General features: G+C 69.9%; 74 protein-coding genes and 3 pseudogenes. 49 read left to right on the top strand and 28 right to left on the bottom strand.

Translation table 11 applies throughout. The features are described from left to right. The 4 genes and pseudogenes from OP79_RS30690 to OP79_RS52315 form a co-directional block, all read left to right on the top strand. A partial coding sequence (locus OP79_RS30690) for a 2Fe-2S iron-sulfur cluster-binding protein (protein WP_033324845.1) occupies positions 1–229 on the top strand: 229 nt, incomplete at its 5' end. Continuing rightward, a complete protein-coding gene (locus OP79_RS30685; RefSeq protein WP_033324808.1) occupies positions 226–1,221 on the top strand; it encodes an FAD binding domain-containing protein in 996 nt (331 codons plus the stop codon). The genes OP79_RS30690 and OP79_RS30685, both read left to right, overlap by 4 nt. Then, a complete protein-coding gene (locus OP79_RS30680) occupies positions 1,218–3,353 on the top strand; it encodes a xanthine dehydrogenase family protein molybdopterin-binding subunit (protein ID WP_033324807.1) in 2,136 nt (711 codons plus the stop codon). The genes OP79_RS30685 and OP79_RS30680 overlap by 4 nt, the downstream gene beginning before the upstream one ends. Then, a pseudogene (locus OP79_RS52315) lies at positions 3,346–3,841 on the top strand (XdhC family protein); the annotation flags it as partial. The gene OP79_RS30680 and the pseudogene OP79_RS52315, both read left to right, overlap by 8 nt. A gap of 176 nt (positions 3,842–4,017) precedes the next feature. Here the strand turns inward: OP79_RS52315 and OP79_RS30670 are convergent. The 3 genes from OP79_RS30670 to fdxA all read right to left on the bottom strand — a co-directional run bounded on the left by OP79_RS30670 (position 4,018) and on the right by fdxA (position 6,329). After that, positions 4,018–4,815 (bottom strand): IclR family transcriptional regulator, encoded by a 798-nt coding sequence (locus OP79_RS30670; RefSeq protein ID WP_033324805.1) that lies wholly within the window; start codon positions 4,813–4,815, stop codon positions 4,018–4,020. A gap of 153 nt (positions 4,816–4,968) precedes the next feature. Next, the gene (locus OP79_RS30665) at positions 4,969–5,982 is read right to left on the bottom strand and encodes an NAD(P)/FAD-dependent oxidoreductase (RefSeq protein WP_245685506.1); all 1,014 of its coding nucleotides are present in this window, start codon (positions 5,980–5,982) and stop codon (positions 4,969–4,971) included. Further along, positions 5,979–6,329, bottom strand: a complete 351-nt coding sequence (gene fdxA / locus OP79_RS54260) for a ferredoxin (protein WP_425428628.1) — start codon at positions 6,327–6,329, stop codon at positions 5,979–5,981. The genes OP79_RS30665 and fdxA overlap by 4 nt, the downstream gene beginning before the upstream one ends. 221 nt (positions 6,330–6,550) lie before the next feature. Here fdxA and OP79_RS30655 point away from each other — a divergent pair, with 221 nt between their 5' ends. The 6 genes from OP79_RS30655 (at position 6,551) to OP79_RS30630 (ending at position 12,284) form a co-directional block, all read left to right on the top strand. Then, positions 6,551–7,870: an aromatic ring-hydroxylating oxygenase subunit alpha gene (locus OP79_RS30655; protein ID WP_051745047.1), complete on the top strand. Its 1,320-nt coding sequence runs from the start codon at positions 6,551–6,553 to the stop codon at positions 7,868–7,870. Then, a complete protein-coding gene (locus OP79_RS30650; RefSeq protein WP_051745046.1) occupies positions 7,867–8,391 on the top strand; it encodes an aromatic-ring-hydroxylating dioxygenase subunit beta in 525 nt (174 codons plus the stop codon). Before OP79_RS30655 ends, OP79_RS30650 begins: the two co-directional genes overlap by 4 nt. Before the next feature lie 21 nt (positions 8,392–8,412). Further along, the gene (locus OP79_RS30645) at positions 8,413–9,624 is read left to right on the top strand and encodes a Dabb family protein (protein ID WP_033324803.1); all 1,212 of its coding nucleotides are present in this window, start codon (positions 8,413–8,415) and stop codon (positions 9,622–9,624) included. Next, positions 9,621–10,784 (top strand): hypothetical protein, encoded by a 1,164-nt coding sequence (locus tag OP79_RS30640; RefSeq protein WP_033324802.1) that lies wholly within the window; start codon positions 9,621–9,623, stop codon positions 10,782–10,784. Before OP79_RS30645 ends, OP79_RS30640 begins: the two co-directional genes overlap by 4 nt. Positions 10,785–10,881: 97 nt before the next feature. Then, the gene (locus tag OP79_RS30635) at positions 10,882–11,652 is read left to right on the top strand and encodes a CoA transferase subunit A (protein WP_033324800.1); all 771 of its coding nucleotides are present in this window, start codon (positions 10,882–10,884) and stop codon (positions 11,650–11,652) included. After that, positions 11,652–12,284 (top strand): CoA transferase subunit B, encoded by a 633-nt coding sequence (locus tag OP79_RS30630; protein ID WP_033324798.1) that lies wholly within the window; start codon positions 11,652–11,654, stop codon positions 12,282–12,284. The genes OP79_RS30635 and OP79_RS30630 overlap by 1 nt, the downstream gene beginning before the upstream one ends. Positions 12,285–12,649: 365 nt before the next feature. On the opposite strand, the gene OP79_RS30625 is transcribed toward OP79_RS30630, so the two are convergent. Beyond that, complete coding sequence (locus OP79_RS30625) at positions 12,650–13,723, bottom strand: TauD/TfdA family dioxygenase (protein ID WP_033324796.1); 1,074 nt, start codon at positions 13,721–13,723, stop codon at positions 12,650–12,652. 100 nt (positions 13,724–13,823) lie between these two features. Continuing rightward, positions 13,824–13,964, bottom strand: a complete 141-nt coding sequence (locus OP79_RS55460; protein ID WP_157857388.1) for a hypothetical protein — start codon at positions 13,962–13,964, stop codon at positions 13,824–13,826. A gap of 1,100 nt (positions 13,965–15,064) precedes the next feature. Here OP79_RS55460 and OP79_RS30620 point away from each other — a divergent pair. After that, positions 15,065–16,366 (top strand): MFS transporter, encoded by a 1,302-nt coding sequence (locus OP79_RS30620; protein WP_051745045.1) that lies wholly within the window; start codon positions 15,065–15,067, stop codon positions 16,364–16,366. 60 nt (positions 16,367–16,426) lie between these two features. Here the strand turns inward: OP79_RS30620 and OP79_RS30615 are convergent, their stop codons facing one another. From OP79_RS30615 to OP79_RS30575, 9 genes are all read right to left on the bottom strand, one after another. Beyond that, a complete protein-coding gene (locus tag OP79_RS30615; protein WP_033324833.1) occupies positions 16,427–17,179 on the bottom strand; it encodes an SDR family NAD(P)-dependent oxidoreductase in 753 nt (250 codons plus the stop codon). Positions 17,180–17,213: 34 nt separating this feature from the next. Then, positions 17,214–18,272: a phosphotransferase family protein gene (locus OP79_RS30610; protein ID WP_033324795.1), complete on the bottom strand. Its 1,059-nt coding sequence runs from the start codon at positions 18,270–18,272 to the stop codon at positions 17,214–17,216. Then, entirely contained in the window at positions 18,269–19,471 is a 1,203-nt protein-coding gene (locus tag OP79_RS30605) for an acyl-CoA dehydrogenase family protein (protein WP_033324793.1), read from the bottom strand. Before OP79_RS30605 ends, OP79_RS30610 begins: the two co-directional genes overlap by 4 nt. A 10-nt stretch (positions 19,472–19,481) precedes the next feature. After that, positions 19,482–21,221: an ABC transporter permease gene (locus tag OP79_RS30600; protein WP_211270894.1), complete on the bottom strand. Its 1,740-nt coding sequence runs from the start codon at positions 21,219–21,221 to the stop codon at positions 19,482–19,484. A 4-nt stretch (positions 21,222–21,225) separates the two neighbouring features. Then, on the bottom strand, positions 21,226–22,401 hold the full coding sequence (locus OP79_RS30595) for an ABC transporter ATP-binding protein (protein ID WP_078492113.1): 1,176 nt from the start codon (positions 22,399–22,401) through the stop codon (positions 21,226–21,228). A gap of 94 nt (positions 22,402–22,495) precedes the next feature. Continuing rightward, complete coding sequence (locus OP79_RS30590; RefSeq protein ID WP_033324791.1) at positions 22,496–23,560, bottom strand: ABC transporter substrate-binding protein; 1,065 nt, start codon at positions 23,558–23,560, stop codon at positions 22,496–22,498. Positions 23,561–23,932: 372 nt separating this feature from the next. Continuing rightward, positions 23,933–25,054 carry an NADP-dependent oxidoreductase gene (locus tag OP79_RS30585; RefSeq protein WP_078492112.1) on the bottom strand — a complete coding sequence of 374 codons (1,122 nt, stop codon included), beginning with the start codon at positions 25,052–25,054 and terminating at the stop codon, positions 23,933–23,935. A gap of 115 nt (positions 25,055–25,169) precedes the next feature. After that, positions 25,170–25,922 (bottom strand): SDR family oxidoreductase, encoded by a 753-nt coding sequence (locus tag OP79_RS30580; protein ID WP_033324790.1) that lies wholly within the window; start codon positions 25,920–25,922, stop codon positions 25,170–25,172. An 80-nt stretch (positions 25,923–26,002) separates the two neighbouring features. After that, a complete protein-coding gene (locus tag OP79_RS30575) occupies positions 26,003–27,043 on the bottom strand; it encodes an NAD(P)-dependent alcohol dehydrogenase (RefSeq protein ID WP_033324788.1) in 1,041 nt (346 codons plus the stop codon). 122 nt (positions 27,044–27,165) lie between these two features. Here OP79_RS30575 and OP79_RS30570 point away from each other — a divergent pair, with 122 nt between their 5' ends. From OP79_RS30570 to OP79_RS30415, 32 genes and pseudogenes are all read left to right on the top strand, one after another. Continuing rightward, complete coding sequence (locus OP79_RS30570) at positions 27,166–27,975, top strand: SDR family NAD(P)-dependent oxidoreductase (RefSeq protein WP_033324786.1); 810 nt, start codon at positions 27,166–27,168, stop codon at positions 27,973–27,975. A 232-nt stretch (positions 27,976–28,207) separates the two neighbouring features. After that, the gene (locus OP79_RS30565; RefSeq protein ID WP_033324784.1) at positions 28,208–29,353 is read left to right on the top strand and encodes an acyl-CoA dehydrogenase family protein; all 1,146 of its coding nucleotides are present in this window, start codon (positions 28,208–28,210) and stop codon (positions 29,351–29,353) included. Between the two features lie 30 nt (positions 29,354–29,383). Then, positions 29,384–31,372, top strand: a complete 1,989-nt coding sequence (locus OP79_RS30560) for an oxidoreductase (protein ID WP_033324782.1) — start codon at positions 29,384–29,386, stop codon at positions 31,370–31,372. A gap of 182 nt (positions 31,373–31,554) precedes the next feature. Further along, positions 31,555–33,012, top strand: a complete 1,458-nt coding sequence (locus OP79_RS30555; protein WP_033324781.1) for an aldehyde dehydrogenase — start codon at positions 31,555–31,557, stop codon at positions 33,010–33,012. Between the two features lie 123 nt (positions 33,013–33,135). Beyond that, positions 33,136–34,665, top strand: a complete 1,530-nt coding sequence (locus OP79_RS30550) for a GMC family oxidoreductase (RefSeq protein ID WP_033324779.1) — start codon at positions 33,136–33,138, stop codon at positions 34,663–34,665. 279 nt (positions 34,666–34,944) lie between these two features. After that, positions 34,945–35,733, top strand: coding sequence for an enoyl-CoA hydratase/isomerase family protein (locus OP79_RS30545; RefSeq protein WP_033324777.1), 789 nt, complete (start codon positions 34,945–34,947; stop codon positions 35,731–35,733). Between the two features lie 5 nt (positions 35,734–35,738). Continuing rightward, positions 35,739–36,131, top strand: coding sequence for a Zn-ribbon domain-containing OB-fold protein (locus tag OP79_RS30540; protein WP_033324826.1), 393 nt, complete (start codon positions 35,739–35,741; stop codon positions 36,129–36,131). Beyond that, on the top strand, positions 36,128–37,282 hold the full coding sequence (locus OP79_RS30535; RefSeq protein ID WP_033324775.1) for a thiolase family protein: 1,155 nt from the start codon (positions 36,128–36,130) through the stop codon (positions 37,280–37,282). The genes OP79_RS30540 and OP79_RS30535 overlap by 4 nt, the downstream gene beginning before the upstream one ends. 42 nt (positions 37,283–37,324) lie before the next feature. Continuing rightward, the gene (locus tag OP79_RS30530; RefSeq protein ID WP_033324773.1) at positions 37,325–38,545 is read left to right on the top strand and encodes an acyl-CoA dehydrogenase family protein; all 1,221 of its coding nucleotides are present in this window, start codon (positions 37,325–37,327) and stop codon (positions 38,543–38,545) included. Next, positions 38,542–39,522, top strand: a complete 981-nt coding sequence (locus OP79_RS30525; RefSeq protein ID WP_033324771.1) for a phosphotransferase family protein — start codon at positions 38,542–38,544, stop codon at positions 39,520–39,522. The genes OP79_RS30530 and OP79_RS30525 overlap by 4 nt, the downstream gene beginning before the upstream one ends. Before the next feature lie 75 nt (positions 39,523–39,597). After that, the gene (locus tag OP79_RS30520) at positions 39,598–40,863 is read left to right on the top strand and encodes an acyl-CoA dehydrogenase family protein (protein WP_051745041.1); all 1,266 of its coding nucleotides are present in this window, start codon (positions 39,598–39,600) and stop codon (positions 40,861–40,863) included. Next, entirely contained in the window at positions 40,860–41,636 is a 777-nt protein-coding gene (locus tag OP79_RS30515) for an SDR family oxidoreductase (RefSeq protein WP_033324770.1), read from the top strand. Before OP79_RS30520 ends, OP79_RS30515 begins: the two co-directional genes overlap by 4 nt. Then, complete coding sequence (locus OP79_RS30510; RefSeq protein WP_033324768.1) at positions 41,633–42,406, top strand: SDR family NAD(P)-dependent oxidoreductase; 774 nt, start codon at positions 41,633–41,635, stop codon at positions 42,404–42,406. The genes OP79_RS30515 and OP79_RS30510 overlap by 4 nt, the downstream gene beginning before the upstream one ends. After that, a complete protein-coding gene (locus tag OP79_RS30505) occupies positions 42,403–43,212 on the top strand; it encodes an enoyl-CoA hydratase/isomerase family protein (RefSeq protein ID WP_245685504.1) in 810 nt (269 codons plus the stop codon). Before OP79_RS30510 ends, OP79_RS30505 begins: the two co-directional genes overlap by 4 nt. A 30-nt stretch (positions 43,213–43,242) precedes the next feature. Beyond that, positions 43,243–44,391 (top strand): acetyl-CoA C-acetyltransferase, encoded by a 1,149-nt coding sequence (locus OP79_RS30500; RefSeq protein WP_033324767.1) that lies wholly within the window; start codon positions 43,243–43,245, stop codon positions 44,389–44,391. An 84-nt stretch (positions 44,392–44,475) separates the two neighbouring features. Continuing rightward, positions 44,476–45,099, top strand: a complete 624-nt coding sequence (locus OP79_RS30495) for a TetR/AcrR family transcriptional regulator (RefSeq protein ID WP_033324766.1) — start codon at positions 44,476–44,478, stop codon at positions 45,097–45,099. A 200-nt stretch (positions 45,100–45,299) separates the two neighbouring features. Beyond that, positions 45,300–45,680 carry a nuclear transport factor 2 family protein gene (locus OP79_RS30490; protein WP_033324764.1) on the top strand — a complete coding sequence of 127 codons (381 nt, stop codon included), beginning with the start codon at positions 45,300–45,302 and terminating at the stop codon, positions 45,678–45,680. Further along, on the top strand, positions 45,677–46,054 hold the full coding sequence (locus OP79_RS30485) for a hypothetical protein (RefSeq protein WP_033324763.1): 378 nt from the start codon (positions 45,677–45,679) through the stop codon (positions 46,052–46,054). The genes OP79_RS30490 and OP79_RS30485 overlap by 4 nt, the downstream gene beginning before the upstream one ends. 80 nt (positions 46,055–46,134) lie before the next feature. Beyond that, on the top strand, positions 46,135–46,455 hold the full coding sequence (locus OP79_RS30480; protein ID WP_033324762.1) for an EthD family reductase: 321 nt from the start codon (positions 46,135–46,137) through the stop codon (positions 46,453–46,455). A gap of 105 nt (positions 46,456–46,560) precedes the next feature. Further along, entirely contained in the window at positions 46,561–48,090 is a 1,530-nt protein-coding gene (locus OP79_RS30475; protein WP_033324761.1) for a class I adenylate-forming enzyme family protein, read from the top strand. Positions 48,091–48,170: 80 nt separating this feature from the next. After that, the gene (locus OP79_RS30470; protein WP_033324759.1) at positions 48,171–49,211 is read left to right on the top strand and encodes an MBL fold metallo-hydrolase; all 1,041 of its coding nucleotides are present in this window, start codon (positions 48,171–48,173) and stop codon (positions 49,209–49,211) included. Positions 49,212–49,502: 291 nt separating this feature from the next. Beyond that, positions 49,503–50,168: a dienelactone hydrolase family protein gene (locus OP79_RS30465; protein ID WP_033324758.1), complete on the top strand. Its 666-nt coding sequence runs from the start codon at positions 49,503–49,505 to the stop codon at positions 50,166–50,168. A gap of 103 nt (positions 50,169–50,271) precedes the next feature. Next, positions 50,272–51,429 (top strand): amidinotransferase, encoded by a 1,158-nt coding sequence (locus OP79_RS30460; RefSeq protein ID WP_033324757.1) that lies wholly within the window; start codon positions 50,272–50,274, stop codon positions 51,427–51,429. 440 nt (positions 51,430–51,869) lie between these two features. Then, complete coding sequence (locus OP79_RS30455) at positions 51,870–52,928, top strand: vWA domain-containing protein (protein ID WP_033324756.1); 1,059 nt, start codon at positions 51,870–51,872, stop codon at positions 52,926–52,928. Positions 52,929–53,156: 228 nt separating this feature from the next. After that, the gene (gene abc-f, locus OP79_RS30450) at positions 53,157–54,845 is read left to right on the top strand and encodes a ribosomal protection-like ABC-F family protein (protein WP_051745040.1); all 1,689 of its coding nucleotides are present in this window, start codon (positions 53,157–53,159) and stop codon (positions 54,843–54,845) included. A 457-nt stretch (positions 54,846–55,302) separates the two neighbouring features. Further along, positions 55,303–56,445 (top strand): LacI family DNA-binding transcriptional regulator, encoded by a 1,143-nt coding sequence (locus OP79_RS30445; protein WP_033324754.1) that lies wholly within the window; start codon positions 55,303–55,305, stop codon positions 56,443–56,445. A 317-nt stretch (positions 56,446–56,762) separates the two neighbouring features. Further along, entirely contained in the window at positions 56,763–58,145 is a 1,383-nt protein-coding gene (locus OP79_RS30440) for an ABC transporter substrate-binding protein (RefSeq protein ID WP_033324753.1), read from the top strand. 1 nt (position 58,146) lies between these two features. After that, a complete protein-coding gene (locus OP79_RS30435) occupies positions 58,147–59,073 on the top strand; it encodes a carbohydrate ABC transporter permease (protein ID WP_033324752.1) in 927 nt (308 codons plus the stop codon). Continuing rightward, positions 59,070–60,002, top strand: coding sequence for a carbohydrate ABC transporter permease (locus OP79_RS30430; RefSeq protein ID WP_033324751.1), 933 nt, complete (start codon positions 59,070–59,072; stop codon positions 60,000–60,002). Before OP79_RS30435 ends, OP79_RS30430 begins: the two co-directional genes overlap by 4 nt. Before the next feature lie 28 nt (positions 60,003–60,030). Continuing rightward, complete coding sequence (locus OP79_RS30425) at positions 60,031–62,169, top strand: beta-galactosidase (protein ID WP_033324750.1); 2,139 nt, start codon at positions 60,031–60,033, stop codon at positions 62,167–62,169. Positions 62,170–62,298: 129 nt separating this feature from the next. Beyond that, positions 62,299–64,044: pseudogene (locus OP79_RS30420) on the top strand (RICIN domain-containing protein); the annotation flags it as partial. Positions 64,045–64,560: 516 nt separating this feature from the next. Beyond that, a complete protein-coding gene (locus tag OP79_RS30415) occupies positions 64,561–66,039 on the top strand; it encodes an MFS transporter (RefSeq protein WP_033324748.1) in 1,479 nt (492 codons plus the stop codon). A gap of 64 nt (positions 66,040–66,103) precedes the next feature. Here the strand turns inward: OP79_RS30415 and OP79_RS30410 are convergent, their stop codons facing one another. Genes OP79_RS30410 through OP79_RS30380 form a run of 7 tightly spaced genes read right to left on the bottom strand, consistent with a single transcriptional unit; the run spans position 66,104 to position 73,849 of the window. Beyond that, entirely contained in the window at positions 66,104–68,197 is a 2,094-nt protein-coding gene (locus tag OP79_RS30410) for a PQQ-dependent sugar dehydrogenase (RefSeq protein ID WP_051745039.1), read from the bottom strand. Between the two features lie 22 nt (positions 68,198–68,219). Further along, positions 68,220–69,182 (bottom strand): LamG domain-containing protein, encoded by a 963-nt coding sequence (locus OP79_RS30405; protein WP_051745038.1) that lies wholly within the window; start codon positions 69,180–69,182, stop codon positions 68,220–68,222. Positions 69,183–69,219: 37 nt separating this feature from the next. Then, complete coding sequence (locus OP79_RS30400) at positions 69,220–69,999, bottom strand: ABC transporter ATP-binding protein (RefSeq protein WP_211270893.1); 780 nt, start codon at positions 69,997–69,999, stop codon at positions 69,220–69,222. After that, positions 69,989–70,756, bottom strand: coding sequence for an ABC transporter ATP-binding protein (locus OP79_RS30395; RefSeq protein ID WP_033324747.1), 768 nt, complete (start codon positions 70,754–70,756; stop codon positions 69,989–69,991). The genes OP79_RS30400 and OP79_RS30395 overlap by 11 nt, the downstream gene beginning before the upstream one ends. Further along, a complete protein-coding gene (locus OP79_RS30390) occupies positions 70,731–71,822 on the bottom strand; it encodes a branched-chain amino acid ABC transporter permease (RefSeq protein WP_211270892.1) in 1,092 nt (363 codons plus the stop codon). The genes OP79_RS30395 and OP79_RS30390 overlap by 26 nt, the downstream gene beginning before the upstream one ends. Before the next feature lie 22 nt (positions 71,823–71,844). After that, a complete protein-coding gene (locus OP79_RS30385; RefSeq protein ID WP_033324745.1) occupies positions 71,845–72,732 on the bottom strand; it encodes a branched-chain amino acid ABC transporter permease in 888 nt (295 codons plus the stop codon). Between the two features lie 7 nt (positions 72,733–72,739). Beyond that, positions 72,740–73,849 carry an amino acid ABC transporter substrate-binding protein gene (locus OP79_RS30380; RefSeq protein ID WP_211270891.1) on the bottom strand — a complete coding sequence of 370 codons (1,110 nt, stop codon included), beginning with the start codon at positions 73,847–73,849 and terminating at the stop codon, positions 72,740–72,742. Positions 73,850–74,314: 465 nt separating this feature from the next. On the opposite strand from OP79_RS30380, the gene OP79_RS30375 reads away from it, so the two are divergent. The 4 genes and pseudogenes from OP79_RS30375 (at position 74,315) to OP79_RS30365 (ending at position 79,149) form a co-directional block, all read left to right on the top strand. Next, positions 74,315–75,460, top strand: coding sequence for a ligand-binding sensor domain-containing protein (locus OP79_RS30375; RefSeq protein WP_033324815.1), 1,146 nt, complete (start codon positions 74,315–74,317; stop codon positions 75,458–75,460). A gap of 78 nt (positions 75,461–75,538) precedes the next feature. Beyond that, positions 75,539–75,712, top strand: a pseudogene (locus OP79_RS57275) (MFS transporter); the annotation flags it as partial. Between the two features lie 87 nt (positions 75,713–75,799). Beyond that, positions 75,800–77,497: a helix-turn-helix transcriptional regulator gene (locus tag OP79_RS30370; RefSeq protein WP_245685503.1), complete on the top strand. Its 1,698-nt coding sequence runs from the start codon at positions 75,800–75,802 to the stop codon at positions 77,495–77,497. Between the two features lie 266 nt (positions 77,498–77,763). Then, on the top strand, positions 77,764–79,149 hold the full coding sequence (locus tag OP79_RS30365) for an FAD-binding oxidoreductase (protein ID WP_033324812.1): 1,386 nt from the start codon (positions 77,764–77,766) through the stop codon (positions 79,147–79,149). A gap of 34 nt (positions 79,150–79,183) precedes the next feature. Here the strand turns inward: OP79_RS30365 and OP79_RS49915 are convergent, their stop codons facing one another. From OP79_RS49915 to OP79_RS30350, 3 genes are all read right to left on the bottom strand, one after another. Continuing rightward, positions 79,184–80,194 carry a glycoside hydrolase family 5 protein gene (locus OP79_RS49915; RefSeq protein ID WP_078492109.1) on the bottom strand — a complete coding sequence of 337 codons (1,011 nt, stop codon included), beginning with the start codon at positions 80,192–80,194 and terminating at the stop codon, positions 79,184–79,186. Positions 80,195–80,314: 120 nt separating this feature from the next. Beyond that, positions 80,315–81,382 carry a Rieske 2Fe-2S domain-containing protein gene (locus OP79_RS30355; protein WP_211270890.1) on the bottom strand — a complete coding sequence of 356 codons (1,068 nt, stop codon included), beginning with the start codon at positions 81,380–81,382 and terminating at the stop codon, positions 80,315–80,317. 103 nt (positions 81,383–81,485) lie between these two features. Beyond that, the gene (locus OP79_RS30350; protein ID WP_033324744.1) at positions 81,486–82,391 is read right to left on the bottom strand and encodes a glycoside hydrolase family 16 protein; all 906 of its coding nucleotides are present in this window, start codon (positions 82,389–82,391) and stop codon (positions 81,486–81,488) included. 173 nt (positions 82,392–82,564) lie between these two features. On the opposite strand from OP79_RS30350, the gene OP79_RS30345 reads away from it, so the two are divergent. Both OP79_RS30345 and OP79_RS30340 read left to right on the top strand, forming a co-directional pair. Beyond that, entirely contained in the window at positions 82,565–83,509 is a 945-nt protein-coding gene (locus OP79_RS30345) for a LysR family transcriptional regulator substrate-binding protein (protein ID WP_078492108.1), read from the top strand. 122 nt (positions 83,510–83,631) lie between these two features. Next, complete coding sequence (locus OP79_RS30340; protein WP_033324743.1) at positions 83,632–84,513, top strand: fructosamine kinase family protein; 882 nt, start codon at positions 83,632–83,634, stop codon at positions 84,511–84,513. Here OP79_RS30340 and OP79_RS30335 read toward each other — a convergent pair. The 4 genes from OP79_RS30335 to OP79_RS30320 all read right to left on the bottom strand — a co-directional run. Further along, on the bottom strand, positions 84,465–85,757 hold the full coding sequence (locus OP79_RS30335; protein ID WP_078492107.1) for an XdhC family protein: 1,293 nt from the start codon (positions 85,755–85,757) through the stop codon (positions 84,465–84,467). The genes OP79_RS30340 and OP79_RS30335 overlap by 49 nt on opposite strands. After that, positions 85,750–87,891, bottom strand: coding sequence for a xanthine dehydrogenase family protein molybdopterin-binding subunit (locus OP79_RS30330; RefSeq protein ID WP_033324742.1), 2,142 nt, complete (start codon positions 87,889–87,891; stop codon positions 85,750–85,752). The genes OP79_RS30335 and OP79_RS30330 overlap by 8 nt, the downstream gene beginning before the upstream one ends. Then, positions 87,888–88,883 carry an FAD binding domain-containing protein gene (locus tag OP79_RS30325; protein ID WP_033324741.1) on the bottom strand — a complete coding sequence of 332 codons (996 nt, stop codon included), beginning with the start codon at positions 88,881–88,883 and terminating at the stop codon, positions 87,888–87,890. The genes OP79_RS30330 and OP79_RS30325 overlap by 4 nt, the downstream gene beginning before the upstream one ends. Continuing rightward, positions 88,880–89,123 (bottom strand): 2Fe-2S iron-sulfur cluster-binding protein (locus OP79_RS30320; protein WP_033324740.1); only part of this gene is annotated, 244 nt, incomplete at its 5' end. The genes OP79_RS30320 and OP79_RS30325, both read right to left, overlap by 4 nt.

Genomic DNA, 89,123 nt, shown 5'->3' with positions numbered 1-89,123 from the left:
CACTCCGGGCCAGATCTGTTCGGCCCTCGGCGTGATCGAGGAACACGCGGCGGGTTGGCCGAGCGCCGTCACGGGTGACGTACGACCCGAAGCGGGGCCCCCGCCGCTCAGCGCGGAGGAGATCCGGGAGCGGATGAGCGGCAATCTGTGCCGCTGCGGCGCGTACGTGGCGATCGTCCAGGCGGTCGCACACGCTGCCCAGGGTGAGCGCGCGGACGCGGCCGCATGAAGGAGTTCGGATACCAGCGCGCGCACGACGTCTTTGGCGCCCTCGCCCTGCTCGACGCCGACCCGGACGCCCGCTTCCTCGGGGGCGGCACCAACCTCGTCGACCTGATGAAGACCGGCGTGGAACGGCCCGGCCGGCTCGTCGACGTACGCGCGTTGCCTCTGGACCGAGTCGAGGTGACCGAAGAGGGGTGCCTGCGCATCGGCGCGACCGTGACCAACAGCGACCTCGCCGTGCACCCCGAAGTCCGCCGCCGCTACCCGGCGTTGACGCACGCGGTGCTGGCCGGTGCCTCCGGGCAGCTGCGCAACATGGCCACGGTCGGCGGGAACCTGCTCCAGCGCACCCGCTGCGGCTACTTCGCCGACGTGACCAGACCCTGCAACAAGCGTGTCCCCGGCAGCGGTTGCCCCGCTATCGAGGGCGAGCACCACAACCACGCGATCCTCGGCGCCTCCGGCCACTGCGTGGCCGCCCACCCCTCGGACATGGGCGTGGCGTTGACGGCCTTCGATGCCGTGGTGTCGTACGAAACGACCGACGGGCCGGGCGAGTTGCCGCTCGCCGAGTTCTATCTGCCGGTGGGTGACACCCCGCACCTGGAGACCGCCCTGCCGCCGGGTGCGCTGATCACCGGCGTCACGCTGCCGCCGACGCCCACAGCTGCCAACTCCCGCTACCGCAAGGTGCGCGAGCGTGCCTCGTACGCGTTCGCCATCGGCTCGGTCGCCGCCGCGCTCGACGTCCGAGGCGGCGTCGTACGCGAGGTGCGCCTGGCCTTCGGCGCGGTCGCGTCCCGGCCGTGGCGCGCCGGGACCGCCGAACGTGTGCTGACCGGTGCGCCTGCCGACGCCGAGACCTTCGCCGCCGCCGCGGACGCCGAACTGGCCGCCGCGAAGCCGCTGCCCCACAACGGATACAAGGTGGCGCTGATGCGCAACCTGGTCGTGGCCGTGCTGACCGAACTCGCCGAGGAGGCCGCCGCCCGATGACCGCAGCAGTGCCAAAGGGTACGAAGGTGCAGGGCGCCGTCGGCGCCGCGCACACCCGTGTGGACGGCCGGGACAAGGTCACCGGAGCCGCCCGCTACGCGGCGGAGATCCCCTTCGCCGAACTCGCCCACGGATGGCTGGTGTTGTCCACCATCGCCCGTGGTCGTGTCCGCTCGCTGGACACCGCCCCGGTCCTTCGGATGCCGGGCGTGCTCACCGTCCTGCACCACGGCAACGCCCCACGCGTCGACAACGACTACATGACCCTGCTGGGCGTCCCACCGGACCCGACCGTGGCCCTCTTCCAGCACGACCTGGTGCCGTACCTGGGCTGGCCGGTGGCCGTGGTCGTCGCCGAGACCTCCGAGCAGGCCAGGGAGGCCGCCGAGGCGCTGGTCGTGCACTACGAGCGTCAACCGCACGATGTCGAATTCTCCGGATCACGTCCGGACACCTACCCCTTGGACACCTACGAGCCGGCGGTGGTGGAGAAGGGCGACCTGGCAGCTCAACTCGCCGCGTCCGCCGTCGTCGTGGACGCCGAGTACACCACGCCGGAGGAGCACCACCACCCGATGGAGCCGCACGCGGCGACGGCCCGCTGGGACGGCGGCCGGCTCGAAGTCGTCGACTCCAACCAGGGCACCGCCAATGTCGCGAGCGAACTCGCCAAGCTGTTCTCACTCGACGAGTCCTCGGTGCGGGTGCGCTCCGAACATGTCGGCGGCGGCTTCGGATCCAAGGAACACGTCCGGGCGCACCAGGTAGCCGCTGCGATGGCCGCGACCGTCCTCCAGCGGCCGGTCCGCGTCATTTTGACGCGCCGTCAGATGTTCTCGCTCGTCGGCTACCGCAGCCCCACCGTGCAGCGGGTCAGGCTCGGCGCCGACGCCGACGGGCGGCTGCGCGCCCTCGAACACCGCTCCCTGAACCTCACCTCGAGCATGCACGACTGGGTCGAGCCGTGCACTCAGGGGGCACGGGTGATGTATGACGCCGACGCCCACCACACCTCGCACCGGGTCGTACGGCTGGACGTGCCGACCCCGACCTGGATGCGCGCCCCGGGCGAGGCACCGGGGTCGTTCGCGCTGGAGTCGGCGCTCGACGAACTCGCCGAGAAGTGCGGCCTGGACCCGATCGAACTGCGCGTACGCAACGAGCCCCAGGTGGGTCCGGTGTCCGGGCTGCCCTTCAGCCCTCGCAGGCTGCTCGCATGCCTCCGGGAGGGCGAGCGCAGGTTCGGCTGGGCGGACCGGGATCCGCGCCCCGGCCTGCGCCGGGACGGGCGCTGGCTGCTGGGCACCGGCATGGCGGCGGCCTCCTTCCCGGCCATGGCCGTGCCCGCGACGGCGGCCGTGACGGCCGAGGCGGACGGCGGCTTCACCGTGCGGGTCAACGCGGCCGACATCGGCACCGGGGCGCGGACCGCGCTCACCCTGATCGCCGCCGACGCGCTGAGGGTGTCTCCCGATCGAGTCCACGTGCGCCTGGGCGACAGTGACTTCGGCCAGGCGGGGCCCGCCGGAGCGTCCATGGGCACCCGTTCCTGGGGATGGGCGGTCACGGCCGCGGCGGGGGAACTGCGGGAGCGGCTGGCTGCGGGTGCTGTCCTCCCGCAGGAGGGGATCACCGTACGGTCGGACACCGCCGAGGCCGTCCGGGCCCTCGCACGCAAGGAACGGCACTCTTTCGGGGCGCAGTTCGCGGAGGTCGCGGTCGACGTCGGCACCGGCGAGGTTCGCGTGCGGCGCATGCTCGGTGTCTTCGCCGCGGGCCGGATCGTCAACCCGCTCACGGCGCGCAATCAGCTCGTCGGCGGGATGACGTGGGCCATCTCCATGGCCCTGCACGAGGAGGCGGTCCGGGACCGGGCCACGGGCGGTCTGGCCGGCGCCGACCTGGCGGGCTACCACTTCGCGGCCAACGCAGACGTCCCGCTCATCGAGGTGGACTGGGTGGACGACCCCGACCCGGACGACCCGATCGGAATCAAAGGCATCGGCGAGATCGGGATCGTGGGCGCGGTGGCGGCGATCGCCAACGCGACGTGGCACGCGACCGGCGTACGCCACCGTCATCTGCCCATCCGGCCCGACCGCGTGCTCCTCGCCGGAGCCCCGGATGCCTGACCTCGCCGAGAACCTGAGCCGCTGGCTGAAGGATGGACGGGACGTCGCCGTCGCAACTGTCGTGGCCGTCGGCGGCAGGGCCCCGTGCCCTCCCGGCGCCGCACTCGCCGTCGACGGGGAGAGCACGGTCATCGGTTCGGTCTCCGGGGGTTGCGTGGAGGGCATGGTGTACGAGCTGTGCCGGTAGGTGCTGGGAGGACGGCCAGGTCGTGCTCCAGCGGTTCGGCCACAGCGACGAGGACGCCTTCGCGGTCGGCCTGACCTGCGGCGGGGTCATCGACGTCCTGGTCACGCCGGTGACCGCGACCTCGCCGGCCCGGCCGGTGCTGTCGGCCGCCGCCCTCGTACGAACCGGCGGCCGTCGCTCGGGTGGTTCGGGCCCGGCCGCATTCGTGGGTCCGGCCGCCCTGGTCGTGCGCCCCGACGGTTCGTACGAGGGCGGGCTCGGCGGTGACGCGGAACTGGACCGGACGGCGGTAGCCGAGGCCCGGCCCTGAAGGGAACGTGTGGAGGGACTCGCACCTCTCGTGCGCGCATCGGCGTGAGCCGTCGAAGACCTCCGGTGGTGAATGCCGGACACATCCACTCCGCCCGGACGCCTCCCACGACAAAAAGCCGGCCCGCCGCCTCTGCGGTGGGCCGGCTTTTTGCGTCGGTAAGTGGGTCAGCCCGCGTTGGGTGTGCCGTCCGAAGTGCCCAGTCGCTGCGACAGCGCACGGGTGGTCTCCAGCAGTGCCTGGGCGATCGGCGACTTGACATCGTCCGGGACGGTCGCCGTCGTGCCGACGACCGCGAGCGTCCCGCTGATCTTGTCGCCCTCGAAGATCGGCGCCGCGATGGTGCGGACCCCGTTGATGGCGGGGGAGTTGACCGACAGTCCGTCCCGCCGGATGGCGTCGAGCTCCTCGGCGAGCTCCGGCGACTTGCGGACCGAGCGCGGCAGCATCGGTACCTGCTCCGGGGGCAGGTAGGTGAGGAAGATCCGTCCCTGCGCCGAGGATGTGAGGTCGAGACGCGAGCCCACCCGGACGCTGATGCGCACCATGTGGGCGGTGTTGTCCGCCGAGCGCACTACGGTCGGCGACTCGCCGTCCCAGACCGACAGCACGATCGTCTCGTCGATGCGCCGGACCAGATCCTCCATGTACGGCTCGGCGGCGGCGACGATCGGCAGGCCGGCCCGCGCGGCCGCGGCGAGCGTGAGCACCTGGGGGCCGAGGGAGTAGAGCGAGGTGCGCTCGTCGTACCGCAGCAGGTTCGCCGCCCGCAGCGCCTTCGTGTAGCGGTGCGCGGTCGCCTTGCTCGCCCCGAGACGCGCGGTGATCTCATTGAGACTCATGTGCGGCTTGCCGACCGTGAACGAGCCGAGGATCAGCGCCGCACGCTGCACCGTCTGGATGGTCGGCGCGGTCGTGTCGGGACCGCCTCGCTCGCCGGTGCCGGGCTGCGCCTTCGTGGCCATGAATTCTTGCTCCTGTCCCGTACTTAGTAAGCTGGCAAGACATTGAATGGAACGTCGTATTGGATAGCGTAACGGCGACGGCCGACTGAATGTGCGGGAAGTGCTGAGGTGCTCCTCCACAGCGAGCTGCGGCGGTGAACGGGAGTCGGGCACTCACGCATCGGAGGAGTGCCCCGGCGTGAGCGAGCGTGCCGGGTCGAGCAGGGCGGCGATGTGGTTGACGGCGAGGGCCGCCTCGCCGAAGCCGATCGAGATGAGGCTGACCTTGCCGTCGTGGTCGGCGATGTCGCCGGCCGCGAAGACTCGCTGTCGGCTCGTGCGCATCGTGCGGTCGACGAGGATGCGCCGACGACGCAGCTCCAGTCCCCACTGCTCGATCGGCCCGAGATCGGCGATGAAGCCGAGCGCGGCGACGACGGACTGGGCGGGCAGGCTGACCCGGTCGCCGTCCGAGTTCGCGGCCACCACCTCCGACACCGCCCCGTCGACCGACCCGTCGCCGGAGATCTTCTCGACCTCGTAGGGCGTCAGGACCCGCACGGAGGACGCGTGCACCTGCTCGACGGTGCGTTCGTGGGCCCGGAACCGCGTACGCCGATGCACGACCGTCACCGACGAGGCGATCGGCTCCAGCGACAGGGCCCAGTCCAGCGCGGAGTCCCCGCCGCCGACCACCACGACGTCCTGTCCGGCGAGCTCGCCCAGCCGCGGCACGAAGTACCGCAGTCCCCGGCCCAGGTAGTCGGAGCCCACCGGGAGCTCGCGGGGGACGAAGTTGCCGATCCCGCCGCAGACGAGCACCGCCCCGGCGGTGATCCGTGCGCCGGCGTCGGTGATGGCGACGATGCCCTCGCCCGCGTCGTCGAGGCGGGTGACCCCGTGCCCGAGCAGGTAGGTCGGGTTCCACCGCCCGGCCTGCTCGGCCAGCCGGTCCACCAGGTCCTGGCCGCGGACGGCGGGGAAGCCGGCCACGTCGTAGACGAGCTTCTCGGGGTACAGCGCGGTGATCTGCCCGCCCACCTCGGGCAGGGCGTCGACGACCGCGACGCTCAGGCCGCGGAAGCCGGCGTAGTACGCGCCGTACAGCCCCGTCGGGCCGGCGCCGATGACGAGCAGGTCGACGGAGACCTCGGGGCCGGCGCCCGTGGCGGTCGGCACGCCGCTCACGCTCCCACCTCGGGGTGGTCGCGGCCGACCCGGCCGACCTTGCGTGCGCCGCCTGGTGACCCGAGCGGTTCGGCGCCGGGGGTTCCGAGAGTTCCGAGGGTGAAGAATTCGGCGTTGATGCGCTGGGCCTGCTGGGCCTCCGCCGGCAGGTCCTCGTGATGGAAGATCGAGATCTGCGGGCAGACGGGTTCGCAGCGTCCGCACTCGACGCATTCGTCGGGCTGGATGTAGAGCATCCGGTCGCCCTCGTAGATGCAGTCGGCCGGGCACTCCTCCATGCATGACTTGTCCATGACGTCGAGACATGCCTCAGTGATGACGTACGGCACGGGCTTCTTGCCCTTCACACGGTCGCACAGAATGCGAGATGGCGTCTTCCAATGTGGAATGGATGATGACGGCGTCGGCCCGAGGTGTCAACCATCAGGCGATTGCTTGACACCGTCGCGCGTGCTAGGGGAAGCTGGTGCGACATACGAGATGGCGTCTCACAACACGCCACTCGGGTCGGGACTTGTGAGAGGCATACGCCGTAATGGGAAGCAACCCCCGGACCGTCCCAGCACCGATGATTGTTGAGGACTGGGACCAGCTCACCTTCCGGGTCAACCGCGAGGCCTACCGCAGCGCGGAGATCTTCACCCGGGAACGCGGCTGGGTATGGACGCACACCTGGCTCTACCTCGGCCACGAGACCGAGATCCCCAACCCCAACGACTTCAAGGTCCGCACCCTCGGCGGCCGGCCGCTGATCTTCTGCCGGGACACCGCCGGCGAGGTGCACGCCTTCCTGAACTCATGCCCGCACCGCGGCACCGTGCTGTGCCGCGAGAGCGAGGGCTCGACCAGGCTCTTCCAGTGCTTCTACCACGCCTGGACATTCCGCAACAACGGTGACCTCGCCGCGATCCCGGACGCCGACGCGTACGAGTCGAGCGACGAGTTCAAGGCGTCCATGGGGCTGCGCGGCGTCCCGCGCCTGGAGATCCACGAGGGATACGTCTTCGTCGCCTTCGACCCCGACGTCCCACCGCTGCTCGAACACCTCGGCGACGCGGCCGACTACATGACGATGATCGAACAGCAGCACGTCGGCGGCATGACCACGCTGCCCGGCACACAGCAGTACAGCGTGCGGGGCAACTGGAAACTCGCCGTCGAGAACGCGATGGACGGCTACCACTTCGCGCCGACCCACAACACGTTCGTGGGCTACCTGCGCGAGAGCGGCTTCGCCGTCACCGACGACAACCAGTACGCGTACAACCTCGGCAACGGCCACGGACTGCTGGTCCTGACCGGGCACGGCGGCCGGATCAGCATGCTCTGGGAACCGCGCTTCGGCGAGGACGAGCGCGAGCGCACCGAGCAGCACCGGGCCGAGATGACGCAGCGGCTGGGGGAGGAGCGGGCGCACTACGTGGCCGACGAGAGCCACATCCTGTTCGTGTTCCCCAACCTGCTGCTGTTCGACATCGAGGGCCTGTCGATCCGGCAACTGGAACCGGTGGCGCCCGACCAGACCGACGTACGCGCCTGGCAGCTGGTCCCGCGCGACGAGGACCCGGCCGCGCGCGCCCTGCGCATGAAGACGGTCGTCAGCTTCGTCGGCCCAGGCGGCCTCGCCACGCCGGACGACATCGAGGCGTACGAGGCGGTCCAGCGCGGCATCCAGGCCACGGCGGGCACCGCGGTGCCCGAGCTGGACTACAGCGACATGTCGCGCGGCATGGCCGACGAGGTCAAGGGCGTACAGGGCAGATCGACCGACGAAGGTGCGATGCGGGGCTTCTGGCGGCACTGGATCGACGCCGTCGGCCTCGATGACGGCCTCGCCGTCCACGGCGAGCGACCGACGTCCTTCCTCGAGGGCAGGGACGTGCGATGACCGCGATCACCAACACCCACTCCGTGCAGTGTCAGGGACGCACCATCACCCGCCCGGAGGTGGAGGACTTCCTCTACGCCGAGGCGGACATCCTCGATCACTGGGACTACGACGGCTGGCTGGCCCTCTTCGAGCCCGGCGCCCGCTACGAGATCCCGACCACCGACTACCGCCCCGGCTGGTCGCCGCACGAGACAGGATCCTTCGTCGACGACGACTGGGACCTGATCCGCGCCCGGGTCAAGCGCCTGAAGTCCCGCAAGGCCCACGCCGAGAACCCGCACTCGCGCACGCACCGGCTGGTGTCCAACGTGCGGCTGTCCCAGCACACGGAGGATTCCCTCCGGGTGGCGGCGTCCTTCGTGGTGCACCGCGCCCGCGACGGACACTTCGACGCCTACGTCGGCTGGTACGAGCATGTGCTGGTGCCGACCGAGGACGGACTGCGTTTCCGCTTGCGGCGCTCGATCCTGGGCCACGAGTCGCTGGCGGCAGGCGCCCGGCTCAGCTTCATCCTCTAGCCGGCGACGGATGGTGACCCGATGATCCGACACACCCTGTCCTTCCGCTTCGCCGACGAGATCGACCAGGCCACACGGGAGTCCGTGCTGGCCGAGCTGCGCACCTTCCCGGACCGGTACCCGGCCATGCGCGGCTTCGTCCTCGGCGAGAACGTCAGCACCCGCGACCGGACCTTCACGCACACCATGGCCGTCGACTTCGACACTCACGACGACCTGCTCGCCTACCTCGGCAGCGAGTCCCACGAGAGATTCGTGCGCACGCGCTGGCGACCGGTCATCGGCCGGCAGGCCATCACCTCGTTCGAGTACGCCGAGCGTCCGTCGCTCGCTGCAGGAAGGACATCCCCAGTGAGCACACGCCCGCACGGCCCGTACGGCATGGAGTACGCCCGGATCGAGGTTCCGGACATGCAGGCCACGATCGACTTCCTCGAATACCACGTCGGGCTGCAGCTGGAGCAGCGTACGGACGAGTACGCCTACCTGCGCGCCGACATCGAGCACCACGCGATCGAGCTGATCAACGCGCCCGAGCGCACCGACGGGTGGACGACCGCGGTCGGCTACAGCGTGGAGAGCGAGGAGGTCCTCGAGCAGCTGCACAAGAGCGTCCTCGACGCCGGCCTCGACGTCCTCGAGCTGCAGGAGCGCCAGCAGGCGCTGTGCGAGAACGGCTTCGCGGTCAAGGACCCCAACGGCCTCATCATCGAGCTGTTCACCGAGTTCCAGGAGTACGCCGAGCCGCCGCACATCGAGATCCGGCCGCTCGACCTGGTGCACCCCTTCATCGCCACCACGAAGTACCAGGAGACGCAGGACTTCTACCAGAACGTCCTGCGGTTCATGCCCTCGGACTACGTCGTCGGCTCGACCACGTTCTACCGCGGCGAGAACCGCTACCACCACAGCCTCGCGGTGCAGAACAACAAGGAGCACTACGTCGCGCACCTGTGCTTCGCGATGAAGAGCCTCGACCACGTCATGCGGATGCGCGCCCGCGCGCTGTACAAGGGCGCGCCGATCGCCTCCGACATCGTCAACCACTCGGCCTCGACGTCGATCGCGTTCTACCTGCACGACCCGCGCTTCGGCCCGCGGTTCGAACTGTGCGACCGGCACCGGGTGTTCACGCCGGAGGAGCACGAGACGCACCGGGCCCGCAGGATGCCGGCCGACCCGCGCAACATCGACGTGTGGCGTCCGGCGTCCGACGACTGGGGACGTTTTTGAGACAGCAGCTGCTGGACGTCCTACAGCTGCTCGACACGACGCCCGCCCCACGCGGGGAGGAGCGGACGGCGGCCCACCGGCTGCGCGCCTGGTGCGCGCACCGGTGGCCGCACGTCGAGTGGCAGGTACTGGAGCGCGGCCCCGCGGGCGGCAGCCTGATCGCCGCGCACGGGGCCGGGCCGCTGCTGTACTCCCACCTCGACACGTCACTGGACGACGGCGGGGCGCACAACCGGCTCGTCACCGGCACCGCAGCGCCGGTCGGTCCGCTGAGCGTGGACGGCGACGTGGTGGCCGGCTTCGGTCTCGGGGTCGCCCGCGGTCCGGTGGCCGCCGCGCTCGTCGCGTTCGCCGAGGCGGGCGCCGGGCGGCTGCTGCTCGCCGGCTCCGGGACGCACCGCCGCTCCGGCGGGATCACCGGCCTGGAGGCCTACGCCGACGCGTACCCGCTGCCGCACTCGGCGATCGTCGCCAAGTGCGGCCCGCCCACGCTGCTGTGGCACGAGCCGGGCGCGCTCTACCTGACCGTCCGGGTGACCGGCCGGTCCGGGGCCGCGATGGCGGCGGAGTCGGCCACGCCGCCCGGGGGAGTCGTCGCCTCGGCCGGCGTCGTCCTGGACGAGCTGGCCCGCTGGCGCACGGCCTACCTGGCCGCCGACCCGCGGGAGGGGCAGACCGGCCGGGCGTGCGGCATCGGCGCGATCAGCGGGGGCTGGCCGGACAAGCCGGACCTGCTGCCGGCCCAGCTGCGGATCGATCTGTACGTCGTCACCGGTGATCTGGTGGAGCCGAAGGTACTGGCGGACGAGCTGGCCGACCGGCTGCGGGAACGGTGTGCGCAGTCGGCGCTCCGGAATTGCGCGGTCGAGGTGGAGGCCGAGCCGGTCGCGGCAGCCGCGGCGACGCCGGCGGACGCCCCCGTGGTGACGGCCGCCCGCGCGGCCTGGCTCGGAGAGTTCGGTACGCAGCCGCCGCCCATCACCGGCTGGACGGGCTCGACCGACGGCGTCGTACTGCGCGCCCGGGGCGTCGACACCGTGCGCCTGGGCCCGCAGGCGAAGCCGGCCGCCGACGATCCACGGCGCGATGCCCTGTCGTTGGGACAGCTGACCGCCTATGCGCGCATCTACCGCCGGCTGTTGACCGAGCTGTCGGCGTAGCGCCGCAGATCCAGGCGCTGCCCGGACCTTTCATTTCACTCAGCGAACAAGCAATCAGCGCAGGGCGCATTCGCCCTGCAGAAAAGTGGGCGGGCGGATGGACAAGGTGGCCGTCTCCGCGGCCGAGGCGGTGGCGGACGTCCTTGACGGGGCGTCCCTCGCCGTCGGCGGCTTCGGGCTCAGCGGAATTCCAGGGGTCCTGATCCAGGCCCTGTACGACACCGGCGTCACGGGACTCGACGTCGTCTCCAACAACTGCGGGGCGGGGGAGTCCGGCCTCGCAGTGCTGCTCGCCGCGGGCCGGATATCCCGGGTCACCGGCAGCTACATCGGCGGCAACAAGGAGTTTGCCCGCCAGTACCTGGGCGGCGAGATCGAACTGGAGCTGATCCCGCAGGGCACCCTCGCCGAGCGGCTGCGCGCCGGGGGCTGCGGCATCCCGGCCTTCTACACCCCGGCCGGGGTCGGCACCCAGGTCGCCGACGGCGGACTCCCCTGGCGCTACGACGGCCAGGGCGGCGTCGCCGTCGCCTCACCGGCCAAGGAAGTCCGCGCGTTCGACGACGTCGAACACGTCCTGGAGCACGGCATCACCACCGACTTCGCCCTGGTGCGGGCGGCGAAGGGCGACCGGCACGGCAACCTCGTGTTCAACAAGTCCGCCCGCAACTTCAACCCCCTCGCCGCCATGGCGGGCCGCATCACGATCGCCGAAGTGGAGGAGCTGGTCGAACCGGGCGAGATCGACCCCGACCAGGTCCACCTGCCGGGCATCTTCGTCCAGCGAGTGGTGGCCCTCAGCGCCGAGCAGACCGCCGACAAGAAGATCGAGAACCTTACGGTGACACCCAGGGAGGTGCGGGTCTGATGGCCTGGACACGGGACGAGATGGCCGCCCGCGCGGCCCGCGAACTGCGCGACGGCGAGTACGTCAACCTCGGCATCGGACTGCCGACGCTGATCCCCAACCACCTGCCCGAGGGCGTCCACGTCGTACTGGAGTCGGAGAACGGCATCCTCGGCACCGGCCGCTTCCCGTACGAGGACGAGGTCGACCCGGACCTGATCAACGCGGGCAAGGAGACCGTCACTGTCCTGCCCGGCGCGGCGTTCTTCGACTCCGCGCTGTCGTTCGGCATGATCCGCGGCGGCCACATCGACGCAGCCGTGCTCGGCGCCATGCAGGTCTCCGAGCGGGGCGACCTCGCCAACTGGGCGATCCCGGGCAAGATGGTGACCGGTATCGGCGGAGCCATGGACCTCGTGCACGGTGCCCGCCGGGTGATCGTCACCATGACCCACACCGCCAAGGACGGCACCCCGAAGATCGTGGAGGAGTGCGACCTGCCGCTCACCGGGAGGGGCTGCGTGGAGCGGATCATCACCGACCTCGGCGTCCTCGACGTCACCGACGACGGCCTGGTCCTCGTCGAGACCGCCCCCGGCATCACCGTCGATGAGATCACCGCGAAAACAGCGGCGAAGGTGCTCGTCCTCTGACAACCTCGCTGCCCACGGAGTGGAGGCCCTTCGCCAACGGCACCGGCAACGGCACCGGCGAGGAGAACCGCGACGTGGCCCGCCCGTATGGCCATGCTTCCGGTCGGCCTGCCGATCGGCAGGCCGGCTTTGCGTTTCCGCCTGGCGGCCGCCGCTCCACGACGGCGGGCCCTCGGTGCCGGCGGGACGCTGCTGCCCGGGTGCGCTCGCGGACGTCTTCGGCATGACAGACGACCGCCGTAGCCAGGGGGTCACCCTGGCTACGGCGGTCGGGAGTTCTCCCCGGCGACACCACGATCGTCATGCGGGCGCGAGCCGCCCGATGCTCAGTGGGGATGGACCGCCGTCACCGCGAGGGAACGGCGTCACACTCCCCAGTCGTCGTTGACGGTGACGGCGTCGGTGATGCGGAACCGGCCGCCGGACACCAGGGGTGTGGTGGGCTCACCCATCACGACGACGTGCTTGCCGAACCGTGGGGCCAGCGGTCGGCCGACGTCGCGCTTGAGCCATAGGCGCAGCAGGTGCCGGCGGCGCTCCGGTTCCGGGTGGTCGATGTAGCTGGTGCGCGAGTGCAGTGCGGCGTAGTTGAGCAGCCACTGCACATCCCCCGGCTGGAAGTCCATGTCGATCGGCAGGCCGGGCTCCTGCGAGATCTCGTCGAAGAGGGTGATGGCCGCGGCCTGGTCGGGCGTCAGTTGGGGGACGCCGGGGTACTCCTGGGCGCTGAAGATCATCGAGTTGCCCGCGTAGGTACTGAAGATGCCGTCGACGTGGCTGATGATCGGCGAGGTGTACGTGAGTTCCGGGGAGTCGGGGTCCTGACGCCGCCAGTCCCAGTGGTAGGTGTCGAAGAGCCGCGGAGCGAGGTCCGGCCGGCGGCGCAGTATCTCGTTGTAGATCGTGGTGCCGCTGACCAGGCTGGAGGCTCCGCCCTCCTTGGCGCCGCGCAGGCACATGAGGGCGACGACGTCGGAGCTGTCCGAGTGGAACGGCAGCCGGTCCCGAATGCGGGAGGGCAGCGCGCCCTCGTCGGACATCGTCTTGTTCGACGTGGCGATCACGTGGTCGAGCAGGTCGCCCCTCTGGTTCTGCCCGATCGGCAGGCCGAGGTGCAGGCCCATGACGAAGAAGATGGCCGCGGCCACGGCGTCGCCGTACTCCTCGGTGCGCAGGCCACGCACCAGGATGAAGCCCCGGCCGGTGTCCATCTGGTGGGCGCACTCGTTGTTGAGGGCGCGACAGGCGTCGAACGGGTAGTCGGCGGCGGTGACGGTGCGCAGGTCGGGGTCGTCGGCGACGAAGCGCCGTCCCAGGCCTTCCAGCTCGGTGCGCTCGGCGTCGCTGAGTACGTAGATCCATTCGGTGGACTTAGCCAGCTCGTCGCCGCGCCAGGCGGACGGCCCGGAGATCGGCTGAAGGCCGACAGTGGTGGTCACGATGATGCACTCCTCGAAAATGTGATGGAACAGCCCGTCGGCGAAGACACGACGAACATTTCAGGGCGGCGGGGGCTCGTCGCGCGGCGACGAACGGCACTCAGAAGGGGGTCTGAGGCTCGCCGACAGCCGTGCCGGGACGCAGCCCCTCCCGGGGCGGGAAGTAGCTGAGCGGCTCGTCGTAGGTCCGGCGGCCGGCGCACGACACGAGCAAGACGCCGATCAGAGCGACTGGCCTCATGCTGGTCCCGTCCTTTCGAGAAGTGTCTCAACCATAGGAGACGTCTGGGCCGTGGTCAATCAGTGTGCGAGACGTCGTCTCGTGATGCAGTACGCCAGGATGAATGGGTGGCACCGTGGAGCTCGCATGGGGCGGTATGGGACCTGACGGCTGCAGCGCCGGCAGATGTGCTGCAGCCGGATCCGTCCGGCATTGGTGTCGTGGACTGGCGGAGCGCGACGTCGTGCGTCTCGATCGCGGCCTGGACCCGCACAGGATGGCCACGATGCCAGTAGCCCCACTCCCAACCCCGTTGGGTGTCCGCCTCGTTGGGGGGCAGGCCCGGCCGGAGAACCACGACGCCATCGTCACTGCCTCGTTGCAGAACGTGACCGATGCCTGCAGCATTTCAACCCCCGGGCTCGAACCTGCGGGAGGTGCAGATCTCCGGAAAGCCGCATCTGCCTGGGATGATGCTCAGTAGAGCTGCGGAGGTCTTCTCCGGCTCAGCGTGCAGCGAGCTGCCATCGGTAGGCTGTGTGTCCCATCCGACCTGCGGAAACACAGAGAGTAGTGGGGCGCCCCTGGCAGGACTCGAACCTGCGGTCAAGCGCCTGGAAGGTGCGCGTCTTGTTGCTCGCTCACCGCCTTGATCTGTGGCCTCCGCTGTCCATGAGGCCTGCGGGTAGCGAACGACGGCCGGTACGGGATGCGAGCCAAACTCGCGGTTGACTTAACGGAGTTTGGCGGACACGAACAGGGGCAACACCAACCGGCATGTGCGGTTGAGCTTCCTGGGGTGAGCAAGATCGTCCTGAGGGCGTCCGTCGACACCTCGCGCGGATTGTAGAACTGAATCCAATTCAAACTCTCGATGGTCGCGTTGTGTCGATGTGGTGACCGCGGCCCGGTGCCTCGGCATCTCGGAGCCGTCAAAGGCAATGACTTGCCCAGGTCGCGTCTCTCGGAATCCCCGCCCATGCGCATGGCTTCTGTCCCGCTTTCCGTCCCCGCTTCCCGAGGAAACCCGTGCGCTAGGACTAGCTGTACTGAGTTCAGTTCTGTAGCGTCCCCGGCGTCGGCAGGGTACGGGACCGTGCCGTGGGAAGGAGAGCCGGAGGATGCGTGCCACTCAGCAGCCCGCCACATCAGGGGCGGAGTCAGCGTCGTACGATCCGCGTACGGTGCGCCGCGCGATGCTCGCCGGGAGCCTGGGCACCCTGATCGAGTACTACGACTTCAGCGTCTATGGCTATCTCGCCGTAGTGATCGCTCCGCAGTTCTTCCCGAGCGACGATCCGGCGGCCTCGCTCCTGGCAGCGCTCGCGGTGTTCGCCACCGGCCTCGTGGTGCGGCCGGTCGGTGGCGTGTTCTTCGGGTGGCTGGGCGACCGATGGGGGCGTCGCAAGGCGCTGGTGTCCTCGGTGGTGTGCATGGGAGTGGCCAGCAGTATCACGGGACTGCTGCCGACCTACAGTCAGATCGGTGTGGCCGCGGCTGTGCTGCTTCTCCTCACCCGGCTGGTGCAGGGCATCTCGACGGGTGGGGAGTCGGTCGGCGCCTACACCTACATCTACGAGTCGGCGCCGCCCCGGCGCAGGGCCTTCCTCGGTGCCGTCACGCCCATCGGCTCCAACCTCGGGTTCATGTTCGCGGCTGCCACGGCCGGGGTGATCTCCGCGCTCGCCACCAAGGACCAGATGGCCGACTGGGGCTGGCGGCTGCCCTTCCTGATGGCCGTGCCGCTCACGCTGTTCTGCCTGTGGGCCCGGCTGCGGATCGAGGACACCCCGGAGTTCGAGGAGGCCGCACGGCGCGCCGACATCCCCACGGCTCCGATCCGGGAGGTCCTGTCCACCCACCGCGCGGCGCTGCTGCAGTCCATCGGCCTGTCCATGGCACAGGGCGGCGCCATCTTCCTCGGCCTGACGTACATCGGCATCCATCTCTCGAACAACCTGGGGTACGACTCCACGCAGGTGCTCTGGCTGAGTGCGGGCGTCGTCCTCGTCACCGTGCTGCTCATGGTGCCGGCCGGCTGGCTCGCCACCCGGTTCGGCTCCCGCCGCATCCTGCTGTGCGGGTTGCTGGGATTCCTGGTGACCGCCTACCCCGCGATGATGCTCATGGGCCGGCACAACCTGGTCCTGGCCGGCCTGGCCTACACGCTTTTCATGCTGAGCAGCGCGTTCGTGCAGGTTCCGGCGGCCAGTCTGTGGCCGCATCTGTTCGAACGCCGGGTCCGCTACACCGGGATGGCGATCGGGTACAACATCGGCACCGTCCTCGCGGGCGGTACGGCTCCGTACATCGCGACCTTCCTGGTCCAGCGGACCGGGAACCTGCTCTCTCCGGCGTTCTTCGTCATGCTGGTCTGCGTGATCGGAATCGGTGCCCTGCTCACCGTCCGCAAGGATGTGTAGGCGCGTCGGGTGCGACCGCCGCTGGACGGCTGCCTCGGCTCACTGCGTAGCTTCAGCGGTTCAGCGTGCGGTCCAGCCTCCGTCGACGTAGAGCTCCGAGCCGGTCATGAAGCCCGCGTCGTCCGAGGCGAGGAACGCCACGGCGCCCGCCACCTCCTCGGTCGTGCCCAGCCGCCCGAGCGGGGTGCCCTCGATCATCGCGGTGAGGCGTGGCGTGCCCTGCCAGAGCTCCCGCGACAGGGGCGTCTCGATGAAACCGGGATGCAGCGAGTTGACCCGTACGCCGCGCCCGCCCCAGTGCAGTGCGGCGTTCTTGGTCATCAGCCGTACGGCGCCCTTGGCGGCGTGGTACGAGAACTGGGCGCCGAAGCCGCCGACGGTACCGAAGATCGAGGCGATGTTGACGATGGAGCCGCCGCCGGAGTGCTCGATGGCCGGACCGCCGTGCTTCATGCCGAGCCACACCCCGGTCTGCGTCACGCCGATCACCCGGTCCCAGGTCTCCCGGGTCTCGGTCTCCACCGTGCCCATCGCGGCGATCCCCGCATTGTTGACCAGCACCGACAGGCTTCCCAGACGGTCGGTCACCTGGGCGACGACCGTCTCCCAGGCCGTCTCGTCGGTGACGTCCAGGCGCAACCCCAGGGCGCCGCCCGGCAGTTCCCCTGCGAGCTTCTCGCACTGGTCCACGTCGAGATCGGTGACCACGACGGTCACACCCTCAGCCGCCAGCCGTCGCGCGATCGCCTCGCCGATGCCTCCGGTGGCACCGGTCACCAGCGCCACCTTTCCCGAGAGCCGGTCTTCCCTCACCACTGCTCACACCCCTTCTCAGGTACGCGGCACATCAGTTGCACGGCACATCGATCGACAGACCGGAGCGCAGCAGCGCGGGCACCGCAGAGCCGACCCGGTCGAAGCCCGGGCCGACGGTGCGCCCGGCGAGATGGCGTGCGTGGATGCCCTCCGCGATGACCGCCAGCTTGAAATACCCGAGGGCCCGGTGGAAGGGCAGCGCCGACACATCGCGGCCGGATCGCGCCGCGTACCGTTCCGCCAGCTCGGGTGCGGAGAGGAAGCCAGGGTTGGCCGCCGGGACGTGCCCTCCGCCGAGCACCGGCTCGCACGCCGGGTCCCAGTAGACGAGGAGCAGGCCGAGGTCGGCGAGCGGATCGCCCAGCGCAGCCATCTCCCAGTCGACGATCGCGGTGATCCGCCCCGGGTCGTCGGCGCTCAGGATGACGTTGTCCAGCCGGTAGTCCCCGTGCAGGACCGCCGACGCGGCGCCGTCACCGTCGTCCCGCACCACGGGCAGTCCGCGTTCCAACTTCCTGTGCAGCGTGTCCAGTTCGGGCAGTTCACGGGTGGCGACCCGGTCCCACTGGCCGCGCCACCGTCGCACCTGCCGCTCCACATAACCGGCCGGGCGCCCGAATCCGCCCAGCCCGATCTCGTACGGATCGACCGCGTGCAGCGCGGCCAGTTGATCGACCAGCGCCTCGGAGCACCGCCTCGCATCGTCGGCGGACAGCCCGGCCGCCCGTTCGACGTCCCGCAGCACTTCGCCGTCGACGAAGGAGACGACGGTGAACGGCGCGCCGATCACCGACTCGTCCGTGCAGGAAAGCACGGTCCGCGGCACGGGAACATCGGTGTCGGCGAGCGCGGCCATGACGCGGTACTCGCGGTCCATGTCGTGCGCGGTGGGCGTGAGCGTGCCCAGCGGCGGCCTGCGCAGCACCCAGCGGTGTGTGCCGTCGGTCACGAGGTACGTCAGATTGGAGCGCCCACCGAGCAGCAGGCGGATGTCCAGAGGGCCGGCCACATGGGGAACCTCGCGCTCCAAGAAGCGCTGCAGTGCGGGCAGGTCCACCCCGGCCACGGTGGCGTCGCCGGTCGCCGTCATCGCACACCCCCTCGCTCCCGTGCGGCCCGGACCGCGCGCTTGGCGATGGCCCAGCGGTGGGTCTCCGACGGCCCGTCATAGACGCGGAACGGCCGGACCTCCCGGTAGAGGGAGGCCAGCGGCGCGTCCTCCGAGATGCCGAGCGCCCCGCAGATCTGGACCGCGCGGTCCACGACCCGGCCCACGGCCTCGGACACGAAGGTCTTCGCGATGGAGGTGTACTGGGCGCCGGGCCTGCCCTGGTCGAGTTCCCAGCAGGCGCGCCAGAGCACCGCCCGGCTCGTCTCGATGTCGATCTCCGAGTCGGCCAACTGCTGCTGCACCATGCCGAGTTCGGCCAGCGGACTGCCGAAGGCCGTACGCGCGGCGGCCCGGTCCAGGGCGATGTCCTGCGCCCGGCGGGCCACTCCGAGCCACCGCATGCAGTGGGTCAGCCGGGCCGGTCCGAGACGCACCTGCGCGTACTCGAATCCCTTGTCGGCCTCGCCGAGCACCGCGTCGTCGGTCACCTCGCAGTCGTCGAAGGCGAGTTCGCTGTGGCCGGCGAACAGGCCCCGGTCCAGGGTTCCGATGTTCCTGAGCACTTTCATGCCCGGGTTGTCGGCGCCGACCAGGAACATGGTCGCCCCGCCCGGATCACCGGGCTCACCGCTGGTGCGGGCCATACAGATGGCGAACGCGGCCCCGTCCGCCCCGCTGATGAACCACTTGCGGCCGTTGATCCGCCAACCGCCCGGGACCCGGACCGCCCGTGTGGCCAGCGCCCGCGGATCGGAGCCGGCGCCGGGGGAGGGCTCGGTCATCGCGAAGCACGACCGCGTCTCACCGGCCGCCAGGGGAGCGAGAAAGCGAGCTTTCTGTTCCTCGGTCGCGACCGCTTCGAGCAGATGCATGTTGCCCTCGTCGGGCGCCGCGCAGTTGAGGGCCAGAGGGCCCAGCAGCGAGTATCCCGCCGCCTCGAAGACGACCGCCTGACCGCGCAGATCCAGACCGAGCCCGCCCCACCGCCGCGGGACATGCGGGGCAAACACCCTCGCCGCTCGGGCCGCTTTCTGCAGATCGCGCCGCAACCACTCGGGGCCCGCGTGCACGTCCCCTTGGCAGTCCTCCTCCGCCGGCAGAACGGTGTCCCGGACGAAGTCGGCGGTCCGCCGCGCGATGTCGTCGACCTGCCGGTCGACATCGAACTCGATGGCCATACGGCCCCTCTCACAGCTTCTCGAAGATGTCGGAGCCCGCTACCGACATGGCCACGAAGACACCCGCCGACGTCACCAGTGTCATGACGAGCGCGATGGCCGCGACCAGCGGATACGAGCCATTGGCCCAGTAGTCGAACAGGATGGTGCCCATGACCTGCGTCGTCGGTGCCCGTACCAGCAGCGACGCGGTGAACTCATGGGTGAGCAGCACGAACATCAGCGCTCCGGCGCCCGCGAGTGTCGGGCGCAGCAACGGCAGCACGATCTCGGTGTTGGTCCGCAGTGCGCCCGCGCCGCTGGTACGCGAGGCCTCCACGTACGTGTCGCCGAGCGCCACCATTCCGGACAGTTGCATCCGGGTGGCGAAGGGCAGCATCAGGGTCACGTAGACGAGGACGATCACCGTTCGGGTGCCGTACAGGATGAACGGCTCGCGGCTGTACGTCAGCAGGAAGCCGGCGCCGAAGACCACTGCGGGAATTCCGAGGGGCATCGCCACGATGAAGTCCACCGCGGCCCGGATGATGCGGAACCGGCGCCCCTTGAGCAGCAGCGAGGCGGCGATGAAGCCGAGCGGCAGTGCGATGGCGACGGAGATGACCGAGGTGGTGAGGCTGTTGACGATCGCGTCGGTGATCCCCGACTCCTGGAACACGCGCCGGAAGTTGTCGAGCGTGAACCCGCTCGGTTCGATCCGTCCGCTCCAGAAGGCGGAGAGCGATACGACGATGAGCGCGCCCAGCGGCAGCGCCAGCGCCACCAGGCCGTAGAGAACGATGCCCGTGACCGCCACCCACGACGGTCGTCCGCCGGACCGGAACGCCTTGCCGCCGTGTGTGACGAAGCGGCTGTGGTCGCCGAGGATCACCTTCTGGAAGAGGACGACGGCGATACCGAAGAGCAGCAGCGGTGAGCCGATCGCGGCGGCCCTGCCGTAGTCGACCGGGCTCTGCGACACGGCGACGTACATGTCCGTGGTGAGCACGTTGACGCCGTTGTTCCTGCCGAGCAGCAGCGGTCCCGTGAACTGGCCGAGTCCAAGGAGCAGGGCCACAAAACCCCCGTACACCAGGACCGGGCGCAGCAGCGGCAGTGTCACCCGGAAGAACACACCGGCCGGCGACGATCCGCTCATCTGTGCCGCCTCGATCAGCTCCGCGTTGATGTTGCCGAAGCCGGCGCTGACGAAGAGGTAGACGAAGGCGGTCAGGCCGAAGCCGGTGATGAGGACGATCCACGGCAGTGTGTAGATGTCGACGGGGCCTTCGTCGAGGTGGTCCCACCAGGGCAGGTTGCGCAGCGCCGCGTTGAGGTAGCCGGGGCGGGGCGAGAACAGGAACGCCCAGCCGGTCACCGCGGCCACGGCCGGGACCACGATGGGCAGGACGGGCAGGACACGCAGCAGCCGCAGGCGGGGTGGCAGGCGGGTCGCCGCCCAGGCCAGGAACGTGCCGAGGACGAGTGCGATGGCCAGCGAACCCAGCGCCATACCGGCCGTCGTGCGCAGCGTCTCGGCCATGTCCGGGTTGTCGAAGGCGGCGCTGTAGCCACGGGCGTCGTCCTCGAAGGCCAGCCGTTGCAGGCCCACCAGCGGAGCGATCACCAGGTAGCCGATGACGGCCAGGAAGGCGAGCGCGCCGAGGCGCGGCAGATGGCGCCGCGCACGGGTCAGTGCCGTCGGGCGAGGCGGAGCCGAGGGCGACGGTGCCGTCGTGGGGGAGGGGGCGGGTACGGCGGGTGCGGCCACGACGTCACGCTCCCACTGCCGCGGCGGGGGCGTGCCCGGCTGTCCGTACCCCGTCGGCGTCGTAGTAGATGGCCGCGTCCTTGGCGAACCACGCGGTCACCTGCTGCCCGCGCGACAGACTCCGGGCCCATGGCTTGCCGGTCAGCGGTGCCCGCGCGTGCAGGCGGCTGCCCGCGATGGTGACGACCACGTCCATGTGACGCCCGCCGAACTGCGCGTCGACGACCTCCGCCGGGAGGCCGACGCTGTGGGTGGGCGGTTTCTCCTCGGCCGGGCAGAGCTGAAGGTCGTCGGGGCGCAGCCGGGCGGCGACCTCGCTGTGCGAGCGGGGCACCGGGAGCTCGTCCACCACCGTCTGGCCGGCCGCGCCCGCCTGGTCGTCGGCGCCCGATGGGGAGGAGAGGGCCCATCCCTCGCCCTGGCGCCGGAGCGGAAGCCGGTTCGACATCCCGATGAACCCGGCGACGTACTCGGTGGCCGGTTCCTCGAAGACTCGCTCCGGCGTGTCCAGTTGCTCGATCCGGCCCGCCTTCATGATCGCCAGGCGGTCGCCGAGTGCCAGCGCCTCGCTCTGGTCGTGGGTGACGAACACGGCGGTGAAGCCCAGTCGTGCGTGCAGCTCGTGCAGCTGGGCGCGCACCTGGTCGCGCAGCCGGGCGTCGAGGTTGCTCAGCGGCTCGTCGAAGAGCACCAGGTCGGGCTGGGCGGCCAGGCCGCGGGCCAGGGCGACCCGCTGCTGCTGGCCGCCGCTGAGCTGCGCCGGATAGCGGTCGAGCAGGGCGGCGCAGTCGACGAGCTCCGCCGCCTCCTCGATCCGCGTCCGCGCCTGCTCACGGGGCACCCGTCTGGTTCGCAGGGGATATCCGATGTTGCGGCGCACTGTCATGTGCGGCCACAGCGCGTACGACTGGAACACCATCCCGATCCGGCGCTTGTTGGGAGGGAGGTTGACCTTCCCTCGTAGATCCAGCACTGTCTGGTCGCCCAGCGAGATGCGTCCCTCGTCGGGCGTCTCCAGACCGGCCAGACAGCGCAGAGTCGTGGTTTTTCCGCAGCCGCTCGGGCCGAGCAGAACGATGAATTCGCCCGGCTCGATCTCCAGCGACAAGTCGTCCACCGCGACAGCCGGCGGCTTGCCGGCGAACCTTTTCGTCAGACCCTCGATGCGCACGTGGGACACGGGGGACTCCTCACATCCAAAGATCGAGTGAGTGGGCACCGTCGTGGGTGCCCACACTGCTGTGCACCGGCACCGGCCGATGCACCCACCGCCCCTACTGGAAGAGGGACTTCCACTTCTTCTGGTACGCGGCCACGGCCTCCGGGGTGAGCTTGGCCGGATCCTGCACCCGCACCTTGTCGTTGGTGATCACTGTGCCGGGAATCTTGGGCAGCACCGAGCCGGCGGACGGCGTGATCAGCTCCTGTCCCTCGGCGGTCACCATGAAGTTGGCGAACAGCTGGCCGGCGTTGGGGTGCGGGGCGCTCTCCAGCACCATTCCGTAGTACCGGGCACCCCACGCGCCGTCCGGCGCCATGCGGTAGTCCACCGGTGCGCCCTTTTTCTTGGCGGGCTCGAGCGCGATCGGCGCTATGAAGCTGCCGGCGGCGATCTCGCCGGACGTCAGGGCCTCACCCATGGGCAGGGAGCTGGGGTAGATACGGGGCTTCTGGGCGGCCAGCTTCTTCACGAAGTCGGCGCCGTACGTCTCCTCCAGCCACAGGTAGAAGTCGACGATGGAGGGCGCCGTCGGCTCGATGACGCCGATCTTTCCGCCTGCGAGCGAGGGGTCGAGCAGGTCCGGGTAGTCGGTCAGCCCTTGGGAGTGGAGCTTGGTGTTCCATCCGAAGGTGAGCACGGCGGAGTTGGTCTCGAAGTAGTTGCCGTCGTGGACGTACTGCTTGGCGTCGTAGTCGCCCTTGCCGGTGAGTTCGGGACCGGTCGGCGCCAGGAACCGCTTGGCCTCGGCCTGCGGCTTCACCCAGGACAGGCTCGCGCTGACGTACATGTCCGCGATGCCCTTGCCGGTGTTGAACTCCGTCTCGACCTTCACCCCGAGGTCACCGTCGACGCCCCGGACGGTCTTGACGTCGATGCCCGGGTATTTGGCCTCGAAGGCCTTTGCGAGGTTGTTGAGGGCGGTCAGATCCTGGGCCGAGTAGACAGTGAGCTGTCCTTCTTTCTTCGCTGCGGCGACCAGCTCGTCGATACCCGCCGAGGCGGGCACGACCTTGGACTCGGCGTTGTTGGCGGTGCCGCCGCCGCACGCGGCGGCCAGCAGTGTGGTGATCGACAGCACGATGAGCAAAGCCCCGCGCCGTCGCGGATCTGATCTCATTCTCGGCTCCCTTAGGTGAACCGGCCCCCGGCCGAACCGGCGCACAACCGAGCGGACTTTGCGCTGGACGGTGGCCGGGTGGCCAAGATTTCGTGGAAATTACCAAACTGAACTCGGTTAGGCAATAGAATGCGCAGCCACGCGACGGAAGCGTTGGCGTGAGGTTCGGGGGAGTCGCACGCCGCGCCTCTGCGAAATCGGTTGCACGCAGTGGTGAGCGGGCGATGGCTGGTCTGTGCGCGGGGTGGGGTGGAGGCGGCCCGGCGCTCGGCCGGGCCGCCTCACAGTGGCAGATGTTGGGCTTATTTCAGTTCAGTTCGGCGGTCAGTACGGTACTGGGCTCGGTACGCTCGGGCGCCCTGCGGACCGGCCTCAGTCGACGGTGTTCTCAAGATGCGTGCCGCCATCGATCCGCACAAGCGTCTTACCGGTGTTGTCGCCTCGCAGTAGCCCCGCCAGTGCCAACGGCGCCTGCGGCAGCCCGTCGACGATCGTTTCGCGGCAGCGGAGCCGGCCATCGCGGAACCATGCGCCTGCTTGCCGTGTCATCTCGGGTAACAAGTGGGTGTGGCCGCTGGCCCGGAAGCCGCGAATCGTCAGGCCCTTCGTCACCGCCAGCATGAGGTTTCCGGGGCCGTGCGGCGGCTCCTGCGCCGCGTACTCCGAGATCATGCCGCAGATCGCGACGCGGCCCGACCTCCGCAGCGCACCGAGGGCGGCCTCGAGATGGTCTCCGCCGACGTTGTCGAAGTACACGTCTATGCCGTCCGGGGCCGCCTCGCGCAGGAGGTCGGGGAGCGCGCCGCGCTTGTAGTTGAACGCGGCGTCCAGGCCAAGCTCCTCCAGGAGGTGGCGCACCTTCTCGTCCGAACCGGCGCTGCCGATGACACGATGCCCGCGGATCTTCGCCATCTGCGCGGCGAGGCTGCCGACGGCGCCGGCCGCCGCGGACACCCACACGACGTCGCCGTCGCGCAGGCCCGCGGCATGGAAGAGGCCGGCGTAGGCGGTGAGTCCATTGGCGCCGAGCGCACCGAGGTAGGTCTGAGGAGGTGCCACGCGTACGTCGAGCTTCGTGAGCGTGCCTACACCGCCGAGCGCCTGCTTCTTCGCCTCCACGACCGCGTAGTCGCGCCAGCCGGAGGCGTGCCACACCGTGTCGCCCGGGGCGAACCCGTCGGCGCGAGACTCGACGACCTCCCCGACGGTCATGATCCCGTCCATCGGCTCCTCGAGAGGGAAAGCCGGAAAGTATCCCGGTGGCGCCGTCTCTCTGAGCCGCAGCCGGAGAGCGGCGTCGACGGATGTCCACGTGTTCCGGACGAGCACCTCGCCCGGCCGCGGTCGCCGTACTGCGACCTCGACGACGCGAAAGTCCGACGCCCGGACCTCGCCGCGGGGATACGCGACCGGCCAGACCTCACGGCCGGTCACTGCCGTGTTTCCCCGGGGCGCGTGACCCGACCCGGCCCGGGTGTACGTCCGGTCATCCATGTCAGCCACGGCGCTCCTGCCCCGATGACGAGCAGGTCGACCCTTTGGTGGTCCGGCATCCGCACTCATCCCTTCAGTGACATACCAGCGGCGATACCAACCTGGCCTAGCCGCCCTACTGGTCCTCCGACGCATGGGCATGCCCGACGTGGCCGATGGTCTGGCCGCCGTCGACGAGGAACTCGCCCCCCGTGGTGTAGGAGGCGTCGTCGCTCGCGAGGAAGAGCACCATGCGGGTGACCTCCTCGGGCTCCCCGATGCGCGGTACCGGCTGACGGGCGAACAGCTCGGGCGAGGCACTCTCACCCATGGGCGTACGGATGACGCCCGGATGCACGGAGTTGATGCGTACGCCGCTGCCCGCCATGTCCAGCGCGGCGGCCTTGGTCATCCCCCGCACCCCCCACTTGCTCGCCACATAGCCGATGCCGTCGGCGAAGCCCATGAGGCCGGCGGCCGAGGAGATGTTGACGACCGCGCCGTGGCCGCGGGCGCGCATGCCGGGGAGGACGGTGTGCATGCCGAGGAAGGCGCCCACCAGGTTGACGTCGAGGATCCGGCGGAAGTGCTCGGGCGACTGCTCCTCCACGCCGCCGAAGTGAATGATCCCCGCGTTGTTGACCAGGACATCCGCCGGGCCGAGGGTGTTCTCGACCGTGCGGACGACGGACTGCCACGCGCCTTCGTCGGTGACGTCGAGGTGGCAGTACTGCGCGTGGGGGAGTTCCTCGGCCAGGGCTTTCCCCTCGTCGTCCAGTAGATCGCAGACGGCGACCCGGGCGCCCTCCGCGGCCAGTCCGCGGGCCTGCGAGGCGCCCATGCCCCGGGCCCCGCCGGTGACGATCGCGACCTTTCCGTCGAAGCGCATCCCGAGCTTCCCTTCGGTTGGGAGTGGTCAGATCTGTGAGGAGTGGTCAGAGGAGGGCAGCGAGCTGCCCTTGCGCCTGGTCAGTCGGGGACGAGCACGGCCCGCCCCCGCACCTGGCCTCGGCGGAGCCGGCCGATGGCCTCCGCTGCGGCGGACAGCGGGAACCGCTCGGTCTCGACGTGGATCGCTCCCGAGCGTGCCAGCGCGACGACCTCGGTGAGTTCGGGGCGGGTTCCCCAGAAGGGCAGGGAGAGCCTGAAGCCCGGCGGGAGAATGCCCGGCTTGGAGACCGTGAGGCGGCCGCCTCCGCTGCCCACGACGGCGAGTTCACCACCCGGGCGCAGGATGCCGGTCGCGAGTTGCAGTGTCTGCCCGTTGCCGACGAAGTCGAGCACGGCGTCCGCTCCCGCGCCACCGGTCTGCCCCCTCAGGACACGGGCGGTGTCCGCCCGCGCCAGCGTCCCGAAGTCCGCTCCCGAGCGGTCCGCGAGAGTCAGGGCGTCTTCCCGGGTGTCGACCGCCAGTACGCGGGTCGCTGTGGTCGCGCGGAGGATCTGCACCGCAAGGTGGCCGAGCCCGCCGATGCCGATGACGGCGGTGGTGGTGCCCTCCCCGAGCGCGTGCCGGAGTCCGGCCACGGCGTGGTAAGACGTCAGGCCCGCGTCGGAGAGCGGAGCCGCCTGATCGGCCGGCAGGTCGTCGATCGGCACCAGATGGCGGGCGGACGGCACGAGCACGTACTCGGCCATGCCGCCGTCCCGGCCGAGTCCCGCCCCGTGCCAGGCGAGGGTGTCGCGCCGGTCGCAGTAGTTGTCCCGGCCCGCGGCGCAACGGTCGCAGGAATCGCAGCCCCACGGTCCGTAGAGCACCACGCGTTGGCCGGTCTCCACTCCGTCGGCGTCCGGTCCCCATGCCGTCACCCGGCCGGCGACCTCGTGGCCGAGCGTGAACGGCAGCCGGTAGGGGAGCGCCCCCGCAGCCGCGTCGATGACGTGCAGGTCGGAGTGGCACAGTCCGGTGGCTTCGACCCGAACCAGCACTTCGGTACCGCGGGGGACGGGTTGCTCGACCTCGGTCGGCTCCGGGGCTTCGCCCCACGCCGTCAGCCGCAGTGCCCTCATCTTCACCGTCCCGGGTCTTGTCAGCCCTGCGGGCGTCACGGTAACAGAGGTGAAGTCAGTTCAATAGATGTGGTTCGATCGCAGTGGTTCATCAGTACGGGGAGCGGATGAGGGAGGCCGGTTTGACGCGCAGGGACGTGCAGACGAACAGGTTCGCCGGCAAGGTTGCGATGGTGACGGGCTCCGGCTCCGGCTCCGGCATGGGGGCGGCGATCGCCCGGCAGCTGGCTGCGGAAGGGGCGCGGGCTGTCGTCCTGGCGGACGTGAACGCCGACGGTGCAGCGGCCGTCGCCAAGGAGCTGCCCGCCGCTCGGGCGGTCGCACTCGACGTGGCGGACGGAGCGGGCGTCGACGCCGCCGTCCAGGACGTACTGCACCGGGACGGACGTCTCGACGTCCTGGTGCACGCGGCCGGGATCGACGACCCCGAGGCCAAACAGCGCATCGCGGACGCGCTGGTCGAGGGGCGACCGGTCGAGATCACCGACTCCCTCGACGACACCTCCTGGCGGCGCGTCATGCGGGTGAACCTGGACGGAACCTTCCATGTGCTGCGCGCCGCGGTGCGGGCCATGCGGCCGTTCGGAGCCGGGGCGATCGTGGTGATCGGCTCGTCGTCGGCCTTCGATACCCCCGCCGGCTATCCCCACTACTCGGCCTCCAAGGCGGGTGTGCACGCACTGAGCCAGGCCGTGGCCAAGGAGGTCATCGCGTCCGGGATCCGCGTGAACGTGGTGGCACCGGGGCCGACGGAGACGGGGATGGCGGCGCGTACGCCCGAGGCGCTGCGTGCCGGATTCGCCGACCCGCGGGTGCGCCCGTACGCGACGCCCGAGGAGATCTCCGACATCGCCCTCTTCCTCGCGAGCGATGCCGCGGCGAACCTGGTCGGCGCGGTGCTGCTCGCCAACGGCGGCCGGTTCACCGCCTGAGCGGGTTCTGGTCCGCTCTGCCTTGCCGAGAGCCGAGAGCCGAGAGCCGAGAGCCGAGAGCCGGGAGCCGAGAGCCGGGAGCCGAAGGCGCCCCAACCAACTCGTGCAGGGGTCTTGCCTGCCTCGAAGGTCGATGTTTATGTTCATGAATTGAGTTCAGTTTGTAGCTCTGCTTGCGGCTCTGGGCTCTCGGCTCAAAGCTCTCCGGCACACGAGCACGATGGAGACCCCCATGCACCGTCGCCACCCCGAGATCGACCCCCAACTGCTGTCCGAAACCGACGAACAGCGGCAACTGCGCATCGTTCTGCGGGACTTCCACACCGAGGCGAGCGGTCCCGAAGACGTGCGCAAGCATCTGGCCACCCCGCGCGGATACGACGAAGTGCTCTGGGCGCGGCTCGCGGGCGAGATCGGGGTCCACGGGCTGGCCGTTCCGGAGGAGTACGGCGGCTCGGGCTTCACGTTCGCCGAACTGGCCGTAGCCCTGGAGGAGTCCGGGCGCGCCCTGTACTGCGCACCGCTGCTCCCCACGGTGGCCCTCGCCGCCCACGCCCTGCTCTACAGCGGCGACCGCACGGCATGCGAACGCTACCTGCCGCGGATCGCCGACGGCACGCTCACGGCGACCGTGGCCGGGTTCGACGCGGGCGAGTCCGGGGTCACCGCCGAGCAGGGTGCCTCGGGCTGGCTGCTGCGCGGCCGGGCGGACTTCGTGCTGGACGGAGCCGGCGCGGATCTGATCCTCGTACGGGCCCAAACCCCCGCCGGGCAGCGGCTGTTCGCCTGTGAGCCCACGCCGGACACCTGTCGGCGGACTCCGCGGCGCGTCCTGGACGAGACGTGTCGTCAGGCGCTGGTGGAATTCCGAGGCGCCCCGGCCACCGCCGTGGGGACGTTGGAGGGCAGCGAAGACACGGTCTCGGCAACCCTCGACACCGGGCGGGCCGCACTGGCGGCCGAACAGGTCGGCGGCAGCGGACACGCGCTGGATGCCACGGTCGAATTCGTCGCACAGCGCCACCAGTTCGGACGCCCCATCGGTTCCTTCCAGGCCGTCAAGCACCGCCTGGCCGACGTGCTCGTCGCGCTGGAGGCGGCACGCTCGGCGTCCGCGTACGCGACTGCCTGTACCGCCATCACCTCGCCGCAGCTTCCGGTGGCTGCCTGCGCCGCCGCCGTGGTCTGCTCCGAGGCCTTCCGCCTGGCCACGGCCGAATACGTCCAACTGCACGGCGGTATCGGCTTCACCTGGGAGCACCCGGCCCATCTGTACGTGCGCCGCGCACGCAGCAGCGAGGTGCTCTTCGGCACGACGGACGAGCACCGGGTCCGACTCGCCGAACTCATCGGTCTGGCCGCCCGCTCCGCCGCCTGAACGGGCCAAGAGGACAGCGAAGAGAGCCGTATGACGCCAACCCCACGCCCCCCACTCGCCCTCGCCGCACCCTTCACACTCGGCGGACTCACCCTCCGCAACCGCCTCGTCGCCACCGCCCACGCCACCGCCGCCGTCACCGACGGGGCTCCCACCGAGACCGACGCGGCCTACTGGCGGCGACTGGCACAGGGCGGCGCCGGCATGGTGATCACCGGAGGCACCGCTGTGGCCCCCGAGTCGACGCTGCCGCGGCGTTATCTGACCGAAGCATGGCGCCCCGAGATCAAGGACGCCGTACGCCGCCGCGCCGAGGCCATCACCGACGGGGGTGCCGCGGCCGTCGCACAGCTCGTCCACCTCGGCCGGGAGACCCTGGGCGCCGGCACCTATTACGCGCCGGTCTCCGCCGCGGCCGCCCGCTCACCCCGCGAGGCGACCTCACCCCACCCGCTGAGCACCGAAGAAGTACGCGGCGTCGTCGACGCCTTCCGGATCTCGGCGGCGAACAGCGTGCAAGCCGGTTTCCACGGCGTGGAATTACACGCAGGCCACGGCTATCTGCTCGCCCAGTTCCTCTCCCGGGCCAACAACACCCGCGACGACGAGTACGGCGACCGCATCGCCCTGCCGGCCCAGGTGATCGACGCCATCCGCACCGAGATCGGCGAACTCCCCATCGGCGTACGGGTGTCGGTGGAGCCTGGCGAGGACTCCGGACTCGGCCTGGACGACCTGATCGAGCTGCTGCCGCGCCTGTGCGCCGCCGCGCCCTTCGCGTACGTCAACATCACCACCGGCGTCCGCAACACCTACGTCCCCGGCATGGCCACCACCAGCCCACCACTGCTGGAGTCCGTGGCCCGGCTCCGCTCGGCCGTCGCTCTGCCGCTCCTGGTCAGCCAGGGCTTCCGGTCGGTCACGGACATCGAGCATGCGCTGGACTCGGGGGCCGATCTGGTGGGCATGGCCCGGCCGTTCATCGCCGACCCCGACTTCGCCCGCAAGGTGAGCGCGGGTGACGAGCGTTCCGTACGCCCCTGCACGGGCTGCAACGAGGGCTGCCGGACCTTCGAGCCCACCGGATCGTGCTCGGTGAACCCCGAACTCGGCCCACCGGGAGCCGCCGGCCGCCCGGCCGTCCCGCTGCTGCTCACCCGGCCGGCCGAGCCGCTGCCGCGCACCCTGCCGGACTCCCGCAGTGGACCTGTCGCAGTCCTGGGAGCGGGCCCCGCCGGCATGGAGTGCGCGATGGCACTCGCCCGATCCGGCGCCGAGGTGACCGTCTTCGACACGGCTCGGCAAGCCGGCGGTCAGGCGCGCCTCGCCTCCCTCGCCCCGCATCGCTCCGGCTGGCAGAAGTTCGTCGACTACCAGCGCGAGCAGCTTGCCGCTCTCGGCGTGCGAGTGCTGCTGGGCACCTTCCCGGGGGCGGACGTCGTGGAGGCGTACACCCAGATCGTGCTCGCCACCGGCGCGGAGGAAGAGCCCGTCCCCGTGCCGGGCGAGCTTCGGACGCTCACCAGTACGGATTTCCTGCGCCGGTACGCGGACGTCGTACCGGAAGCCTCCTGCGTCGCCGTACTCGATGACGGTTTCGGCTGGTGGCAGGGCATCAGTGCGGTGGAGAGCGCGCTGGCGGCCGGCGCACGGGAGGTCACCGTCATCACCCCCGGCACCGGTTTCGCGACGGGCCTGTCGCCTGAGAACCGCACGCAGTTGATGAACCGTCTCACCGGTGCGCCCCTGCGCGTCGTCGCGATGAACACCGTGACCTCGACGACCGCCGACGGCGTGCGCCTGCGCCATGTGCTGGACGGTCAACAGACGCACCTCGCGGCCGACGTCCTGGTCACCGTCGGCGAACGCCGCCCGCGCCGCCCCGACTTCACCCCGGCCGCCCACCAGACCGTCCGCGCGGTCGGCGACTGCGTCGTGCCGCGCCGCATCGCGCACGCCGTCGCGGAGGGACGCGCGGCCGCGGCGGCCGTCGCCACGCGGGCCGCGCAGGGCCTGTGACGATCCGCGCGCGGGCAACGACCGCGTACCGCGCCGATGCCGACACTTCTGACCGCGTGCGCTCGGGGCGATGCTCTGTGACCCACTGCGCGACCGGCCGGCGCCGAGCACATCCCTTCCTCCAGAAGGTTTCCACCGCAGTGTTTCCGCGTTTCACGTTTCCGCAGAGAGGCAGTCACCGCATGGCACACGACTACGACCGCATCCTCATCGGAGGCCGGCTCACCGCCCCCTCCACCGACCGCTTCGCACAGGTCGTCTCGCCCAGCACCGAGGAGGTCATCGGCCAGGTCCCCCTGGCCTCCACGGTGGACATCGACGACGCCGTCGCCGCGGCCCGGCAGGCGTTCGACACCGGCCCCTGGCCGACGTGGACCGTGCACCAGCGCGCCGCTGCCCTGCGCGACCTCGCCGACCGCCTCGACACGCGCGCGGCCGAACTGGGCGGTCTGGCCATCGCCGAGACCGGCAGCCCGCGCGGCTTCGCCGAGGGCTACTTCGCCGTCGCCCCCTCCAACTACTTCCGTTTCTACGCCACCTTGGCCGAGGGATTCGCCTTCGAGGAGGAGCGGGTCAACGGACCGGCCCGCACCCTGGTCGTCCGTGAACCCGTCGGCGTCGTTGTGGCCATCCCGGCCTGGAACGGTCCGCTCCCGCTGACCACCCAGAAGATCGCCGCCGCCCTCATGGCCGGCTGCACGGTCATCGTCAAGGTGCCGGTGCAGGATCCGCTCGCCTGCCATGTGTTCGCCGAGGTCGTCGCCGAATCGGCCGTTCCCGAGGGCGTCATCAGCCTGTTCGCCGCCGATGCCGCGGAGAGCGAGTACGTGGTCGCCCACCCGGGTGTGGACAAGGTCAGCTTCACGGGAAGTACCGCCGTCGGCGCCCGGATAGCCGAGGCCTGCGGTCGCGACATCCGCCGTGTGACGCTGGAACTGGGCGGGAAATCCGCGGCCATCGTGCTGGAGGACGCCGACATCGACGCCGTCGTCCCGGCTCTCGTCGGCTGCGGCGCCGCCTTCCTGCAGGGCGAGATCTGCACCGCCCAGACCCGCATCCTGCTGCCGCGCTCGCGCTACGCCGAGTTCACCGAGGCCCTGGCCCGCCACATGAGCGCTCTGCCCATCGGCGACCCGGCCGACCCCGCGACCGTGATCGGACCGCTGATCACCGAGGCGCACCGGGCACGCGTCGAGGAGTACATCGCCCTCGGCAGGAAGGAAGGCGCCACCGTCGCCTGCGGCGGTGGCCGCCCCGCCGGCCTGACCACCGGCTGGTACGTCGAACCCACCCTCTTCACCGACGTCACCAACGACATGCGGATCGCCCAGGAGGAGATCTTCGGCCCCGTCGTCGTCGCCATCCCGCACGACGGCCCCGACCACGCCGTCGAGCTCGCCAACGACTCCCCGTACGGGCTCTCCGGAACCGTCTGGACCCAGGACGAGGATGCCGCCCTCCGGATCGCCCGCCGTGTGCGCACCGGAACCTTCAGCATCAACAGCTACACCCTCGACATCAACGCCCCCTTCGGCGGCAGCAAGAAGTCGGGCATCGGACGCGAGAACGGCCCCGAAGGCCTCGACGACTTTCTCGAGCCCAAGTCGATCGCCCTGTCGGGGGTGCCCCTGAGCGGCTGAAGCGCCCGCCTACCGCCTGCGATTTCTTCATCTCCCACATCTCTGGACATCTCCTTCAGCTCTTTCATCTCCGTGATCTCCGTGAACTCAAGTCCTTCGTCTCAAAGAAGAGAAGAGGTAACCATGGCGCGTCGCATAGTGGTGTGCGGCGGAGGTTCCGCCGGTGGGGTCCTGGCCGCCCGGCTGAGCGAGGAACCCGCGAACACCGTCACGCTCGTCGAGGCGGGCCCCGACTACCGCACCCCGGAGGAGACCGCCCCCGAGGTGCTCGACGCCAACCAGTTCGGGTTCACCACCCATGACTGGGCCTACGAGTCGGCCGACCACGTCGTCGATGCCGACAGCATCCCGATGTTCGGGATCGTCGAGCAGGGCGTCGTGCCCGTCCTCCGCGGCAAGGTCATCGGAGGCTCCTCATCCGTCAACGGGGCCAACGCTCTCCGGCCCACGCCCGAGGACTTCGCCCGCTGGACCGGACTGGGCAACGACCGCTGGTCCTGGGACCAGGTCCTCCCGTATCTGAAGAAGCTGGAGGACGACCCGGTCGGCGGGGAACTGCACGGCACGGGAGGCCCCGTACACATCGAGCGCTTCTCCGAGGGGGACGGGCTGCGCCCGGTCATGTCCGCGTTCCTGGAGGCCTGTGCGCAGGCGGGTCACCCTTTACGGCCGGACATGAACGGTGCCGACCGGCGTGGCGCGGGCCCGGTCCCCTTCAACCGCAAGGACGGCATCCGCCAGAGCTCGGCCCTTGCCTACCTCGGCCTGGCCCGTGACCGCGCCAACCTGACCGTACTGGGCGAACAGACCGTCGACCGCGTGGAGTTCACCGACGACGGCAGGGCCCGCGCGGTGGTCCTCGGCGACGGCACCCGCCTCGAAGCCGATCTGGTCGTCCTCTCCGCCGGAACCGTCGGCAGCCCGGCGGTCCTGATGCGTTCCGGCATCGGACCGCGGCGGCTGCTCGAAGAGCTGTCCATCCCCGTGATCCAGGCCCTTGAAGGCGTTGGCAGGAACCTGCGCGACCACCCGATGGTCTACCTCACCTATGCCGTGGACGAGGAGGCTGTCGGCGAACTCCTCCCGCCGCTGCAGACCGTGCTGGCCTTTTCCTCGGCAGGTGCCGGCAGTGCAGGCGAAGTCGACCTGCACGCGCTGCCCTTCACCATGGAACCAGGAGTGATGCTGGTGCCGCTCGGCCTGGTCCGTCCGTACTCGCTGGGCAGGGTGGAGATCTCCTCACGCGATCCTGAGGCCGCCCCGCGGATCCGGCTGGGCCTGCTGGACCACCCCGACGACGTGCGGCGCATGGTGGCCGGTATCCGCCAGGTCCGGGAGATCATCGGCTCGGGCCCACTGGAGAAGTACGTACGGGCGGAGCAGTGGCCCGGACCCGAGGCGACCACGGACGCCGACCTGACCCGTGCCGTTCTGCAGGGCAAGAACACCTACTGCCACGCCGTGGGCACCTGTGCGATGGGCGGTGCGGGAACCCCGACCGCGGTGGTCGACGAGGGCGGCAAGGTACACGGCCTCGACGGGCTGTACGTCGTCGACGCTTCGATCATGCCGGACATTCCGGCGGTGCCGACCAACACCACCGTGATGATGATGGCCGAGCGCTGCGCGGACGAACTGCGCCGAGGCGACTGACCGCCGACATGTCCACGCTGTACGACCGCAGGCCGCGGCCACGCCCGTACGACCGCACCGTATGAGTGAGTCGGCCGCCGGATGTCCGGCGGCCGGCTCACCGGCATGAGATGCCCCGCCCGTCGGTTTGAACCAGGTTCGGTTCGATCAACAGGCGGAAGTCTTTGGGGTTTGTTTCCAGTCTGGCCTCACCTTTGGAACCTGTCTCGATCAAAGGGTTGACAGCGCACCTTCATCCTCGCAGACTCGTAGTGAATTCAGTTCAATTGGGAGGCTGAGATGGCAGTGGAAGACGAGATCCAGTTCGAGCGCGACGGCCACGTCGCCCGTGTGTGGCTCAACCGCCCGTGGAAGAAGAACTGCGTCACCGTGCCGATCCTGGAGCGGCTCGACGAGATCATCACCGAGGTCGACGAGGATCCTGAGCTGCGGGTCCTGGTGTTCCGCGGTCGTGGCGGCACCTTCTGCTCGGGCTTCGACCTCGACAGCCTGAAGGCGGAGTACGTCGGCAAGTCGAACGCGATCGACGTCGCGGTGAAGTCCGCGAAGGTCTGCGATCGCCTGTACTCGATGAAGACTCCCTCGGTCGCGGTCCTGGAGGGCCACGTCACCGCCGGCGGCTTCGAGATCATGATCTCCTGCGACTTCGCCATCTCCGCGGACGACGCCAAGATCGGAGACTTCCACATCCGCCGCGCGCTGTTCGGCGGGGCGGGCCCCATCTACCGGGTGCCGCGCATGATCGGCATCCGCAAGACGAAGGAGCTGATGCTCACCGGCAAGCTCCTCTCCGGCATCGAGGCCGCCGAGTTCGGGCTCATCAACAAGTCCGCCCCGGCCGACAAGCTGGACGCGACGGTCGAGGACTTCATCGGCGACCTCGTCGACAAGAGCCCCTTCACCATGTGGCTCACGAAGATGACGATCGACCGCAGCCTGGACGCCGACACCCAGTCGCTGATGGTGATGGAGCACCTCGCCGTGGGCGTGGCGCTCAACTCCGAGGACGCGAACGAAGGCGTGTCGGCGTTCCTGGAGAAGCGCGAACCCAAGTGGACGGGGCGCTGACCCGGATGGCCACGGATCCGCGGAGCCCCACCGACGCCGCCGGGCTCCAGGGCTCACGCTGCTCCGGCGACGGCTGCGCGGTGACGGTCTACCCCGCGGACGACGCCTGCCCCCGCTGCGGTGGACCGGCCGAACCGGCGGTCCTCCACGGCACGGGCACGCTGTGGACCTGGACGGTGCAGCGGTACGCCCCCAAGTCGCCGCCCTATCAGGCCCCGCCCGGCGGCTTCGAGCCGTTCGCGCTCGGTTACGTCGAGCTGGTGGAAGGCGTGCGGGTGGCTGCCGTACTCGAGGTCGACGACCTCGACGACGTTCGCATCGGCATGCCCCTCACTGTGACCACGGGCCAAGGGGTGCCGCGGGCCAGGCCCACGACCCCCGGCGAGGAGGGCTCATGAGTACCGACGTCCTGGTCTGCGGCGCCGGGCGCACCCCGTTCGGCCGGTCTGAGGCGAGCGGCCGGCAGCTGGCGGTCGCCGCGGTGGACGCCGCGCTGGCGGACGCCGGGATCGAGTGGTCGCGGGTGCGGGCCGCGTTCGGCGGCAGTGACAGCGCCGGCCTCGCCGACACGCTGGTGGCCCAACTCGGCCTGACCGGAGTGCCGTTCATCAACGTCAAGAACGGCTGCGCCACCGGCGGCAGCGCGCTGGTCTCCGCCGTGAACGCGATCCGCTCCGGTATGGCGGACGTCGTCCTCGCGGTCGGCTTCGACAAACACCCGCGCGGCGCCTTCGACCCGCGGCCCGAGGACTGGGGATTGGGAGCGGAGTACGGCAGCGACGGGCTGATGGTGACGACCCAGTTCTTCGGCATGAAGATCCAGCGCTACATGTACGACCACGGAATCACGCCCCGCACTCTCGCCCTGGTCGCCGAGAAGGCGTACCGCAACGGCGGTCTGACCCCTGAGGCATGGCGGCGCAAGCCGGTGTCAGCCGAGGAGATCCTCGAATCCGGCATGGTCAGCGATCCGCTGACCCGCTACATGTTCTGCTCACCGGGAGCAGGCGCGGCCGCGCTGGTGCTCTGCTCGCCCGAGGCCGCACGCAGCCTGGACACCCTGGACGGCCCGCCGGTCGCCCTGCGCTCGGCGGCTGTACGCACCCGGCGTTTCGGCTCGTTCGAAGTCTTCAGCCCCTCGATCCCGGGCGGCGAACTGACCAGCGTCAGCCGTGATGCCTCGGCCGCCGCCTTCGAGGAGGCCGGGCTCGGCCCCGGCGACATCGACGTCTGCCAGCTGCAGGACACCGAAAGCGGCGCTGAGGTCATGCACATGGCCGAATGCGGGTTCTGCGAGGACGGCGAGCAGGAGCGGCTGATCGCCTCCGGTGTCACCGAGATCGGCGGAACGCTGCCGGTCAACACCGACGGCGGCTGCATCGCCAACGGCGAACCCATCGGCGCCTCGGGGCTGCGCCAGGTCTACGAGATCGTCCAGCAACTGCGCGGACGGGCCGGCGAACGCCAGGTCCCGGGCGAGCCCAGGGTCGGCTTCACCCATGTGTACGGCGCCCCCGGGGTGAGCGCCTGCACGGTGCTGTCCCGCTGAACGTTCCTTTGAACGTCCCGCCGATCGGAGGTGGAAGAAGAGATGAGCGGTATCCCGGAAGCCGGCGCTGTCCCGGAGCCCGAGGAGTTCCGTAGCCAGGCCCGGCAGTGGCTCGCCACGGTCGCCCGGCCCCGCGCCGCCGACGAGGAATGGGGCAGCGGCTCCGACTCCGTCGCCGTGTTCGAGAACTGGACCGAGGAGCAGGAGCGCGAGCACACCGCCCGCATCCAGGAGTGGGAACGCACCCGCTACGACCAGGGGTGGGGCGCGCTCAACTGGCAGGAGGCGTACGGGGGCCGGGGCCTGCCCGCGTACTACGAGCAGCTCTACCGCACCGAAGAGGCGGCCTTCGACGTGCCCCATCGCACCGAGGTCTTCCCGGTGACGCAGCAGCTCGTCGCTCCCGCGATCGGCATCTGGGGCACCGAGGAGCAGAAGGAGCGCTGGCTACGGCCCATGCTGCGCACCGACGAACTGGCCTGCCAGCTGTTCTCGGAGACCGAGGCCGGATCCGACCTCGCCGCGGTGCGGACCAGGGCGGTGCGTGACGGCGAACACTGGGTGCTGACCGGGCACAAGGTGTGGACCTCCGGGGCCCGCGTCGCGACCTGGTGCGTCGCGGTGTGCCGCACCGATCCGGACGTACGCAAGCACGCCGGCATCACCGTCTTCCTGGTGCGCATGGACGCGCCGGGCGTGACCGTACGGCCCATCCAGCAGATGACCGGCGGCACCAGCTTCAACGAGGTCTACCTCGACGGCGTCGTGGTGCCCGACACCGACCGGCTCGGTCCGGTCGGCGAGGGCTGGCGGGTCACGCTCAGTGTGCTGGCCGCCGAGCGGCTCGACTCCGGCAACCTCGGCCTGGACAACGCCGACCGGGCGTTGGAACTGGCCCGGAACCTGTCCCGCCCGCTCACCGGCAGCGAACAGCAGCGGACGGCCGACCTCCACATCCGCACCCTCGTCCAGCGGCTCATGGGACTGCGGGTGACCGCCGCCCTCGTGGCCGGACGAGAGCCCGGCGCGGAAGCCTCGGTAGGCAAGCTCTACGCCACCGAGACCATGCGGCGCACCAGCGATCTGGTCTCCGAGCTGCTGGGGCCCAGCCTCGTCGCGGACACGGGGGAGTGGGGCACCTACGCCTGGACGGAGCACCTGCTCGGCGCCCCCGGGTACAGCATCGCGGGCGGCACCGACGAGATCCAGCACAACATCCTCGCCGAACGCGTGCTCGGCCTGCCCAAGGAGCCCGTCCGATGAGCACGACCACACAGGTGCCGGAGCTGTCCGTCCGGGTCCGCGACCGGCTCGCCCGCCGCCACCCGGGCGCCCCTGTCGGCGAGTTGACGGTGCTGCCGGGCGGCCACTCGGGGCTCACGTACTCCGTCATGGCCGGGGATCACAGGTACGTCGTCAAGGCAGTGCCTCCGGGGCAGCGGCCCGTCGGACGCAACGACGTGCTGCGCCAGGCGCGCGTGCTGGGCGCGCTGGCCGGGTCCGTGGAGCAGGTGCCGGTGCCGGGGGTCGTGGCCGTCGACGAGACCCAGCCGGCATGGTTCGCCATGGACTTCGCGGTCGGCGAGGCCGTCGAGCCCGTACTCGACGAGTCCGAGGTGCCCGCCGCCACGGCCCGTGCCCGCATGCTGGAGATCGCCTCCGTCCTGCGGCGGCTGCACGCCACCGACACCCGTACGCCCGGGCTCGACGCGCCTGAACCGCTCGACGCGGCCGGTGAGTTGGAGCGGTGGAGCCGCACCCTGCACGCCGTACCACCGGAACTCCGGCCGGGCGGAGAGGAGTTGCTGGCTCGCCTCGCCGCTGATGTGCCCGGCGGCCTCCCACCGGTTCTGCTGCACGGGGACTTCCGGCTCGGCAACGTGCTGTGTGACGGCGAGCGCGTGGTGGCCGTCGTCGACTGGGAGATCTGGAGCGTCGGCGACCCGCGCATCGACCTCGGCTGGTTCCTGCTCTTCGCCGACCACCGCAACTTCCCTCAGCTGGGGCGCGCCGTGCCCGGTCTGCCCAGCGAGGCCGAACTGCTGGGCGCCTACCTCGACGGCCGGCCCGCGCTGCCCGCGATGGACTGGTTCCGGGCGCTCGGCCGCATGAAGATGGCCGCGATCATGGGCCACAACCTGCGCCGGCACCGCGAGGGCAAGCACCACGACCCGGACCAGGAACGACTGCCGCCGACCATCGCCGCGATGATCCGCACGGCACGCGACATCCTCGGCTGATCCGGACCGACCACACGAACCCCGGCACCCCGCACCCCGGCACCCCGCACCCCGGCACCCCGGACAGGAGCAATCGTGGATTTCGGATTCTCGCCACGGGCGAGTGAACTCCAGGACCGTATGCGGTCGTTCATGGAGCAGCATGTCTTCCCCGCCGAAGCGGTCTACGACCGGCAGCTCGCCGAGGCGGACGACCCGCACGCGCTGCCGCCCGTGATGACCGAACTGAAGGAGAAGGCGCGCGCCGAGGGCCTGTGGAACCTCTTCATGGCGCACGGTGACTGGGGCGCGGGACTCACCAACCTCGAGTACGCGCCGCTCGCCGAGCTGGCGGGCCGCTCCGTCATCGGCCCCGAGGTGTTCAACTGCTCGGCACCCGACACCGGCAACATGGAACTGCTCGCGCTCTACGGCACTCCAGAACAGCAGGAGCGCTGGCTGAAGCCCCTGCTGGAAGCGGAGATCCGCTCCTGCTTCGCCATGACCGAGCCGGAAGTCGCCAGCTCCGACGCCCGCAACATCCGCACCCGTATCACCCGCGACGGCGACAGCTACGTCGTCAACGGCCGCAAGTGGTACACGTCCGGGATCCTCGACCCCGACTGCAAACTGATCATCCTGATGGGCAAGACCGACCCGGACGCGCCCACTTACCGGCAGCAGAGCATGCTGCTCATCCCCCGGGACACATCGGGCGTCACGGTCCTGCGCGACCTGCCGATGTTCGGCTACACCGACCGGCTCGGACACGGTGACGTCCTCTTCGAGAACGTCCGCGTGCCGGTGGAGAACATCCTCAGGGGCGAGGGAGAGGGCTTCGCGCTCGCCCAGGGACGACTCGGCCCCGGACGGATGCACTACGCGATGCGCGCCGTGGGCTTCGCCGAGCGCGCCCTGCAGCTGATGTGCGAGCGCGTTACCGCGCGCATTGCCTTCGGCGGGCCCCTCGCCGACCAAGGCGTCGTACGCGAGTGGATAGCCCGCAGCCGCATCGAGATCGAGCAGCTGCGCCTCCTCGTTCTCAAGTCCGCCTGGCTGATGGACACCGTGGGCAACGCCGCCGCCCGGATGGAGGTCGCCGCGATCAAGGTCGCGGCGCTGGAGGTCGCCCACAAGGTGGTCGACCGCGCGGTGCAGGCGCACGGCGCGGCGGGCGTCAGCGACGACACCGTGCTGGCCCGCCTGTACGCCATCACACGGGCGCTGCGCATCGCGGACGGCCCCGACGAAGTGCATCTGCGGACGGTGGCCCGGCAGGAACTCGCCAAGTACGCCGAGCCCAAGAAGCCCGATTACGAGGCCACGCACCAGAAGAACGACACGAAGGCAGGGGCACCGTGAGCGCCAGCACCCTCGACGGCAGGGTCGCCGTCATCACCGGTGGATCCCGCGGCATCGGCCTCGGCATCGCGACCGCCTACCGGGCGGCCGGCGCGCACGTGGTGATCGCGGCCCGCAAGGCGGCCGGACTCGCCGAGGCGCGCGAGGAGTTGCTGCGCGTCAAGGGCGACGGCGACGTGCACACGGTGGTGGCCAACGCGGGCGAACCCGAGCAGGCGGAGGCCTGCGTCGACGAGACCATGGCCCGCTTCGGCCGGGTCGACATCCTCGTCAACAACGCGGCGACGAACCCGTACCACGGCGATCTGCTCGACCTGGACCTGCCGCGCGCGGAGAAGACCGTACGCGTCAACCAGTACGGCATGATCGCCTGGACCCGCTGCGCCTGGCGGGCCTGGATGGCCGAGCACGGGGGAGCGGTGGTCAACATCGCCTCTGTCGGCGGGCTGATCGTCGATCCGCACATCGGCTACTACAACGCCACCAAGGCCGCCATGCTGCACATGACCCGGCAGCTCGCCTACGAACTCGGGCCGCGGGCGCGGGTCAACGCCATCGCTCCCGGTCTGATCAAGACCGAACTGGCGCGGGCGGTATGGGAGATACGCGAACCGATCCTCACCGCCAAGCTGCCGCTGCGGCGCCTCGGCACGGTGGAGGACGTGGCGAACGCGGCGCTGTTCCTGGCCTCGGACGCCTCCTCCTGGATGACCGGCCAGACCCTGGTGCTGGACGGCGGCGCGACCGCCCTGCCGATCGGGGTGGACGAGTGAGCGCGCCGCCGTCCGCCGCCGAGCTGTTCTCGCTCCAGGGCAGGACAGCCATCGTCACCGGTGCCTCCGCCGGGCTCGGCGCACGCTTCGCCGCCGTCCTCGCGCAGGCCGGCGCCACCGTCTTCGCCGCCGCCCGCCGCACCGACCGGCTGAAGGAACTCGCCGACTCCGACGCCCGAATCCACCCCGTCGCCTGCGACGTCTCGCTCGCCGCCGACCGTACGCGGCTGGCCGAGACCGCGCTGGCCACCACCGGCCGCATCGACATCCTGGTCAACAACGCGGCCACCTCCGGCGAGACCCGTGCCGAGGACGAATCCCCGGATGCCTTCGCCGACGTCCTCGGCGTCAACCTCACCGCGCCCTACCACCTCGCCCGTCTCACCGCCGAGGCATCCGGTCACGCGAGCGGCAGGAGCATCATCAACGTCTCCTCCATCCTCGGCCTGGTGACCGCCGCCCCGCTCGGCGGCGCGAGTTACTCGGCGTCCAAAGCCGGACTGATAGGCCTGACACGGGAGTTGGCCGGACAATGGGGTTCAAGCGGAATCCGCGTCAACGCCCTCGCCCCGGGCTGGTTCCGTACCGAGATGACCGCGGACCTCTTCAGCGACGAACGCTCCAGCCGCTGGGTCGAGCGCAACACCCTGCTGCGGCGCGGCGGCGACGGCCATGAACTCGACGGTGCGCTGCTGTTCCTCGCCTCGGACGCCTCCTCGTACTGCACCGGCCAGGTGCTGACCGTCGACGGCGGATGGACCGCGCGATGAAGGCCGCAGCGATGAGGGTCGGCATCGAGATCGACGACGGCGGACTGGCCCGCGTCACCCTGCGCCGCGGCGAGGCGGGCAACGCCATCGGTCTGGACATGGCACGCGGACTGCTGGACGCGGCGCGTGCCTGCGCACGTGAGGCCGTACGGGTCGTGCTGTTGACCGGCGAGGGGAAGTCCTTCTGCGTCGGAGGCGACCTCAGGGAGTTCTCAGGGCTCTCCGGTGAGGCGCTGGAGAAGCACCTGACCGCGGTGACCGACGCGCTGCACGACGCCCTGCGTACGTTCGCCGCGAGCGACGCGCCCGTGGTGGCCGCCGTGCAGGGATCCGTCGCGGGAGCGGGCCTCGGTCTGGCCGCGGCCGCCGATGTGACCCTCGCCGCCGACAACGCCTCGTTCACCGCCGCGTACACCGGTATCGGCTACTCACCGGACGCCGGAGTCAGCTGGTTCCTGCCCCGGCTCGTCGGTGCCAAGCGGGCCCTGGACCTGCTGCTGACCAACCGCCGCATACCGGCGGCAGAAGCCGCGGAGATCGGACTGGTGAGCCGGGTCGTGGCCCCCGACCGACTGGCCGACGAGGCCGCGTACACGGCGGAGGCCCTGCGTCGTGGACCCACCGCCGCCTTCGGGGCCACCCGTCGCCTCGTCGCCGCCGGGCTGACCACGGACCTCGGTCCGCACTTGGACCGTGAGGCCCGTGCGATCGCCGCCGCGGCCGCCTCCGACGCGGGCCGTGAGGGCGTCGCCGCCTTCCTCGGCAAGCGGGCGCCCGACTTCACGCGCGTCCCGCCCAGCAGCTGAACCCGTACCCGAAACCCCCTGGATCCCACTGTGTCGGAAGCATTCATCGTCGGAGCCGTCCGTACCCCTGTCGGCCGCCGCAAGGGCACGCTCAGCGGCGTGCACCCGGCCGACCTCGGCGCCCATGTGCTGCGCGCCCTGCTGGAACGCACGGGCGCCGACCCGGGCGCCGTCGACGACGTGTACTTCGGGTGCGTCAGCCAGCTCGGCGCGCAGACCGGCAACATCGCACGCACCGCATGGCTGTCGGCGGGGCTGCCGGAGCACGTCCCCGGCACCACCATCGACCGCCAGTGCGGTTCCTCCCAGCAGGCCGTGCACTTCGCCGCGCAGGCGGTCGGCTCCGGCGCCGCCGATCTGGTGGTCGCCGGTGGGGTGGAGGTGATGAGCCTGGTGCCCATCGCCAGCCCGATGTTCGTCGGCGAACAGGCCGGCATGGGCAGCCCGTTCGCGGGAGACGGCTGGCGCGAGCGCTTCGGGGACCAGGAGGTATCGCAGTTCCGCGGGGCCGAGCTGATCGCCGAGAACTGGGGCGTCTCCCGTACGGACATGGAGCGGTTCGCGCTCACCAGCCACCAGCGGGCCCTCGCCGCCCAGGCCCAAGGCGTCTTCGACGACGAGATCACCCCGACCTTCGGGCTCGCCGCCGACGAGGGCCCGCGCGCCGACACCACCCTCGAGAAGATGGCCGGCTTGAAGACCCTCACCGAGGACGGCCAGCTCACCGCAGCCGTCTCCAGCCAGATCTCCGACGGCGCAGCCGCCCTGCTGATCGCCTCCGCGGAGGCGGTACGCCGCCACGGTCTGACCCCGCTGGCCCGCGTGCACACCATGGCCGTGGTCGGCTCCGACCCGATCCAGATGCTGACCGGCCCGATCCCCGCCACCGAGAAGGTCCTGAAGAAGGCCGGGCTGTCGATCGGTGAGATCGACCTGGTCGAGATCAACGAGGCCTTCGCCTCCGTCGTCCTCGCCTGGCAGAAGGAGATCGGCGCCGCTCCGGAGCGGGTCAACGCCTTCGGCGGCGCCATCGCGCTCGGGCATCCGCTCGGCGCCACCGGCGCCCGGCTCATGACCACGCTCGTCCACCAACTGCGCAGGACGGGCGGACGCTACGGTCTGCAGACGATGTGCGAGGGCGGCGGCATGGCCAACGCGACGGTGCTCGAGCGTCTTTGACCTGAAGCCGATTGGCAACTGAGTTCAGCTTGGGGCTACTCTCGGGTACGAAGAGACGGGCGGCAGCCAGGAGACGAGTAGGCCATGGCGACAAGGATCGTTGAACCGGAAGCGGGACCGAGGTCCAAGCGTGCCGCCATCCTGGCGGCAGCCGTCGACTGCTTCGGTGAGACAGGCTTCGAGGCCACCAAGTGGTCCACCGTGGCGGAGCGGGTCGGCATTGGACAGACCGCGCTGTACCACTACTTCGAGTCGAAGACCCACTGCCTGCTCACCATCATGCGGGTGGAACTGCAGCGGTCCCACGACAAGTTCACGGAGGCGACAGCGGACGCCGCTGATCCGGTCGAGGCGCTCCGGGCGGCCGTACGGGCGGCGTACGACGTCTCCGACCACGAGGTTCTGCAGATGCGCATCCTGCAGAACCACATGGACCTGCTCTCCGGCCCGCGCAAGTCCAAGCGGGAGGAGGCCGAGCGCGTCGCGGCCCGCCAACTGGTCCAGCTCGTCGAGCGGGACTGGACGAACCTGCTGGTGCGTGGCATGTCCCAGGGCGCGTTCCCGCTTCGCGACGCGCAGTTGCTGGGCGCGAGCGTGCTCGGCCTGATCGTCAGTGTCTGGCGGTGGTACCGGCCGTCGGGGCCGACGCCGCTGTCCGAGGTCAGCGAACTGATCGAGGGCGCCTGCGTGCGGATGGTCGCCACATGACGCCCTGAGTGGCCCTCGGCTTCTCCGGTCGGCCTTCCTGCCCCCTGGTGGACAACCGTCAGGGGGCTTTGCCGTGCCCGTTTCCGGCGCCGAGCTACCGCCGCGGAAGCTTCGTGACGCACTATTGCCAGGCCTGTTTCCACGGGATTACCATCCAAACTGAATTGAACTTGGCTCAGGTTGATCTGAAGAGGGTTCCTATGGCGTTGCGTGCATACATGGCCAGCATGGACAGCCGGCATCCGGAGCGGACGCTGGACCTGCTCGAACCCGACTTCCGCTTCCTCATCGCCCTGCCGGGCAAGGAGGTCACCGGCAAGTCCAGGGAGGACTTCGCCGCGTACATCGCGGGCCGCAATCCCACGGACCGTGCGCACGAGATCCTGCGCTACAGCCGGGACGGCGACGTCGAAACCGTCTACGGGGTGGTGACGGAGGGCGGGCGGTACACCGGCTCCTTCCTCTCCGCCGCGGTGGTGTCGCCCGGCGGACTCCTGGCGCGCTACCAGTCCTTCTTCACCACTTCCTTCGAGCTCGTCGACTGGTCCGGGCAGGCCACGAACGAGAGGAGCCGGACATGACCGACACCTCGACCGCGGCCCCCTTCCTCACCGCCTGGTTCGAGATTCTCGACGGGGACGAGCCGTCCCGGATCCTCGACCTGATCAGCGACGACTTCTCGCTGTCCATCCTGTTCTCCACCGGCGACGGCAACGCCACCGACTTCGCCGGGGACCGCGATGCCCTCGTGGGCTATCTCGAACAGCGCGAGAAGGGCACACGCACCCACCATCTGCTGTCGGCGACCACGCTCGGCCAGGACGAGCTCTTCCTGGGGGAGGTACGACGCGGGGGTGCCCCCGAGGCGACCTTCGTCGCCGCCGGCCGGGTGAACGGCGACGGCCGGCTGCAGCGCCTGCTGATCGGCCGCTCGTCCGAGATCCGCTTCACCTGACCGAGTACGTCCGACCGACCACGTCCGACTGACCACGTACGGCCGACCACGTACGGCCGAACCATGTACGGAGGACCGTCATGTACAACCTCGTCCTGTTGGCAGCCCGGCCTCCGGAGTGGACGCACGAGCGGTTCATCGAGTGGTGGCGCGGCGACCACGCCGAGCTGACCTACCGCCTGCCCGGACTGCGTGCGTGGCGGCACACCGAGGTCGACGCCGCTCTGGAGCCGCGCTCCGAAGGCTGGGACGGCATCTCCGTGCTCAGCTTCGACTCCCCGGAGGACCTGAAGAAGGCCCTCGCGAGCCCCGAGTGGGCCGATGCCGTCGCACAAGTCGGCGACATGAAGGGCCGCCGCATCGCGGTGATGGGGCACGAGGCGGAGATGTTCGCGGCCTGAGGCTTCCGGCGGTCCGGAGAACGGCCGGCCCATCCCGGTTCACCAGGTCGGCAAGCACCGCAGCGTTCAGTAGACGGAGTTCGGCACGGCGCAGCGAGGGACGAGATGCGACAGGTAGTGCGAGAGTTCCAACAGAAGGCGGACGAGGCCGACTTCGTAGCCGTCATCGACGATGCGGGCAGCCATACGGCCCGGCAGCTGCTCGATGAGGCCACGCGGCTGGCCGGAGTGCTGTCCACCGCCGGCACGACGGGCGGGACCGTCCTGCTCCAGGCCGACAACTCATGGCGTACCGTCGCCGCCACCCTCGCCGTGGGCCTGACCGGCGGCGACGGCGGTGTTGTCGCGGTGGTCAACCGGCACACCACACCAGCGGAGTTCACCGCGGCCTGGGAGGACATCCGCCCGGACGCCGTCGTCGCCGAGCCCTCGGCGATGGCCGAGTGGGCGGTGCCCGAACGGCTGCGAGGCCCGGAGCAGACAGTGCTCGACGGCTGGCAGTGCCTGTCTGCTCCCGGTGAGCGTGATGTGTCGCGCTGGTCGGGCGGCGTCCTGATCGGCCTCACCTCAGGGTCGACCGGGCGGCCCAAAGGCGTCGTCCAGTCCGAGCGGGCCCTGCGCTATGCCGCCACGAGCACCATGACCGTCAACGGCCTGTCTCCCGGGGACGCCGTCGCCGCGATCGTGCCGCTGTCGTCGACGGCGGCGTACTGCTTCGGCGTCTACCTCTCGCTCCTGCTGCGCGGGCCACTCGTCATGACGGGGAAGTGGGACCGGGCCGTCGTACTGCGGCGGATGGCCGAGGCCGACGTCCGCTGGACCATGTGCGTACCGACCATGGCGCTGCAGATGGGCGCCGAGGCGGCCGGCTCCGGCATCCTTCGCGGTGTCCGGTCGATCACCGTCGGCGGCGGGCCCATGGACCGCGGAGCCCTGGCCCGGGCCGAACAGTCCCTGGGGACGAAGATCCTTCGCGTCTTCGGCATGTCCGAGTGCCTCGGCCACACCTCGCCGAGCCCCGACGAACCCGAGGAGATCCGGCTCGGCAGGGACGGCCGGCCCTTCCCGGGGACGGATGTGCGCGCGCTCACTCCTGACGGGCAGGTAGCCGGACCGGGCGTGACCGGACGGGCGCACGTGCGCGGCCCTTCCCTCTTCCTCGGCTACGCCCGCGACGGCAAGGTCGATCCGCCGGCGCTGACGGACGACGGCTACCTGTCCACCGGCGACCTGCTGATGACCCATGAGGACGGCACCATCAGCATCATGGGCCGCGAGAAGGACATCATCATCCGCGGCGGACGCAACATCGACATCACCGAGATAGAGCGCGCGGTGACCAGTTACCCGCGTGTGGCCAGGGCCTGTGTCGCGGCGGTTCCCGACGACGTCCTCGGCGAACGCGTGGCGCTGCTCGTCGTCACCGAGAACGGCGGAGGCATCGACCTGGCCGAGGTGACCGGGCACCTGGAGAGCGTCGGCCTGTCCAAGACCAAGTGGCCCGAATTCGTGTACGGCGTCGAGGAACTGCCCCAGACCAAGGTGGGAAAGCTCGACCGGAGTGGAGCCCGGGACCTGGCGGGCAGACTGCACGCCCGTACGTCCGATCAGGGCGACCGGACCGGTCGGGGCTGACGAGACAACTCATTCGCGAACTGCGCCGCCACGCACGCCATCCGGGGTGATTCACGGTGGTGCATCAACCAAGGAGGATCATGACAACGCGGTTCGACCAGGGCCCGTGGGCCGCAGCCGGGGTCCAGACCGTACAGCCCGGGGTGCACCGCGTTCCTCTGCCGCTTCCCAACGACGGCCTGCACGCCGTCAATGTCTACCTGCTGGAGGACCTGGCCGACGACGGCGGCATCGTCATGATCGACGGCGGCTGGGCGATCCCCGAAGCGCGCAAGGCGCTGGAGGAGGCGATGGCCTCCATCGGCCGCGACCTCGGCGACATCAGCCACATCCTCGTCACCCACATCCACCGCGACCACTACACGAACGCGGTGGAACTGCGCCGGCTGCTGGGCTCGCGCGTCTACCTCGGCGCGGGTGAACGCCCGGGCCTGGAGATGCTCGACCGACTGCGCAGCGACGAACCCGCCGGCTCACTGGAGACCCTGCGCAGGGCAGGAGCCGGCGAACTCGCCGACCGTATCCAGGCGATGGACCACGGCGGCTACGACCCGAGTGTGTGGGAGGCCCCCGATCACTGGCTCGCCGCCGAAACGCTCCGCTTCGGCGAGCGCGAACTGCATGTCGTACCAACTCCGGGACACACCAAGGGACATGTCGTGTTCCTGGACGAGCAGCGGGGGCTGCTGTTCTCCGGGGACCACGTCCTGCCGCACATCACCCCATCCATCGGTTTCGAGCTGGCCGAGCCGGGCGGCCGGCCGCTCGCCGACTACCTGGACTCGCTGCGGCTGATGAACCGGTACGCCGACGCCCGCCTGCTGCCCGCGCACGGGCCGGTCGCCGACAGTGCCCACACCCGGGTCGCCGAACTGCTCGCCCACCACGACGACCGGCTGGCCAAGAGCCTGACGGCGCTGGGCGAGGACACGCTCGACGCCCACGCGGTGGCGCGCAAGCTCGGATGGACGCGCAGGGCGGTGCCGTTCGGCGAGCTCAGCGCCTTCAACCAGATGCTCGCGGTCAACGAGACGGCGGCGCATCTGGATGTCCTCGTGCTGCAGGGGCGGGCGACGGTGGCGTTCGTGGGCGGCGTGAACCAGTACACGCGCGTGCGATGACACCACGGGCCTGTGCGGTTCCGGCACCAAGTGCACCGGACTGCCACGCCCAGGAGATCACCCAGGAAGATCACTCGTCCAGGACCACCACCGGGCCGGTGCGCAGGGCGCCCGCGCTCCCGGATGCGGTCCAGGACCGTTCCGGGACGTGCGGCGGCCGGCTCGGATGCATCGGTGGGGCCATGGTGGTGGGGGGGAGCCACCCGCCCGGTGTCCGGCGGCGCGTACCGGATCTGTCCTTGGGTACCCGGGCACAAAAGGCCCAACGAGGATCACGTTGGGAGGCAGCAGATGATCTCCGACTTGGTGTTGGTACCCGCACGAGGGGCCCCGCTCGCAGGCGATCTGGTCATCTCCGGCCCGGTGCGGTCGGTGGTGGTCATCACCGAGGGCAGTAGCAGCTCCCGGGGCAGCTCGCGTGACCGCGCGCTCGCCGACACGTTCCACCGGGCAGGAATGGGCACGCTTCTCCTTGATCTCCTCACTGAACTGGAGAAACGGGCGGACGCACGCTCGGCCCGGCATCTCTTCGACATCCCGTTCCTGGCGCAGCGGCTGGTGGCTGCCATCGACTGGCTGGAGCAGCGGCCGGAGACCGTCGATGTTCCGGTGTGTCTTTTCGGTGCCGATACGTCGGCTCTGCTGGCGGCTGCCGAGCGGCCCCGACGCGTCTCGGCCGTGGTCATCCGGGGCGGGCGTCCGGACCTGACGTACGACGCGCTGCAGAGCGTCCAGGCTCCGGTGCTGTTCATCGTCGGCGGCGATGACGAGCCGGACTCGCGAATCAACCAGGAGACGGCCGGAAGGCTCAGCGCGCCGAGCGAGATCCACGTCGTGCGCGGTGCAACGCATCTGTTCCATGAGCCAGGGGCCCTGGAGGAAACGGCTACTGCGGCTCGGCACTGGTTCGTCTCCCACCTGAGGAACGGACGAGGGAGCGGAGGCCGTTCAGCCTGAACGGCGACCATGGTCGGCCTTCTGGCGTGCTTCAGCACGCCACTTGAGTGACACGTTGGGTAAGAAGGTGATGAAGAATTTCTGCGATCAGGAGCGGTTGAGCATGGCGGTAGTGCGGAGGCCCGGAATTCTGACGGCGGTCGACGGCAATGCCCGTATCCCTGACAACGCTGCGGAGCATCTCGTATCGCCGGTCAATTCGCATAACGAGTGGGATCCGCTGGAGGAGGTCATCGTCGGGCGTCTCGATGGCGCGACGTTCCCTTCCAGGCATCCGGTCGTGGACTGCAATATGCCGCCGTGGGCGGCGCGGCTGCTGGGGCTTGCCGCCGGTTTCAGATATCCGCGCGTGCTGATCGAGCGGGCGCAGCAGGAACTCGATCAGTTCGTCATCCTCATGCAGTCCCTCGGCATCACGGTCCGGCGCCCGGACCCGGTCGACCACAGGCGACGATTCGGTACTCCGGACTGGTCGTCGCGCGGATTCTGCAACACCTGTCCGCGGGACAGCATGCTCGTGATCGGCGACGAGATCATCGAGACCCCGATGGCGTGGCCGTGCCGGTATTTCGAGACGCACTCCTATCGCCCGATCTTCAAGGACTACTTCCGGCGTGGCGCGCGCTGGACGGCGGCTCCCAAGCCGCAGCTCACCGACGAACTGTTCGAGTCGGATTTCCGTATCCCCGAGGCCGGCGAACCGATGCGGCACATCCTCACCGAGTTCGAGCCCGTATTCGACGCGGCAGATTTTGTGCGCGCGGGACGCGACCTGTTCGTCACACGGAGCAATGTCACCAATCGCATGGGTATTGAGTGGTTGCGCCGCCATCTCGGGCCTGGCTATCGAATCCACGAGATCGAGAGCCGCTGCCGTACGCCCATGCACATCGATACGACGTTCGTCCTGCTCTCGCCCGGCAAGGTACTGGTCAATCCCGAGTACATCGATGTCGACCGCCTGCCCGACGTGCTCAGCTCGTGGGACATCCTGATCGCCCCGGAGCCCACCCCGATCGACGAGCGCCTGCTCAAGGTCACCTCGATGTGCGGCAAGTGGCTCAGCATGAACATTCTCATGATCGACGAGAAACGGGTGATCGCGGAGCGGCATCACACCGGCATGCTGCGCGCCCTCGAGAAATGGGGGTTCGAGCCGATCCCGTGCGACCTGCTGCACTACGCGCCGTTCGGCGGATCGTTCCACTGCGCGACGCTCGACATCCGGCGTCGCGGCACGCTCGAGTCGTATTTCGATTGATCGGCCGATAGCCGGCCACCTCTGGGACAGGGGGCGCCGTCAAGGGTGGAGCGGGGACCCTGCGTCGCTGCCTGGGCGCAGGGTGGTTTCTCGTCGCCCCGCCTTCGTCCGGTCCACGGCGGATGCCTGCGGTCCGGTCGGCCCGGTCGGGTCCGGGTGGGTGTGCTGGACCGCTGGTCCAGCTCCTGGACCGTGCGGCGGATCACGTACGTGCCGCTCGCCCGGTCCAGGACGGTCAGGTGTTGATGGGTCAGGCCACGGGCGCCGATGCGCTGCCAGGCGGCCACTCCCGTGAGCCGCCATGGACGGTCGCCGGGCGTCTCCTGGATGCCGGACATGGCACTGGATGCAGGCATGTGATTGAGCGTCAAACGCCGTTGTCAGTGCCTCCCCATAGAGTGAAGACATCACTCGGGGAACCTCGGAGGGGGAGCACAAACGTGTCCGCAAACAAGATCCAGCACAAGGTGAATCACGTCGCGCTGGTAGTGGACTGTTCGGGTTCGATGCGTCCGCACCAGAGTCAACTCATTCGAGTTGTGGACGAGTTCGTGGCGGGGTTGAAGGCCGAATCCGACAGCCTCGGCCATGAGACGCGGATCAGCCTCTACTCCTTCGACCACAGGGTGGAGAACCTGGTCTGGGACATGGACGTAAAGCATTTGCCGTCCATGCGGGGGCTGTACCAGGTCAACAATGGCGCTACGGCCCTCATCGAGGCTTCTCTGAAGTCCCTGGATGACCTGGGCCATATTTGGGAGGAATACGGCGAGCACAGCTTCCTCCAGATCGTCGTGACGGATGGTGAGGAGAACGCCTCCGGCGGCGACAGGCGGCACGACGGCGACATGGCCATCCTTGGCCCCTGGCTCGACAGGATCGCGGCGAAGATGGGCGGGCTTCCGGGCCACTGGACTTCCGCGATCCTCGTTCCGAACTCGCTGGCCAAGCGCACCGCCCAGAACTACGGTTTTCCGGCCGGGAACATCGCCATCTGGGATGCGGACTCCCAGAAGGGCGTCGAGGAGGCGATCGGCACCGTGCGCGCTGCCGCCACCAGCTTCCTCCGCGGGCGAGAGCAGGGGGTGCGCGGCACGAAGAACCTGTTCGCCGTCGGTCAGGACATATCGGTTGACGAGGTGCGGGCGAACCTCGAACCGATTCCGGCTGACAAGTACCGGATCCTGAAAGTCGACAAGGAGGTCGAGATTCGCCCCTTCGTCAACTCGCATCCGGGCGTGACGTACGAACGTGGTTCGTGTTACTACCAGCTGGGCGCCCGGGCTCAGGTTCAGCAGAACAAGGAAGTCATCGTGGTCGAGAAAGACACTGACCGCGCCTATACGGGCGACGCGGCGCGCAGCCTTTTGTTCGGTACGGACGTCCAGGGGACCGTCTCCGTGAAGGCGGGAAACAATCCCAAGTTGGAGGTGTACGTGCAGAGTCGTTCGGTGAACAGGAAGCTCAAGCCGAAGACGCGTCTGCTCATCATGCTCTGAAATCAATGAGCGAAGAGCGGGGTGATCCGGGAGCAGCCTGCTCCCACCGCTTATGACTCCCGCCCATGATCCGCCGGACAGGACCGAACCCCACCGGCTCCTGTCCGGCGGGCCACCTCAAGACCCTTGACGAGACGGACCGTATCGTCTAACTTCTTGTTTGTCGGTCGGCAGCCGGTGCTCCCTCTGCTGGCCACGCGATCCTGTTCGCCCAGCAAAGGACTGCTCTTGCACTGTGCTTCCGCCGGCACCACCGTCACTGCTTTTCCTCTCACGACGTCTCAGATCGCTCTTGCCGAGGTGACCAAGTACTACGGCGACCGCATGGTGCTGGACCGCGTGTCTCTCACTGTCCGGCCGGGCGAAAAGGTCGGGATCGTCGGGGACAACGGCTCTGGGAAATCCACGCTCCTGCGGCTGCTGGCAGGACAGGAGCCTGTCGACAACGGCAGCCTGACCGTCATGGCACCGGGCGGGATCGGCCACCTTCGCCAGACTCTCGATCTGCCCGGTTCGGCGCGCGTGGGCGATGCCGTGGATCACGTACTGGGCGAACTGCGCGCCCTGGAGCACCGTATTCATGACGCCGAGGCCACACTGGGCACGGCCGGCGCTGCTGAGTTCGAGCGCTACGCCGCACTGGTGGCCGAGTTCGATGCGCGGGGCGGATACGGAGCGGATCGCCGGGTCGAGGTGAGCCTGCGCCGGCTCGGCGAGCACGCGCCACTGGACCGGGAGCGTGCGCTGAGCACCCTCTCCGGAGGGCAGCGCTCCCGGCTCGCGCTCGCCGCGACCCTGGCCTCGGCCCCCGAACTGCTGCTGCTCGACGAGCCGACCAACGATCTGGACGACGAGGCCGTGGCCTGGCTCGAAGGACATCTGCACCGTCATCGGGGCACGGTCATCGTGGCCACGCACGATCGGGCGTTCCTGGAACGCGTCACCGACACCATCCTGGAAGTGGACCACGATCAACGCACGGTACGGCGCTACGGCAATGGATACGCCGGCTTTCTCGCCGCCAAGGCGGCGGCCCGGGCCCGGTGGGCATGGGATCACGAGCAATGGCGCAATGAGGTCGCCCGGCAGGAACACCTCGCCGACTCCGGTATCGGGATGCTGGCCGAGATCCCCCGCAAGGGGCCGTGGGCGTTCAGCGGCGCCGGCGCTTTCCGAGCACGCTCGCGGGCACACGGCGCACAGAGCCGCATCCGGAACGCACGCGAGCGGTTGCAACGGCTCACGGAGCACCCCGTGCCGCCACCTCCGCAGCCACTGCGGTTCACAGGCCGCGTCGAAGGCACGCCGACCGCCGGAGAAACATCGACGGCGGCCCACCTGGAAGACGTCCTGGTCAAAGGGCGGTTGTACGTTCCGTCCCTGAAACTCGCCCCCGGTGACCGCCTCCTCATCACCGGCCCCAACGGTGCCGGCAAAAGCACCCTTCTCCAGCTGCTGGCAGGGGAACTGACGCCTGACGCCGGTATCATCCGCCGACCGCGCCGGGTTGGATTCCTACGTCAGCAAAGCGCGCCCGACGACGCCTTCGACGCCCGAACGCTGCTCGCGGCATTCGCGGCCGACAGGGCGGGGCAGCCCGACGAGCACACCGACGCACTCCTTGCGCTCGGCCTGTTCCACGCCGCCGACCTGGGTGTTCCCGTACGGAACCTGTCCGTCGGGCAGCGCCGCAAGCTCGAACTGGCCCGGCTCGTGACGGCCGGCCCACTCGATCTGCTACTGCTCGACGAGCCGACGAACCACTTGGCCCCCGCTTTGGTGGAAGAGATCGAGGCAGCCCTGGCCCGCTACACCGGCACGCTGGTCGTGGTGACGCACGACCGGCTCCTGCGCGAACGATTCAACGGGCCCCGCCTGGAGCTACCCATGGCTGCCGAGAAGACGCGCCAGAACTGACGGCCTTGAGCCGTCCTTGACCCGCCCAACCGTCCGCGTCGGATGGCCGCTCAAGGACGGGATGTACGCGACCTGCCAGGAGCTCGCCGACACGGGAGGGGTCCTGGCGGCGAGCGGCTTCATCCCGGCCGACGGCTCTTTCCCGGCTCACCACCTCCCGGTCCGTCCTTGATCCGCCGGACACGCCGTAGGGCTCCGCGACGTCCCCCTCAGGGCATCGAAGGTGCGGCGGCCCTGGCTTCGCAGGGCACCGACCCGCGTAGGGAATCCAGCGGGGCCCTGCGTTGCGGCGGGGTTGCCGCGATGTTGTGTGAAGTCTTGACACGTTCTGTTCGACTGCGTAGACATGACACCGCAGTCATGACAGCGCAGTCATACAGCTGACCGATCGGGCCGGCTACAGGGCGACGGGCCATGACTGGCTAGGATTTGAGCCGCCGAGCATCGGGAGACCGCAATGACGCGAGTGGGAGGACGGGGCGGAAGCCCCGCCGCGCCGCGCAGCGTGGACGTGGCCCGGCTGGCCGGTGTCTCGCAGAAGACGGTGTCGCGGGTCTTCAACGGTGAGCGGTACGTGTCCGACGAGGTGCGCCGGCGGGTGCTCGAAGCGGCCGAGGAACTGGGCTACCGGATGAACAACGCGGCCCGGGCGCTGGCCTCGGGGCGCTCCCGCACCATCGGCGTGGTCACTCTGGGAACCGCCTTGTACGGACCCGCCACGCTGCTCATCGGCGTCGAGCGGGCCGCCCGGGACGCGGGTTACGCACTCCGGGTGGTCAACACGCTGGAGGGCGACCCGGGAGGCGTCGCCGGGGCCGTGGAGTCGCTGCTCGAGCAGGGCGTGGACGGCATCGTCGTATCCGAACCGATCGACGAGGGATCGGTCTCTCTCAGCGTGGACGTGCCGGTCCTCGTCCTTGGTGCGCCCGCGGTGTTCGGCGGTTCACGGACCGTGGCCGCGGGGGTCGGTGCTGAGCCGCTGGCTCGGGCGGCCACCGAACACCTGCTGGATCTAGGGCACGTGACGGTCCATCATCTCGCCGGTCCGCAGGGGTGGTTCGCCGCCCGGGACCGTCTCGGGGGCTGGCGCGCGGCGTTGTCGGCACGCGGCAGGGAACAGCCGCCCGTGATCGAGGGCGACTGGTCGGCCGAGTCCGGCTACGCGGCGGGCCGCGAGTTCGCCTCCGCCGGTGACGTCACCGCCGTGTTCGCGGCCAACGACGACATGGCCATCGGTCTGATCCGCGCGCTGACGGAAGCCGGTCTGCGGGTGCCGGGCGATGTGAGTGTCGTCGGCTTCGACGACGTCCCCGTCGCGGCCTATGTCACTCCTCCACTGACCACGATGCGCCAGCCCTTCGACGCCGTGGCGAACGACGGGATCCGGCTCCTGGTGCAGGCCATCGAGAAACCGGACGCGGAGCCGGCGCCGGCGCACGATCCGCCGGTCGAACTCGTCGTCCGCGCCTCGACCGCACCCCCGCCCACCCGGAAGACCCCGGCACGCGGGCGGCGCACGGCCTCCGGCTCGAGCGGCTCGGCACACTCGCCTCCGGCCGGGGACAGCCGCCCGCCATTAACTGAGCCCACCGTCAACTGAACCGCATTCATCGGCCGCCCGAGTGGCACCCGCTCGTGACCGGGTGGTGACTGCCGCCTGCGCTGGATTCTGACCGCCCGTCAAAAACCTCGCACGACCGTGGGCTTACGGCCCGTGGACTTCCGCAGTACGGCACGTCACGTACGCGCCGGCCGCACCCCGCGCGACGCAAACCCGAACATGGCGACCCCGATGCCCTGGTAGCGACGTCCGCGCCTCAGCCCTTCTCACGCCTCACCCTTCCCACCCCTGCGCAGCGCCCTCGCCAGGCGCTCCGTTCCTCTGCCCATTCGTCTGCCCTTCGGCGGGAGTCCACCATGCCCCGATCCTTCGTTCCCACGTCCTCCATGAGCCGCCGGCGGTTCCTCGCCGCGACCGGCGCGGTGTCCCTCGGCGCCGCACTCGCCGCGTGCAGCGGCGACAGCGACTCCGGCTCCTCCTCCGCCGAGCCGGTGAGCCAGGCCGATATCGACAAGGCGATGAAGACGCCCACCGAGCTGACGTTCTGGACCTGGGTCCCGGACATCCAGCAGGAGGTCGCGCTCTTCGAGAAGAAGTACCCCGCGATCAAGGTCAAGGTCGTCAACGCCGGCCAGGGCGTCGCCCACTACACCAAGCTGCGTACGGCGCTGAAGGCCGGAACCGGCGCACCGGACATGGTGCAGATCGAGTACCAGGCGATCCCCACCTTCACGATCACCAACAGCCTGCTGAATCTCGCCCCGTACGGCGCCACGGCACTCAAGGACCAGTTCGTCGACTGGACGTGGGGACAGGTCAGCGGGCCGGGCGGCGAGGTCTGGGCGATCCCCCAGGACACCGGCCCCATGGGGATGCTCTACCGCAAGGACATCTTCGACAAGCACGGCATCCAAGTGCCCGAGACCTGGGAGGAGTTCGCGGTCGCCGCACGCAAGCTCCACAAGGCGGACCCGGACGTCTACCTGACCAACCTCGCGGCGAACGCACCCGCCGCCTGGCACGGCGTGCTCTGGCAGGCGGGCGCCAAGCCGTATGCGACCTCGGGCAAGAGCAATCTCTCCATCAGCGTCGACGACGCCGTCTCCAAGAAGCTCGGCGAGTACTGGGGCGGGCTCGCCAAGGAAGGCGTCATCAGCACCGACCCGGACTTCACCGACCCCTGGTACGCCGGGTTCAACAAGGGCAAGTACGCCACCTGGCTCACCGCGGCCTGGGGCCCGTCCTTCCTGTCCGGCTCGGCCAAGTCCACCTCGGGCAAGTGGAGGGCGGCGCCGCTGCCGCAGTGGGACGCCGCCAAACCGGTCTCCGGCAACTGGGGCGGCTCCACGACCGCGGTCACCGCGGCCACCAAGAACAAGATCGCGGCGGCGCAGTTCGCCCAGTTCATCAACAGCGACCCGGCCAGTGCCAAGATGTTCGCCACCAAGCAGTTCTTCTTCCCGGCGACCAAGGACCTGCTCGCGGACGCGAGTTTCACCGGCAGCGCGCCCGAGTTCTACGGCGGCCAGAAGGTCAACCAGATCTTCGCCGACATCAGTGAGACGGTCTCGCCCGAGTTCCAGTGGCCGCCGTTCTACGACCAGGCGGCGACCGACTGGACCGAGACCGTCGGCAAGTCCCTCGCCGACAAGTCCGACACCGTCGCCGCGCTCGGCACCTGGCAGTCCCGGCTCACGGCGTACGCCAAGAAGCAGGGCTTCACGGTCGAGGGGACCTGAGATGGCTGCCACGACCGCGGCAGCCGCCAGGAAGTCGCGCCGAGCGGGACCGTCGCCACGTCGCCGGTCCGGCTCGGCAGGACCCCTGTTCGTAGCCCCGTTCCTGATCCTGTTCCTCCTCCTCTTCCTCGCCCCGCTCGGCTACGCCGCCTACCTGAGCCTCTTTCAGGAACAGCTCATCGGCGGCACGGTCTTCGTCGGCCTGGACAACTACGTCACCGCCCTCAAGGACCCTCAACTCCTCCACGGCGTCGGACGCGTGGCCCTGTTCTTCGTGATCCAGGTGCCGCTGATGCTGCTGCTGGCCCTGCTGTTCGCCCTCGCGCTGGACAGCGGCCTGCTGCGTCTCGCCCGTGTGATCCGGCTGGGCATCTTCGTGCCGTACGCGGTCCCGAGCGTGGTCGCCGCGCTCATGTGGGGCTACCTGTACGGCCCCGACTTCGGCCCGTTCGCCCAGCTGAGCCGCAATCTCGACCTGCCGGCCCCGCAGTTCCTCAGCGAGAGCTGGATGCTGGGCAGCCTGGCGAACATCGTGACCTGGGAGTTCGTCGGCTACAACATGATCATTCTGTACGCGGCCCTGCGGACCGTCCCGCACGACCTGTACGAGGCTGCCGCGATGGACGGCGCAGGAGCATGGCGCGTCGCCTGGTCGATCAAGCTCCCGGCGCTGCGGCCCGCGCTTCTGCTGACCCTGCTGTTCTCGGTGATCGGCAGCTTCCAGCTGTTCAACGAACCGAGCCTGCTGATGAAGATCGCCCCCGACGTCATCAGCAGCTCCTACACCGCCAACCTCTACGCCTACTCCCTCGCCTTCACCGGCCAGCAGGTCAACTACGCGGCCACGGTGTCCTTCCTCCTGGGCCTGGTCATCGTCATCGCCTCCTACGCCGTGCTGCTCACCGCGAACCGAAGGAGGGAAAAGTGACGACCACCATGCCGAAGGCCACGACCGCACCGGCCGACGGCCCGGCCCCCACCGCACCGAAGCGGCGCCGGTCCGCAGCCCCCCGCCGCAGCACCCCGCTGACGATCGCCATGCTGGCGGCCCTGGCGTACTTCCTCCTCCCGCTGTTCTGGCTGCTGGTCGCCTCGACCAAGAACACACAGGACCTGTTCAACAGCTTCGGCCTGTGGTTCTCCGGCGCCCCGCAGCTGCTGGACAACATCAGCCAGACCTTCACCCAGGACGACGGCGTCTTCGTCGACTGGCTGCTCAACACCGCCGTGTACGCCGTCGTCAGCGCGGTCGGCGCGGCGATGATCGCGGCCGCCGCCGGCTACGGCTTCGCCAAGTTCCGCTTCCGCGGCGACCGGGCCGCCTTCAACCTCGTACTCGGCGCCATCATGGTCCCGGCCACCGCGCTGGCGATCCCGACCTACCTGCTGTTCGCCGAGGTCGGCCTGGTCAACACCCCCTGGGCGATCATCCTGCCCTCCCTCGTCAACCCCTTCGGCCTCTACCTCATGCGCGTCTACGCGGCCGACGCCGTCCCGGACAGCCTCCTCGAGGCGGCCCGTATCGACGGGGCGGGGGAGGGGCGGATCTTCTTCCGGATCGCTCTCAGGCTGCTGGCCCCCGGCCTGGTGACCGTCCTGCTCTTCACGCTCGTGGCGACCTGGAACAACTACTTCCTGCCGCTGATCATGCTCAGCGACCCGAACCTGTACCCCATCACGGTCGGCCTCTCCTCCTGGGCCGCTCAGGCGCAGAACGGCGGGGCCGGCGCCAGCAGCGACATGCTCCCGCTCGTGGTGACCGGCTCCATGATCTCCATCGTGCCGCTCGTCATCGCCTTCCTCATGCTCCAGCGCTACTGGCAGAGCGGCCTGGCGACCGGAAGCGTCAAGCAGTAACTCCCCCTACTTTCCCGGAGGTTGCTACATGGCGGAACTGCCCGCCCGCGTCCTGTTCGGCGCCGCGTACTACCACGAGTACACACCCGCGTACGACCCCGAACTGCGGCCCGACGAACAGCTCAAGACCGACCTCGACCTGATGGCCGCGGCGAACTTCACCGTGATCCGGGTGGGCGAATCGGTCTGGTCGACCTGGGAGCCGGAAAACGGGCGCTTCGACCTCGACTGGCTCCAGCCGGTCCTCGACGGCGCCCACGAGCGAGGCATCTCCGTCATCATCGGCACGCCGACGTACGCGGTGCCGCCGTGGCTGGCCCGCCAGTACCCGGAGATCACCGGGGAGCACGCCACTGGGCAGCGCCTCGGCTGGGGCGCCCGCCAGGAGGTGGACTTCACCCACCCCGCCTTCCGCTTCCACGCCGAGCGGATCATCCGCAAGATGGTCGCCCGGTACGCCGACCACCCGGCGGTCATCGGCTGGCAGGTCGACAACGAGCCGGGCCTGCATCTCCTCCACAACCAGGGTGTCTTCCAGCGCTTCGTCGACCACCTGCGCGACAAGTACGGGGACGTCGAGACCCTCAACCGTGAGTGGGGCCTGGTGTATTGGTCCCACCGCCTGTCGACGTGGGCGGACCTGTGGACTCCGGACGGCAACGTCCAGCCTCAGTACGACGTCGCCTGGCGGGAGTTCCAGGCCCGCCAGGTCACCGAGTTCATCGGCTGGCAGGCGGACATCGTGCGCGAGTACGTCCGCCCCGAGCAGTTCGTCACCACCTGCATCTCGTACACCCGCCAGGGAGTTGAGGACGACGAGCTGTCCGCCCGGCTCGACATCGCCTCCGGCAACCCGTACTACGACATGCAGGACGGCCTCCTTCTCCCCGATCCCACGCCCGACGACCACCAGCAGATCTGGAAGACCACCGGCGTCTGGTCGATGTACCAGACCGCGGACTGGATGTTCTCCTCCCGCCAGGAACCCTTCCTGGTCACCGAGACCAACGCCCAGTGCATCGGCACTCCGTGGGACAACCGACCCGCCTACGACGGCCAGTGGCGGCAGGCAGCGTGGGCGCACGTCGCGCGTGGCGCGCGGATGATCGAGTACTGGCAGTGGCAGACGCTGCGCTTCGGCGCCGAGACCTACTGGGGCGGCGTCCTTCCCCACAGCGGACAGCCCGGCCGCGCGTACGCCGAACTCGCCTGCCTGGGCGCCGAGTTCGAGGCGGCGGGCCCGCTCGTCGCCGGGCTCGAACCGGACGCCGACATCACGATGGTCTACTCGACGCCGAGCAAGTGGCTCATGCAGAAGCACCCTCCGCTCGCGACCGCCGACGGCGACCCCGACCCCGCCGCGTACCACCGCATCTTCGACCCCTTCTACCGCGGCGCCTTCGAGGTCGGCCGCCAGGTGCGCATCGTGCACGCCCGGCAGCTGCACGACCCGCGCGGCGAGCAGGAGGGCATGGCGCCGGAGGAGGCCGCACGCCGTCACCCCGTGCTGGTCGCAGCGGGCTTGTATATCGCCGCCGACGCGACCCTCGACTGGCTCGTGGCCTACGCCGACGCGGGCGGTCACCTGGTCCTCGGCCCGCGTACCGGATACGCCGACCACGAGGCGCGGGCCCGGCACGAGGCGGCGCCCGGACGCCTGGCCGAGGCCGCGGGAGTCACGTACGAGGAGTTCAGCAATCTCGCGCGCGACCTCCCGGTGCACCCCGTACCCGGCAGCCCCCTGCACCTGCCGCAGGAGGCGACGGCGACTCGCTGGGCCGACGGCCTGACCGTCACCGACGCCGAGGCGCTGGCCTCGTACGACCACCCGCATTTCGGCCGCTGGCCCGCGATCACCACCCGCCGCCACGGCGACGGCCGCGTCACGTACGTCGGTACGGTCCCCGGCCGCGCCCTCGCCCGCGCCCTGGCGACCTGGCTGACACCCGCCGCACGCCATGGCTGGCGGGACCTGCCGGAATCGGTCACCGCGACGACCGGCACGTCCCCCGACGGGCGCCGCGTCCACGTCGTCCACAACTGGAGCTGGGAGCCCGCCCGCGTCTCCGCCCCCATGGCGCTGACCGACGCCCTGAACGGCACGTCCGTCCCCGCGGGCACGGCGCTGGACCTCGGCGCCTGGGACGTACGCGTACTCGTCTCCTGATCCACCTCCGATCCACCCCCCTGATCCAACCTCACGAGCATCACCATGATCATTTCCGATCCCCGAGGAGGGGCTGTGCAGAGAAGCAGACTTGGCAAAGCGCTGGGAACTTTCGTCGCGGGTTCAGCGATGCTGGGCCTGACCATGAGCAGCGCGCAGGCGTACAACCCGACGGGCGGGATCCTGTACCAGCTCGGCGATGAACCGTGCCTGAAGGGCCGGGGCAACTGCGCGATATACGTCAAGTCGGCGCAGTTGGAGAGCGGACGTCTCGTCGCGGCGTTCGAGAAGGCCACGGTCGTCCCGGAGACGGGAAGCGCCGACCGAGAGACGATGCCGGTCTACAAGAGCGACGACCACGGAACCTCGTGGCAGCCACTGGCGGACGTCAAGGCTCCGGCGTACCTCTCCAAGGACCCCAAGTACGCGAAGTACAAGAGCAACTGGGCGAGCCCGTTTCTCTACACGCTTCCGCAGGACGTCGGCAAACTGAAGAAGGGCACGCTGCTCCTCGCGACCATCGTGACGGGCGACGACCACTACTACCTCGAGAACAAGGCAGCCGACCCGAACTGGACGCCGTCCAACGACGGGGACCGCAGTGACATGGCGCTCGCCCTGTACTCCAGCACCGACGAAGGCGAGAGCTGGAAAGTCCTCAACGTCATCGCGACAGGCGGCTGGCAGGGCGGCAGCGCGGGCGCGGTCGGCAAGAACGTCGCCAAGGTGAACACGTACAAGCAGGTCGATCCCCTCTGGGAGCCGTACCTGATGGTCCACAAGGGCCAACTCGTCTGCTACTACTCCGACGAGAACGACTACCTAGGCTTCGACCCGGTCACCGGTGTGCCGAAGCTGGATCCGGACAACGACACCGCCCGGGACTCGCACGGCCAGATCCTCGTCCACAAGACCTGGAACGGCCGCAGCGCGCAGTGGAGCGAGCCCGTCGTCGACGTCGCCGGCCTGACCCAGGACATGGGAGGCGGCAAGACGCAGATCGGAGGCGGCCGGCCGGGCATGACGACCGTCGTCCCGACGACGGACGGCAAGTGGCTGCTCCCGTACGAGTACTGGGGCGGCGGAACCAACACCAGATACGTGATCGCCGACGACCCGCTGAAGTTCTACCGCGGCTCCACGGACGCCCCCGTCACCTCACTGCCGGTCGACGCCGGTTCCCGCAGGCTCGCGGTGAACGGCAGCCCGGTCGTCATCAACCTCCCCGACGGGCGCCTGGTGTACAACGCCGCGGGCAGCGGCAACGTCTGGGTCAACGAGAGCGGACGCAGCGACGGAGTGTGGAAGGAGTACCAGACGAACGCACCGGCGTCCTACAGCCGCAACCTGCAGTACGTCGAGGGCACCGGCCGCATCTCGATCCTCAACCACCAGGGCACCTCGACGATCCGGTACTCCGAGGTCGACCAAGGCCGCTCGGAGGGCGCCTACTACCAGCTCGTGAACCGCAAGACCGGTCAGGTCATCGGCACCGGCGGCAAGACCAACGACGCCAACATCGGCAACGGGGACGTTCCCGACGTCCGCCTGGAGGACGCCGGCTCGGCGGCGAACAAGGACACCCAGTACTGGCACCTGGCCACCAAGGCCGACGGTGCCCTGACGCTGCTGAACAAGTCGGGCGGCCGTGCCGCGGGCATCTGGACGGCGAATCCGACGGTCGGTCAGCGGATCGGCCAGTGGGTCGACGACACCCCGGCGGGCCTGTGGAACCTCACCAGGACCGCCGACGGCTACTACAAGTTCCAGGCGGCCAAGAACACCAACGTGTTCCTGACCGGCGCATCCGCCGGTGCGCCGCTGACCCTGCAGAACGCGGTCGCGGACGGCTCCCAGGAGTGGGAGCTCGTCCAGCAGGCCCCGACCGCCGCGGACCTGACGAAGGACACGCGGTCCAAGCGTCTGACCGCGAGCACCGTCGGGAGGAAGGGCGCCGTGTCGCTGAACGCCGCCGCCTCGGATCCCGCGGGCACGGCCCTGCACGCGAACAAGACCGGCCACGCCTACGTGTTCGCAGCCGACGGCAAGGTCACGGACCTGGGCCAGGTCTCCTTCGACGAGGCCCAGAAGGGCAGCGTGACCCTTCCGGCGACCATCGCGGGCGGGAGGAAGATCAAGATCGCGGTGGTCTTCGACGACACACCGCTGATGTGGGACGAGGTCACCGTCCGGACCGCTGCCACCGGACGCTGATCCACGGCTCCTCGGGGTGAGCCGGCTCACCGACTCACCCCACGCGGCGGGGCCATGATCCAAGTGGTGACGTCCCCCGAACGGGCGTAGCTTCGAACGGTGGACGGAAGCAGCAGCCCGCAGCCGGCCTCCTCACCACAGACCACCACCCGGGAACGCGGCGGTGGCGGAAACGCGATGGCTCTGCTGGTCATCGCCTCGTGCCAGCTGATGGTGGTCCTGGACATCACCATCGTGAACATCGCGCTGCCGGACATCCAGCGCTCCCTGGACTTCTCCACCACCAGCCTGGCCTGGGTGGTCAACGCCTACACCCTCAGCTTCGGCGGGCTGCTGCTGCTCGGCGGCCGGACCGGCGACATCCTCGGCAGACGGCGCGTCTTCATCTTCGGCGTGCTCCTCTTCGTGCTCGCCTCGCTGCTCGGCGGACTCGCGCAGAACGCCGGTCAACTCCTCGCCGCGCGCGCCCTCCAGGGCGTCGGTGGTGCCATCGCGTCCCCGACCGCCCTCTCCCTGGTGAGTACGACCTTCCGCGAAGGCCCCGAACGCAACCGGGCGTTCGGGGTGTTCGCCGCGGTCTCGGCGGGCGGCGGAGCCATCGGCCTGCTCGCGGGCGGAGTCCTCGTCGAGTGGCTGAACTGGCGGTGGGTGTTCTTCGTCAACGTCCCCATCGGGCTGCTCATCGCCCTCGCCACACCCCGCTGGATCAGGGAGTCCGAACGCCACCCCGGCCACTTCGACATCGCCGGAGCGCTCACCTCCACCGTCGGCATGGTGCTGCTGGTCTACGGATTCATCAGGGCCGCGCAGGAGGGCTGGCGGGACGGGCTCACGGTCGCCTCGTTCGCGGCGGCCGTAGTTATCCTCACGGTGTTCATCCTCATCGAGAGGCAGTCCAGACAGCCGATCACGCCCCTGCACATGTTCGCCGACCGTAACCGCGCGGGCACCTACGGAATGATGCTGAGCCTGGCCGCCGCGATCTTCGGCATGTTCTTCTTCCTCACGCTCTTCACGCAGAACGTGCTGGACTTCAGCCCGCTGCAGACCGGTCTCGCCTTCCTGCCGGTCAGCGCGGTCATCGCGATCGGCGCCGGGCTGGCCTCGCGATTCCTGCCCAGATACGGCCCCAAGCCGTTCATGGTGGTGGGCGGGATCCTGGCGGCGTCCGGCCTGGCGTGGCTGACCCTGACCGACGTCCACTCCACCTACGTGGGCAGCGTCCTCGGCCCCATCCTGGTGTTCAGCCTGGGCATGGGCATGGAGTTCGTCTCGCTCACACTCATGGCGCTCTCCAACGTCCCCACACACGAGACCGGCGCCGCCTCCGGACTCCTCAACGCCACCCAGCAGGTCGGCGGCTCGCTGGGCCTGTCCATCCTGGTCACGATGTTCGGCACGGCCAGCCGCAACGAGGCGGACAAGCAGGTTCCGCGCTTCCTTGAGCAGGCGACCCCGGCCGAGCGCCTGCGGTTCGAGCGCACCGGGGACCTTCCGCCGCCCTGGGCCGACGAGGTCCTCACCGCCGGCGTCTCGGCCGCCTTCACCATGGCGGCGATCTTCGCCGTGCTCGCCGCACTGATCGCCGTCGTGGTCATCCAGGTCCGCCCCTCCGACCTGGAACGCCTGGGCGGGAAGGGCCTCGGCCCGGTCTGAGACCGAGGCCCCTCATCCCTCAACGGCAGGAGACTCAGCGGTACGGCCTGCAGTGGTACGAGGGTCAGCGGTACGAGACCTTCAGGCCGCGAAGCCGCCCGATGTTGTCGAACGATCCGAAGCCCACCCTGCCGGAGGCGAGCGTGGTGTCGACGGCGGTCATCAGCGGACGTTTCGAGCCGTCGACGTAGACCGCGATCTCACCGCTGCTCGCGCAGCGCACCACCCGCACCTTGTGCCAGTCGCTGTCGGTGATGGCCGGTGGGGCACCCGTCCTGCCGTTCCACTGGTCCTCGATCCGGAGCCGGTCGGCGCCGTTGACCACGAAGATGCCGTTGTGCGGATAGATGGTGTTGTCCGTCGACAGATGGGCGTAGGCGAACTTCGTGTCCGACTCGTAGTCGAAGACGATGATCACGTCCCGGTTGGTGACCTCGACGGGGGTGTCGATCCGCACCTCGGCGTCGATCCGTACGGAGCCCAGAGCCGCCGGGCCCGCGGTCAGTACGGCGTACTCGAAGGGGCGGCGCGGGCCGGGCCGCTGGACCCCGGGCTCGGCGAGGACGGCCTCGTGGCCCGGGAACCGCCACTTCGACGGGGTGACAGGAGCCCAGTTCCGTCCGGCTATGACATGGCGAAGCGAGGAGCCGCCCGTGTCGCAGGAGGCGAACATCCGGGTCCCGGTGACCTTCCAGATCTTGCCGTTGGCCTTGGAGAGCAGATACAGCTCGCCGTCCGCGTCCTGTCCGAAGCGCAGGTCCACCCGGGTGTCCCCGGCCAGGTCCCGCATGGTGACGCGCTTGCCGCTCGCGTCGTACAGCATCAGGTCGTAGAGCTGGGCCAGTTCCTTCTCCCCGCGCCGCATGTCCAAGGCGTCGGCGAAGAGCAGACGGCCGTCGACGATGTCCCCGAAGACGTACTTGCCGCGCAGCTCGGGCAGGTCGTGGCCGCGGTAGACGAAGCCGCCCACGATGGCGCGACCCACGTCGGAGGTGCAGTTCCAGTCGGCGGGCGGGTCGTGGTCGTAGGCGGCGACAGGATAGGTGTAGCCGTACTTCTCGTCGTCCTCGGGGAGCGGGAGCATCTGGTCGCAGGGGTCGGCAGCCGTCTTGTCGAAGACGAACGCGCCTTCGCGTTCGCTCCAGCCCAGGTTGTCGCCCGCACGCACCTCGTAGACGGATTCGACGGCGTGCTGTCCGATGTGACCGAGATACATGCGCCGGCCGCCACCGGTGTCCCAGCTGAAGCGGTGCGGGTCACGCATGCCGTACGCGTAGATCTCGCCCAGTGCGCCGGGGGTGCGGGTGAACGGGTTCCGCGCCGGGATGCCGTACTTGCCGTTGGCGCTGTTCGTGCCGCGTGGGTCGATGCGCAGGATCTTGCCGTGGGGGAGGGAGAGGTCCTGCGGCTCGGTGTTCCTGACACCTTGGCCGCCGTCGCCGACGGCGACATGGAGGAGTCCGTAATCGGGGTGGTGGGGCCGGGCGTTGGGATTGAAGTCGATCTGCTGGATGCCGTGGATCGTGCCCGCGAAACCGATGCGCAGGATTTCGCGGCGACTGCCCTGGAACGTGCCTGCCGAGGGGTCGTCTGCGGTCCACTCGGTGATGATGCCGTGGTAGTTGGTCGCCGCCTGCTGCCGGAAGTCGGGTACGGCGGTGGTGGCGGAGGCCAGTTCGGTGTGGACGGTGTAGAAGCGGCCGTTGCGCTTGAAGCCGGGGTCGAAGGTCACGAACCCGAAGCCCTGGCCGAGGCCACGGCTGGCGAAGAACGCGGGGCCGAAGGTGGCCGCGATGTCGAGATAGACCTGCGGGCTGCCGCCGTCCTCGACGAGATACAGCTTGCCATTGAGGTCGGGGACGGCCATCCGGCCCGAACCGTCGGGGAGTTCGCTCAAGTAGTTGATGCGGGCCTGCCGTACCAGCCGTGGATCGGTGACCGGGCCGGGAGGCGGCTCGGTCTTCGGGAAGGAGGCGTACTCCTCGACGGTCAGCCCGATGCCGGAGGTGGCGGGCCGCTCGGGGATGGGGTCGGTGATGGGCTCGGCCGCGGCGTGCGCCGTGCCGGGCAGGATGACGAGGGCCGACAGCAGTAGGGAGAGGACGAGGAGAGGGGCCAGTACGAGAGGTCTCGGTCTGAGGCCGGTGGATGTGGTCATCGGTATCACTCCTTCGGTGCGCTCAGCGCCGGCCGGAGTTCGACAGGTGGTACTGAGCCCGTATCCGGTCGCCGTCCACGGCACGGTTGAGGAACATCAAGCTGTCCATGCGGCAGTCGCAGGGATTGCGTTCGCCGGTGTTCTGCGGAAAACTCCCGCCGATCTTGATGCCCCGGGGATCGGTCGGTGAGGCCCGGTGCGGCCCGGGTCCCGAGAGGTCCCAGGGGTCGCCGGGGACGGTGTAGAAACCGTCCAGCCGCTGCCCGTTGCGGTAGAGCGCCATGGCACCGGTGTCGAAGTCGAAGGTCGCGGCGAGGAACACCCACTCACCGTCGGGCAGCAGGGTCCGCCAGTCCCCGGACGCGGCGAAGGTCTGGGAGCTCGCCCCGTCGATGCGCCGGCCGAGGGCGACCAGCCGCAGTTCGCCGTTCACCTCGATGATCTCCAGCAGTCCACGGACCGCGTGGCCGTCGGAGTCCCCGGACAGCACGCCTGCCAGGCCGACGGCGCTGTAGTGGTCGTCCGGGGAGGCCGTGTTGCTGTTCCGGCCCGGGTTCGGACCGGTCGACTTGAACCAGCCCATGACGGTGATCCCCTTGGCGGCGTTGAAGGCCCGCAGGCTCGGCACACCCGAGGCCCCGTACACGCCCGCCTTCCAGTCGTCGTTGCCGGCCGCTTCCGGGTTCACCTGCCGCACCTGGAGCGAGGTCCGGCTGCCCCGGTGCGCCCCGTCCCGCGTGCGCATCGCCGCACCGCCGCCCACCAGGTCGATGTCGGTGCGCGAGAAACCCTGGTCCCGCTCCCTCGCCGGGTTGCCGCGCGCCGGGTGCTCGAAGTCGTAATACGCCGCCAAGTGCGGGCGCAGAGAAGGGTGTACGGCACCGCGGTCCACCCGGGCTTCGGCAGGTGCCGCGGCCAGAGCGGTCAGGGCCGTCAGGAAGGCGGCGAGAGCCACCGCCGTGTTCCGCCTGCGTTGCGTGAACATCCACTCGCTCCTTTGCGAGGCGTGTCTACGAGGCGTGTCAGCGGCGTGCGGGCCGGCCTCCGAGATAGAGCTCGCCCAATTGCGGATCGGCGAGCAACTCCCGTGCAGGGCCCGAGACATGGACCCGGCCGAGGTCGAGTACGCAGCCGGTGTCGGCGGCCTCAAGGGCGCGCCGCGCGTTCTGTTCCACCAGCAGGACAGCTGTGCCCGCGTCCCGCATCCGTACGATCTGCTCGAAGACGACGCCGGTCGCCTTGGGGTCGAGCCCCATCGACGGCTCGTCGAGCAGCACCACCCGGGGCTTGACCATCAGCGAACGTGCGAACTCCACCTGCTTCTGCTGGCCTCCGGAGAGCAGTCCGGCCAGGCTCGTCCACCGTTCCCCGACGACGGGGAAGAGGTCCCGTACGAACCTCACCCGCTCGGCGATGAGTTGCTTGTCCCGGAGGGTGTAGCCGCCGAGCAGAACGTTCTCGGCGACCGTCATCTCCCGGAAAACGCTGTGCCCTTGGAGGACATGGGCGACTCCGGCGGCCAGCATCCGCTGAGGCCCATGGCCGGTGAGGTTCTTGCCGTCGACGAGGACCCGGCCCGAGCGTGGGGCGAGGAGTCCGCTGGCGACCTTCAGAACGGTGGACTTTCCTGCTCCGTTCGGCCCGACCAGGCAGACGATCGCCCCGGCGGGGACCTGGACGGTCAGCCCGCGCAGCACGAGGGCCGCCCGGCCGTATCCGGCCTGTATGTCGTCGAGTTCGAGAAGGAAATCAGAGTCGGGGAATGCGGATTCAGGGATCGCAGAGTCGGTGTCAGACGCCAAGGTATGCCCCGAGGACTCGTTCGTCGGACTGGATCACGGAGGGCGGGCCCTCGGCTATCGGACTGCCGCGGTCGAACACGACGACGTGGTCGCTCAGACTCATGACCAGGTCCATGTTGTGCTCGACGATCAGGAAGGTGCGTCCCTCGGCGTTGAGTTCGCGCACCAGGTCGCAGATGCGGTCGATGAGCGCCGGGTTTACCCCTCCGGCCGGCTCGTCCAGCAGGATCAGTTCGGGCTCGCTCATCAGCACACCCGCCAGTTCCAGCAACTTCTGCTGCCCCCAGGACAGTTGGCGTGCCTCGGCCCGCTCCAGATGCTCGATGCCCATCCGCGACAGCCAGCCACGAGCCCGCTCGGTCTCCTCCCTCCGGCCCGCGCGGGCGAGCTGCCCCGCGAGGGTGGACGGCTGTACGGCGGCGAGGAGGTTGTCGAGCACGGTCATCCTCGGGAAGACACGGCACAGCTGGAAGGAACGCCCGATGCCGGCACGGGCGATCCGGTGCGGGGACTTTCCCGTGATGTCGCGCCCGCGGTAGGTGGTACGGCCCGCATCCGCGCGGATCATCCCGGTGACGCAGTTGAAGAAGGTGGTTTTGCCGGAGCCGTTGGGACCGATCAGGGCGTTGACCTTGCCGTGGTGGAAGGTCACGGTGGCCGAGTCGAGCGCGGTGACACCGCCGAAGGCCTTGCTGAGGCCGACGGTTGCCAGACTCGGCCGAGTCCCGGGCTCAGCCGCCGCTTCCGCTTCGCTCACTGTCTCTCACCTCCGAACCATCCGTTCCGTCGTTTCCGTCGTTTCCGTCGCGCTGTCCGTGCCGCTGCTTCAGTTCGGCGGCGGTCACCTCGCGAATGGAGGTCTCGTCGGCCTTGCGGAAGCGGCCAAGCAGCGCGGTTGCGGCCGGGATGACCCCGTCCGGCATGAACATCACGACGACGCCCAGCAGCAGCCCCGCCACGACCAGATGCAGGGGGGTGTCGCCGTACTCGACCTTGGAGTACTCCAGGGCGTACCCGACGATCACGGCGCCGAGCAGCGGCCCGTACAGATGGCGTACGCCTCCCAGCAGCGCCATCAGCACCATGTACGCCCCGCTGAGGATGGAGAACTGGAAGACCGGGTCGAGATCGCCGAACCAGAGCGCGTAGAGCCCGCCGGCCAGCGAGGTGAAGGCGGCGGAGACCACGAAGACGACGAGCTTGTAGGCGAAGGTGGGTGTGCCCAGGGACTGGGCCTTGTCCTCGTCCTCGCGGATCGCCTTCAGGCCCATACCGAACCGCGAGCGGTCGATGATCCACCAGGTCAGCAGGGCCACCGCGAGCAGCGCGGCGAACAGGAAGTAGAAGGTCCGGTGGTGCTCGGAGCGCAGCATGCCCGGGAACGGCCGCGGTACGACGAGTCCTCTGGAGCCGCCGGTGAAGGAGGCCCAGCTCTGGAAGACCAGCAGCAGGATGAGGACGAGGGCGATGGAGACGATGACGAAGGAGGCGCCGCGCACCCGCAGGGCGGCGTAGCCGACCGGCACGGCGAGCGCGGCCACCAGTGCGGCTGCCACGAACAGCGCGGCGAACGGCGGGAGTTCGGCCTTGGTGACCAGCAGCCCCGTCCCGTAGGCGCCGAGTCCGGCGAAGGCACCGTGCCCGAGCGAGATATAGCCGGTGAAGCCGCCGACGAAGTTCCAGGAGGTGGACAGCACCGCGTAGTTGAGGATGGCGATGCCCACGGTGATCTCGTACGGGCTCGGGGCCATGGACGGGAAGGACAGGGCGATGGCGACGGCGGCCAGCAGGGCGCCGATGTGCAGCAGTGTGCCTGTACGCAACTTGCCTGCCCGGAATGGGGTTTCAGAACCTCTGCGCAAGCCGCCCCCCGAAGAATCCCTGGGGCCGGAAGGCCAGGGTGGCGAAGAGCGCGACGTAGAAGACGGTCTGCGCCCAGGTGGTGGAGAGCTCCAGTTGGAGCAGGCTCTGCAGCATGCCCAGCGTCATGGCGGCGATGGCGGCTCCCGGCACGCTGCCGAGTCCGCCGACGACGATGATCGCCATCAGCGGGCCGATCCAATGCCAGTGCAGTGACGGGTAGATGGTGGTGTCGAGGGCGAGCGCCGTGCCGCCGACGGCCGCCGTGGCGAGGCCGAGGCCGAAGCCGTAGCCGGCGATCCGGTCGGTGTCGATGCCGAGCAGCTGGGCGGCTTCCCGGTGCTGGATGGTGGCGCGCAGCGCCTGGCCGAACCGGCTGTGCTTCATCAGCACATACAGCCCCAGCAGGGCGAGCGCGGCCATACCGAAGGCGATCAGCTTGACCGCCGCGATCCTCGCGCCCAGGAACTCGAAGCCGGCCGAGCTGTAGCCGAGCCGGATCCGGCGCTGGGTGCCGCTGAAGGCGTACCCGAGGAGGCCCTCGATGGTCAGGGCGACCGAGAAGGTGAGCAGCACCGACATCATGGTGAGGGTCGCGGGGCGGAGCCGGGTGAGGAGCAGTCGCTGCATGGCGACGCCCGCCCCGAAAAACAGTGGCACGGTGACGACCAGGGTGAGCAGCGGATCGATGCCGGTCTCCCGGTGGGCGTACCAGGCGAGGTAGGCGGCGAGGATCAGGAAGGCGGAGTGGGCGATCATCACGACGCGCATGACGCCGAAGTAGAGGGTCAGGCCTGCGGCGAGGAGGGCGTAGAGCCCTCCCAGCAGCACACCGAGGACGACGCTCTGGAAGACGAGGCTCGCGGAGGGCACGCCGGCCTCACCAGGCCGGCTTGGGGTGGACCAGATCCGCTTCCTTCTGCGCTTCGGGGAGCACGATCTGGATCTCCCCGTCGATCCATTGCTGGATCATGTGTGCGCTCTGCGGGCGGCCCTTGTCGTCCCACTTCAGCGGTCCGACGACGGTTTCCACCTCGTTGCCGCGCAGCCAGTCGACCAACTTGCTCTGGCATTCGGGGTCCTGGGAGGCGCAGTCGGCGGCCTCGACGGCCGCCGCGACCACCTGGCCGGTGGTGTACGCGTTGGCCTCGTCCTCCTCCGGGGCCTTGCCGAACTGCTTCGTGTACCTCTCGACGAACTCCTTGTTGCTCGGATAGTCGGCCTTCTGTGTGTAGCCGGTGGGCGCGAGGATGCCCTCGGTCTTGTTGCCGATGGCCTTCGCGAACTCCGGTTCGGTGGGCGCGGTGGAGAAGGCTGCCATCTTCGGCTGGTAGTTGAGCTGTTGGAGGGCGACGATCAGATTGACGCCGTCCTGGTACTGCGAACCGCCCACCACCATGTCCGCCTTCGAGTCGGCGATCTTGGCCGCGATGCTGCCGAAATCGGTGGTGTTGGGCGGATAGACCTCGTCGACGACGGTCTTGATGCCGCCCTTCTCCAGCTTCTCCTTGAGTCCGTACGCGGTTCCCTGGGCGAAGGGGTCGTCCATGGCGGCGTACGCGACCGTCTTGGGACGCTCGCCCGCCGGCAGGGCGAGGATGTAGTCGGCCAGGTGGTTGTAGTGGTCGTTGGCGACGGCCGGCGCGGCGTAGAAGAGGTTCTTGAAGCCCTGGTCGAAGACCTCCGGCGCGGCTCCCGCCGGTTCGACGAAGAGCATGCCGTACTCCTCGGCCACCCGCGCGGAGGGGACGACGAGCCGGGTGGAGAAGGGGCCGAAGACCAGGTCGACCTCGTCTCTGCCGATCAGCTGCTCGTAGTCGGACACGACGCGGTCGGCATTCGACTGGTCGTCGAGGATCTTCAACTCGACCTTGCGGCCGAGGAGTCCGCCCTTGTCATTGACGATCTTCGCCCAGGCCTTGTAGCCGCGTTCGACGCCCTTGCCGGGTTCGGAGAAGTCACCGGTGAGGGGTAAGGAGACACCGATCACGATGGAGTCATCGGATGAATCTCCGGAACCGGAACCACCGGCACAGCCACTGGCGGCGAGCGCCAGGGTGAGCGTGCCTGCGGCGATTCTCCCTTGTAGACGGTGTGTTGGTCTCATCGCTTGACACCCCTCATCGGCTGGACACCCGCATGGGTCGGCCGGATTCCGTGGTGCACGAAAGCGCTTTCGGGGGCGCTTTCATACTATGTAAGCCGTGTCCCACCGGTCTGGACAACAGTCGTGCACGTATCAGTTGTCCTTCGTGTGGCGTTGGCGGGCGTGATGTCCGCGGGCGAGTCGAAGGGGGCGGCCACTCCCGGGAGAGAGATCACGCACGAGCCGTGAGTACGGCTTCAGGATCTCGATCGTCGGCCGCAACTGAGCCAGTTTCGTGTGGAGTTGTTAGGTTCTTTGGCGCGCTGGTTCACGGTGTTGCCTCTGCAGGCCGCCGAAGAGGGGGACCTCGTGCGAAGACGGCGTTTCGTCAGTGGAGTGCTCGGCGCCGGGGCGGGGATGGGGCTCGTCTCGGCGAGCGGTGGGGCTGCCGGGGCTTCCTCGGGTGACCTTGTCCGGGACGCAGGTGCCTTCGGCCAGGACGTTCGGGAAGCCCACGAGTGGCAGGCCGTCGCGGCGCCGGAGTGCGCGGAGGCTGCCCAGCTTGTCGGCCTGGCCGCCGCGGGGCCCACACTCGCCTGGGCGGTGGGGGAGGAAGGGTGCTCCGGCAGAACCCGCGGGACGCCGCTGGCCCTGGTGCGGGACGGCGAGGCGTGGGCGCGTATCAACCTCGCCCATCCGGGATTCAGCGGCTCCCTGCACTCCGTCGCCGGCACGTCGGCCGGCTCTGCCTGGGCCGTGGGCACCGACGCCGCCGGCGCCGCTCATCTCCTGGCGTGGGACGGGCGTACGTGGCAGGAGTCCGAGTTCCCCGGGCGGTCAGAGGCCGGAACTCTTCTCACCGGTGTCGCGGTGGGCCCCGACGGCCATGCCTGGATCTCCGGGCGGAACGGCGACGGCTCTGTACTGCTGCACGGTGACGGCAGCAGCTGGACGTGGTGCCCGCCCCTCCCGAGCGGGTCCGCCGCCACCGCGTGGGGCGTCCGTGTCACTCCCGGCGGCGACGTCTGGGTGTACGACAGCGGACTGGTTGCTCGCTGGGACGGCGACGCATGGACCGAGTTGCCTCCGCCCGGCGGCATACGCGCCACTGTCACCGGTCTGCTCCCTGTGGCCGACGACGACATCTGGCTCACCGGCTACGCCTACGGAGTAGGCGGTCCAGCGGGCAAGCCCCCGGCAGTCACCCTCCTCCACGGGGGCGGCAGCACGTGGCGCAGCATCACGACGCCGTTCACCGTCGGCATACTCACCGGGATCGTCTGCGACGAGCAGGGACGGCCGGACCGCATCTCGGGCTGGGACTTCTGGGACCAGACCCGAGCCCACTACCTGCGGTGGGACGGCGGGGCCTGGGTGAGCGAGCGCGGTCCGGCCGCCACGACTCCCGTAGTGGTCAATGCCCTTGCCGCCGTGCCCGGTTCCGGTGGGTACTGGTCGGCCGGCACCACGTCGTCCTCGCCCTACCCGCCTGCGCAGGTGCGCATCGAACGGTGACAGGGCCGCCGTTGGGCAACAGCGTGCGGACGATTCCCATGAGCGCACGACAAGCGGGGCACTCAGACCCGAACCTCATACGTCGCGGTCTCGGCGGGTGGCGGAGCCATCGGCCTGCTCGCGGGCGGAGTCCTCGTCGAGTGGCTGAACTGGCGGTGGGTGCTCTTCGTCAACGTCCCCATCGGGCTGCTCATCGCCTTCGCCACACCCCGCTGGATCAGGGAGTCCGAACGCCACCCCGGCCACTTCGACAGCTGTGCGCTCTCGTGCTTGCCGGGGCCGCGCGCTTCTATCCTGGTGAGTGGTGTCCGGCCCGCTTTGGGCGAGGAGGGAGGCACCGTGTCCGAGGAGACCACCGGCAGCGAACAGGCGGCCCCGCAGGCGTTCTGCCACGAGATCGAGCAGGCGAGGGACGCGGTCGCCCATGAGGCTTGGGCCGAGGCGTATGCCGCCTTGCGTGACCTCGACCACGACCGGCTGACTCCTGACGACCTTGCCGCGCTCGCCGACGCCGCTTGGTGGACCAGCCGTGTTCCGGAATCGATCGAGGCACGGATGGCGGCCTACTCGGGTTATGCCGCGGCGGGAGCCGACCGCCGGGCCGGGTACTGCGCCTGGATGCTCTTCTACGAGCATCAACTGGCGGGCCGCACGGCAGCGGCTGCGGGCTGGCTGCACCGGGCGCGCCGCCATCTGAGCGGTGAGCCCGAGTGTGTCGAACAGTGCTATCTCGCCTGGGTCGAGGCAGAGGAGGCGCAGCGGCGTGGCGCGTTCGGCGAGGCCATGAGCTGCGCGCGCCGGATGGCCGACATCGCGGAGCGCTGCGGCAGCGCCGATCTGCTGGCCATGAGCATCGAGGCGCAGGTGAGCGTCCTGCTGGCCCAGGGACGGATCGCCAATGGGCTTGACCTGCTCGACGAGGTCATGTGCTCGGTGATGGCGGGCGAGCTCAGCCCGTTCTTCACCGGGTGGATCTACTGCCTGGGCCTTCAGCAGTGCATGGCCTGCGCCGACCTGGAACGCGCCGTCGAGTGGACCGACGCCGCGATGGCCTGGTGCGCGTCGATGCCCGAGGAGAACAACTTCCGGGGACTGTGCCGCGTCCATCGGGTGGAAGTGCTCGAACTGCGCGGTGACTGGCCCGCCGCGGAGAGCGAGGCGACCGTAACCTGCCGGGAGCTGCTGCCGTACGAGGCCCGGATGGCCGCCGAGGCGTTCTATCTGGCCGGCGGCATCCAGCGACGGCGCGGCGACCTGGCCGTGGCCGAGGCCTCGTACGAGCGCGCCCACGAACTGGGCCGGGATCCGCAGCCGGGCCTTGCCCTGCTGCGGCTCGCCCAGGGCAAGGCGACCACCGCGTCCGCCGCCCTGCGGCTCGCCCTCGCCGGGGAGGACGGCGGCGGACCCGGCCGCCTCGAGCGCTGTCGGCTGCTGGCGGCTCAGGTGGAGGTCTGTCTTGCCCTCCGTCAGCTGGATGAGGCCCGTACGACGGCGGGCGAACTGGCGTCGACCGCGCGCGAGTGGCAGCAGCGGCGTGAGTCAGGGACGACCGTGCTGCACGCGACCGCCGCGCAGGCGAGCGGCGCGGTGGCACTGGCCGAGCGCGACCTCGACCGCGCGCAGCCCCTGCTGCGGCGGGCCCTGGCCCTGTGGCAGGAACTCGGTGTCCCGTACGAGGCGGCTCAGGTCCGTATGACACTCGCCGCCGCCGACCGAGCGGCGGGAGACGACGAAGGCGCACGGCTGGAACTGAAGGCCGCGCACGCGGCCTTCGAGCGGCTGGGCGCGGACCCCGATGCACGGCGGGCGGCAGCCCTGCTCAGCGCAGTGCGGGATCAGCTCCCGGGCCGGCTCACCGAGCGGGAGGCCGAGGTGTTGCGCCTTGTCGCCGTCGGCCGGACCAACCGGTCCATCGCCTCCGAGTTGATGATCAGCGAGCACACCGTCGCGCGACACCTCAACAACATCTTCGCCAAGCTCGATGTGCCGTCGCGGGCCGCGGCCACGGCGTACGCCTACACCCACGGCCTCGCCTAAGCGCTCCGCTGGAAGTGCGGTTCGAAAGCTGGGGGTCCGTCGTGGCTGGTCGCACCCCGCGGCGCAGGGCCGTATCGGTCTAGGGGCGCAGGGCCGCACCGGACTTCGGCAAGTCCGCTCGGCTCCGCATCCGACCGGCCGCATGGGCTGTTCTTGCCATGCCCGTCCCGGCGACATGGGCCGTTCGGGCGATGAGCGGAGACGGGCTCTGTGCCTACAACGGTGCCGTACTCCTTCCCCGACCACACGGAAAGCCGGTGGCGGCCATGACCACCTACACACCCGCCCTCGAGGAGACGCTGACGCAGCGACTGAGGGAGGCAGTCCGGGGCGAGATCATCGAGCCCGGGGACCCGGACTACGACGAGGCCCGCACCGTCTACAACGCGATGCACGACAAGCGGCCGGCGATCATCGTGCGGGCGGCCGACGCGGGCGACATCAGGGCCACCGTGGACTTCGCCCGGGACCACGAACTGCTGCTGGCCGTGCGCGGTGGCAGCCACAGCGTCCCCGGCTACGGCACCTGCGACGAAGGTGTCGTACTCGACCTCGGCGCCATGCGCGGGATCCGGATCGATCCCGAGAGGCGCACGGCTCGGGCCGAGGGCGGCTGCACCTGGGCCGACTTCAACCACGCCACGCACGCCTTCGGCCTGGCCACCACCGGCGGAGTCGTCTCCACCACGGGAATCGGCGGGCTGACCACCGGAGGTGGCATGGGCCATCTGGCCCGGCGGTGCGGGCTGGCCTGTGACAACCTGATCTCCGTCGACCTGGTCACGGCCGATGGATCATTCATGACCTGCACCGACGAGCACAACGCCGACCTGATGTGGGCCGTACGCGGCGGAGGCGGCAACTTCGGGGTCGTCGCATCCTTCGAGTACCGGCTGTACCCGGTGGCCGACATTCTCGGCGGACCGACGTTCTATCCGCTCGACGGTGACGTGATACGGGCCTATCGCGAACTGATCGCCGATTCCGCCGAGGAGTTCAACGCCCTGCTGGTCGTCGGGCTCGGTCCGCCGCTGCCGTTCCTGCCGGAGCGCTGGCACGGTCGGCCGATGTGCGGGGTGCTCACGTGCTTCAGCGGCCCCGAGGACGAGGACGACCGGATCCTGGCCCGGCTCGCCGGCCTCGGCCCGGTCGTGGGACAGCACGTCGCGCGCATGCCGTACCCCGTGATCAACACGCTCTTCGACGAGCTGCTGCCCGCCGGCCTCTACCACTACTGGAAGGGCTCCTTCAGCAGAGGCCTGCCCGACGGTGCGATCGACGCCTACACCGAGTACGGCGCGACCACGCCCACCATCCAGAGTGCGACGGTCGTGTTCCCCATCGACGGTGCCTGCCATCGGGTGGGCCCCGAGGAAACCGCGTTCGCCTACCGCGACGCCGACTTCTCCACCGCCCTCAGCCCCACCCTGCCGACCCGCGCCCAGTGCGAGGCGAACATCGACTGGGCGCGTGCCTTCGCAGCAGCACTGGAGCCGTACTCGGCGGGGGGCGGCTACGTGAACTTCATGGACGCCGACGACCAGGACCGGGTGCGAGCCAACTACCGGCAGAACTACGACCGCTTGGCGTCCGTCAAACGACGCTACGACCCCGGCAACCTGTTCCGCCTGAACCACAACATCGCTCCCTGACAGGTCGCTTGACGTCGGCCTCCCCGGGGCGCTGTCAGGACGAGTAGACGGCAGCCTCCTCGGAGGTCGCGGCGATGCCGTTCGCGCCGTTGAAGATCCGCCGGCCCCAGCTGGTGAGCTGGTTCGGGTCGAAGTTCGTGACCATGTCCAGGTACTCGACTCCGCCTCCGTTGCCGCTCCAGGACCAGCCGAGGTAGCCGAGCCCGAGCTGCTGGGCAGTGGCCAGGATGGCGTCCTCGTCGGGGTTGCCGTCCGAGTGGTCGTGGCCGAACTCGCCCACCACGATGGGGAGTTTCGCGGCGACGAAGCGGTTCAGGTAGTCGGTGATCTCGGCGGCGGTGTCGAAGACGCCGTACATGTGGATGGAGAAGATCGTGTTGGCGTCCGGATCCGCGGCGAAGACCGAGGCGGCGTTGTCGCGCATGGTGAACGCCCAGTCCTGGCCCCAGTTGGGCGCGTCGACCATGATCGTGTGGTCGAACCCGGCGCCCCGGAGCTTCTGGATGGCCGCCTTGGTGTCGGCCGTCCAGTTCGCGTAATTGGTGTTCCCGTACGGCTCGTTGCCGATGTTGACGATGACGTAGTCCTCTTGGCCGGTCAGGGCGCTCTGCACGCTGATCCAGTAGTCCGCGGCCCGCGAGAGCGTGACGGCTCCGCTCTGTTCGCCGTAACCGGTCGTGTCGTGGACCTCCAGAACGCAGATGAGCCGGTTCTGCTTGCACTGGCTGACGACGTTCGCCACATCGGCGGTGTCGTTACGGGTCCACCGGTCACCGCTGGAGAGGACGACACGTACGGTGTTGGCGCCCTTCGCCTTGATGTGCGCGAGGGAGCTGATCCGGTCCGGATACCAGGTGTGGGCGTGGTTGACGCCCCGCATCACGAAGTCGTTCCCGGATGCCTCAAGCAGCCGGCCGTTGTCGATGCGGAAGCCGGTGGGCGCGGCATGAGCCGGGGCGCTGAGGCCGAGCAGGGGGAGAAGCAGGGCGGCGACAAGGCCGAGAACCGGAACGAGCCGTAAGGGTAAGTGGCGGGTGCTGCGCATGGTGTTCCCTTCCCTGAGTGAGGTGGGAGCGCTCCCAATTCATCAAGCCACTGTTGTCGGTGACGCGTCAAGAGGTTGGGTGGCGGGCGGCGAAGGAGCCGCAGTTGAGGAAAGGGTCGCCTAGTCGCTCCCCGTCCCGACTCGGGTTTCCGCCTCGGAATCTGAGGTGAGGTCGCGCAGCTGCTCGGCCGGGACCTCGGTCGGATAGAACTGGGCGTACCAGCGTCGCAGCGCCCTGATGCCCTTCTCGTGGGGCAGCAGGACCGGGCGCGGCTGGTGGATCTTGTGGTCCCAGATCCGGACCTCCTCGCGCACCTCGCCCAGGGCTTCCGCCCGGAAGACGAGCTTGAGGAGGGGGACCAGGAACGGGAGCCGGGACGGCTTGCGGAGGTAGTACAGCATCCGCATCTCGCTCGTGCGGTCGTCGACGGGGGTGGTCAGGGCGACCGCGGTGACCGAGAGGACGGGGCCATGGGAGCGGACCACCATGACGCCGGGTCCGTACATGAACGCATCGAAGCTGTTGTTGATGTCCCAGCCGAGAACGCGCCGCCCGATCCGGCCGCGGACCTCGGCGAAGGGTCCGTCCGGCCGCAGGTTCTGTACGGGTGGTTCGCTCTGGCCGTGGATGAAGTGGAAGTGGGACTCGTCCACGATGTTCTCGCGCATCTCCTGGACGTGGATACGCGCCCGGCAGGTGTTGTCGATCGGCTTGGCGAAGTCCCTGTCCGCCGCCTCCGGGATCTCCGGCACCTCCCACGCCGGCTCGCCCGGTCCGGTGTAGACGAAGACGAGCCCGCTGTGCTCACGGACCGGGAAGCCGCCGATGGACACCTTCGGGGTCCGGACCGCGAACGGTGCCTCCACGCACTTGCCGTCCGTACCGAATCGCCACCCGTGGAACGGGCACTCCACGGTGCCGTCCACGACCTTCCCGCCCACGCCCAGATGCGCCCCGTAGTGCGGGCAGTGCGCGTCCCGTACGGCCGGCTGTCCGTCCGCTCCGCGGAAGGCGATGAGGGCACGTCCGAAGTAGTGCAGGCTGACGACCCTGCCCGGGCGCAGCTCGGCGCTGCGGAGAACGGCGTACCACCCGTAGGGCACGGGCGGCATCGGGTACTGGTCGGCGCGCGGATCGCGCGGCAGGGTGGGGTCGGGAAGGCTGTCATGGCTACGACGAAAAGGCATGTGCCGAGGTTACTGACTTGATCGCCTGTCCGACCGATGGGCCGTCAGGCGATGGTCGATCTCCACCGGCAGCTTCCTGCTTCCGTACGGGATCAGGTCGGGATCATTTCCAGCCGTACGCGTACGCGGCGACCCACGTGACCTCGAGTCGGGCACTGCTGCCCGGAGCCGCGCCCGGCCCCTGCAGAGCGCTTTCGTTCTGGAGCACCCAGGACAGGGGACGGTTCGGCACGCCTCGGGTGTCGTGTCCCGTCTGGCGGCCGTCCACGAAGAACCGCACATGTCCCGGCGTCCACTCGGTCGAGACGGTGTGCCACTCGGTCCAGTCGTCGGCCCCGGGGAAGTAGCCCTGCTCGCCTCCGCCGCACGGATGGTGGAAGGCGGTGAGGTCGCCGGTCCACTCGCCTTCGGGGTGGTCCATCTCGCAGCCTCCGCCGTAGTGCAGCCACGCTGACTTGTAGCCCGGAGCGAGCTTCGTCACCTTGATACGGGCGCTGTACTTGCCGTACTTCATCTGCATGACGGCGCGCGGTACCACTGCCGCGGCATGTACGGGACCTCCGTCGGCGGGCCGCCACATCCGGATGCGCATCCTGCCGTCGCCGTTCTGAGCGGGACCTACGCTCACGGTGTCCTCCGGGTGGTAGACACCCACGACGTCCCGGTTACGGTCCCGCGCGGTGTCGGGCCAACCGGTCGGATACGCCCACCAGTTGTCCCGGTACGCACCGCTCAGGCCCCCGCAGTACGCGGCCGAGGTGTCGACATGGTGATCGCAGTCGCTGAACGCGCCCAGCGGCACCCGGTCCCCGTTGAAGTCCTCCGCGAGGACCTGCCAGAACGGACCGCAGTCGCCGCGCGGCAGTTCGGTGCCGGCGGTCCGGCAGGCGTCGGCCGGCGCGGGCGCCCCGTCGGCACGGGGAACGCCGAGAAGCACGGCCAGGAGCATGAGCCCGACGGGCACCAACAGGGCGCGCTTACGGCGGCTCGGCGCTGCGTGTGAACCCATCGGAAGCTCCTCCGGCTCCTCGGCCCGCGTGCGGTGGGGTGTTGCTGCGCGAAGGAGCATCCTCGCGGTAGGGCGGGGGCAACGCCATCCTCGGAACGGGACGCGTACCGGACCGTTGGGCTCCGCTGTCGACCGCGTACGGGGTCTCCGGCCACGCCCGGTAACCTGGCGGGGTGACAGGCTCGGAAGCATCTCCTACGTTCCGCCTCGCGTACGTTCCGGGGGTGACGCCCGCCAAGTGGGTGCGGATCTGGAGCGAGCGACTGCCCGACGTCCCGCTGACCCTCGTCGACGTGTCGGCCGCCGAGGCATCCGACGTGTTGCGCGGCGGTGGAGCCGACGCGGGGGTCGTACGGCTTCCGGTCGACCGTACGGTCTTCAGCGCGATCCCCCTCTACACCGAGTCGACGGTGGTCGTGGTCCCGAAGGACCACCTGGTGACGGCGGCGGACGAGGTGAGCGTCGCGGATCTCGCCGACGACATCGTGTTCCACCCGCTCGACGACGTCCTCGAGTGGGAGCAGCTACCGGGACGGCCCGCCCTCGAGCGCCCCGCCACGACGGCGGACGCCATCGAACTCGTGGCGGCGGGTGTGGGCCTCCTCGTCGTCCCCCAGTCGTTGGCCCGTCTGCACCATCGCAAGGACCTCACGTACAGGCCGCTGGTCGACGCCCCTCAGTCGAGCGTCGCGCTGGCGTGGCCCGAGGACGCGACCACCGACCTGGTCGAGGACTTCATCGGCATCGTCCGCGGCCGAACGGTCAACAGCACACGCGGCCGCACCCCGCCTCCGGCACAGCCGAAGTCCAAGCGCCGCGAAGCGGCGGACGCCCGCCGGAAGCCCACGGGGCTGCGCCCCCAGGCCCCCCGCCAGGGGGTGGGGGTGACACGTTGTGTCGCGGCTGCGGGCCCGTCGTGGCTGGTCGCGCAGTTCCCCGCGCCCCTAAAAGCAAAAGCCTGCGGCTCCACTCACCACCAGCCACGACGTACCCGCAGCTTCCCGCCGGCGGGAGGGGTCGTGGGCCGGTGCGTCGTATGCCCGTCGCTTAGGTTCTGTCTCGGAGGACCAGGGCCTTGTACCAGGCCAGGGTCGTATGCCCGGCCTGCGACGGGCTGACGCACCGGCCCACGGCCCCGACCCACCACGGACCTAAGGGGCGCGGGGAACGGCGCGACCAGCCACCCACCAACCCGCACCCAACAACGAACCCACCCGCCCAACCGCCGGAGGCAACCCGTATGACCGCCCGTCCGCCCGCCGGAGACGGCGAGGGCCCCGCTGCCGCGGCGACCCGGCTCACCGGGCGCCCGGCGACCGGCGAGCGCCCGCTGTCCGGCGCGCTCGCCGAAGTCACCCTCGACAGCGGGCAGTTGGTAGTGGTCAAGCGCAGCGACGACTCGGGTGCGGTGCGGGCCGAGGCCGCGGGGCTGCACTGGCTGGCGGACACCGGCACGGTTCGTATCCCGGTGGTGCACGGCCACGACGAGCGCTGGCTGGTGACCGACCGCGTCCCGTCCGGGCGCCCGAGCGCGCAGGCCGCGGTCCGGTTCGGCCGCGACCTGGCTGCCCTGCACGCCGCGGGCGCGCCCGAGTTCGGTGCCCCACCGCCCGGCGGCCTCGAGGACGCGTACATCGGCCTCGCCCCGATGCGCAACGTCCCCGGCACCGACTGGCCACGCTGGTACGCCGAGCACCGGGTGCTGCCATACCTGCGGCGGGCGGTCGACGACGGCACGCTGCGCTCGGCCGAGGCGACCGTCGTCGAGCGCGTCTGTGAGCGACTGCCCGAGCTGGCCGGCCCCGCCGAGCCGCCCGCCCGTCTGCACGGTGACCTGTGGAACGGCAATGTGCTGTGGGGCGCCGACGGACACGCCTGGCTGATCGACCCGGCCGCGCACGGCGGTCACCGGGAAACCGACCTGGCCATGCTTCACCTGTTCGGCTGTCCTCACCTGGACCGGGTGCTGGACGGCTACCAGGACGCGGCGCCGCTCGCCGAAGGCTGGGCGGAGCGCACCGGGCTGCACCAGCTCTTCCCCCTGCTCGTACACGCCGTACTGTTCGGCCGCGGCTACGCCGAGCAGGTGCTCGCGGTGGCACGGTCGGCCCTGGCACGGTGACCCGGACCTGCTGACGGGACACCCTGCTCTTCGAGCGTGATCGACGCGGACCGCACGTCACGGTGAATCGGTGTCGCCGAGCCGGTCAGTGGACCACCCGAGCCGCCGTGTCGTACCGCGACGATCTCGGCGGCGATGGACAGGGCCGTCTCCTCGGGCGTACGGGCGCCGAGATCCAGCCCGATCGGAGACCTGAGCCGCGCCAACTCCAGCTCGGTGACGCCGACTTCACGCAGCCGCCGGTTGCGGTCCTCGTGGGTGCGGCGCGAGCCCATCGCACCGACGTACGCGACCGGTAGCCGCAGGGCCGCCTCCAGCAGCGGTACGTCGAACTTGGCGTCGTGAGTCAGCACGCACAGAACTGTGCGGGCGTCCGTCTCGGTGCGTCGGAGGTAGCGGTGCGGCCAGTCGACCACGATGTCGTCGGCCTCGGGGAAACGGGCCCGCGTGGCGAAGACGGGACGGGCGTCGCACACGGTCACGTGGTAACCGAGGAACTTGCCCGCTCTGACAAGCGCCGCGGCGAAGTCGATCGCACCGAAGACGATCATGCGGGGCGGTGGCACGCGCGACTCGACGAACACCGTCAGGGTGGCCCCGCAGCGCGATCCTCCCCCAGACTCCGTCCGGGGGGACCCCCATCTCGCTTCGCTCGCGGAGATGTCGAACGTGCCCGTGCGGCCGGCGTTCAGCAGGGCGTGGGCCTCGCGCCCCACCGTGCGGTCCAGCTCGGGATGCCCGCCGAGCTCGCCTTCGTACGATCCTTCCCCGGACTCCGTCCGGGGGGACCCCCATCTCGCTGCGCTCGGGCGGACGAGCAGTGCCCTGCCCAGCAGTTCGGCCGGTCCCCGGACCACACGGGCGAGGGCCGCGGCCTCGCCCCCTGCGGCGGCCGAGAGCGCCGACGCGAACACCTTCCTGCCCGGCGCGTCCGCACCCACCGGAGTGACCAGGACCTCGATGACCCCGCCGCAGGTCAGTCCCACCGCGAAGGCGTCCTCATCGCTGTAGCCGAACCGCTCGCGCGCCACCTCGCCGTCCCGGAGCGCCTGGACGCACAGGTCGTACACCGCCCCTTCCACACAGCCGCCGGAGACCGAACCGATGACCGTGCCCTCGCTGTCGACGGCGAGCGCGGCGCCCGGACTGCGCGGCGCGCTGCCGCCCACGGCCACGACGGTGGCGACGGCGAAGGCGCGGCCCTCCTCGACCCACCGGTTCAACTCGTCGGCGAGGTCAAGCATCCCGCTCACCCTCCGCTTCGGCTCCCGCCAGCAGGACCCGGTCGGGCCGTATGGGGAGGTTCCGGTGGCGTACGCCGGTCGCGTGCCAGACCGCGTTGGCGATCGCCGCCGCGGCGCCCACGATGCCGATCTCGCCGATGCCCTTGATCCCGACCGGATCGTCCGGGTCCGGGTCGTCCACCCAGTCCGCCTCGACGAGCGGGACGTCGGCGTGTGCGGCGACGTGATAGCCCGCGAGGTCGGCGCCGTAGTGGCCGCCCGAGGCCCGGTCCCGGACTGCCTCCTCGTGCAGGGCCATGGAGATGCCCCAGATCATCCCGCCGACCAACTGGCCACGCGCCGTCAGCGGGTTGACGATCCGGCCCGCCGCGAAGATGCCGAGCATGCGCCGTACGCGCACCTCTCCGGTGGCGGGGTCCACGGCGACCTCGGCGAACTGCGCCCCGAAGGAGTGCCGTTCCTTCTGGGCCAGGGCGCCGATGGCCGCGGTGGTGTCCGACCGTACCGTGATGCCCTCCGGTGGGATGCCGGTGTTCAGGGCGAGCCGCTCCCGCAGTTCGCCTGCCGCGGCCGTGACCGCCCACGCCCAGGAGCGGGTGCCCATCGAACCGCCGGCGATCCACGCCGGTCCGAAGTCGCTGTCGCCGATGCGGACCTGGACACGGTCCGGTGTCACCTCCAGCGCGTCGGCGGCGACCAGGGTGAGTGCGGTCCGGGCCCCGGTGCCGATGTCCGCCGCGTTGATCCGCACGGTGAACGTGCCGTCCGCCTCCGCCGTCATGGCCGCCGTGGACGGTCCGGCTCCGGCACCGAAGGAGGCCGCCGCCGTACCGGTGCCGAGCAGCCAGCGCCCGTCCCGGCGCAGGCCCGGACGCGGGTCCCGGTCCGCCCAGCCGAACCTGCGGGCGCCCTCCCGGAAGCAGGCGAGCAGGTTGCGGCTGCTGAACGGCAGCCCGGACACGGGGCCCGCCTCGGGCTCGTTGCGTACGCGCAACTCGATCGGGTCGATACCGCACTTCTCGGCGAGCTCGTCCAGCGCCGCCTCCACCGCGAACGACCCCGGCGCCTCGCCCGGCGCGCGCATCCACGTCGGGGTCGGCACGTCGAGCCGTACGACCCGGTTGGCCGTGTGGTGGGCGTCGGCGTCGTACATCACCCGTGCCACCCCTGCGCTCGGCTCGACGAACTCGTGCACGGTCGAGGTGAGGCTCAGGGAGCTGTGGTCCAGCGCGCGCAGCCGTCCGTCGGCACGGGCGCCGAGCCTGATCCGCTGCGTCGTGGGGCTGCGGTAGCCGGCGAGCGAGAACATCTGACGGCGGGTCATGACGACCCGGACCGGACGCCGCAGGCCGGTCGCGGCCATCACGGCGGCCACCTGGTGCGCGCGGAGGCCCTTGCTGCCGAAGCCGCCGCCGACGTGCTCGGAGCGCACCCGTACCGAGGCCGGGTCGAGGGAGAACATGTTCGCGATCTCGCTGGCGACCCAGGCGGTGCCCTGGTTCGAGTCGACCACTTCCAGTCGGCCGCCGTCCCAGAGAGCCGTCGCCGCATGGGGCTCCATCGGATTGTGGTGCTCTTCCGGCGTGGTGTATTCCGCGTCGACGACCAGGGCGGACGCGGTGAGTTCTGCCTCCAGGTCCCCCTTCTCCGTCACCGCCGGCATGAAGCCGTCCACCTGGTATGCGTCCGGGTGTCCGGCCGAGAACGTGACGTCGTGCGGCTCTTCCTCGTAGTGCACCACGAGCGCTTCGGCGGCCTCCCTGGCCTGCTCGGACGTCTCGGCGACGACCAGCGCCACCGGCCAGCCCATGTGCGGCACCCGCTCGTGCTGGAAGACGGCGGCGGTCGGGTCCGGGGCGCCCAGCATGCCGACGTAGTCGCTGTCGACGCGTGGGGCGTTGCCGTGGTGCAGGACGGTGAGGACACCCGGCATCCGAAGGACCGGGGCGGTGTCCAGCGAGCGGATGCGGCCGCGGGCGACGGTGGACAACACCAGCCATCCGTGGGCCAGTTCGTCGAAGGGGACCTCGCCGGCGTAGCGGGCGGCTCCGGTGACCTTGTCGCGGCCCTCCACGCGGGTGTGCGCGGTCCCGACGGCACCCGTCACCGCAGTGGCCTGAGTCGTCGTGGTCATCGGGCGGCGGCCTCCTCGGCGAGTTCGGTCAGGACGGCCACGACCAGGTTGCGCATCAGCGCCACCTTGTATCCGTTGTGGGGCAGCGGCCTGGCGGCTGCCAGTTCGGCGTCCGCGGCGGCGGCGAAGGCGTCGGCGTCGGCAGGCGCACCGGTCAGCACGCGTTCGGCGGTCCCGGCTCGCCACGGCCGGGACGCGACCGCCCCGAAGGCCAGGCGCACGTCGCGTACGAACCCGTCCTCGACGTCGAGCGCGGCGGCGATCGAGCCGATCGCGAAGGCGTACGAGGCACGCTCGCGCACCTTGCGGTAGCGGGAGTTGGCGGCCGTGGGCGCGGGCGGCAGCGTGACGCCGGTGATCAGCGCTCCCGGCGGCAGCGCGGTCTCCAGATGCGGGGTGTCACCCACCGGCAGGTAGAAGTCGGCCAACGGCAACTCGCCCGGCCCGTCGGCGGTTTCGTACGAGACGACGGCGTCGAAGGCGGTGAGCGCCACCGCCATGTCCGAAGGGTGGGCGGCCACGCAGTGGTCGGAGGCGCCGAGGATGGCGTGGTTGTGGTGCTCGCCCTCGATGGCGGGGCATCCGCTGCCGGGGACGCGCTTGTTGCACGGCTTGGTCACGTCGGTGAAGTAGCCGCAGCGGGTGCGCTGGAGCAGATTGCCGCCGACGGTGGCCATGTTGCGCAGCTGCCCGGAGGCGCCGGCCAGCACGGCCTGCGTCAACGCCGGGTAGCGGCGCCGGACTTCGGGGTGCGCGGCGAGGTCGCTGTTGGTGACGGTGGCGCCGATGCGCAGACCGCCGTCTCTCGTCGACTCGATCCGGTCGAGGGGCAGTTCGCGTACGTCGACGAGCCGCGCGGGCCGTTCCACGCCGGCCTTCATCAAGTCGACGAGATTGGTGCCGCCGCCCAGGAAACGCGCGTCCGGATCGGCGTCGAGCAGCGCGACCGCGCCGGAGACATCGAGGACACGCTGATAGCCGAACTCCCTCATGCGGCAGCCTCCCCGGCTTCGGCCTCGGTCGTCTGCGCCTCTGCCGCCTGTGCGACCGCCTGCACGATGGACACGTACGCGCCGCAGCGGCACAGATTGCCGCTCATCCGCTCCCGGATCTCCTCCGCGGTCAGCGGCGGCGGCCCCGCTTCGGGTCGTACGTCACCCGTGACGGCGCTCGGCCAACCCGCCGCGTGTTCCTCGATCACGCCGAGGGCCGAACAGATCTGGCCCGGAGTG

Origin of the sequence: Streptomyces yerevanensis (assembly GCF_000716805.1) — a bacterium.
GTDB lineage: Bacteria > Actinomycetota > Actinomycetes > Streptomycetales > Streptomycetaceae > Streptomyces > Streptomyces flaveus.
This window is presented reverse-complemented; position numbering and strand designations above follow the sequence as displayed.

What these genes read in the sequence shown, in the direction of transcription:
- OP79_RS30685 (WP_033324808.1), top strand. Translation starts at nt 226, where the DNA reads ATGAAGGAGTTCGGATACCAGCGCGCGCACGACGTCTTTGGCGCCCTC.
- OP79_RS30680 (WP_033324807.1), top strand. Translation starts at nt 1,218, where the DNA reads ATGACCGCAGCAGTGCCAAAGGGTACGAAGGTGCAGGGCGCCGTCGGC.
- OP79_RS30670 (WP_033324805.1), bottom strand. Translation starts at nt 4,815, where the DNA reads ATGGCCACGAAGGCGCAGCCCGGCACCGGCGAGCGAGGCGGTCCCGAC.
- OP79_RS30655 (WP_051745047.1), top strand. Translation starts at nt 6,551, where the DNA reads ATGATTGTTGAGGACTGGGACCAGCTCACCTTCCGGGTCAACCGCGAG.
- OP79_RS30650 (WP_051745046.1), top strand. Translation starts at nt 7,867, where the DNA reads ATGACCGCGATCACCAACACCCACTCCGTGCAGTGTCAGGGACGCACC.
- OP79_RS30645 (WP_033324803.1), top strand. Translation starts at nt 8,413, where the DNA reads ATGATCCGACACACCCTGTCCTTCCGCTTCGCCGACGAGATCGACCAG.
- OP79_RS30635 (WP_033324800.1), top strand. Translation starts at nt 10,882, where the DNA reads ATGGACAAGGTGGCCGTCTCCGCGGCCGAGGCGGTGGCGGACGTCCTT.
- OP79_RS30630 (WP_033324798.1), top strand. Translation starts at nt 11,652, where the DNA reads ATGGCCTGGACACGGGACGAGATGGCCGCCCGCGCGGCCCGCGAACTG.
- OP79_RS55460 (WP_157857388.1), bottom strand. Translation starts at nt 13,964, where the DNA reads ATGAGGCCAGTCGCTCTGATCGGCGTCTTGCTCGTGTCGTGCGCCGGC.
- OP79_RS30620 (WP_051745045.1), top strand. Translation starts at nt 15,065, where the DNA reads ATGCGTGCCACTCAGCAGCCCGCCACATCAGGGGCGGAGTCAGCGTCG.
- OP79_RS30610 (WP_033324795.1), bottom strand. Translation starts at nt 18,272, where the DNA reads ATGACGGCGACCGGCGACGCCACCGTGGCCGGGGTGGACCTGCCCGCA.
- OP79_RS30605 (WP_033324793.1), bottom strand. Translation starts at nt 19,471, where the DNA reads ATGGCCATCGAGTTCGATGTCGACCGGCAGGTCGACGACATCGCGCGG.
- OP79_RS30590 (WP_033324791.1), bottom strand. Translation starts at nt 23,560, where the DNA reads ATGAGATCAGATCCGCGACGGCGCGGGGCTTTGCTCATCGTGCTGTCG.
- OP79_RS30585 (WP_078492112.1), bottom strand. Translation starts at nt 25,054, where the DNA reads ATGGATGACCGGACGTACACCCGGGCCGGGTCGGGTCACGCGCCCCGG.
- OP79_RS30580 (WP_033324790.1), bottom strand. Translation starts at nt 25,922, where the DNA reads ATGCGCTTCGACGGAAAGGTCGCGATCGTCACCGGCGGGGCCCGGGGC.
- OP79_RS30575 (WP_033324788.1), bottom strand. Translation starts at nt 27,043, where the DNA reads ATGAGGGCACTGCGGCTGACGGCGTGGGGCGAAGCCCCGGAGCCGACC.
- OP79_RS30565 (WP_033324784.1), top strand. Translation starts at nt 28,208, where the DNA reads ATGCACCGTCGCCACCCCGAGATCGACCCCCAACTGCTGTCCGAAACC.
- OP79_RS30560 (WP_033324782.1), top strand. Translation starts at nt 29,384, where the DNA reads ATGACGCCAACCCCACGCCCCCCACTCGCCCTCGCCGCACCCTTCACA.
- OP79_RS30555 (WP_033324781.1), top strand. Translation starts at nt 31,555, where the DNA reads ATGGCACACGACTACGACCGCATCCTCATCGGAGGCCGGCTCACCGCC.
- OP79_RS30550 (WP_033324779.1), top strand. Translation starts at nt 33,136, where the DNA reads ATGGCGCGTCGCATAGTGGTGTGCGGCGGAGGTTCCGCCGGTGGGGTC.
- OP79_RS30545 (WP_033324777.1), top strand. Translation starts at nt 34,945, where the DNA reads ATGGCAGTGGAAGACGAGATCCAGTTCGAGCGCGACGGCCACGTCGCC.
- OP79_RS30540 (WP_033324826.1), top strand. Translation starts at nt 35,739, where the DNA reads ATGGCCACGGATCCGCGGAGCCCCACCGACGCCGCCGGGCTCCAGGGC.
- OP79_RS30535 (WP_033324775.1), top strand. Translation starts at nt 36,128, where the DNA reads ATGAGTACCGACGTCCTGGTCTGCGGCGCCGGGCGCACCCCGTTCGGC.
- OP79_RS30530 (WP_033324773.1), top strand. Translation starts at nt 37,325, where the DNA reads ATGAGCGGTATCCCGGAAGCCGGCGCTGTCCCGGAGCCCGAGGAGTTC.
- OP79_RS30525 (WP_033324771.1), top strand. Translation starts at nt 38,542, where the DNA reads ATGAGCACGACCACACAGGTGCCGGAGCTGTCCGTCCGGGTCCGCGAC.
- OP79_RS30505 (WP_245685504.1), top strand. Translation starts at nt 42,403, where the DNA reads ATGAAGGCCGCAGCGATGAGGGTCGGCATCGAGATCGACGACGGCGGA.
- OP79_RS30495 (WP_033324766.1), top strand. Translation starts at nt 44,476, where the DNA reads ATGGCGACAAGGATCGTTGAACCGGAAGCGGGACCGAGGTCCAAGCGT.
- OP79_RS30490 (WP_033324764.1), top strand. Translation starts at nt 45,300, where the DNA reads ATGGCGTTGCGTGCATACATGGCCAGCATGGACAGCCGGCATCCGGAG.
- OP79_RS30485 (WP_033324763.1), top strand. Translation starts at nt 45,677, where the DNA reads ATGACCGACACCTCGACCGCGGCCCCCTTCCTCACCGCCTGGTTCGAG.
- OP79_RS30480 (WP_033324762.1), top strand. Translation starts at nt 46,135, where the DNA reads ATGTACAACCTCGTCCTGTTGGCAGCCCGGCCTCCGGAGTGGACGCAC.
- OP79_RS30475 (WP_033324761.1), top strand. Translation starts at nt 46,561, where the DNA reads ATGCGACAGGTAGTGCGAGAGTTCCAACAGAAGGCGGACGAGGCCGAC.
- OP79_RS30470 (WP_033324759.1), top strand. Translation starts at nt 48,171, where the DNA reads ATGACAACGCGGTTCGACCAGGGCCCGTGGGCCGCAGCCGGGGTCCAG.
- OP79_RS30465 (WP_033324758.1), top strand. Translation starts at nt 49,503, where the DNA reads ATGATCTCCGACTTGGTGTTGGTACCCGCACGAGGGGCCCCGCTCGCA.
- OP79_RS30460 (WP_033324757.1), top strand. Translation starts at nt 50,272, where the DNA reads ATGGCGGTAGTGCGGAGGCCCGGAATTCTGACGGCGGTCGACGGCAAT.
- OP79_RS30445 (WP_033324754.1), top strand. Translation starts at nt 55,303, where the DNA reads ATGACGCGAGTGGGAGGACGGGGCGGAAGCCCCGCCGCGCCGCGCAGC.
- OP79_RS30440 (WP_033324753.1), top strand. Translation starts at nt 56,763, where the DNA reads ATGCCCCGATCCTTCGTTCCCACGTCCTCCATGAGCCGCCGGCGGTTC.
- OP79_RS30435 (WP_033324752.1), top strand. Translation starts at nt 58,147, where the DNA reads ATGGCTGCCACGACCGCGGCAGCCGCCAGGAAGTCGCGCCGAGCGGGA.
- OP79_RS30425 (WP_033324750.1), top strand. Translation starts at nt 60,031, where the DNA reads ATGGCGGAACTGCCCGCCCGCGTCCTGTTCGGCGCCGCGTACTACCAC.
- OP79_RS30415 (WP_033324748.1), top strand. Translation starts at nt 64,561, where the DNA reads ATGGCTCTGCTGGTCATCGCCTCGTGCCAGCTGATGGTGGTCCTGGAC.
- OP79_RS30410 (WP_051745039.1), bottom strand. Translation starts at nt 68,197, where the DNA reads ATGACCACATCCACCGGCCTCAGACCGAGACCTCTCGTACTGGCCCCT.
- OP79_RS30405 (WP_051745038.1), bottom strand. Translation starts at nt 69,182, where the DNA reads ATGTTCACGCAACGCAGGCGGAACACGGCGGTGGCTCTCGCCGCCTTC.
- OP79_RS30365 (WP_033324812.1), top strand. Translation starts at nt 77,764, where the DNA reads ATGACCACCTACACACCCGCCCTCGAGGAGACGCTGACGCAGCGACTG.
- OP79_RS49915 (WP_078492109.1), bottom strand. Translation starts at nt 80,194, where the DNA reads ATGCGCAGCACCCGCCACTTACCCTTACGGCTCGTTCCGGTTCTCGGC.
- OP79_RS30355 (WP_211270890.1), bottom strand. Translation starts at nt 81,382, where the DNA reads ATGCCTTTTCGTCGTAGCCATGACAGCCTTCCCGACCCCACCCTGCCG.
- OP79_RS30350 (WP_033324744.1), bottom strand. Translation starts at nt 82,391, where the DNA reads ATGGGTTCACACGCAGCGCCGAGCCGCCGTAAGCGCGCCCTGTTGGTG.
- OP79_RS30340 (WP_033324743.1), top strand. Translation starts at nt 83,632, where the DNA reads ATGACCGCCCGTCCGCCCGCCGGAGACGGCGAGGGCCCCGCTGCCGCG.
- OP79_RS30335 (WP_078492107.1), bottom strand. Translation starts at nt 85,757, where the DNA reads ATGCTTGACCTCGCCGACGAGTTGAACCGGTGGGTCGAGGAGGGCCGC.
- OP79_RS30330 (WP_033324742.1), bottom strand. Translation starts at nt 87,891, where the DNA reads ATGACCACGACGACTCAGGCCACTGCGGTGACGGGTGCCGTCGGGACC.
- OP79_RS30325 (WP_033324741.1), bottom strand. Translation starts at nt 88,883, where the DNA reads ATGAGGGAGTTCGGCTATCAGCGTGTCCTCGATGTCTCCGGCGCGGTC.